Origin of the sequence: uncultured Capnocytophaga sp., from assembly GCF_937936315.1 — a bacterium.
Lineage (GTDB): Bacteria > Bacteroidota > Bacteroidia > Flavobacteriales > Flavobacteriaceae > Capnocytophaga.
Window position 1 is genome coordinate 1 of record NZ_CALGWU010000056.1, and the last position, 115,343, is coordinate 115,343.

The window sequence follows — 115,343 nt, forward strand, 5'->3', positions numbered from 1 at the left end:
TAACACCTTTTAGGTCTTCAATACCATCTGAAAAACGGAAATAATAATCATTCCCTGTTTTTACAACAGTTACTGAACCATTGTCAACAGCTTTTTTCTCTTGACCATTTAAGTAAGAGATACTACCTTTGTAGGTTCCTACAAAAAGGTCGTTGTCTGCTGGGTCATCATTCTTGCTACAAGAGATGCAAGAAAAAGCTACTAGTGATAAACAAATCACTGAAACTAATGCAATAATTTTCTTCATAGTTGATTAAATTTAAAAATTAATATTAAAGTTTGATGCAATAATTATACTTAGAATGCTTTATGCAATTTTTAATATATTAATCGTGATATTTTGGTTAAAATTATAAAAGATATTTTTTATCTGTTTTTGTTTAAATATCTTTTAGCTAAAAGTTGCATACCATACTCCAAAGCGATATTTATCCATCGTTTGTTGTTAAACAGAAGAGAGACCCAAGTATTAGCTAATAAATTCTTTGGACTCAAACTTTCTGCTGAAGCGGATACTTGTTGCGTGAGAGATAGTCTGTCAATCTCTTTTTCTAATCGCAATAGTCTAATATCATTATCAATTTCTTCAAATGACGAATAAGTCTTATTGTTCATTTTCTTCTTCTTCGGGGTCAGTTTTAAAATAAATTTCGGATAGTTTTCGCAATAGTGACCTCTCAATTAGTTTCTTGCGAAACAATAAAACTACTAATGACAACAATATATAGAAAGCTCCTACAATAGCAAACCCTAAACCATTACTACCTAAAGCCTCGCCTATGGCATAAGCTGTAGCAAGAGATAGGAAAAATAATATTAATAAACTTGCAAAGGCACAAACAAAAAAAGTTATCAACCCATACGAGGATTTTGCTATAAACCTAAAAAGTACAAGTTTATAGTAAGCAAACTGCGAATTAAAGGCTGAGTTTGCTTTTGTAGGAACTTCTACAAACGTTTCTTTAATAGAATAAATCGCCATAAAATTATTTCTTAATTTTAGCGGCTTCTTCTTTCAATGAAGCTAATTTCTTTTCTAGAAGACTAATTACATCTTCAGATTTATTGCTTGCTTTTGAAAAAAGTCTATCTACTTTTTCTTCTAAAGAACCTTTCAGTTCCAAAGATTTCTCACGCACACTTTCTGTAAGATTATCTAATTGTTCTTTCAAATCATCAGACTTGTCTCTAAGAGTGTCTTTAATTTTTTTACGTGTGTTTTTACCTTTGTCTGGCGCAAAAAGAATGCCCAAACCTACTCCGATAGCAGTACCTACTGCTAAGCCTAATACGGCATTTGCTGTTTTTGACATAGTATTCAAAATTAATGTTATTAAATTAGTTATAAATGAAATTTGGTACAAAAGTATAGATAAATTCGGTGAAAATTAATTTTCAATAATACTTTTTAACTATAATGTATCAAAAAAATTTATTTTTAGTTTTGATTTACATTCCTTTTTAATCATTTTTCTATTTCTTTTGAGTTCGTTTTTCCTGCTCGTACGACTTGTCCTATTCCCTACAAAAATCTCCAATGTCTTTCAACTTCCTCCCAGTAGTGCAAGCTATCAAAACCAGAATTAAATAAAATATTTTCTACTAATCTATTGTTAATAACCAAAATTATACTACCTTTGCCCTTACAAATCATTATTTACGAATAACCAATAAATAAAATACCAATATGGAAATTCAAGGACGAATTATAAAAATTAACCCTACCCAAACCGTAGGGCAAAATGGCTTCCAACGCCGTGATGTGGTGATTATGACCGAGGAACAATACCCTCAGTACATCCCATTCGACTTTGTTCAAGAAAAATGCGTACTCCTCGATAATTTTCAAGAAGGACAAACAGTGCGCATCAGCTTTAATATTCGCGGTCGTGAGTGGGTAAACCCTCAAGGAGAGACCAAATACATTGTAAACTTGCAAGGATGGCGCATCGAAAATGCCGAAATAGCACAAAACTACCCTCCACAAGGTTATGGGCAACCCGCTTACCCTCCACAAGGATATGCACAACCACAATACCAACAAGCGCCCCCTCAATATCAGCAAGCTGCGCCTCAGTACCAACAACAAGTGCCTCCTCAATACCCACCTCAAGCGCCACAACAGCAGTTTCAGCCTACTCCACAACAGGCTTTTGGCACTCCTCCGGTACAAAATGCTCCCGTGGCTCCTGCTGAACCCGAAGACGATCTACCATTCTAAGAATGACATACTTAATAAACGACGAAACACCTTTTCCTTCCCCCGAAACCGCTTCGGAGGAAGGAATTGTTGCTTTTGGAGGTAATCTCACCCCCGCCCGACTCGTAGAGGCTTACTCCCAAGGCATTTTTCCTTGGTATAACGAAGGAGACCCCGTGTTATGGTGGTGTCCCGACCCTCGCTTTGTACTTTTCCCCGAAAAACTGCATATCAGCAAAAATATGCGCAAACTCCTCAGCAAAGCACCTTATCGCGTTACCTACAACCGTTGTTTTACCGAAGTAATGCAGCAATGCGCTACAGTGTCTCGCAAAGACCAACACGGCACTTGGATTCACCCCGAGCTCATAGAAGCCTATACAACCCTCCATCAGCAAGGAATTGCACACTCGGTAGAGGTGTGGCAAGACGAAACTCTTGTAGGCGGCTTATACGGACTTCAAATCGGTAAAATTTTCTGTGGAGAAAGTATGTTTAGCAAGCAGCCTAACGCCTCGCAGTACGGTTTTATCACTTTCCTGCAAGCTCACCCTCATATCGCCCTAGTAGATTGCCAAATTCACAGTGAATATTTAGAAAGTTTAGGTGCCGAAGAAATCCCAAGAGCAACATTTTTAAAATTATTAACCATCAATCGTTAAAAGAATAGATTTGCGTTTCACATACCCAGCTGTGAGCCCTAGCTATCTTTGTGGGAGACTTAAAAATATTTTATTGATTGTTAAATAATTACTTACGCCGAACTCACGCTATTTTATCAACAATTACAATGGCTATATTAAGGTTAAATAAAAATGCAAAAAGGATTATAATTGTAATAATGGTTATTACCGCTATTATCATAGCTAGAATAATTATATCGAATTATTATGAAAATCAGAAAGTGGAACTTTCTAAAAAATGTTTCAATGATTCAAATATAGGTTTCTATCATAAGGAATTTAACTTCTATTTTCCTGAAGAGCTTGAACTACAAGGAGCCCAAATATTACAAATTCATAATCAAGATACTATTGTGATAGATTATAGGATTCTAGGTCATAACATAGTGATAAATAGTCCTAAAAATTTAAAGTCTGAAGACATTATTAAGATTATACTAAAAGACGCTGTTTTTACTCTGAGAGATTTTAGGAATGGACCTAGATTTGGAGGAGGTAGAGTTTTTTTGGGTTGCTTTTTACAAGAATGTGTTATAAATAACCGAAAGAAAATATGTGATGATGCAGGAATCTTTATGTTTTTTAGTACTCTTTAAATTATTAATCATTAGAATTTTTATGCCTTATATTGGAAATACGTCAGCTTAACAGCGTCCCTACACTTTGCCAAAGTTTTAGTTCCTCGTCGTGCTACGACCTTTGGCAAAGTTGACTACTCTGATTATCAATAATTTTTGAAGTATGTTATGTAGGGGCGTTTTGCAAACGCCCACATAAATAAAATTTTTCGGACAGCCTCATTAGCAAATTAGTAAATCGCCCGTGCGGCTCGCACTAATCGCCCGTACGGCTTGCACTTTCCCATACAACTCGCACCAAATCAAAATTATTCGTATCTTTGCCCCCTCATTCTAACTAATACTAAAAATGAAAATATCATTTAAAAACGATTATGCCGAGGGAGCTCATCCAATGATTTTAGAGGCACTTATGCGTACAAATGCAGTGCAACAAGCTGGTTATGGGAACGATAGCTATTCGGCAGCTGCCAAAGAACTCATCAAAAACAAGATAGAAAACCCTGAGGCGCAAATATTTTTTGTAAGTGGAGGTACACAAGCTAATATGCTGGTAATAGGCACTTTGTTGCGCACCTACCAAAGCGTGATTGCCCCCGAAACAGGACATATCGCCGATAATGAAACCGGAGCCATAGAAGCCGTAGGTCACAAAATACACTTAGCTCCAGCAACAAACGGTAAAATTACCCCTGAGAGCATTGCCGATTTTGCCACCCGCTATACAAATTATCCACACCAAGTTCAACCACGACTCGTGTATATTACGAACGCCACCGAGATAGGAACCATCTATACTTTGGCAGAACTCAAAGCGATTTACGAGTGTTGCCAAGCGCACAACCTCCTGCTATTTATGGATGGAGCGCGATTAGGGTCGGCATTGAATGCTGAAGACAACGATATACAATGGAAAGATTTAGCGCGTTATACCGATGTGTTTTATATAGGAGCTACCAAAAACGGCGGATTGTTAGGCGAAGCCATTGTAATGAACAACCCAGCCCTCGCCGATGGTTTTGAGTATTACCTCAAACAACAAGGCGCATTACTTGCCAAAGGTCGTTTGCTAGGGTTGCAATTTCTCACCTTGTTTGAAAACGGATTGTACGATGCTTTGACATTGCACGCTAACAAGCAGATGAAGCGTATCAAAGAAGCGTTTGTAGCCAATGGTTATACCTTTCTTTCAGATACTTGTACAAATCAGTTATTCCCGATACTCACTCACACACAAATTGCTGCATTGGCAGAGCAGTTTGATTTCTACCAGTGGCAAAAAGTAGATGAAACCCACACCGCCATTCGGTTGATTAGTTCGTGGGCTACTACCGATGCACAAGTAGATACGCTTATCCAAGCAATTCAATTATTATCAGTTGCAAAATGAAAAATTATCTTCTTCCTTTTCTCTCTATCGTTATAGGGGCTTGCCTTGTGTTGTGGCTCAAACCCACACAGAAGAGTAGGATTAAGTTGTTATTGGCTTTTAGTGGTGCTTTTTTGATGGGGATGACCATTTTTCACCTCCTCCCCGAAGTATATCACGAAGCATTACACCATCACGAGGAAAACAGTGATTTTGGCGATAAAGCAATAGGCGTATGGATTGTTGTGGGCATACTCTTGCAAATCGTCTTAGAGTTCTTTTCTCACGGTGCCGAACACGGTCATTTTCATTCACCTGCCAAAGGATTACAAACGCATTTCCCTTGGGGGTTGTTCATCAGTTTGAGTATCCACTCGCTGCTTGAAGGCTTTCCGCTGCACGAGCACAGCAATATGGTATATGGCATTTTCATTCACCACCTGCCCATTGCTATGGTGCTGACAATCTTTTTCTTAGATTCAGGCATCGGACTCAAACGCACGCTCGCTTTTCTGTTTGTCTTTTCGCTAATGACCCCGCTGGGTGCTTTTTTAGCAAACTATGTCCCCGCCTTATTGCCCTATCACAACCTGATGAGTGCCGTAGTCGTAGGGATATTCTTGCATATCTCGTCAGTAATACTGTTTGAAACCTCCGAAAATCACCAATTTAATTACAGGAAATTAGGCGTGATTGTTATAGGTTTTGCAATGGCATTTCTATTCAATTAAGAAATAAATAGCAATTTAATATAAATAAAAAAGGCTTCCTTTAGGAAGCCTTTCTCGTTGGTCTACTAGGACTCGAACCTAGAATAACAGAACCAAAATCTGCTGTGTTACCATTACACCATAGACCAGCGATTTTGCATTTTTGCGGTGCAAAGGTACTGCTATTTTTCTAATCTGCAAATTTTTTGAAAGTTTTTTTTACAAAATTTGATAATTTTCTTTTTTGTAAATTGAAAATCAGAAAGAAAGTTTTGGTTACTCACATCGGGAAAAGGATTCTTCAACTTCCTATATCCAACCCCTAAAATTGGCTATTTAACAAATTATCTGTACTTTTGCACCCTGAAATAAACCGAAAAATGAGAACAAGATCAATAAAAAAGAATACTATCAATGTGGTAACCCTTGGTTGCTCTAAAAACGTGTATGACAGCGAAGTGCTAATGGGGCAATTAAAGGCTGGAGGCAAAGAAGTAGTGCACGAAAAAGAAGGTAATATAGTGGTTATCAACACTTGTGGATTTATCAACAACGCCAAAGAAGAGAGCATCAACACTATATTGGACTATGTACAACAAAAGGAAGCAGGATTAGTGGATAAAGTGTTTGTAATGGGCTGTCTATCCGAACGTTATAAACCCGATTTAGAAAAAGAAATCCCCGATGTCGATCAATATTTTGGCACTAGTGAATTGCCCGCTCTGCTCAAAGTTCTCGGTGCCGACTATAAACACGAACTCATAGGCGAACGACTTACCACTACACCTAAAAATTACGCCTATCTTAAAATATCCGAAGGTTGCGACCGTCCTTGTAGTTTTTGTGCTATCCCACTGATGCGTGGCGCTCATATTTCTACCCCCATTGAAGATTTGGTAACCGAAGCCGAAAAACTCGCCGCCAAAGGGGTAAAGGAACTCATTCTCATCGCTCAGGATATCACTTATTACGGCTTAGACCTCTACAAAAAACGCGCGCTTGCCAACCTATTGCGCGCCTTGGTAAAAGTTGAAGGCATTGAGTGGATACGCATTCACTATGCCTTCCCCACAGGTTTCCCAATGGACGTGCTTGAGGTGATGAAAACCGAGCCTAAGATATGTAATTATTTAGATATCCCACTACAACACATTTCCGATAAGATTCTCACCAGTATGAAACGCGGTACCACCCAAGAGAAGACCACCAAGCTCCTCAATAAATTCCGCGAAGCAGTCCCCGAAATGGCAATCCGTACAACCCTAATTGTAGGCTACCCTGGTGAAACCGAAGAAGATTTTCAGGCACTTAAAGATTTTGTTAAAGCAATGCGTTTTGATCGCCTCGGTTGTTTTACCTATAGTCACGAAGAGAATACCACAGCCTACGAGTTAGCCGATGATGTACCCGAAGAAGTAAAGCTACAACGTGCCAATGAAATTATGGAATTGCAATCGCAAATATCGTGGGAATTGAACCAAGAAAAAGTAGGTAAAACCTTCCGTTGCCTCATCGACCGCAAAGAAGGCAACTATTTCGTAGGACGCACCGAATACGATTCCCCCGATGTAGACAACGAGGTACTCATCGATGCCAAAAAACATTATGTGAAAATTGGTGATTTTACCGATGTCAAAATTATAGAAGCTGCCGATTATGACTTGTACGCTGAACCCCTAACTAACGGTTAATTTTATTAATTATTTTATTGTTTATCATCAATTGTTTTTTATCTTTGCAAAAAAAATCGTAATACAGAAATTTATATATGAAGATAGCAGTTATAGGCACGGGTTATGTAGGCTTAGTATCAGGCACTTGTTTTGCCGAAATGGGTAATAAGGTAACCTGTGTAGATGTCAATACTGAGAAAATAGCAAAACTCAAACAAGGAATTATCCCCATCTACGAACCTGGGTTGGAAGAGATGGTGCTGAGCAATGTAGCTCATCAAACCTTGTTTTTCACAACTGACATAGCCGAAGCTATCAAAGATGCCGAGGTTGCTTTCATTGCTGTGGGAACGCCTATGGGCGATGATGGGTCTGCCGATTTGCAATATGTACTTTCAGTAGCCCAAGCAATAGGCGAAACGATGCAAGGAGAGCTCATTGTGGTCGATAAATCTACCGTACCTGTAGGCACAGCCGATAAAGTGCGTGCTACTGTACAAGCTGCCTTAGATAAACGCGGAGTGAATTACAAATTTCACGTAGTATCCAATCCCGAGTTTTTAAAAGAAGGTAAAGCGATTGAAGACTTTATGAAGCCTGATCGCGTGGTAATAGGAGCCGATAACGAACACGCTTTCAAGAAGATGAAAGAACTCTACAGCCCGTTTTATATGCAAAACGAACGGATGATCACAATGGACATTCGCTCGGCTGAAATGACTAAATATGCTGCTAACACTATGCTCGCTACCAAAATATCTTTTATGAACGAGATTGCCAATATCTGTGAGCGTGTAGGAGCCGATGTAAACAAAGTGCGTATCGGGATAGGATCCGACAGCCGTATAGGCTATAGTTTTATTTACCCCGGTTGTGGGTATGGAGGTTCTTGTTTCCCCAAAGATGTATTAGCATTAAAAAAATTAGCCGAAGAGGTTGATTACAAAGCAGAACTTATCGAGTCCGTCGATAAGGTAAACAACCGACAAAAATATGTCATCGCCCAAAAAGTGGTTGCCAAATATGGCAAAAACCTCAGCGGTAAAACCTTTGCCGTATGGGGGCTCTCATTCAAGCCCGAAACCGATGACATGCGTGAAGCACCTGCAATTTACGTCATTAAAGAATTGGTGAAACGGGGTGCCAAAGTGCAAGCCTACGACCCTAAAGCAGTACACGAGGCAAAAGTATGTTATTTAAAAGATGTAGAGGTTACTTATGTAGAGAGCAAATACGAAGCCCTCAAAGGAGCTGATGCGTTACTTTTGCTTACTGAGTGGAAAGAATTCCGCGTCCCCGATTTCGATGAAATAGCCAAATTGCTAAACCAAAAAGTAATCTTTGACGGACGCAACCAATACAATGCCTTTGAGTTACCCCAAAAAGGTTGGGAATATATACAAATAGGAGTTTAATAGTTAGGTGAGAGTTCTCACAATTCCTATAGCTCTCACAGCTCCCATAACACCTATTAGAAAAAGAATTAATTATGGTTACATTACAATTAACATTTAACAATGAGGCTGAATACGCACTCTTTGATACTCTTTTTGAAAAATTCAAAATCAAAAAAAAAGTGGTGAGTGTAGGAAAGCCTTTGAATACTTATTCTAAAACTACAGCTCAGAAAATAAAAAAAGCTCGTAGTCAAAAACAGAAAGGAACACTTACCACTGTAACACCAGATAACCTATGGACTCTGACCAACTAACTTTTACAGTACAAATATCTGATGATGCAATAGATGATTTAAAAATTATCAAAAAGTCAGGAACTCCTGCTATAAAAACAAAAATAGAAAGAATCATTCAAGAGTTACAAGAAACTCCAACAAAAGGAGTAGGGGCTCCTGAACAACTTAAAGGAGAAGAAGGCGTTGTTTATAGCAGAACACTCAATAAAAAAGATAGGCTTGTTTATGAAATATTAGAAGAAGAAAAACGTGTAATTATAATTCAATTTTTAGGGCACTACCAAGATAAATAAAGATTACATCTCTTATGAACTTTGTCAAAGTCTCAAACTTTGTCAAACTCTAATAAACTGATAATCTGTTTTATAAAATTACCAATATCATCTCAATTTCTCAGAGTCTCTCTGAGACCACTGATAAATCTCATTTTAATTCTGCATTTGCATAATGAAAATATTAGTAACAGGAGGAGCTGGCTTTGTAGGCTCAAACCTTTGTGAAGCCTTAGCCAAAGACCCTCAAAACGATGTCTATTCATTAGACAATTACTTTACCGGAAGCCGAGACAACCACGTGTCCGGAGTAACCTACATAGAAGGTAGTACCGAACACATTTTTGAGTTGATCAATTTCACCCCCGATTTAATTTACCATTTAGGCGAATACTCACGAGTAGAGCAAAGTTTTGAGGATATAGACAAAGTCCTTTTGTTCAACAAAATAGGCACCTTAAAAGTGTTAGAGTTCTGTCGTAAACGCGGGAGCAAACTGGTATATGCAGGCAGTAGCACTAAGTTTGGTGATGGCGGGATGGGTAAAGACCAAAGCCCTTATGCGTGGAGCAAATCATCTAATACCGAACTGATTATCAACTATGGCAATTGGTACAATTTAGAGTATGCTATTGTATATTTTTACAATGTCTATGGCAAACGAGAAATACGCACTGGTAAATACGCTACCCTCATAGCTCTTTTTACTGAAAAAATGAAGAAAGGAGAGCCCCTAACCGTAGTAAGTCCCGGTACCCAACAGCGCAATTTCACCCACATAGACGATATAGTCGATGGCTTGCTATTAGTAGGACAAAAAGGCAAAGGTGATGGTTATGGCATTGGTAGTCCCGAAACCTATACCGTGCTGGAAATAGCCCAACTATTTGGAGACCAGATACAAATGCTACCAGAACGCAAAGGCAACCGTATGACCTCCGAAGTCATCACCCAAAAAACAGAAGCTCTTGGCTGGAAAGCTAAGAAACATATAGAAGAATTTATAAAGAATTTAGCAGATTAACACGTGAGAATATTAGTAACAGGAGCTGCAGGATTTATTGGTGCCTTTGTTTGCAAAACTTTATTAGAAAAAGGACATCAAGTTGTTGGGATTGATAATCTCAACAATTACTATGATGTGAATTTAAAATATGGTCGATTAGATTTTTTAGGTATTAAAAAAGAAAAATGTATTGATCATACACTTATTAATAGCGAATTATATTCTACTTTTCAATTTGCAAAAGTAGATATTACAGATAAACAACAATTAGTATCGTTGTTTGATAAAGAAAAGTTTGAAGTAGTATGTAATTTAGCAGCTCAGGCAGGAGTGAGATATTCTATTGAAAATCCTGATACTTATATACAATCTAATATAGTAGGCTTCGCTAATCTGTTAGAATGTTGCCGCCATTTTTCTGTCAAACATTTAGTATATGCAAGTAGTTCAAGTGTATATGGAATGAATGCTAAAATACCTTTCTCTGAAACCGACAAAGTAGATGCTCCCGTAAGCCTTTATGCTGCTACTAAAAAAAGTAATGAACTCATGGCGCATACCTATACCCATTTATATAAGTTCGCCTCTACTGGATTACGCTTTTTCACTGTCTATGGCCCTTGGGGCCGCCCTGATATGTCACCTATCTTGTTTGCCAACGCCATTGCACAAAGTGAACCTATTAAAGTGTTTAACAATGGTGATATGGAACGTGACTTTACTTATATTGATGATATAGTAGCTGGAGTAGTAACTATTATAGAAAAACCTGTTACAGATTTTAGACCTCTATACAAAATATATAATATAGGGAATAATAATTCTGTAAAGTTAATGAATTTTATAGCTACTATTGAAAAATATATGGGTAAGGAAGCCAAAAAAGAGATGTATCCTATGCAAATGGGAGATGTACAGCGTACTTGGGCTGATGTAACTGAATTAATAAATGACTATAACTATAAACCTTCTACAAGCATAGAACAAGGTATAAAGGAGTTTGTAAATTGGTATAAAGGATATTATAATTCTTAAAAGAGTGAGTTTGTTACAAAAAATAGGATCTATAAAGAATAATAATAAAAAAGTAATTGAAAATTTTTCATACTTAAGTCTAATACAAGTTTTCAATCTTGTATTACCTTTAGTTATATACCCATATCTTATAAGAGTATTAGGAAAAGATTTGTATGGCACTGTTATTTTTGCACAAACTATAGCAACCTATTTTTCAATATTTATAAACTTTGGTTTTAACATCTCTGGCGCCAAAGAAATAGCTATAAACAGAGAAGATTTGGAAAAGACGAGTGAGATATTTTCTTCTATCTTAACAATAAAGTCTATTTTTTGGATAATCTCAATATTAGTATTGATTTTTTCATTATTATTATTACAAGTTGGAAGTGAAGATATAATACTATACATTTTTTCATTTCTAATTTGTATTAATGATGTCCTTTTTCCTCAATGGTTTTTTCAAGGAATAGAAAAAATGAAATATAATACAATCATTAATTTAGTTATAAAAGTATTATTCATTATCTTAATTTTATTTTTTGTTCAAACTAAAGAACAATACCTATTAGTTCCCTTGTTAAATGGGATAGGAGGGATAGTAGGGGGCGGTATTTCTTTATACATTGTTTTAAAAAAAGAACAAGTTTCTTTCTATATTCCTAAACTATCAATACTTAAAAAATATCTAAAAGATAGTTTTCCTCTCTTTGCCTCTGATGCTATTATATCAGTGAAAGATAGATTCAACTATATTTTCTTAGGTACTTTTTTAGGAATGGATAAGGTTGCCATATATGATATTGGAATAAAAATACTTACTTTAATTATGATTCCTATATCTATCATAAACAATGCCTTATACCCTAAGATGTCTATTGAAAAAAATAAAACCTTATTAAAAAATTTAATGAAATATTCTTTAATTTTTTACCTTATAGTATGTATTCTGATACAGCCCTTTATTCCTCTTATTATAAAAATTTTTGCTGGTGGAATGGAGAGTGCTATATTGCCAACACGAATCTTATTAATAGCTCCTATTATTTTTTGTTTAGGTTGCCCTTTAGCACAAAATGGTTTAATTGTTTTTGATAAGTATAAATCTTTATTAATAGGAATGTTTTTAACTACACTATTTTATCTGCTAAGTGTTTTTTTAGGATATTATTTTGATTTATTACTAAATGTTTTTAGCTTTGCGATAATAACTGTTTTAGTGTACTTATTTGAATGTATTTATAGATATATGGCTTGTAGAAAACATAGTATTATATGACAGCTTATAATTAATAAAACTTTAATAAAATAATGTAACGCTTAATTATGTGTGGAATTTATGTAACAAACATACCCTATTTAGAAGAGGAAGTAGAAAGCAAGCTAAAGACTATCTATTTTAGAGGTCCCAATAATATGGGGATAGAAAAAATAGATGAGGTAACTTTAGGACATTTGCGTTTGTCTATTTTAGATTTAGAAAAACGCTCTAATCAACCTTATAATTTTGGGAAATACACTATTGTTTATAATGGTGAAATATATAATTATAAGCAAATACAAAGTGAATTAGTGTGTGAAGGTTATCATTTTGAAACTACTAGTGATACTGAAGTACTTATTAAAGGATTTGACTGTTGGGGGAAAGAAATTCTCAAAAAATTGAATGGTATGTTTGCTTTTGCTATCTATAATACTGAAAGCAAGCAACTATTTTGTGCTAGAGATAGAGTAGGAGTAAAACCTTTTTATTATTTTTGGAAAGAAGGGAAATTTGAAATATGCAGCCAGTTACGTCCTTTATTCAGTAAAGAATTAACAGTTTCTAAAGAAGCTATTGCTATTTATTTAGATTGTGGTTATATTCCCAGTCCTTATACTATTTTTGAAGAGGTGTATAAGCTGTCTCCAGGGCATTTTATGCTTATAAATACTATTGAGAAAAACAAAGTGATAGAACCATATTGGGATTTACAGCCAGTAACTCTTACCAATATGAGTTATGCAGAAGCCAAGGATAAGTTGCATGAACTAATAAAAGATGCTGTAAAGATAAGAATGCAGTCTGATGTACCCTTAGGTTCATTTTTGTCAGGAGGTATAGATTCAGCATTAGTATCAGCCATTGCAGCTAAAAATTCTGATAACCCCATCAACACCTTTACCATTGCCTCAGAGGACCCTCAATATGATGAAAGCAAGGTTGCAAGACAATATGCAGAACTTATAGGCAGCCATCATAAAGAAACTACTTGCAAACCTGAACAGTTTCTGGAAATGCTTGCAGACTTTAGAAGGGCTTATGATGAGCCTTTTGCTGATAGTTCAGCATTACCATCGTTATTACTCAACAAAATAACAAAACAAGAGGTAACAGTAGCTCTTTCAGGTGATGGAGGCGATGAGAGTTTTATAGGCTATTCACACTTTGTGATTATTGATAAGTTTAGAAAACTTTCTTGGATACCTTACCCTATACGCAAACTGCTGAGTAAAACTCCTTTTCACTGGCTTACAGGTTCAATGCCCCATACTATTAGGGAAATACTAAAATCAAAGGATGAGAATGAATTAGCTGTGAAGTTTTATATCTCATTAGATACAATTAATAAAAAAAGAGACTTGTCCTGGTTAGACAAACATTATAACAGTTTTAAACATCTTTCAAAAGACGCTTTACAACGTGCCGCAGATTTGAATATCAAATTGTGGTTAGAAAATGATAGCAATGTAAAGGTAGATAGAGCAAGTATGGCATTTTCGGTAGAATCACGCAGTCCATTTTTAGATTATAGAATTATAGAATTTGCCAGAACACTGCCTATATCATATCGTTATAAAGATGGGATAACAAAACGAATCTTGAGAGATATTTTAGAAGAATATATTCCAAGAGAAGTATTTACTCAGCCCAAAAAAGGTTTTTCTATTCCATTAGAGAAATGGTTACGCAATGAATTGAAAGCTGATGTATTACAAAAACTAAATGACGCTTTTCTTTATTCTGTCCCCAATTTAGATGTTGAAAAATTTAAAAAAGAATTATATTTGCATCTTCAGGGCAAGCGCAACTATGTATTCAATATTTGGAAAGTGTATGTATTAGCCTTGTGGAGTGAAGAGTTTGAAATTTCATTACAAAAATAAAAGAAAATGAAAATATTAGTAATAGGATCTTTTAAATGGTCACAATATGCTCCTGCAATTTACAATGGCTTTATACAAGTAAGTGAAGAATATAAAAATTTAGAAAACAATTGGCAGGTAGAAAAAATTGATTATGAGGATTTTTTGTATACTAATAAAAATAAATTGACCACATTTCTTAATAAAGTACAGAATAGGTTTCATATAGGTATTAATATCCTAAAATATAATCGCACTATTCTCAAAAAAGTTGAGAGTTTTGATCCTGATTTTATTTTTTTGTATAGATGTTATTCTGTACACACCAATACATTAAAAAAAATAAAAGAAAAAACTAATTGCAAAATTTTTTCGTATAACAATGATGATGCTTTTAGTGGCGTCCCCTCTAAGGCATACTATAAACATTTTATAAAAAATGCTTTTTTATGTGATATAAACTTTGTATACAGAAAAAAAAATATTGAAGATTTTAAGAAAATAGGAATTACCAACACTAAAATATTATTACCTCACTATCTGAGTTCTTTTAACTATAGATTAGAAGAAGTGGAAAAAGATATCCCTATAGCATTTATAGGGCATTTTGAGAACGATGGACGTGATTTTCTGATAAAAAACTTATTAGAGGCAAATATTCCTGTAGTGGTTTATGGAGATGATGCTTGGAAAAAAGCTCCTTTATATAATGAAATTAAAGAATCTATATTTCCTGCAAGAAGAGGAGAATGTTATAATAGGACACTCAATAGACTAAAAATAGCTTTAGTGTTTTTCTCGAAAATCAATAGTGATACCTATACACGCCGATGTTTTGAAATTCCTATAACAAAAGCTGTAATGCTCAGCGAATATACTGATGATATGAATGAAATGTTCCCAGAAGGAGAAGCTGCGCTCTACTTTAGAAACCCTACAGAATTAGTGACTAAAGCAAAATATCTATTAGATCACCCTGAAAAAATAACTCTAATCGCTGAAAAAGCTTGTGAAAGATTAAAAATCTTGGGAGGTTCTGAAAATGATAGAGCCAAACAAATAGTAGAAGAATATTACAAACTAAAATAATTAAAGAATGGAAAAACTACTCTTTTCTATATGTATACCTAGTTATAATAGACCACAAGAACTAAAAAATCTACTCCAAAGTATTGATTTTTCGGAACCTGAAATAATGGAAATTGTAATTTGTGAAGATAAATCACCTCGAAGAGAAGAGATAAGAAAAATAGTCGAAGAGTTCAAAACTACAACTCGCTATAAAATTATCTATGTTGAAAATAAAGAAAATTTAGGCTATGACGGAAACTTGAGAGCTCTTATAAATAATGCACAAGGGAATTTTATTATCTTTATGGGAGATGATGATACTTTTATCCCAAATGTATTAGACAATTATGCTCTATTTCTCAAAGAAAGATTAGAATATGGCTATATTCTCCGTTCTTATAGAAATGTTTATAAGAATGGGCAAATAGAGTATTTCCAATACTTCCCAGAAAATAAAGACTTTACTCCTTCTGCAGATACTTATATAACATTATTTGATAAGAGTGTTTTTATTTCAGGATTTACAATCAATCGTAAATTTGCAAAAGAATTTGAGACCACAATTTTTGATGGTTCATTGTTATATCAATTATATCTTTTAGCCGAAGTAACACAAAAATACCCAAGCGCTTATTTTCATCAACCTCTTACTCAGGCAACAGAGGGAGGTACTCCTTTTTTCGGTTCAAGTGAGACTGAAAAAAAACTTTATACTCCAGGAACTATTACGACTCAAAATTCACTCAATTTTATGAGTTGGTATTTAAAAATTATTAATTATATAAGTGATAAATACAAGAATGGTACAGCAGATAAGATATTGTTGAATATGTCAAAATATTCTTATCCTGTATTGGCAATTCAGCGGAATAAAGGAAGAAAGCAGTTTAAAATGTACGCAAGAGAATTAGCTAAATTAGGGTTCAATAAAAGTGCTTATTTCTACATTTATTATTGGTCACTTTTTTTGTTTGGTACTCGTTTTAATGACACTATGATTCGCACTCTAAAAAAAATAATAGGAAGACGCCCTAAATTATAGTTTACTATGATTGCTTTGATAAAAAAAACATCTTTATATATAGTAGCTTTACTATATATTTCTGATTTGCCTTTTTTTTTCTTACCTTTTAGTGTAAGAACACGTTTTTTTTTAGGAATAATCGGGGGGGGGGTATTTTTTTTGCACTATTTAGGAAAATTTAAATTGAAAAAAGAGATATTCTATAATATATTATGGCTATTAGCATTGTTATTCCCTTTTTTAGCAACAATAATTATAAATGATAATATAGATTCTTGGGGATTTAGAGCCATTTTAAATGTATTTGTTTTTTTTGCAGCTTTTTTAGTAATATACTTATATAAAAAAATAGATACTATTGATTTTGAAAAAGTCGTAAAGCTTATTATATATATTATCTTATTAAATATTGTAATAGCAATAGTAATGTTTACCGTTCCACAATTTAAAGATGTTATTTTTAAGTTGCAAGGACAAGGGACAAGTGCAACAGATCAATTGTATTATGTAAGTTCCTTTAGGTTATTTGGTATAGGAAACTTTTTCTTTTATCAAGCTGGGGTTTTTTGCGCATGGGGGCTTGTATTAGTTACTTATTTTTTGAAACAAAAAACTTCTCTTAGATGGCTACTAATATATTTAATAATTCTTATTTCAGGAATATTCTTTGCAAGAACTACCTTTATAGGTTTTTTAATATCTCTTTTATATTACATTTACCCTAATAGCTTTAACATAAAAGAACTAAATGCTTTTTTCAAAAGAATAATAATATTTTTCCTAATTTCAGCTTTATTAATTCTTTCTTTCAATACCTTTTTTAAAGATCTGTTACTTGAGAATAATGATATAAAAATGGTTTCACATGCTTTTGAACTTTTTATTAATTATTCTCAATCAGGCAAATTAGAATCTGCTTCTACTAATCATTTATCAGAAATGTATGTTTATCCTGATAATTTAAAAACTTGGATTCTAGGAGATGGAAGATTCACAGCTGAAGATGGGGAACATTATTATAAAGGAACAGATGTAGGATATCTCAGAATTTTATTTTTTATGGGGTTATTTGGTTTGCTAATTTTATATGCACAGAAATTTTTTCTAATATATACAACTATCAATTTAAAGAAAGGAAAAGAAATTCAACAATATAAAAATCTTATCTACTTTTTGTTTTTACTTACATTAATATTAAATTTTAAAGGTTTTACAGATTTAGATATTATTGTGTTTTTGTTTTTTTGGTATATTTTATTAGAGGAGAATAAGAAAAAGTATAAAAAATGTAACTATGCGAATACTCATAGATAATTCTAATCTTTTTGCAGGAGGAGGTATACAAGTAGCTACCTCTTTCCTAAATGATTTAAAAACTTTTAACAACGAACATCTGTATTGGGTGCTCCAATCCCCTCATAGTGCTAAAACTATTGATACAGCTACTTTCCCTAAGAATTTCGTGTTCTATGATATTCCTGAAAAGATTTATACAGCTAAACTAAAAAGAAGTAACTTTGTAAAAAAATTAGAAGAAGAAATCAATCCTAATGTTATTTTTACTACTTTTGGACCGTCATATCACAAAAGTAATTTCCCTAAAATAGTAGGCTTTGCTTTTGGACAAATGCTCTATACTAACTCTCCTTTCTATAACCAACTTTCTTTTTTACAGCAATTGAAATATAAATTGCTCATTTTCTTGAAGAAAAAAGCTTTTATAAACAATGCCGACGCTTTAGTCTTCGAAACAGAAAATGCAAGACTTATTTTTAAACAAAAAACAGGCTATAAAAAGGATACTTTTACAGTGCATAATACCCTCAACGCTATTTTTAACAAAAAGGAAGAATGGCAAAATTTACCTATTGAAAAAACTCAACTGGATATTTTATGCCTTACAGCTAATTATCCACATAAAAATTTGCAGATCATTCCTAAAATTATAGATGAAATCCAAAATATAGATCCTGAATTGAACTTTAAAGTGCATATTTCACTGAAAAAAGAAGAACTAAATTTTGATGACAAGTATCATCGTTACATCAACTATTTAGGAAATGTACCGCTAAGCCAACTGCCTTTGTTATACCAACAAATGGATGTGCTACTAATGCCTTCCCTATTAGAAACTTTCTCTACCACTTATCTAGAGGCAATGGCAATGAAAGTACCTATAGTCGCTTCAGATATGCCTTTCTCAAGAGATATTTGTGCAGAGGCAGCTTTGTATTGTAGCCCTTTGAAAGCCGATGAGTATGCAGAAAAAATACTACTACTGCACAACAACACAAGTGTAAAAAATGAACTTATTCAAAAAGGAGAGCAAAACCTAAAACGTTTTGGAACAAGTATGGATCGAACAAAAAAATATATAGAAATTATAGAACAGATAGCAACAAATAATGGAAATAAAAAATAAAACCCTTCTTATCACAGGAGGAACAGGCTCTTTCGGAAATGCTGTATTACAGCGTTTCCTTCCTACCGATCACTTCAAAGAAATACGCATTTTTTCACGTGATGAAAAAAAACAGGACGATATGCGCCACGCCTTGCAAAACCCTAAAGTCAAATTCTATATAGGCGATGTACGCGATAGAGCCTCTGTAGATATAGCTATGACAGGCGTAGACTATGTCTTCCACGCCGCTGCCCTCAAACAAGTGCCATCGTGTGAGTTTTTCCCTTTAGAAGCTGTCAAAACTAATGTGTTAGGCACTGAAAATGTGCTAAACTCTGCTATCGCCCATCAAGTCAAAAATGTAGTTGTACTTTCTACCGATAAGGCTTGCTACCCTATCAATGCAATGGGCATCTCAAAGGCAATGATGGAAAAAGTAGCTATTGCAAAAGGTCGTCAGTTAGGCGAAAATGCTGTAACAACCATTTCCTGCACTCGATATGGCAATGTAATGGCTTCTAGAGGCTCTGTAATCCCTCTATGGATAGAGCAAATGAAAGACAACAAAGTCATCACTCTAACCGACCCCAATATGACTCGATTTATGATGACTTTAGCCGATGCTGTAGACCTCGTCCTTTATGCTTTCGAAAATGGACATAACGGCGACCTTTTTGTACAAAAAGCCCCCGCTGCTACTCTTACCGTATTAGCTGAAGCTCTAAAACAACTCTACAATAAAAATACTGAAGTAAAGATTATAGGTACCCGTCACGGCGAAAAATTGTATGAAACCTTAGTCGCTCGCGAAGAAATGGCTCGCGCTGAAGATATGGGTAACTATTTCCGCATTCCGTGTGATACTCGCGACTTAAATTACGACAAGTATTTCAAAGACGGTCAAGAAAAAGTCTCTCTCATCGAAGACTACCACTCTCATAACACCACCCGCTTAAGCGTAGAGGAAATGAAATCTCTATTGTTAAAATTAGACGAAATACAAAACGATATACAATGTTTGAAGTAAAAACCATACAAGGAGAAATATTTACAGACCACCGAGGACAAATAAGTTCTCTAAACAACTTTGTCTTTGAGGGAGTCGAACGTTTTTATTTTATCCATCATCCCGATAAAAACGTGGTGCGTGGTTGGCACGGCCATCAGCACGAAAAAAAATGGTTTTACTGTGTAAAAGGTTCTTTTACTATTGCCTTAGTACAACCCGATGATTGGGATAACCCCTCTACTAATCTGCCTGCTGATATTATCCAGCTTAGCGAAAAAGATAGCAAAATACTTTGTGTACCCGAAGGCTATGCAAATTGTATCAAGGCTGGCGAAGACAACAGTATTTTATTAGTTTTTTCTGGAAAACGAATCCCCGAAGCCTACGAAGATAGTTGGCGATACGATAGCCATTTATGGGTAGATTGGCAAAAATATTAAGCAATGAAAAAAATAGGTATTACAGGACAAAAAGGTTTTATAGGAAGTCATTTGTACAACTCTCTCCAGCTTTTCCCAAATGAGTTTGAATGTATCCCTTTTGAGGATGTTTATTTTGAAAATGAGGATACATTAGCACAGTTTGTAGCTCAATGTGATGTGATAGTGCATTTGGCAGCTGTCAATCGTCACGAGAGTGAACAAGTACTTTATGATACGAATATCTCTCTTACTCAAAAGCTCATAACAGCACTTAAAAAAACTGAAAGTAAGGCACACGTTTTCATATCTTCTTCCACTCAAGAAGAACGTGAAAACCTCTATGGAAAATCTAAACGTGTAGCGCGTGAGCTCCTAAATGAATGGGCTAAAAATTGCGGAGGAAAAGCTACTGGCCTCATCATTCCCAATGTGTTTGGTGCTTTTGGTAAGCCGTTTTATAACTCGTTTATTGCAACTTTCTGCTATCAACTCACTCACGGACAAACACCCACCATCGCTACCGATGCTGAGGTAAACCTCATTTATGTACAAGAACTCATATCACTTATCATAGACGAAATTCGCGCTGAAAGAAGTACCCCTGCTTTGGAAGTAACTCCTACAGCTACTAAAAAAGTCTCAGAAGTATTAACTCTTTTGGAAGGTTTTAAAGTGAGCTATTTAGAAAAAGGTGAAATACCCACCCTTAAAAATCCTTTTGAGCACAACTTGTTCAATACCTTTCGCTCATATATAGATCATAAGAGCCATTTTCCAGTCAAACTCACTCAACATACCGATGATCGTGGAGCTTTCGTAGAAGTCATTCGTTTAGGAATTGGAGGTCAATGCTCTTTTTCCACCACTCACCCGCATATCACTCGAGGCAATCATTACCACACCCGCAAGATAGAACGTTTTACAGTTATCAAAGGAAAAGCCTTAATTCAGTTGCGAAAAATAGATACTCAAGAAGTATTAGATTTCTATTTAGATGGCAACGAACCTGCTTATGTAGATATGCCTATTTGGTACACTCACAACATTACCAACATAGGAAATGATGATTTGTACACTATCTTCTGGATTGATGAACCATATAACCCCGATAATGCCGACACTTATTTTCTAAAAGTATGAAAAAATTAAAAGTAGTAACCGTAGTGGGCACTCGCCCCGAAATTATTCGTTTATCTCGTGTCCTCACAGCCTTAGATGCTTCTGAGGCTATAGAACATATCATTGTGCATACTGGTCAAAATTACGACTATGAGCTCAATCAAATCTTTTTTGAAGATTTACAACTCCGCAAACCCGATTATTTCTTAGAAGCAGCAGGTAAAACTGCTACCGAGACCATTGGTAACATCCTCATTAAAATAGACCCCGTATTAGATAAACTCCAGCCCGATGCTTTTTTAGTGTTAGGCGATACTAATTCGTGCCTGTGTGCGATTCCAGCTAAGAAAAAACATATACCCATTTTCCATATGGAAGCAGGCAATCGCTGTTTCGACCAACGAGTGCCCGAGGAAACTAATAGAAAAATCGTAGATCATACTTCCGACATCAATCTCACCTATTCAAGCATTGCCCGTGAGTACCTCCTCAGAGAAGGACTTCCTGCTGATAGAGTTATCAAAACAGGCTCTCCTATGTATGAAGTACTACACCACTATCTACCTGAAATCCAAAAATCAAAAGTGTTACAAACTTTAGGTTTAGAGGAAGGTAAATTCTTTGTAGTATCAGCCCATCGCGAAGAAAATATCTCTTCCGAAAAAAACTTTACTAACCTGATGAATGCTCTCAACACAATTGCCGAGCAATACCATTACCCCATCATCGTCTCTACTCACCCGCGCACTCGCAATATGATAGATAAGAAACAAATAGCAATGCGCCCCGAAATTCAATTCCTAAAACCTTTAGGATTTCACGATTACAACGCTTTACAACAAAAAGCTTATGTAGTGCTAAGTGATTCCGGTACGATTTCAGAAGAATCTTCTATACTGAATTTCAGAGCCTTAAATCTCCGTGAAGCTCACGAACGCCCTGAAGCAATGGAAGAAGCATCGGTAATGATGGTAGGCCTATCACCCGAGCGCATTATGCAAGGACTCACACAAGTATTGCAACAACAGATAGGCAATCAGCGCAACTATCGCCCCGTAGCCGATTATTCAATGCCTAATGTGTCAGAAAAAATAGTGCGCATTATCATTTCTTATACTGATTATGTAAAAAGAGTCGTTTGGCAAGAAAAAATTTAAGTATGAAAACAAAGAAAATTTTGTTTATTGTAGATGACTTTCTGCCCTATAGTACAAAAGTGGCAGCTAAAATGATGTTTGAATTAGCTACATCTTTTAAAGATAAAGGGTTTCACGTTAGTGTATTAACCCCTTTGCATACATTGAAAAAAAGTTTTGAACAAAAAGAAGTACAGGGTATTGATACCATTTTCTTTAAATCTGGTAAAATAAAAAACATCCCAAAAATAAAGAGAGCTATCAATGAGTCTCTGTTATCCTATAGAGCGTGGAAATATTGCAAAACTTTCTTTAAAACTAATCATTTTGATGCAATAGTCTACTATTCTCCATCTATATTTTGGGGAAAACTCATATCAAAACTTAAAAATTTGTACAATGCTAAAACCTATTTGATATTGAGAGATATCTTTCCTCAATGGACTATAGACAATGGACTGATGAAGAAAGATTCCCTTATTCACAAATATTTCAAGCATTTTGAACGTATTAATTATAAAAATGCTGATTGTATAGGTGTGATGTCTGAAGCCAATTTGAAATGGTGTCAAGAAAATTTAAAAAATCCTGCGAAGTTTGAGGTTTTGCCTAACTGGACAAAGATAGATCCCTTGCCTCTTCAATCAAATAAATACAGAAAATCTTTACACTTAGAAAATAAGATAGTCTTTTTCTATGGAGGAAATATAGGGCACGCCCAAAATATGATAAACTTAGTAGATTTAGCCATTGCTATGGAACCTTTCCCCGAAGCTCATTTTCTATTTGTAGGAAAAGGTGATGAAGTAGCCCTAATATTAGAAAAACAGAGAGAATACAATTTAACTAATGTTACTTATTTACCAGCAGTAGATCAAAAAGAGTATTTTCAAATGCTTTCAGAGTTTGATGTTGGGCTTTTCAATCTTCACCCTAATCATTTAACTCATAATTTCCCCGGTAAACTTTTAGGATATATGGAGTATTCTAAACCCATTTTAGGTTGTGTGAATAAGGGCAATGATTTAAAAGAGGTTATCAATGAAGCAAAAGCGGGGTTTATCTTTGAAAATGCTGATAAACAAGAACTTTTTATGGCCGCACAACAATTATTACAATCAAAACAATTACGCGAAAGAATGGGAAATAATAGTTTTAATTTGCTAAATCAAAGATTTAATGTAGAAACTACACAAAAACACATAGAAAAAAGTTTATTTGGGTAACAACCTCTTTTATATTTCAAGAAAATACACTATATTTGCAACCTAAATATTACTCATTTTGGCTACACACACCATACATCTAAAAAATAGAAAAAACTATACTTGCAATGAGAACCCCTCTTTGCTAAAAAGTTCCTTTCAAATGCTCTTACCCCAACGCCCTTATAGCTGTTGATTCGTGAGAGCATTGTCTTATTAGAAAATATTACAATTAAAAAACAAAAACATATATAAAGAATTTTAGCAACTTACTATGTTAAACATCAGCAATTTCATAGCAAAATATGTTACCAAGCGCCCTGAAAGTATGTTCCAGGCAGATTTATACACCCATCGATCAGCATTAACTAAGGCTATTGAGGGCAAGAGTGTATTGGTAATCGGTGGTGCAGGTTCTATTGGAAGTTCATATATCAAAGCCTTACTACCTTTCAAACCTAAAACCTTGGTAGTAGTAGATATTAGTGAAAACGGACTTACTGAACTCACTCGCGAATTGCGCAGTACTTCTGCCTTTACTGTGCCTACTGACTATGTAACCTACCCTATGAATTACGCCGATGACACTTTTGTGAAAATGTTCAAAGATCGTGGCGGGTTTGATATAGTCGCTAACTTTTCAGCTCACAAACACGTACGAAGCGAAAAAGATAAATATTCAGTAGAAGCCTTACTCAAAAACAATGTAGTAAACGCTAAAAAATTCTTAGATTTATTGTGTGACTATCCTCCTGAACACTTCTTTTGTGTATCGACCGACAAAGCTGCTAACCCCGTAAATATAATGGGAGGTAGCAAAAAAATAATGGAAGATATGATAATGGCTTATGCACATAAGTTCCCCGTAACTACAGCACGTTTTGCCAATGTTGCTTTCTCTAATGGCTCATTGCCAGCAGGATTTTTAGAGCGTATTGCTAAAAACCAACCATTATCAGCCCCTTCCGATGTAACTCGTTACTTTGTATCTCCCCAAGAAAGCGGACAAATTTGCTTAATGGCTTGTATATTAGGGAATACAGGAGAAATATACTTCCCTAAACTCAAAAAAGAACAAGTGCTTACTTTCTCCGAGATAGCCTCCCAGCTATTAAAAGATTTAGGATACACCCCTCTGGAATGTCAAACTGAAACTGAAGCTATCACTAAGGCTGAAAATAGAAAAGAAACAGATAAATGGTATCCCGTTTATTTCTCAAAAAGCGATACCACAGGCGAAAAACCCTACGAGGAATTTTACACAGAAGAAGAAAAAGTAGCCTTAGATAGCTACTCCTCATTAGGAGTCATATCTCTACAATCATTCAAAAAAATAACCGAAATAGAAAATTTTATAGATAAACTAAACCAACTATTTGATAACCCCACAACCGAAAAAAAAGACATCACTCAGCTGATGAAAGCATTCTTAGTAAATTTCGACCACCAAGAAACAGGACGCTATTTAGATAGCAAAATGTAATTACAAAATTAAGGCAATGAACATACCCGAAACCATATCATTCATACGCGACCTTTACGGCAAAAAAGAAGATTTTATCCCTCTACACGCCCCTACTTTTGCAGGGAACGAAAAAAAATATTTAGAAGAGTGTATCGATACTACTTTCGTATCAAGTGTAGGAAAATTTGTAGACCTCTTCGAACAAAAAATAGCCGCTTATACAGGAGCCAAATATGCTGTAGTATGCGTAAACGGTACCAATGCTCTCCATATAGCCCTAAAACTCAGTGGGGTAGAAGCTGGTGATGAGGTAATCACTCAACCACTAACCTTTATAGCGACTACTAATGCTATCGTATATGCAGGAGCTGTACCCGTTTTTGTAGATGTCGATAAAGATACTATGGGACTCTCTCCTACCTCTTTAGAGCGCTTTTTAAAAGAAAATACCGAACTACGAGGTAATGAATGCTACCATAAACAAACAGGCCGACGTATCAAAGCGTGTATGCCAATGCACACCTTTGGACACGCCTGCCGTATAGAAGAAATTATAGCTATCTGCGATCGTTATCATATAGAAGTAGTAGAAGATGCTGCCGAGGCTATGGGTAGCTATTACAAAGGCAAACATTTGGGCTCCTTTGCCAAAATAGGTGCTATCTCTTTCAACGGCAACAAAACAATTACTACAGGCGGCGGAGGTGTAATTCTCACCAATGATGAGACCATAGGCAAACACGCCAAACACCTCACCACTCAAGCCAAATTGCCTCACGCTTGGGAATTTGTACACGATGAAATAGGCTATAACTACCGTATGCCCAATATCAACGCTGCATTAGGCGTAGCCCAATTAGAACAATTAGATCACTTTTTAGCCAACAAACGCACTACTGCCGAAGCCTATAAAAACTATTTTCAAAAACAAGGTATTGCGTTTTTCGCTGAGCGAGCAGAAGAACGATGCAACTATTGGCTCAACGCTATTATCTTAAAAAACAAAGAAGAGCGTGATGCTTTCCTTACAGAAAGTAATGCTAAGGCTGTAATGACTCGCCCTATATGGCAGCTGATGAACCAGCTACCAATGTTTAAAGATTCCCCTAAAACTGACCTTAGCAACGCCGAATGGTTAGAAGCTAGAGTAGTGAATATACCCAGTGGAGTGAGATGAAAAAAGAAAAACCTAATATCATCCTTGTAGGAGGCGGAGGTCATTGTGCCTCGGTCATAGATGTAATTGAACAACAAGGAAAATATACCATCAAAGGAATTATCGATACCAAGGAACATGTAGGAAAAAAAGTATTAGGATATAAAATTATAGGCACTGACGACGATTTAGAAAAATTATACCTAACTTGCCCTAACGCCATTATCTCTGTAGGACAAATCAAAAGTAGTGCTTTGAGAGTACGTTTGTTCCAAAAATTAAAATCAATAGGCTATCAATTGCCCGTAGTGATCTCTCCTTTGGCATATGTGTCAAAACACGCTATTATAGAAGAAGGTACAATTATAATGCATCACGCTTTAGTGAATGCAGGTGCTAAGATAGGAAAAAACTGTATTATCAATACCAAAGCAAATATTGAACATGGTGTCCAAATAGAAGATTTTTGTCATATATCCACAGCAACTGTGGTTAATGGAGATAGCATAATTGGTAAAAACACTTTTATAGGAAGTAATGCTACTATTTCCAATGGAATAACTATTCCTCCCAATAGTATTATATCAGCAGGAGAATTTATAAAAAGATGAAAAAAACAATTATTATAGCCGAAGCAGGTGTTAATCATAATGGCGATACCGCCAAAGCTAAAGCCCTTATTGATAAAGGCGCTGAAGCAGGAGTCGACTATGTGAAATTCCAAACTTTCAAAGCTGGCAACTTAGTAACCAAACAAGCAAAAAGAGCAGCTTATCAAGATAAAAATACACAAAACAACGACTCCCAATACGAAATGCTCAAAAAATTAGAACTCTCCCAAGATGTTCACAAAGAGTTAATTGACTATTGCTCCAAAAAAGGCGTACAATTCCTCTCTACTGGATTTGATTTCGAATCGTTAGAATTCTTAGCTGGCTTAGGTATTACAATAGCCAAAATCCCTTCAGGTGAAATTACTAACTTGCCCTATCTAAGAAAAGTAGCAACTCTTTTCCCTGAAGTGATACTCTCTACAGGCATGGCTACGATCTCCGAAATAAAAGACGCCGTAAAAGTACTAACTGATAACGGGGTAAGCAAAAACAGAATTACAGTATTGCATTGTAATACGGAATACCCCACCCCTATGGAGGATGTAAATTTAAAAGCTATGCTCCATATACAGCGAGAATTAGAAGTGCCCATAGGTTATTCCGACCATACCTTAGGAATAGAAGTCCCTATAGCTGCGGTTGCCTTAGGAGCTACCGTGATCGAAAAACACTTTACCTTAGACAAAAACCTACCCGGCCCCGACCATAAAGCATCACTTGAACCCCACGAACTAAAAGCTATGGTAACCGCTATTCGAAATATAGAAAAAGCAATAGGCGGTTCTGGTATCAAAGAGGTTTCAGCTTCCGAGGCTAAAAACAAACCTATCGTCAGAAAAAGTATCGTCGCCGCCAAAAAAATACTCAAAGGAGAACCCTTTACCATTGAAAACTTAACCGTAAAACGACCCGCTACAGGAATTTCTCCTATGCAATGGGATAACCTAATTGGTAAAACCGCTAAAAAAAACTTCCAAGAAGACGATTTGATTGAACTATGAGAAAAATTTGTGTCATAACCGGAACAAGAGCCGAATTCGGCTTGTTATATCCCACCATAAAAGCAATTCAAGAACACAAAGATTTGCAACTCCAGCTGATAGCAACTGGAATGCACCTATCCCCTGAATTTGGATTAACTTATAAAGAAATTGAAAAAGAAGGTTTTACTATTGATAAAAAAATAGAAATCCTCCTATCTTCCGATACCCCTATAGGAATCTCTAAAAGTATGGGATTAGCAATGATTTCTTTTTCCGAAGCTTTTGCCGAACTAAAACCCGATATCACTCTAGTATTAGGCGATAGATTCGAAATATTTGCCGCAGTAAGCGCTGCTATGATCGCTCGTATACCCATAGCTCATTGCCACGGAGGAGAAGCTACAGAAGGATTGATAGACGAATCTATTAGGCATAGCATTACCAAAATGTCCCAAATACATTTTTGTGCTACCCAAGAGTATAAAAAAAGAATCATCCAATTAGGAGAAAACCCCACTAAAGTTTTCAACGTAGGCGCTTTAGGACTCGAAAATATCTCCAAAATGAAACTCTTATCTAAACAAGATTTTGAAAACTCTATCAATTTTAAGTTAGATGAAAAATACACATTTTTAGTCACTTTCCATCCCGTTACCCTCGAAAAATCAACCTCTGGTGAACAATTCCAACAACTATTGAACGCTTTGAACAAAATCGAAAATTGCAAAATTATATTCACCAAAGCTAACTCCGATACCGATGGACGAATCGTAAACCAAATGATTGATGATTATGTAGCCAAAAACACTTCAAAAGCAATTTGTTTTACCTCTTTAGGCCAACTCCGCTATCTCTCAGCCTTGCAATATGTAGATGCCGTAATAGGAAATTCTTCAAGTGGATTACTCGAAGCCCCTAGCTTTAAAATTGCAACTGTAAACATAGGCGATAGACAAAGAGGTAGAATAATGGCTAAAAGTGTAATACAATGCGACTCCTCATCACAAAATATTGAAATCGCTATCAACAAAGCAATTTCAACTGAATTTAAAGAAATTTTAAAAACAGTAGAAAACCCCTATAAAGGAGCTGAATCCCCTTCAAAAAATATAGTAAAAGTCTTAAAAAGTATAGATTTAAATAATATACTTAAAAAACAATTTTATGATTTATAAGAAATGAAAATAGTTTTTATCGGTACTGTCGATTTTTCATATCAAGCTCTACAAGCGCTGATAACAAATGAATTTAACATAGTAGGAGTCATCACCAAAAAAAAATCAGACTTTAATGCTGACTTCTGCGATTTAACCCCATTGACAGAAAAACACCATATACCTACCTGCTTTAAGAAAAAAGATAATGAAGAAGAAATTATCTCTTTTCTAAAAGAATTAAATCCCGATGTAATCTATTGCTTTGGTTGGTCTCATATACTCCCTGCCGAGATATTGTCCATCCCAAAATATGGAGTAGTTGGATTCCATCCCGCTGAGCTCCCTAACAACAGAGGTCGCCACCCCTTAATATGGGCTATCTTCTTAGGCTTGAAAAAAACCGCAAGCACCTTTTTTATAATGGACGAAGGTGCTGATACTGGCGATATTATTTCACAAGAAATAGTAACTATAGAAGAATCTGATACAGCAGCTACTCTTTATAAAAAAATAACTGAAGTCGCTGTAAAACAAATGATATCTTTTTCTAAAGAATTTGAGTTAAAAGGTAATAATATAGAGAAGATAAAACAAGATATAACTGCAGGAAATTCATGGAGAAAACGAGGAAAAATAGACGGCCAAATCGACTTCAGAATGTCCTCCGATGCTATCTGCAATTTAGTAAGAGCCCTAACTCATCCCTATGTAGGAGCACATCTTATCTCAAATGATGAAAAAGAAATCAAAATTTGGAAAGTACTGAAAAAAAATTGTATCTTTGCAAACTATGAACCAGGAAAAGTTTTAAACGTCGAAGACAACAAAATTCTTGTAAAAACTTATGACGGAGCAATTCAAATTGTAGAACACGAGTTCTTAGAACTCCCAAAAAAAGGACAGTACTTATGAAAAAAATTGTAGTCATTTCAGCTCACCCCGATGATGAAATTTTAGGAGTTGGTGGCACCTTACTAAAACATAAGAAAAACGGAGATAAAATATATTGGATCATTACAACTAATATCTTTGAACACCAAGGATTTTCTAAAGAACGAATCTCTAGCCGGCAAAAAGAAATACAAATAATATCAGACGCTTTAGGTGTAGATAAACTATTTATGTTAAACTACCCTACAATGTCTCTCTCAACAAGCACCCTCATCGAAATGGTGCCAAAAATATCTAATGTTTTCACTGAAATCAAACCCGAAATTGTTTATTGCTTAAACCGCTCCGACGCTCACTCCGACCACAGAATTACATTCGACGCTGTAATGGCTTGTACAAAATCTTTTAGATACCCTTTCATAAAACAAGTCCTTATGTATGAATGCATTTCAGAAACCGAATTCGCCCCTCAGTTGCCCGAAAAAGTATTCATACCCAATTATTTCGTAGATATTTCTCCTTTTTTAGAAGAAAAAATCAACCTAATGAAAGTTTATAACTCTGAACTTGGTGAACACCCTTTCCCAAGAAATCTGAAAAATATAAAAGCCCTAGCCACTTTTCGCGGCGCAACTGTAGGTGTAGAGTATGCCGAAGCTTTCCAGCTTATCAAATATATTGATAAATAATGAGAACGGATGTTTTAATACATAAGAATAAAAACTTGGTAGAAGGACTACAGCGCCTCAACAAATTACGCAATTTGAGTAGGCTCATCCTATTCGTGATAGATGACAACCACAAGGTTGTAGGTTCTGTTACTGATGGCGATATACGCAGATCTATCATAGCCGAACAAAACCTACAAAAAACTTTAGGCGAAATAGCTAACCCCGATTTTAAACGATTATATCAAACCGACTCTTACCAAAGTTTTGAGAAATATAGAAAATTAGATATTAAAATCCTACCTATCCTCAACTCCGAAGGAATCTTAGTCGATTTGATAGATCTAGAATCCACCCAAGCTAAACTCCCTTTAGAAGCTGTGATAATGGCTGGCGGCCGTGGCAAACGTTTGAGCCCCCTCACCGATACTATCCCTAAACCTATGTTGCAGTTGGGGAGCAAACCCATTATTGAACACAATATAGACCGACTTATCAGTTTTGGCATCAAAAAAATTTATATTTCTGTAAAATACCTTGGTGAGCAAATAGTAGATTATTTAGGCGATGGGAACCAAAAAAATATCAATATAGAGTACGTATGGGAAAACGAACCCCTAGGTACTGCAGGCGCTTTAGCCCTCATTGATAACTTAACAACTGAACATATCTTGCTAATGAATAGCGACTTGTTTACCAACGTAAATTTCGAGTCCCTATACCTAAAACTCATCAATGAAAATGCCGATATGGCAGTCGCTTCTACTGAGTACAAAGTAGATATCCCTTATGCCGTTTTCGAAACTAAAGCAGGAAAAATAACTAACTTTAAAGAAAAACCAAGCTTTATTTACCACTCAAACGCAGGTATTTATATACTCAAACGATCTCTAATCTCTAAAATACAAAAAAATAAATATTGCGACATCACCGATGTAATGGAACAACTAGTTACCGAAGGTGGCAAATTAGTCTACGACCCCATCATAGGCTATTGGATAGACATCGGTAAAACCGTAGACTATGAACACGCTCAAGAGTTTATTAAACATTTAGAACACTAAGGTAATGTATAATAATAAAAAAATATTAGCAATCATCCCTGCACGAGGAGGTAGCAAAGGACTACCCGGTAAAAATATTAAACCTTTATCTGGCAAACCTCTCATCGGTTGGAGCATAGAACAAGCCAAAGCAAGCCACTATATCGACGAAATATTCGTCTCTACTGATAGCCCTGAAATAGCTGCCGTAGCCGAAAGTTTCGGCGTTAAAGTACCTTTCCTAAGACCCTCAGAACTAGCAACTGATACATCACCCTCCTCAGCTTTCGTCCTACATACAATAAATTATTATCGTTCCAAAGGACACGAGTTCGACTATATACTCCTATTAGAACCCACCTCTCCTTTAAGAAAAAAAGGAGATATAGATAACTGTATCGCCCTCCTAAAAGAAGATACCATAAGCGTTGTTAGCTTAGGAGAAGTACATACAGAACACCCATTTATAGTAAAAACAATAAAAAATAATAAAATAAACCCTTTTATAGAAGATGCTAAAAAAGTTACCCAAAGACAAGAACTATCAAAAGCTTACTTCCCTTATGGCGTATCTTACTTAGTGAAAACTAGCTATTTCGAAAAAGAAAAACTCTTCTATAGCGAACTTTCAATACCTTATTTTATTGAACGATGGCAAAACTACGAAGTAGATGATATCTACGATTTTTTGTGTATAGAAACAATTCTAAATTATAAAAAGAACGACATACTATGAAATTTTTAGTAATTGGACTAGGATCAATGGGTAAAAGGCGCGTCAGATGTTTGCAAGCCTTACAATATACTCATATAGTAGGTTTTGACCCCCGTGAAGACCGAAGAAAAGAAACTGAAAATAAGTATCATATAAAAACAGTTAACTCCTTAGACTCTCAGGATCTATCTGATTTCGATGCTTTTATCATTTCTACACCCCCTAATTTGCATACCCACTATGCTAAAATAGCAATCGATCATAACAAACCTGCTTTTATAGAAGCCAGCGTTATTATCGAAGAAGTAAAAGATATGCTTGAGTATAACAAAAATAATACTTTTATTGCCCCCTCTTGTACGCTCCGTTTCCATCCTATCATAAAAAATATATCAAACATTATAAAAAATGGCCAATATGGAAAGATTACTAACTTTTCATACCACTCTGGTCAATACCTGCCCGATTGGCACCCTTGGGAACATGTAAATGACTTCTACGTCTCAAAACGCATTACAGGAGGCGGTAGAGAAATCGTACCTTTTGAACTAACTTGGATAGTTGACACCATAGGATGGCCAATTTCCGCCAAAGGCCTCTTCGAAAAAACAATCAATTTCGGTTGTGAAATAGAAGATTCTTACGCATTTACCTTAAAATATCCCGATAAAGTAGGTACTGTCCTCGTCGATGTAGCCTCTCGCTACGCCGTTAGAAACTTGATAATTAATCTCGAAAAAGCCCAAATACAATGGAAATGGGATGAAGCAGCCTTCCATTTGTATGAAGTAGAAAATGGAAGATGGATACATTTTGAACAACCTCAATTCGAATCCGCTTCAGGATATAATAAAAATATAGGCGAAAAAATGTATATCGATGAAGTCGATAGCTTCATTAAGGGTATTCAAAACCCTAAACTATACCCAAATACAGTTCAGGACGACATAAAAGTACTAGAATTATTAAATCAAATAGAAAATTCAGATGGAGGATTCTAAAATGAATTATAGCGAACGTTTAAATAATCTAATCCCTGGTGGTTGTCATACTTATAGTAGAGGAGACGACCAATACCCCGAAAACGCCCCCCAAATATTTGAAAGAGGGGAAGGCGCTTACCTTTACACTCCCGATGGGAAAGAATTCTTAGACTATGGTATGGCTTTGCGAGCTGTCACTTTAGGCTATGGAGAGAAAAGAGTTGCTAATGCCGCTATTGAGCAAATCTGGAAAGGCAATAACCTTACACGCGCTTCTGTCATAGAATTAGAAGCTGCCGAAGCAATGGTTGACCTCATCCCTAGTGTAGATATGGTCAAATTCGCTAAAAATGGCTCTACCGTAACTTCTGCCGCCGTCAAAATGGCTCGTGCCTATACCGGTAGAAAATACATCATCCGTTGTCTAGACCACCCTTTCTTTTCCTACGATGATTGGTTTATCGGTGATACAGTGCTTACTCGTGGTATTCCTAAAGAAAACTATGAGCACACAGTACACTTTAGATATAATGATATAGAGTCATTAGAGACTTTGTTTGCTCAACACCCTAATCAAGTAGCTGGTGTAATTTTAGAACCCGCAACAAGCGAACACCCTAAAGATAATTTCTTGCAAAAAGTAAAAGAATTATGCCATAAAAATGGAGCTTTATTTATCCTTGATGAAATGATAACAGGTTTCCGTTGGCATTTGCAAGGTGCTCAAACTTACTATAATGTAGAACCCGACCTTTGTACCTTTGGCAAGGGTATGGCTAATGGTTTTTCTGTAGCTGCCCTATGTGGTAAACGTGAGTTTATGAAAATAGGTGGTATCAAAGAAATAGGTGCTGAACGCGTCTTCCTTACCTCTACTACTCACGGCGCCGAAATGTGTGGACTAGGAGCTTTAGTAGAAACTATAAAATTCTATAAAGAACACAAAGTGGTAGATCATTTGTGGAAATATGGCAAAAAATTAATCTCAGAAATGAATGCTATCGCAAAAGAATTACAGATAAGCGATCATTTCGCTCTCACTGGAATTGAATGCTCCCCTAATTACGTCACAAAAGACGCTAATAAAGAAGTCTCGTTAGCTTTTAGAACCCTATTCTCTCAAGAAATGATCAAAAATGGCGTCCTAATGCCTTGGATCGCTATTTCGTATGCTCATACAGACAAAGAATTAAACAAAACCCTTGAGGCAGTACGCAAATCATTACAAGTATATGCTAAAGCCCTCAATGATGGGGTAGATAAATATTTAGTAGGCGACACTATCAAACCTGTATTTAGAAAATATAACTAATGAAAGTAGCATTGGTATCTCTCAACCAAAGTTGGGAAAATAAAAACGAAAATAAACAAAAGGTTGAAAAAACATTAGCTCTTATTACTGAACATTGCTCCGATACCAATTTGGTTGTATATCCCGAAATGACACTCACAGGTTTTACAATGGAAAGCCAAAAAATTAAAGAAAATGAACTTTCGTCAGAAACGATCACTTTCTTTAAAGAACAAGCTAAAAAACATAAGCTATCTATAGCTTTCGGAGTCGTATTATCAAAAGAAGATAAGGCTACTAACAACTTGGCTGTGGTAAACGAACAAGGTCAATTACTAACCTCCTATGCTAAAATACACCCTTTTTCGTATGCCAATGAAAATGACTATTACCAAGCTGGAGAAGAACTTAAAAAGGTAACTATCGCAGGAGCTACTATAGGCCTAACAATTTGTTACGACTTACGCTTTCCAGAACTTTATCAAGCCTATTCTAAAGATTGCTCAGTGATAATAAATATAGCCAATTGGCCCGAACGTAGAATAACCCATTGGCAAACTCTCAACAAAGCAAGAGCTATAGAAAATCAGGTGTTTATGATCGCTGTCAACCGTATAGGAACTGATGGTAATGGATTACTATATATTCCCTCTTCACTCATCGTCTCCCCTTATGGCGAAGTGATAAAAGGAACCCCTCTCTCTGAAGAGGTAACCCTATATGAACTTAATCTTGAGGAAGTAACTCAATATAGAACAGATTTCCCAGTGAAAAACGATAGAAAAACAACACTGTACAAAAATATATTATGAGCGACTTAGTAAAAGACAAAATAGTAGTAGTTACTGGCGGTGCTGGTCTATTAGGCAAAACATTTTGCCAAGAGATTGCCAATAATGGAGGTGTTGCTGTAGTAGCAGAATATGATATTGCCATAGCCCAAAAACTATGTACTTCATTACAAAATGATAACATAGTGCCTGCACAAATCAATATTACTGATAAAGATTCCATTATAGCCCTTATCAATAATATTTCCCAAAAATATGGCAAAATAGACGCCTTAGTCAATAGTGCCTACCCTCGCAACAAAAACTATGGTAAGCACTTTTTCGAGGTAACTTATGATGACTTTTGTGAAAATATAGGAATGAACTTAGGTGGCTATTTCCTTACTTCACAATTCTTTGCTAAGTATTTTTATGAGCAAGGATATGGTAATATCATTAATCTAGCATCCATCTACGGCGTAATCGCTCCACGATTTGAAATCTATGATAATACCCCAATGACAATGCCTGTAGAGTATGCCGCTATCAAATCAGGTTTAATACACCTTACAAAATATATGGCTAAGTACTTTAAAGGGAAAAATATTAGAGTAAATACTATTTCTTTAGGAGGCATAGAGGATAAACAACCTGAGCCTTTCTTAAAAGCGTATAAAGAATTTTGCTTAAACAAAGGAATGCTCAACCCTAATGACATTGCAGGTACTCTCATATACTTGCTCTCCGATTTATCCAAGTTCGTAAACGGACAAAATATAGTCGTAGACGATGGATTTACATTGTAGAAAATAATAAATAATGAAAAAAAATATAGGAATTATAGGTGTCGGTCAATTAGGAAGTAGACACCTACAAGGAGCAAAAACAGCTCAGCTAAATCTAAAAATTGATGTAGTAGATAGCAGTCTAGAGTCTTTAGAAAAAGCTAAACAATACTACAACGAAATACCTGAAAATAACTTTTCTAAAGAAGTTCATTATCTTAACTCTATACAAGAAATGAATGATGATTTAGACTTAGTGATTGTCGCTACAAGCGCAGCGGTACGCCTATCTGTCATAAAAGAACTCATCACAACAAAAAACGTAAAAAACCTTATATTAGAAAAAGTTCTTTTCCAAACAGAAGATGAGTATTTTCAAGCTCAAAAAATTTTCCAAGAACACAATATCAATACTTGGGTCAATTGCCCCCGTAGAATGTTCCCTTTTTATGACGAAATTAAAAATCTAATCGCACAAGATACCGTCATCTTTAATGTCTCAGGAAGTGACTGGGGGCTGGCTTGTAACAGCATTCACTTTATAGATTGCTTCTCATTCATCACTAATCAGAAAGAAATAACTATAAACACAAATGCCCTTGACAAAACAGTTTATGAAAGCAAACGAAAAGGCTATTATGAATTTACAGGTACTTTGTTAGCTACTACACAAAGAGGAGATACCCTAATTATCAACTCTTCTAAAAATTCTCAAATAGCCCCTTTGTTAACCATCACAACAAAAAACAAAACAATTGTCGTTGATGAAACAAGAGCTTTCTACTCATTATCCACTGACCAAGAGTTTAAAACAAAAAAAGTCAATCTTTATTATCAAAGCCAACTTACAGGAACATTAATCGAAGATGTTTTACTAAAAAAAGAAGTAAAACTTACCCCCTTTAATGAATCTATGAATTTGCATTTACCCTTTATCAAATCATTATTAGATTTCTATAACAAAGAAATTCTAAAAAATGTAAATAACAAAATTTGTCCAATTACTTAAAAAAAACATTATGAGTAAAGTTTGGTTAGTAGGTCTAGGAACAATCGCTTTAGATTACGCAAAAGTACTCAAAGCATTAAATGTCGATTATGTAGCTATAGGAAGAGGTAGCCATAACGCAAAAATTTTTGAAGAAGAAACAGGACATCCCGCTATAATAGGGGGTGTAGAAGCCTATATAGCAACTAATCCCGAAAAACCTTCTCACGTAATTATTGATGTAAATATTGAAGCTTTAGCCCAAACAACTAAAACCCTTCTTAATTTCGGTATTAAACACATCCTCTTAGAAAAACCCGGTATATGCCACCCTAACGAAATACAAACATTAGAACAACTAGCTTCACAAAAAAAAGCAAAGGTCTGGATGGCTTATAACCGCCGATTTTATGCCTCTACCCTCAAAGCTCAAGAAATTATTCAAGCCGATGGAGGCGTATCATCCTTCTTGTTCGAATTTACCGAATGGAGCCATATTTTGAAAAAAATGTACGAAGAAACCCTCGCTACTAAATACTTCTACTTTTTCCTCGGTAACTCTACCCATGTCGCCGATTTAGCCTTTTTCTTAGGCGGAAAACCAAAAGAATTAGCTACATTCCAAAAAGGCGGACTAGATTGGCACCCCACAGCAAGTGTTTTCTCCGGCGCAGGAATTACTGATAAAAACGCCCTCTTTTCTTATCACGCCAATTGGGAAGCCCCTGGCAGATGGAGTGTCGAAATCTTAACCCCTAAACACCGATTGTACTTTAAACCTATGGAAACCCTACAAATTCAAGAAATAGGTTCTGTAGCCGTAAACCCCGTACAAATAGACGATACCCTAGATAAAGAATTTAAACCAGGCCTTTATCTACAAGTGAAATCATTCCTCGATGGAAAAACAGAAAAATTCTGTTCCCTACAAGAACAAAAAGAAATGATTGAAAAAGTATATTTGAAAATCTGTAGGTATATTTAAAAATGAAAAATTTATGCTTTTTTAGCCGTTCAGAACTCACCTACCTATATGGAAGCCTTCATAAGTATTTGAAAAATAAATACAACCTCATCCATATAGCCTATGATAATGAAGATGCTAAACTATTAAAAGAATCTTTTGGAATCGAACACCCCATTATCTTTAAAAAAGAAATGGAAAAAATAGCCCATGAAGATATCTCTAAAATTACTTTAGAAGAAATAGATAATTTTATTTTACAAAATACTGATGGAAACTTTAATGCTAATGGCGCATTAGCAGCAAATAGAACGAGTCAATTTCTCTCTTATGAACAAAATATAACTCTTTTAAAAACATACTATCTAGTTTGGAATTCTATTTTCTCTCAAAATAAAATAGATTGTTTTATACATGAACCTGTAGCATTATTGATGACACAAATCGCCCATTGCTTCTGTAAAAAAGTAAAAGCAATCTATGCAACTCATATAAGACTCATAGGTGAAAATAAAAACTCCTTCGACTTTTCAATAGTCGATGGCGCTATGGGTACCCCATTTTCATTAGAAAAAGAATACCACTCAATTACAAAAAAAGATATCGACGAAAATAAAGATAGAATAGATAACTTTATTAAAAATATACGTCAGGATAACGCCTCTTTCTTCTCAAAAATGAAAGTAAATGGCGGTATATCTCTTAAACAATATCTTTTCTTGAAATTCAAATTGTATTGCATAAAAGCTAAAAGATTCATCCTACCAAAATCTTTTGACCCTATCGTCGATAACGTTGATATGTTTATATATAAAGATAATTTATTACAAAAAAGAGTTCAAAACTTAAAAAAATATAAACAAATTACTTTTGATGATTTAGATACATCAAAAGAATATTACTATTATCCTATACATATAGAACCTGAGGCCGTTGTTATTTATTGGGGAAATAATAAATACTCTCACCAAATCAAACTCATCGAAAATATCGCAGCTCAACTGCCCCCCAATCAATTCCTATATGTAAAAGAACACCCCCTGTTCTTTGGTTATAGAGACGTACAAGATTATATCCGATTAAAAGCAATCCCTAACATCAAACTCTTAAAAACAAATACATCAGGAAAAGAAATTATCCATTATAGTAAAGGAGTAATAACCATCAATGGTACCAGCGGATTTGAAGCTCTAATGCTCAACAAACAAGTCATAACATTCGGGAATAGCTTCTATAAAATCTCTAAAAGAGTTTATTTCTTAGACAACGTATTTGAATTAAAAGAACTTCTTTATTCTTTGAAAGAGGTATCCTATGAAGATGATGACGAATTATATCATTTCACCTTAGCTTATCTTAAAAATCTATTACCAGGATTTACTGATTTCTATAGTAATATGCACCAAAAACTACATATCAATTTAGATGAAAATGCTAAAACTGTAGCTGATTCTCTCGATAAATGGATCACTTTTATTACAAATGAGTAAATTTCTAAGTTTCTTTAAAAGAGCTTCTTTTTCATTCGTGCTCATAAATGTCTTTACCGCAGCCTTAGGATTCGTGCGTTCATTCGCTTTTATGAAATTCTTAGGTTTTGAAGAATTAGGACTGATAACAATGGTCAATACTACCGCCTCATTACTGTCCCTTTTTCAAATAGGACTTATCAATGGAGGATACCGAATCATAGCATTAGGTCATGAAAAAGCTATTGAAAAAACAAATAATAATATACTTAGTTTCCTAATCATCGTATCAGGAGGTGTGTTTGTAATCACTGCAATCCTAATCCTTTTGAATGTAATAAAAGACTATACCACAGCATTTATAAGCATAAGTATTGGCGTACTTTTGTTATTTAATAATTGGTTTACCAACCGCCTCATTGGTAGTGGAAAACTACAAAAACTAAACTATGCCAACTCTCTAAGTGCTATAATATCTTTCCTTTGTCTAGCTTTGGTGTATTACTATGGTTTTCTAGGAGCTTTGATATGTTTGTTCACTCAGCCTCTATTGTTTATGATGTTATCAATAGATAAAACTTTTAAATTTACTAAATTTGAAATACAAATAAGTCATTTGAAATATATATTGAGGTTTGGTTTTATCCCTTTTATCGCAGGTATTTTTTCTTTGCTATATTCGCAAATAGAACGGTGGAGCATTTCCTTCATATTAGGAAATGAAGAATTAGGAAAAATGTATCTCTTTTTTATAATAATAACCCTTTGGATTCTAATCCCTAACTCTATCGGTAATATATTTTTCCCAAAAGCCATAAAATATTATGACGTAGGCGATAAAACAAATTTTAATAAAACAATCTATAACAATATCAAAATTATAGTAGCGTACAACATTATAGGATCTTTATTGCTATTTACTTTACTAACACCTTTAGTAGGGCTATTTTTCCCTAACCATTTACCCTATGTATATTTAGTGTTTCTATCTGTAATAGGATTGTTCTTTAGAACATTAGTAGATCCTTTCTATTTGTTCTTTAATAGTATTGTAAAACTAAATTATATCTTTTGGTCAGAACTAATCTCTCTGTCCCTTTATTGCATTAGCTTGTTATTGTTCTATATTGGAAACTATATTTGTCTAGAAACATTTATAATCTGTTTCAATATTTATTATTTTTCAAGGTGTTTAATCTCTCTGTTTTTTTACTTTAAGATTAGAAAAGCTTATATTTACTAGTAATGATAAAAACTCTTTTAAGATATTCAACCGCATTAAAATTGCGATTTATAACCTTATTGTATAAATATAGATTTAAATTTTTTGGCAAAAAATCATATCTACACTCTCCTCTAAAAATTGATGGAATTGAAAATATAGAGATCGGAAGTGGGGTTTCTATAGCGTATAAAACTTGGTTAGCTGCTATGCCTCTCACTGGAGAAAAAAGCAAACTTGTCATTGAAGATGGTGTACATATAGGAAATTTTAATCACATTTATGCTACCCAATCCATTATTATTAGGAAAGATGTACTAACTGCTGATAAAGTCTATATCTCCGACAACTTGCACGGCTATGAAGATATCAACACTCCTATTATAAAGCAACCTATTGTACAAAAAAAAGAAGTAGAAATAGGGGAAGGCAGTTGGTTAGGAGAAAATGTTTGTATAATAGGAGCTTCTATAGGTAAACATTGTGTTGTAGGAGCTAATTCAGTAGTAACCAAAGATTTTCCCGATTATTGCGTAATCGTAGGAGCTCCTGCCAAAATAATAAAGCGCTATTGCTTTGAACAACAAAAATGGAGAAAAACAGATAACAACGGTAATTTTATAGACTAATGGAAAAAATACTTATTACAGGAGGTGCTGGCTTTATAGGATCTAACCTGGCTTTAGCCCTCCTCAAAAAAGGACACCAAGTAACAGTACTCGATAACCTATCAGAACAAATTCACGGCAAAAACCCTGAAAAAACATCTCCTTTATACCTCAGTATTAAGGATAAAGTGCAGTTTATTAAAGGTACAGTAGCTTGTCGTGAAACTTTGCAAAAAGCTATTGCTAATAACACTGTTATCGTACATTTAGCTGCCGAAACAGGTACAGGGCAATCAATGTATGAAATACAACATTATACTGATGTCAATATAGGAGCTACAGCTTTGTTATTGGATATTCTTACCAATGAGAAACATTCGGTAAAAAAAGTAGTAGTAGCATCCTCTCGTGCTATTTATGGAGAAGGTAAGTACTACAACAAAACTAAAAATACCTTTGTTTATCCTCTACAACGTACTGATGAGGATATGCAAAAAGGTGATTTTGAAGTAAAAGACCCTCAAAATCATTCTGATGTCCTTGAATTAGTCGCTACTACCGAAGATGCTATCATTCACCCTACCTCGGTATATGGCATCACCAAACAAGTACAAGAACAATTGGTAATGACAGTCTGTCCTACTATAGGTATTGCAGGGGTGGCTTTCCGTTACCAAAATGTATATGGACCAGGTCAATCACTTAAAAATCCTTATACAGGCATCCTTTCCATTTTTTCTACCCAAATAAAAAATGGCAATGGCATCAATATTTTTGAAGATGGAAAAGAAACACGCGATTTCGTATTTATCAGCGATGTAGTAGATGCTACCGTTTTGGGTATAGAAAAAGAAACTGCTAACAACCAAGTATTCAATGTGGGAACAGGAGTAGCTACTGATGTAATCACTGTAGCTACGGAGCTTTCAAACAATTATGGCATTCAAGTACCCATTACTATATCGGGCAACTATCGCTTAGGAGATATCCGCCATAATTACGCCGACATCACTAAAGCAAAACAATTGTTAGGATTTGAACCTAAAATATCTTTTAAAGAAGGCCTAAAACAGTTTACCAATTGGGTAAACACTCAAGAAATAGAAGAAGATAAATACCAACAGTCTATAGACGAAATGAAAGCCAAAGGATTGTATAAATAGGTATGGAAAAAAGAAAAATAATATTTATCGCACCTGTGTTTTATGATTATCATAAAATAATCACAGAAAAACTAAAGGAATTGTTCGGTGAAACATTTTTTTTCCCCGAACGAAAAGCTAATTGGCTCTTTACCCTCCTAAACAACATACACCCTAAACTGATTAATCTATATCAACAATTCCTTTTCTTCTTTATATGGCAAAAAATTAAAAAAGAAGAAAATATTACAGATCTATTTGTCATTAGAGGATATAAAATGCCAGTTTCTTTTATCAAAAAATTAAAAAAGAAATTCCCTAATATACAAACTAAAATGTACCAGTGGGATTCTCTGAAAAAAAATCCTTATGAATATTTAATCCCTCATTTTGATAAATCATACACTTTTGATTATCAAGATTTCGAACAAAGAAATGATATGAATTTCCTGCAATTATTCTATACTGAGGATATCAAAAAAATAAAAAACTCTAAGGAACCTATCCAATACAATTTTTTCCTGCTCAACTCTTTTTCAATGGAACGATATGAAGGTACAGCAAAAGTTCTAGATTATTGCAAAAAAAATAACTTAACTATAAAACACTTTTGCTACATCCCTTTCCGTACTTTTTTTAAGTATAAATATTTATTGCGCATCCCTTTAGATAAATCCCTACTGTCATTTGCCCCTATGAGCCGTCAAGAATATATAGACTCCCTATCCAAATGTGATATAGTAGTAGATATCAATCACTCTACCCAAACTGGATTATCTATGAGAGTTACTGAAACTTATGGAGCTGGTAAAAAAATATTAACAACTAATAAATCTATACAAAAAGACCCCCTATACAATAAAACTTGGGCACAAATTTTTGACGTAAATAACATAGAATTATTACCTTTCGAAAAACAAGAAAAAAATTCTCTCACAGATCAATTATATATAGACAATTGGCTAAAAACTATTTTAGAATAATATAGAAAAATGAACCAAAGTAAAATCAAAATAGCTTTTATATTACCCTCGCTCACTAACGAAGGCCCCATCATTGTCGCTAAAGATATCATTCAAGGACTTATAAGCAAAGTCGATCTAATAGAGGTCTATTATTTCGACCAAAAAGACGACCCTATTTCTTTCCCTTGTAATACCTATAGAATTTCTTTCTTTCAGAAAATTGATTTCAATAAATACGATGTAGTGCATACGCACATGCTCCGCCCTGACCTTTACATTTGGTATCACCGAAAAAAAACTCATAAATCTAAGTTCGTATCCACCCTACATCAGTTCATGTATCAAACTCTAAAAAATACCTATAATAGAGTTGTAGCATTCATTTTTGAAAAAGTATGGATAAACGCCCTTAAAAAACAAGATCAGATAGTATACCTCTCTCATATAATGGAGCATACTTACAAAAATCGTATAAAAAAAGCAAGTAACGTAATTTATAACGGTAGAACTTTTTCTAAAGAAATAATAAATGCCCCTGTAGAAGAACATTCAAAACTATTAGCCATCAAAAAACAGTTTAAAATCATAGGCATTCACTGTATGGTTACCAAAATAAAAGGCGTACACCAAACGATATTAGCCCTAAAGTATTTACCTGACTATTTTTTCATAGTGATAGGAGAGGGGGCTGAAAAAGAAAATTTACAAAAATTAGCAAATGAACAAAGTGTAGCCGATAGATGTTTATTTTTAGGCTACAAAAAGAACGCTATTAGTTACTTGAAGTATTTTGATGTATATGCTGCAACCTCTTATTCCGAGGGGTTTAGCCTCTCACTTATTGAAGCAGGACAATGCAAATTACCTACCGTATGTTCTAATATTGCTATTTTTAAAGAACAATACAACCAAAATGAAGCCGTTTTCTACCAGTTAGACAACATCCCCTCTTTAGCCAATGCTATCACAAAAGCATATAATAACAAACAGCAATACGCTACAAATATATATAATCGTGCCATAAATGATTATAGTATTGAAAATATGTGTAATCAATATTTAAAACTATATTGCAAAAACTAATGAAACTCTCAGCCTCCATAGTTTTATACCAAACAGACCTTACACCATTAAAAAAGGTCATCGATAGCTACTTCGCTTGCAAAAGTGAGGATCTACAGCTGTTCCTTGTAGACAACTCCCCCACCGATCTCCTCAAAAAAGTACTAACAATGTACCCCGATAAGGAAATTCACTATATTTTCAATAACCAAAATATGGGCTATGGAAAAGCTCATAATGTCGCTATCAAAAAAACTATAGAACAAGGCCTCCCTTATCACATAGTCCTAAACCCCGACCTTATCATACAAGAAAATACCCTCGAAAAACTTACCCTATATATGAATGAGAACCCCGAGGTAGGTAATATAATGCCTAAAATTATATATCCTAACGGACAACTGCAATACCTCTGCAAACTCCTGCCTACTCCCATCGACCTGTTCTTTAGACGATTTAACCTCATCCCTTTTAAAAAATGGAAAGAAAATAATAACAAACATTTCGAACTACACGCCTTCGGATATAACAAAATAATGAATATCCCAATCCTTTCAGGCTGCTTTATGTTCTTGAGAACCAAAGCCCTTGAAAAAGTCGGACTATTCGACGAAAATATATTTATGTATCTCGAAGATTTCGACCTAAATCGCCGAATACACCGCGACTACAAAACCGTATTCTTCCCCGATGCCGTTGTCGTTCACGAATACCAAAAAGCATCCTATAAAAATATCAAACTATTAAAAGCTCACATCAAATCAGCAATCTATTACTTTAATAAATATGGATGGTTTTTCGATAAAGAAAGAAAATCTGTAAACACCCAAACCCTCCAAGAAATAAAAAAACTAAACAATAACCACTCCATCAACCATTTAACATAATACCCCTGTTACAAAACTGTTACCTGTCGTTACAACTTTTTGCACATCCCCAAAATTCACCCCAATTTTGCACCGTAAAAGTTAGGAAATAAAGTTCAGAAATGAAATAGGAAATAGAATAGTGGTCAGCCCCTCTGGACAGGCTGACGTGTCCAGCACTATCCACTTTTCACTTTTCACTTTTCCCTAACTCCTAATTATGAACAATTTTAAAATCAAACAAAAATGGCAAAAAGTATTAACAACATCGTAACAGAAGGCCTTTCAGGTCGAATTGGTAAACAAATCGTGTTCAGTCAACGCAATGGCGAAACCATCGTTTCTAAATTCCCAGTACGCACCAAAAAGCCTACCGCTAAACAATTAGCACAGCAAACAAAATTCTCAAAGGCTATCACCTACGGCAAAAACGCTTTGCAAGACAATGCGCTTAAAGAAGCCTACACCACCGAAGCCCTCAAACGCAAAGGTGTAACAGCCTACAACCTCGCTGTCGCCGATTTCCTCAAAGCTCCCGTGATAGAAACCGTAGACGTCTCAGCCTACAAAGGTCTTGCAAGTGGAGAAAAAATAGCGATTGCAGTAACCGATAATTTTAAGGTAACCAAAGTGAAAGTAGCTATCGTAGGTAGCGACGAAAGTACCGTAGAACAAGGTGAAGCAACACTCCGAGAAGGCAAATGGATCTATAGCACCACCGCTACCAATACTTCTCTCTCAGGCGATAAAATAGTCGTAACCGCTACCGACCGCCCCGGTAACCAAACCACTAAAGAGATAACTCTCTAAAAATTACCCGTTACCATAACATCCATTAAAAAAACAATAGGTTCACCTCTCAAAAGATGAACCTATTGTTCTTATAATTTCACTCTTTAGTATCTTTAGCTTATAGCAAGTAAGTTTTCTAAAGTGTAGACATAAAAAAATACGCTCTAAGGCGTATTTTTATTAGGTTTTTCCCTTTGGGTGGAATATGGGGCTCGAACCCACGACCTTCGGAACCACAATCCGACGCTCTAACCAACTGAGCTAAGACCACCATCTTTATTTTTTCGGGGGCAAAAGTAATACCTTTTTTTGAAACTACCAAACTTTTTTAAGTGAAAAGTGAAAAGTGAAAAGTGAAAAGTTCGTATAGATTTGATTTTTAAATACTTGTTAATTGTGATAAGAGAGGGGCTTTTTCATCTTTTGCCGATAGAATAATATCTTTTTCGGGCAGTTGCCAATCTATCCCTATAGTAGGGTCGTTCCAACGTACACTTCCCTCGCTCTGTGGAGCGTAGTAGTTGTCGCATTTGTACTGAAAAATAGCTTCTTCACTGAGTACTGCAAAACCATGTGCAAAACCATGTGGAATAAAAAACTGTCGTTTGTTTTCCTCACTAAGCACTACTGATTCGTATTGCCCAAAGGTGAGAGAGTCTTTGCGCAAATCTACTGCTACATCCAATACTTTGCCTTTCACTACGCGCACTAATTTGGATTGTGCGAAAGGTGGTTTTTGGAAATGCAAGCCGCGCAATACGCCATAGCTGGATTTTGATTCGTTGTCCTGTACAAATGTGATGGGGGCTACTTGTTCGTTGAAACGCTGTTGTGAAAACGACTCGAAAAAATATCCTCTGTCGTCAAAAAATACTTGTGGTTCTATAATCACCACACCTTCTAATTTAGTTTTGATTACTTTCATCAGTGGGGGTTTGTTCGTCTATGGGGTCTGAAATTTCCTCTACAATTTTTTTAGATTTTTTAGAGGATTTTCCTAAGTTTCTATTGCTTTTGAGTGCATTAATACGCTCGGTAATGAGGTCACCAGTAATGAAATCTATGTTGGATTCAGTATATGATTTCTGATAAACTTTCAAAGCTTTTTTATAATCTTCTGTTTTTTCGTAGTATTCGGCAAGGAAAAAGTTAGGCATAGCGGTTTTTACATAGCCATTGCTTTCTACATATTTTGCTAACTTTCTAAGTGATTCCCAATCAGCAGCCGATTTGATAGCGGTGTAGGTTGCCATTATATCGTTGAGCAATGGTTTCTTTTTGAGTCCGATATACTGTTCAATAGTGTTGTACTTGTTCTCTAAATATTCAAAAATATTGTTGCTAAGGGTTTCCATTTGGGTTTTGTATTCCTTGCCACCTATGGGTTTGTAGATATCAAAACACTCGTCGAACGCTTGTGCGATTCCTTGTAATTTGCTGGAGTTGATGGAGTTTCCTTTCATATCGGCAAAGCGATAGACTACCGATTCGTGTAAGGGTACAGAACGCAAGCCTTTTTCAAAATTGATAGTTTTATCGTAGTTGAGTTTGTTTTCTATATCGGCAGTAGCCATATAGTAATACAATCGGTGTTGATCTTTTGATGCTCCCATAGCAAGAGCACTGGCAAATTCGGGTGCCATACGCGGTATAACCGTAGGGTTTAAACTTACGTACATACTGAAAGGCGACTTAGGGTTGAGCAGGTAGTAGTTAATTAAGAAACCAGCTTCTTCAGATGCTACAATTCCTTTGAAGTTGGCGATAGGGTATTTGCCTTGTATATAGGGTACTAATTCATTGGAAATAAACTCGAAATAGCGCGCAGACTCATTCATAGGGCGTCCTACCTCATCAATAACAGCTACTTCTTCTAACTTTTCATCGAATACACCTACTACTATACATTTGGGCATTTCCTGAAATTGCTCATAGTAGCGCACAGCAGTTACCACAGGCTCCATTAGGGTGTTGGCATTTAGCACTACTATGAGTGGGTAGGTTTGTTTATCGGTGTAACCAGCGGGTTTGTAGATACCTAATTTCTGACGATTGCCGGTTTTGCCAGAGGTGAAAGTTTCGTTGCTAATTTGAGCAAAAATACTTTGTGCCATTAGTATGGCCATAAGGAGTGTACATAATTTCTTCATCTGCATAGATTTTTTTGTTTGAGCGTACAAAATAACTAAAAAAGGCTTATATAAAAAAGTTATCCACTGCTTTTTAACGAAACTTTAACGGAGGGAGGGTAATTTACTAATTATACTGATACTTGTGCTTTAATGGCGGGATAGGGATCGTAGCCTTCTAAACGGAAATCCTCGTAATCGAAAGCAAAAAGGTCTTTTATAGCTGGGTTGAGGTGCATAGTAGGCAGTTCACGAGGGGTACGGCTGAGTTGCAAAGCTACTTGTTCGCGATGGTTGTTGTAGATGTGTACGTCGCCAAAAGTATGCACAAAATCACCTATTTGCAAATCACATACTTGGGCAAGCATCATTGTCAGTAGGGCATATGAGGCTATGTTGAAGGGTACTCCTAAAAACACATCGGCGCTGCGTTGATACAACTGACAAGAGAGCTTGCCATCGGCAACATAGAACTGAAAGAGGGCGTGGCAAGGCGGCAAGGCGGCTTTGCCGTTGGCTACATTCTCGGCAAACGATTTCCCTGTATCGGGTAATACCGAAGGATTCCAAGCTGATACAATAATGCGGCGGCTTTCAGGGTTGCTTTTAAGGGTTTTGACTACGGTTTTTATCTGGTCGATAGCTTCACCATTCCAATTACGCCATTGAGCACCATATACAGGACCAAGGTCGCCGTTCTCATCAGCCCATTCATTCCAAATGCGCACGCCGTTATCGGTAAGGTATTTGATATTGGTATCGCCCTTTAAGAACCACAAGAGTTCGTAAATAACTGATTTTAGATGGACTTTTTTAGTAGTAACTAAAGGGAATCCCTTGCTGAGGTCAAAGCGCATTTGGTAACCGAACACGCTGGTAGTACCGGTACCAGTGCGATCGTCTTTAGAATAGCCATTTTCGAGGATATGGCGCAAAAGGTCGTGATATACTTTCATTTTGATATAATAGCCTCACCCTTGTTTTCAGCATACTCTCTTCTGAGTATTCAGAGGTTTCTCCCAAGGGGATTGTAGCAATAAGTGAGTGTTTATAAGGTATAATAACTAGTGCTAAATCTATATTTAGATATTAGCAGGGCGCAAAAGTACGGATAATTTGTCAATTTGCCAATTTGCTAAATATTTGTATCTTTGCCTTCTTAACAAAAAAAATTATACGATGAACATTGCTCTCGATGCTAAAAGGGCTTTTCATAATTTCCGTGGTTTAGGTAACTATAGCCGTGATCTGATTCGTATGCTTCAAGAGCATAAGGTAGGGCATTTGTACCTATTCAACCCTCAAAAACGCAAATTTTTAGGGGTAAAAATTGATGAAAATACTACTGAAATCACTCCTCAATCTTTCTTTTGGCGCAAATTTAAAAGTCTTTGGCGCAGTTTGAGAATCACCGATATAGCTCAAAAACTACCCATAGATCTCTACCACGGGCTTTCGGGAGAAATTCCCAAAGGTATCGCTCAGCATTTGCCTACGGTGGTAACTATTCACGACCTTATTTTTATGCGCTACCCCCAATGGTATTCGTATTTTGACAGAAAAATTCACTATAAAAAGTTTCTTTATGCTGCCCAAAACGCCCAGCATATCATCGCTATTAGCGAACAGACGAAACGCGATATTATTACTTATTTGGATGTTCCCGAAGAGAAAATTACGGTAGTATATCAAGGTTGTCACAAGGCGTTTAAGCAAACATATACTGAGGATGAAAAAGCTGCTATACGCCAAAAATATCAGCTTCCTAAACGTTTTGTACTGAATGTGGGGGCTATAGAATCTCGCAAAAATGCTCTCGAAATAGTAAAAGCTATTGACCCTCTTGAAGATATATCGCTGGTATTGGTAGGCAAGCCCACTCAATACTACGAGGAGATAAAGAGGTATTGTGAGGCGCATAACCTCAGTGAGCGTGTGCAGTTGCTCAGCGGGGTATCAATGGAAGATTTGGCAATTATCTACCAGTTAGCAACCGTGTTCTGTTATCCCTCAGTGTTTGAAGGCTTTGGCATTCCCATTATAGAAGCCTTATTTTCTAAAACGCCCGTTATCACTTCTAAGGGCAGTTGTTTTCCCGAAGCAGGAGGAACTCATTCTATCTATGTGAATTTAGACCGAGCGGCTACCGAAATACGCGAGGCTATAGTGAAAATCACTACCGATGAAGCGCTGCGCACTCAAATGATTGCCAAAGGCTATCACTATGCACAACGCTTTACTGATGATGCTGTATTTCAGGAACTAATAAAAGTTTATAATCAGGTAACAGGGAATAGGAGTTAGGGTTCGCTTGTGAAGGTACTGGCGGGCAAATTAGCTTCATTCACTAAATTTCCGTCGGTAACAGGGCTAAAGCCATAGCGAACAACTTTAGGGTTACTTACCTTTTGACTTGTTACTTTTACTTCTTCTCCTACAACTTCGGCTGTTGCCGGATAGAAAATTCCATTGCCGTTAGAAAGTTCAAAACCGCGCAACGTTTTGCCATCGGCAGAGTGCATTCCTTGGGCATAGTCAAAAGAAATGGTAGCGACTTTTCCATTGAAAGTTGCTGAACGGAACAAAGGGCCAGAAGGGATTACCTTTTTTCCATAAGTATCGTTCAAAGCCCATTGAGCTAGGCGTTCTCCTATAGGTTGTTTGTTTTTGGGGTGTACATCGGAGGGGTGACCATAATCGTATGATACAGCCATTCCGCTATGAGGCACAACCTTCATCAATCGTCTCTGACTGTCTCTAAACCAACCCCAAGACGGGCGGTTAATACTTGATAATTGTACGTAATAGAAAGGCATTTGGGGATTGTTAAACTCGGTGCGCCAACTTTTTACTAATAGGGGGAACAACTTGCTATGAGCATCTTTGTTATGAGCGTTGGATTCGCCTTGATACCAAATCACCCCTTTGATAGGGAACTGAGCTAAAGGCAGTATTCCAGCTTCAAACAGATAAGCAGGTTCATAAGGGTGGCGTTGTAATTTATCGGTAGCTTTAGCGATATTCTCGCCTGCACGCTGTCGTACCCAATCCATTATAAAATCGTTTTCACGCCAATTATTAAGGATACGAGGGAACTCGTATTCTAGTGTATGGCGGTCTATCCATGATTCGGTAGGTGATCCACCTACGGCATTGCAGATGAGACCTATAGGCATATCCAAATCTTTTTGTAGGGTACGACCGAAATAATAGGCTACTGCCGAAAAGGCACGTATGGTTTTAGGGGAGCAAACTTCCCATTGAGCAGGTTTATAGTATTGTAACACATTGACAGAATCCAAGGCTGAGTTCTCCCAAGCGTTAGCATTATCAGTACGCCAGCGAGCTTCCATATCGAACAAGCGGATGTTAGGATTTTCGGCTTGTGGGATATCTCTTTCGCCCGTTGAGGCTTGGAACATTTCAAACTCCATATTCGATTGTCCTGAACAAAGCCACACTTCACCCGCAACTACATTCTTAAAAATACGTTTTTCTTTACCTGCGGTAATTTGCAAAGTATAAGTTTCTTTGGCAGCAAGCGGTGCTAAGGTTACTTGCCATTTGCCATTGCTATCGGCAGTGGTGTTGAGTTGCTGTTTGCCTATTGTTACAGTGATTTTAGTGTCTGCATTGGCAATGCCGTGCAAAGGTAAGGGTTGTCCGTGTTGCAATACCATATTATCAGAATAGATTTCAGGGAGTTGCAAGCCTCCATAGTTGCCTGTAATAGCACCAAAGACTACTTGCGCCAAGATAGCTGCCCCTTGTGCATTGGGGTGTACGGCATCGGGGAGCATTTGCGGGAAGTGGTAAAGAGGTTCGTGAAAATCGATGAGTTGGGCGTTTGTTTGCTGAGCAACGAGCGCAATGGCTTGTTGTATTTCGGCGTGCCAATCGCGTGTTCCCGATTCAAATCGGTGGTGGCGGTGTGATAGCGGACTCATACGTGCGATAACGAAGTGCGCTTTAGGGTTTGCTTTTTTGAAATCATCGATGAGCGATAGATAATCTTTCACAAAATTATCGCGGTAGTTAGGCCAGTTACGCGGGTCGGTATCATTGATACCTAAGTGAATAACTACGATGTCACCTGCGAAATTAAGGGCTTGTTTATAAGCCTCTTGCTGTATGTAAGGGCGATGGCCTTTGTTGAGTAGGGTAGCGCCCGAATGTCCGAAATTACCTACCTCATAGCCTTTTCCTAAAAGGTGTTGTAGCACAGAAGGGTAGCTATTTTGTTCACGGTTTTCGATGCCATAGCCATAGGTAATGCTATTACCTACACAGGCTACTTTAATTGTTTTTTTTTGTCCCCAACCCAGAGAACTGAGTAATAAGGCACTGATAAAGAAGATTTGTTTTTTCATTGGTTGCTAATTATAATAATCCCCCTATTCTTACTAAGCTTCCGAGTATTACCATCACGACTCCAATAAGAGTTACGCAGATGATGTGTACAGCCATTTCGGGTAACTTGTTGATCTGACCTTTTCGCAGTTTTGGCAACACACGTGTTTGTGCCGAAATAGCAAAACAGATAGAGGTGAGGAAAAAAGCGAGTTTTAGTGATACCACTCGCTCTATAGGGCTTGCAAATGAGAACCAAGAACTGAAACCAGCGTTGTAGTCGTAAGCCATTAAGATGCCTGTGATGACTAACACTGCCAATGACGGCATACCAATAGGCTCGTAAGTCTTTTCGAAATTGCCTATATAGCTGAAATCTTTATGCTTGAGGGCTTTGGGCAAATAGCCAATAGCCAATACTAAGTGTCCGCCTACCCAAATGGTGGCAGCAATGAGGTGCAGAACGAGGAGAATGTGATGTGTGTACATAGTTTTTTAGGTTTCAGGTATCAGGTATCAGGTTTTAGGGGTCAGGGGATAGGGAGTATGCTTCCTATTTCCTAAATTCTAAATTCTAATTCCTATTTATTATTAAAGGTGTTCATTGTGATATTAAGTCCTGCTAAGCCAAAAGAAATTACGGCTTCAGCGCATTTTTCTAAACGTTCGGGGAGGAGATTTTTTTCTTCGGGAGTCCACTCGCCGAGTACATAGTCTATTTGCTTACCTGACTCAAAATTACTGCTAATCCCAAAACGCAAACGCGCGTATTGCTGGGTATTGAGCTGGGCTTGAATATCTTTAAGTCCGTTATGACCGCCATCACTTCCTTTGCCTTTGATGCGGATAGTGCCAAACGAAATATTCAAATCATCGGTGATGACTAAGAGATTTTCTAACGGAATGTTCTCTTTTTCCATCCAATAGCGCACCGCTTTACCGCTGAGGTTCATATAAGTAGAAGGTTTTAGCAGTATGAAAGTGCGTCCTTTTACTTTTATTTCTGTCAGGTCGCCTAATTTTTGAGTGCTGAAGGTAGCATTGTGTATTTTGGCCAAGGTATCAGCTACCATAAAACCGATATTGTGGCGTGTATTTGCATATTCAGCACCTATATTGCCTAAACAGGCGATTAAGTATTTTTTCATAGAACGGATAGTTACAAGTTATTTGTTTTGATGTAATCTATGATTTGTTGAGTGAGGTGAATGTGGTCACTGCCTCTCACTCCGTGGGCGTGCATTGGGTAGATAAAAGTATCTATAAATTTATTTTTCTTGATAGCATCGCGGGTGATAGTCATTAGGTGTTGAGGGACAACTACATCGTCTATACTACCGTGAATGAACAACAACGGACGATTGAGGTTATTGAGGTATTTACCTACTCGGCTGTTCTCATAACCTTCGGGGTTTTCTTTTGGGGTATCCATATAGCGTTCGCCATACATTACCTCGTAGTATTTCCAATCGGTTACAGCCCCTCCAGCTACAGCGGTGGTAAACACATCGGGGTGGCGGGTGAGCAGGCTCGAAGCCATAAATCCTCCGAAGCTCCAACCGTGTACAGCTATACGATTTCCATCGACATAAGGCAAACTCTTGAGGTATTCTACCCCTTTGAGTTGGTCTTTTATTTCGGTTTCTCCTAAATGGCGGTGGATAACACTCTCGAAAGCAAATCCTCGGTTTTCACTGCCGCGATTGTCCAAAGTAAAAACGATATACTGTTCGTTCTCTACGAATGAATGTAACCACAAATAAGTATCGGCTAACCATTCGTTTTTCACTTGTTGAGCGTGAGGACCTCCATATACGTAAATGAGTACGGGGTATTTTTTGTTAGGGTCTAAAGTAGTAGGTTTGTGCAATTTGCCGTAAAGAGGCGTGCCGTCTTCAGCTTTTAGAGTAACAAACTCGGTAGTTCCTACAGCTATACCTTCCAATGGATTTTTAGCAGTGAACAAACGTTGCTTGTTGCCTTTATCGGTACTGATAAGGTCTGTGTTTTGAGGGATTGTAATGCTGCTATAGCTATCTAACAGATAGTTACCACTATGGCTTAACTGTACATTATGAGAGCCTGCCTCGGGAGTAAGGGCAGTTATTTTTTTAGGGTTTTTGAGGTCTATTTTGAAGGCGTGTTGCTCACGCGGGTCGGCACCTGTACCTGTGATAAACACATATTTGCCTTGTGCATCGAAACCTAAAATATCTTGCACTACCCATTGGAAATTAGTGATTTGCTTGATGAGTTTGCCATTGGTGTTGTAATGATACACATTGGTAAATCCGTTGCGTTCGCTCAACCACAAGAACTCATCAGTTTTGTTAGGCAAGAAAACGGCAGGTTTTTCGGGTTCAACCCATTTAGCATTACGCTCTTCAAAAATGGTATTTACTTTTTTACCTGTGCGCGCATCGTAGCGATTGAGAGCGAAGTGGTTTTGAGCGCGATTAACTTCGGCTAACAAAATATAACGTTCATCGGGACTCCAAGCTAAGTTTGTGAGGAAGTGTTCATCGGTGGTATCGATATCTAAGTACAGCACCTTTTGGTTTTGGAAGTCGTAAATCCCTACGGCAGCCTGTTCACTGGGTTGTCCTGCCATTGGATATTTTATAGATTTGAGTGTTGCAGGGGTAGTGGTGATATCTACTAAAGGATAATCGGCGACTTTGCTTTCATCTTTTTGATAGAAAGCTACATAGTTGCCTTTAGGAGAGAAGAAAATTCCTTTGTTGATACCAAATTCATTGCGGTGAATTGCTTTTCCAGCTACTATATTGGTATCGGTAAATGAGGTAATCGCTTTTTTATCACTCTCGCTGTTAGCGAAATACAAATTGTTATTGAGTGTATAAGCCACTACTTTCGCTTGAGGGTCGTATTCGGCATTTTCACTACCTTTAGGAAGAGCAATCGTTGCCAAAATCTGCTTGCCATCGCCGTTATAGCGGTAGAAGGTATTTTCGGATTTGGTTACGATTTCATTTTTGTCAATCAGCAAGATATCGCCGTTAAGTTGTTCAGCGTTTATACTTCCTATTTGCTCCCCTTTTGGGTTGAAAATAAGGTAGTTTCCGTCTTTGGCATAAAGATACACATCACTATCTTTGAACCAACGAAGGCTCTCGAGAGTTTCGGGGAATAGATAGCGGTATCCCATTGGATTAGAGGGATCTTGCACGGCGTAAAACACCGATTCGGCTACTGAGAGTTTGCGGTTTTGAGCAAGAGCTGAAAGGGAGAAAAAGGTTCCTAAAAGGAAAAGTGTTATTCTTTTCATAAAATAAAATTTGTGATGTAATTATTTTTTCTTGTTTAATTCTCTCCAAATATACACGATTTGTACGACTACTAAAAAGGCGTTGGGCAGAATTACGGGGATACTATTGATGAAATATCCATAAATTACAAAAAGAGCACACCCCACCAAGTTGGTAAGGCGTATGTACAAAAGGTTATCTTTAATAAGGAAGCTGAGCACTATGAAGAGTGAAGCAGCATATCCAATAATATTAACTATAGTCATTATCGTCTGCGGTTTTTAAGTCGGGTATTGCGTCTGAACCAAAACATAGCCAATGCGCCGAGAGTAAAAGCTATGTACATATACCACTGGGTGCGGTCGGGGGTATTATAGAGGACATACACTTGGTAGGCACAATAGAAAGCGATAGCCAAATAGGCGTATTCAAAAAAAACACGTGCATTCATAATTATTCATCTTTGTCGTCGATAGCCAAAATACCAGTGGTTTTATGGGCTTTAACGGTAGAGAATTTCTTATCGAAATCCATACCTATACCATTGGTGATGGTGCCTTTGGCTTCATCGGTAAAACTAAATTCTTTATCGGTAAAAATCCAATCTTCTTTTTGATCCCAAAAGAGTTGTTCGGTTTTTAGACGTTTGCCGTCGTAGGTAGTAAGTACTACATTGTTGCGCAGTTCTACGATATCCGAAGAAGGGTAAATGATTCCATATTGAGCTTCGATGATGTTTTTATGGCGTTGTTGGTCATAGAATTCTACTTTTACACCATCGGGGAACTCGGAATAGGGCATTCGTTGGTTTGTATAATCTTTGTTGAGGGGGCTAGTAACAATGGCAACAACTTTAGTTGAATCAGTATAAACGAGTTTAAAATTATAAGCTTCGCCTTGAGGGAATTTTTTTTGTATACTGAGTTGCTGTAGGTTGTGCATATCGTTGTTACACGAAAAAAGCATTGCCATACCTGATAGTACGGCAATACTTTTTACGATATTAAAAAAACTTATTTTCATATAGCATTACAAACGTGGCACTACTACTGATTGTCCTATCCAGCATTTGAGGGTAACGGTTTTCCCTGCTAATCCAGATTCGAACACATCTACTTTAGACGGAGCTAAAGCATCGTAACGAGCTGCTAAACTTTCCAAACCACCTTTGCGAGCAGTTTTGGCAGCTAACCAGTATACAGCTCTTTTTTCAAATGAAGTGCTACCGCATTCGTTAGCTGAACTTGCATAGGCGTGAGCCATAATACGATAAGCATCAGAGTTTGAAGGGTTGTAAGTAAGCGCTTTTTGTGCATAGGCAACAGCGCTAGCTTTGCTGTGTTTAGAAGCGATACGGATGAGGAGTTTAGACTTCTTAAAGTTGTCGGTCTCAAGATTTACCGCCTCGTTGTAGTACTGCATAGCTTTAGCAGAGTTACCAGATTTGTCGTTCATCACCCCTAAGTAGTAAGCAGAGTTTGCTGATGGTTTTACTTGGTGCAATGAAGTTACTATCTTCACGAAAAGAGGGTCTTTAGTACAATCTTTATCGGACATTTTACCAGCGGCACGGCGCAACCATTCTTCGTTAGTTTTGTTAGCCTCATAGTTCTTAGTGTAAAGAGGGATGAGGTTGTTACAATCGGCAAGCTGACCTAATTTAGCATCGATACTTTCGGCAATAGTTTCGTAGTTATCTACGCGTTTGCGGTTTGCTTCGAGCAATTTTTTGTCTTTCTCACTGATAGTTCCAGCTTCTTCTTGAGCTAAGTACTTGTTGATAACTTCAGAAAGTTCGTTTTTCTCATCTTGGATTTTATCTGAAATGTTATCGTAGGCATCAAACACTTCTTGTAATTCTTTTTGTCCTTTTTCGTGCAAAGCAACCAATTCGGAGAAATACAAGTATAAGGCTTTTTCGTTTTTGAAATCGTTTTTGCCCTCAGTGAAAGCTTTGTGCAAGAGGTCATAGATTTCTTGTTCAGAGCCAGCTTTTTCGTCGAACATCAAAAGAGCTTGACGGATGCGCATTTCGGTAGCGTTGAAACGCGAAGCGAAATACTTGTTGTAATCAGTGTACATTTGCAACAATTCTTTTACAAATTGTGTTTTTTCAGCACCATTACTAGTTCTAATTTTGTCCTGCAAGATGCGTTCACCATAAGCAAAGGTAGCATAGTGTAGAGTAGGACATTGAGTATATACTTCTTTCCAAATAGGATACGCTTCTTTGTAGTTTTTCGCTTTAGCATACTCGCTAAATATCGAAAGTTTCTGAGTGAGCTCAGGAGTATTACAGTTCTGAGCTTCGGCTTGAGTTGCAAAGAAAAAACCTGCAACCACTGTGGCTAATAAAATTCTTCTTCTCATTCTTGTTTGTTTTTATTGATACTTTGTTCGTTGGAACCACTTATCATTTAAAGTGAATCCTATTTTTAGGTTAAACTCATTTTCTTTTATCAAGTTGGCAGAGGTGGTACCACGTTTGCCATATTGACCTACGAGAGTAAGGTTAGAAAAACCTTTTACAGGGAGACTAAGTCCAAAAGACGTGCCAAAGTAATTGATATTTTGACCATTTAGTACAATTCCGGTATTTTCGTATTCTATTCCGGCTCTATATGTAACTCTTTTCCAATAGCTTGAGAAGGAGTTATAGTTAGGGATCCAAAATCCTCCTAGAGCTATTTTGTAGCTATCTTTATAACTTACATTTGTAGTAGAAAGGAAAGGGTTAGAGAATTTACTATTATTGGTATATGTATATTCTAATCCGGTGAACCATTTTTGGTGTTCACCTAGTCCTAATCCAAATTCTATTTGAGTGGGCAAGTTGATTTTTGTATTTTTGAGTCCGGTACTTTCTAATTCTAGGGTTCTAATTTCGCGGGTAGTGAGTTGAGATCCAGTTCTAGAGGAAGCCACGTAGCTAAGGGTAGAGATATTGCGTTGGTTATCGGAAGATATGGAGCTTTGCGGGGTGTAGACTAAAGAGGTGTACAATCTCAAACGATGTTTTAGGGTTTCCTCGTAGTATAGGCCGATATTGAAAGCACCACCATTAAGGTGGGATTTACTGAATTCTTGGGTATAGAATTCGATGTTGTTTTGCTGATATAGGTCGGTCATACTAATAGCGCCAAAGTGATATCGGAAAGAAGCGCCTAGGCTGAGTCCAGCATATATTTGATAGCCAGCAGAAAGGAAGAATTGGTTTACGTTTCCGGAACCTTCATACTGGTATAATCGGTTGTTTTTAGTGTTTTTAATTTTGTAACCTACGGAAGAGTAGGGCACTAAACCGAAAGAGACTCCTAATTTTTCGAGGACGGGGAATCCAAGGGTAAAGTAGTTGAAAGAGGAAGATTGGGTGTTGAGTTTTGTGTTATTTGTAACAATATTTTTATGTTGCATTGTAAAACCGGCGGAAAAAGCGGTAAATTTCAGCTGAGAAAGAGCTGCAGGATTTTGGATATTCACGCGAGTACTATCGGCATAAATACCGATACCTCCCATAGCACTTTCTTCGGCAATTCCTCCAAAATTTTGTTCACCTATGCCATAAAAGGAATAGGGGGATTCGGTTGTTTTTTGAGAAAAAGCAACGTAAGTAGCTGTAAATAAAGCGATAATAAGAGTGGTTAACTTTCTATTCATCATATTGTTTAAACTGTCCATTTATAGAGTGTTGCATTTCTTTTTGGTATTCTAAAATACTATTCAGCCCTTCGAGCAACACAAATGAGCTGGCAAATATCGGTTTTTTTATTCTTTCTTGCAAATATTTTTGATTACCTCCGGTGAGTATTACCGCTAAATCGGCAAATTTTTCCTCGTATTGTGATATGACACCTTCTATTTCTCGCACCACATTGTTATAGACCCCTGAAAGCATACAACTCTCGGTAGTATTGCCTATAAACTGTTCGGTATCAAAATCTTGTTGTTCTAAAAGTGGTAGTTTGGAGGTGAATTGATGCATTGCTTTTAGTCGCATAGCAATTCCTGGGGCAATAGCACCGCCGAGGTATTCTTTTCTTTGGGTAACCACATCAAAAGTGATGCAAGTACCTGCGCTGATTACCAGTGTGTTGCGATTAGAAAAAAGCCGTATCGCTCCAGCGATTAAAGCCAAACGGTCGACACCTAAGGTTTGAGGAGTAGCATATTTATTTAGAAAAGGCAAAGGCATTGTGCTTGAAGCGAAAACCACGTGGGGTATATGATTTTTTAAAAAGCTGAAACGCGTTTCGGCACCTGTTACCACTGAGGCTATCATCACTTGTTGTACCTCATTAAAATCGACTTCTTTCAGCAATTGTTGCTGAAAATCTTCGGCGCTGTAAGTATTAAAGAATACAAGTTCTTGCTTTTTGAAAAGCGCTACTTTTACAGCAGTATTCCCCTGATCGATAATGAGGTTCATAAAAAAGATTTTATTTACTGAAGAAAACTTATATCAAAAAAAGTGCCAATTGGGGAAAAATCCTTATTTCAAAAGACGTGAGATACTTATTTTAAATATTTTTAATAAAGAATTTTATTTAACATAGTAAAAAAATGTTAAATATTATTTGCGTTTGTTAATTATTTTGTACTTTTGCTGCGTGATTTAGAAAAATAACGAAATATAAGAAATTTACTACTCAAGTGTTATCAGAGGATAATAAACTTATAAAGAGGAATATAACATTTTTAAAAGGATAAATTCAAAAAACATTAACATTTTATTAATTTTTCACACTATGAAGACTTGTCCGCTAACCATTCTCGTTTCACTTGCTATAGTGATGTATTTTTTGTTAGATGTATTTTTTTTCTATTCTAGGGAAACTTATTTCAATGAAGATTCTATTTCTGAAAATCTTCCTATTGCCTTTGGTTCAGTTATAGGGATATTGGTATTAGAGCAGTTGTTTGCTAAAGAGCCTAAGGAGAAAACTCATAAAGAAGGAAGGTAAACTAACATTTTTAATAGATTTTTTGGGAGTTACGTCGTTCTTAGAAACAGATATTTAAAGTATAAGTGTTTATGGATTTCAGTGACTTATGTATTGAATTGACGTTAAACAATCAATTATTAAATGTTAATTGAAAAAGCCTTGAAAGTGCAATCACTTTCAAGGCTTTTTTGTGGTCCCAGTTGGGCTCGAACCAACGACCCTCTGATTATGAGTCAGATGCTCTAACCGACTGAGCTATGAGACCAGTCCTTTTTTACAAGACGCGGCAAAAGTAGTACTAATATTTGAATTGTGCAAATTTTTTTAGGAAAAATTATAGATGGGAGTAGTGGGAGTGATGGGAGGTATAACAAAAAACTTTGGCAAAGTGTAGGGATGCAAAAGTGATTTTGAGACTTTTTGGACAGCCTCGTAGGGATGCAAATGGTGTTAAATAGAAAAAGTCCTTTTCTTTATGAGAAAGGGACTTTTCTTTTTATGAACATATAATTTTTTTTGATTATTCGGATTTTTTCTTCAAACTCTCGGTTATTTGAGCTGAAGCAGTGAAAGAAGTAATCATATTGTTGAGCATTTCAGTACCTGCTTCGGGTGAGTTAGGCAACAAAATGAGGTTGCTCTTGGTTTGCTGACCGACAGCTTGGAGGGTGTCATAATGTTGTGTAACGACAATAAGAGCAGAGGCTTCTTGAGAGCTAACGCCTACTTTTTGGAGTACATCGACGCTTTCTACCAATCCGCGTGCTATTTCACGACGCTGGTCGGCGATACCTTGACCTTGGAGGCGTTTGCTTTCGGCTTCAGCTTTAGCTTTTTCAACGATGAGGATACGTTGTGCATCCCCTTCGTATTGAGCGGCTACTTTTTCGCGTTCGGCGGCGTTGATGCGGTTCATCGCTGCTTTTACTTGGGCATCGGGGTCGATATCGGTAACCAAAGTTTTGATGATGTCGTAACCATAAGTTTCCATAGACTCTTGAACTTCGCGTTTAACAGCGATAGCGATGTCGTCTTTCTTCACGAATACATCGTCCAACTTCATTTTAGGTACTTCGGCACGAACCACGTCGAACACATAGCTGGTAATCTGATCGTGAGGGTATTCGAGCTTATAGATGGCATCGTATACCTTTTCTTTGATAACGACGAATTGCACCGACACTTTGATTTTTACGAATACATCGTCTAAAGTTTTGGTTTCTACAATCACATCAAGTTGCTGGATTTTAAGGCTGATGCGTGCCGCTACTTTATCGATAATAGGTATTTTCATTTGTAAACCCGAATGGCGAATGCTTTCAAATTTACCGAAACGCTCTATTGATACGGCGGTTTGTTGGCGCACTGTAAAGAAAGTAGAGAGCAAAAATACTAATGCAAAAAAGATTAGGATGTAAAATAAGTAAGACATAATAAAAAAAATATTTTAGGTTGTTATACGGCACAAAGATATAAATTAATTAGCAAATTAGCAAATTTGTTATTTTTTAATTAGGGTGTACCATTCTTCACCTGTAAGGTCGTAGATTTTTTGGATTTTGTGAAGGAATCCTTCGAAATCGAGATTGAGGTCTATGAGATTACCCGATTTTATATCGAATACCCAACCGTGAACAGCAGGGAATTTGTTTTTTATATAACTTTCTTGCACGACAGCCATTTTGGTTACATTAAGGCATTGTTCTTCGACGTTGAGTTCTACCAAACGGCGGTGACGCTGGTCGATATCGGTAATGGCATCGAGTTCGGCGTGATGTAAGCGATATACATCGCGGATGGTTCGCAACCAAGGGTTTAGCAGGCCGTAGTCCTTAGCTTGCATAGCGGCTTTCACACCTCCGCAATCGTAGTGACCGCATACGATGATGTGTTTTACCTGCAAGTGTGATACGGCGTATTGAATAACAGCGGTAGAACTCATATCGAGGGTGTTTACCACATTGGCGATATTGCGGTGTACGAATACTTTGCCGGGGCCGACGCCCATTAATTCTTCGGCGGCTACACGGCTATCGGAGCAGCCGATGTAGAGATAATCGGGGGTTTGGTCTTCAGCGAGTTTTTCAAAGAAATGAGGGTCGCCTTCTTTGCGGCGTTTTACCCATTCGCGGTTGTTTTCGAATATTTTTTTGTATGTAGGCATAAATTAGGTGACAGGTTATAGGTTGTGGAGGCAAAGGTAAGAATAATTTGTTAATTAGTTAGCTTAGCAATCAGAAATTTAGCATAAATCTCTTGCGATGAGGCGTGACATTCCTTCTTTTTTAGCGGCTTCATCTCCTCGTAGTCCGTGGAGGTATACTCCTAAACAGGCGGCTTCTATGGCGCTATAGCCCTGAGCGAGCAAGCTGGTGATCATACCGGTGAGCACATCTCCACTGCCTGCTGTTGCCATTCCTGCATTACCGGTGCTGTTCACCCAATAATGCTCGCCATTGGTAATCATTGTGTGAGCTCCTTTGATAAGGAGGAGTACTTTGTGCTCTTTGGCAAAATCTTTAGCTTTGGCAAGTTTGTGCAAATCGTCGTGCCATTTGCCGATAAGTCGTTCTAATTCCTTAGGATGAGGAGTGAGGATTGCATTTTTGGGCAATAAAGCTAATTTTTCGGGGTGTTGAGATAGAATGTTCAGGGCATCGGCATCGATGACAAAAGGCGTATCGGGGTATTGTTGCAACAGACTGAACAGTGCGTTAGCCGTATCGGGGTGAGTGCCCCAACCTACGCCTACACCTATAGCCGAGGGTGCAAAAGGAATTTCCATAGCCTTGTAGTGTTTTGCCTCGTCGCAGGTGAGTACCATTGCCTCGGGCAGGGCAGTTTGTAATATTGTATAGCCACATTCGGGGATAGCCACAGTGAGTAACCCTACGCCTGTGCGCAAAGCAGCTGTACCACTGAGTACTACTGCGCCCATCTTGCCATAACTACCACCTACGAGCAAAGCGTGACCGTAAGTACCTTTGTGTGAGAATTTTGGTCGTTTTCGTTGCAATTGCAGTATATCGGGTTCGAGGTAGTAGTAATCGGGTTGCAGGGTGTTTAAGAAGTGGGTATCTAAACCTATATCAAGCACTTCCCAATGAGGGATATACTTTCCTGTGGAAGGTAGTAAAAAGGGGAGTTTAGGGGTTTGGAAGGTGAGCAGCTGGTGAGGGTGTACCCAAATTTCCTCGGGTGAAGGAATGCGGTCGGTAGGGAGCCCTGAAGGCATATCTACACTTATAATATAGCTATTGGAATCGTTGAGTTGTTGAAAAATTTGTTGTAGCCAAATAGGGACTGGACGGGAGAGCCCAATGCCAAAAACAGCATCGATTACTACCTTTGCAAAGGAGATTTGAGAGGCTTGTTCGGCTTGTATTTCGGTTATGGTAATACCTTGTTCTTCTAAGAGTGTTTTGTTTTCCTGGCAATCGGGGGAGAGGTGGTCGCTAAAGCGCAATAAATAAGTAGTTACGTGCCAACCATCGGCAGAGAGCATACGCGCTAAGGCAAGTCCGTCGCCACCATTGTTACCTGTGCCGGCTAATATGGTAAAAGTTTCTTTTTTAGAGCAGTGTTGTTTTATCCAATCGAAAAGTTTTGTAGCAGCGCGTTCCATCAGTTGCCAAGAGGAGATATTTTGGGCAGTGAGGGTTTGGGCATCGGCATCACGTAGTTGTTGAGAGCTAAGGATTTTCATTTTTAGGTAAGAGGTGTTTTTATTGTTGGTTTTTTTGTTGAGAGGAAAGACTCTGAAGTATCAGAATTTCTCCGATAATTAATATGAGTTGGTTGTAAATAATTATTTTAACAATCAATTAGTTAACTTTGTCAAAGTACTAGGACTTTGACAAAGTTTGCGATGCAAAGGTGATTTTGAGACTTTTTTTGTAATCTCTTGTGGAGAATACTCTTAGATTTTACCTAATTAAAAGTCCAAAACCTGCTCCTATGAAATATTGCGGTTCGTCTTGCCACAATGTACGTCCGCTACTGATGTCTAACTGTAGGGTAGGGGTGAGGAGATAGGCAAAACCTGCGTTGATATTGTGCTCAGGAGCACGCGTACCATTATAAGAGGCGTAATATTCTACAAAAGTCCAAAACTTATTGTTAGTAGGGACATAATTGATTTGGGCGGTAACATCCAAATTTTCAAATTGTCCAGAACTACTAGCGCAATAAGCTAATGAAAGCACATTGGTGAGGGAACTCTCGAACGCTAAGCAAGCATCGAAAGTATAGGCTTTAGCATCTGTTTTGCTGTATTGTCCATAGCCAATGAGTCCTACAGAGGGGATAAAACGCTGTTCGGATTCGTATAAACGTTGTTTTACGCTGAAGGTAGTACTGCTAAAATCGGGGGTACGGAGGTCGAAATCGCCTTCTAAGCGGATTTCAGTGTTAGTGATAAGTCCGTAGCGCAACATTAGATTTGCACTGCTATCTTCTTTGCTGAAAACATATCCGTTTTCTATTTGAAACTGACCTTTGGGTAGCGTGTACACCCCTTCACTTTGGTCGGGGCGATCGGTGTTGATAGTTTCATCGTTTTGGGCAATAGCCAAAGATGAGCAACACAAGCACAAAAGGAGTAAAAAAAGGTTATTCTTCGAATTTTTCATATAGGAAATTATTAAAAGGGAAGCGGGTGATGTGTATCTCCTTCACTTTTTCGTATACTACCTCACGGAATTCTTCGAGATTGTTTTTGTTGAGAGCTGAAATAAACAATACATCACGTCCCATTCGCTGCATCCAAGTTTGTTTCCATTCTTCAAGGGTGAAGTGTTTTGTAGTGCGCTGGGTAGCCAAATCGTCTTCGGCAATTTCTTCGTTTGTATAAGCGTCGATTTTATTGAATACCATAATGGTAGGTTTATCGGCGCTGTGAATTTCGGCTAATATTTGGTTTACTGATTGGATATGTTCCTCAAAATTAGGGTGCGAGATATCTACTACGTGCAATAGCAAATCGGCTTCGCGCACCTCGTCGAGGGTACTTTTGAACGACTCGATAAGCTGGGTAGGCAGTTTGCGAATGAACCCTACGGTATCGCTGAGCAAGAAAGGCAGGTTCTCAATCACGACCTTGCGGACAGTGGTGTCGAGCGTAGCAAAGAGTTTGTTTTCGGCAAAGACTTCACTTTTGCTAATCACGTTCATTAGGGTAGATTTGCCTACATTGGTATAACCGATGAGCGCTACACGCACTAATGCCCCGCGGTTGCTGCGCTGGGTAGCCATTTGTTTATCGATAGCGGAGAGTTTCTTTTTGAGCAGGGCAATACGGTCACGCACGATACGGCGGTCGGTTTCGATTTCGGTTTCACCAGGTCCGCGCATCCCGATACCCCCACGCTGGCGTTCGAGGTGCGTCCATAGCCCTGTAAGGCGTGGCAAGAGGTATTCGTACTGAGCGAGTTCCACCTGAGTGCGTGAGTAGCTGGTTTGGGCGCGCTGGGCAAAGATATCCAAAATGAGACCTGTACGGTCTAATATTTTAGCTTTGAGAATGCGCTCGATGTTTTTCTGTTGAGCAGGCGTAAGCTCATCGTCGAAGATAACCGTTCCTACCTCATTTTCTTCAACAAATTGCTGTACTTCTTCCATTTTACCGGTGCCGATGAATGTTTTAGGGTTAGGCACATCAAGCTTTTGGGTGAAGCGTTTGAGCACTTCACCGCCGGCGGTATAGGTAAGAAATTCGAGTTCGTCGAGGTATTCTTTAGATTTTTCTTCTGTTTGTAATTGATTGATAATCCCTACGAGTACAACTTTCTCGTAAGTAAGATTGATTTGTTCTAACATTTGTTAATCCCATTTATTGCGAGTAGAAAGAGCATATTTGCCCCCTCCGGTAAAGAATAAAGCCAAGGCGCCTAAGAAGAACAAGGCGGGCAATTCGGGCGCCCAACCTCCGTATTGGTTAAGGGCAGAGAGTTTATCGGAATAGGCTAAGTAGAGCGTTGCCAGTCCGTTGAGGAACATCACGAGAGCTGCCAAACGCGAGCGGAATCCTAAAACGATGAGTAGGGGCGCTACAATTTCGCCAATGAACACGCCATAGGCTATGAAAGTAGGGAGGTTTTTAGCATCTAAAGTACTTTCGATATAACCAAAAGCATCGGGGTGCAATAGTTTGTTGATGCCGTGAGGAATCATCAATAAGCCTACAGTAAGGCGCAAAAAGAGTAATCCTAAATCTCTATTTTTCATAAAATGGAGGTATTTTTAAGTTTATGGAGGCAAAGATAGTAAAAAATTACGAGTTACGAATTACGAATGACGAAGTCGTAGCATAATGGGCAATTAAAAGAGGGGATTCCAAAAATTCTATATTAAGGGGGCGTTTGCAAAACGCCCCTACAATGTGACTAAAAGTGATTGATTATCACGTTTATAGAATATTTCAAAGTTTTTTGCCTGTGCGGCTCGCACTTTTGGCAAAGTTTTTTGCCTATGCGGCTCGCTCCTCGCACCTTTGGCAAAGTATAGGGATAAAAAAACTGCCCGCGGGGATGGGGCAGTTTTGTATGAGGTTGTAGGGGATTAATATTCGTATTCGGTAGTGCCAACTAATTGATTGTTTTCATAGTGTTTTACAGTGAGGGGATAGCCTTCTTTATTATAGGTATATTTATAAGAAAAAGTAGTTTTTGTACCATTTCTTGTAGTAGAACTTTCTAATAAATTATTTTTAGATCTCTGTGGGTAAAAAAGAGCTTCAGGATCTAAATTACCATAACGTAAGGGATTGTGCTGAGTATCGTACTTATATTCATCAATATCTTCTCCGTTGTCATCTTTAACTATATTTTCATTAGAAAAAGTATATGTAGTTGTAGTTCCTGTGAAGGTTGATCCATTTACCACTTTTCCATCTTTATCCTTTTCATAGGAAATTTTTATTTTGGTAACTATATTGCCATTGTAGTTATATTGAGATTCTTTACAAAATGTACCACTTTGTATACTGCCATTTATAGATAAATTAGTAGGGATAGTTTCTAGTACATTTATGAGTTGATTTCCTATATAACTATATTTAAGTGTATAAGCATGACTATCTCTTACATATTTCTCTACTACGGTAGATACTTTTCCATTTTCATAAGAGATTTTTTTCTCGTAGTTATCTCCTCCCGCACCTTCTCTTTTTATTTTAGCAACGAAATTACCTTCATAAGTAAAAGTAGTAACTTGAGTAGTACCTGTTTGGACTCCGTTGTTGTACCTTACTACTGATTGAGTAGTAGGTTTCTGCTCTTTAAAATCAATGGTAGTAACTTCAATAAGATTCCCATCACTGTCTTTTTTGGTAATTTTCTTAACTAACTTTTCTATTGAAGTAGAGTTATTACCATTGTTTCCTCCACCATCACCACTAGTATTATCATCGTTTTTGCCACATCCTATAAGTGTAGTCACAGCCAAAAGGCTCAATAAAATTCTCTTCATAATGCTATAAGATTTATAATTATGCGGCAAAGATAGTAAAAAATTACGAAGTTGTAGCACGATGGGCAATAAAGTATAGTTACGAATGACGAGTTACGAATGACGAAAAGAGGAGGGGCAAAAATTCTATATTAAGGGGGCGTTTGCAAAACGCCCCTACATAACATACTCTAAAAGTAATTGATTATCAGGGTTATAGAATGTTTCAAGGTTTTTTGCTTGTGCGGCTCGCACCCCATAACCGCCCGTGCGGCTCGCTCCTCGCACCTTTGGCAAAGTGTAGGGATAAAAAAACTGCCCGCGGGGATGGGGCAGTTTTGTATGAGGTTATAAGGGGATTAATATTCGTATTCCTTGATGCCTTCTAAAGTATCATTTCTAAATTCCTTTATAGTTTTAGGATAGCCTTCAGGAGTGTATTCATATTCATAACGATAAGTGCTTTTATAAGTGTCAGTCTGTCCATTATCTGAATATGTGTTTATAACCTCCTTAGATGTAATATTATTCTTATTAACATCATTTTCATCAAAATACTCAGGTTGAATAATAAAAGGTCTTAAAGACCAAACTGTTTTAGCATTGTCGTGCTTAAATGTAGTTATAGTTTTTCCATCTTTTCGAGTTTTTTCTTTTTTTACAACATTACCATTAGAAAGGGTATAGATGGTTGTAGAAGTACTTACTGAACTATCTTCTATAACCTCTTGAGCATTGGTGTTATACTCTTTTATATTTACAGTAATACTGTTATTAGTGTAATTGAAAATTTGTGTTTTATAACGTTTTTCCCCATTATTTAAACTTTGTTTATAGGTAAATTGTTTTAGTTTACCATTCTCGTATTTGTACTCTATAGTCCCATTCCCATTAAGTTTCATAGGGTAGGTAATTTCTTTTCGCTCTAAATTACCACTGCCGTCATAGAAGAAAGTTTCTGTTTTATTCTCTCTGTCAATAGAACCATCTTCTTGGGCTTCTTTTCTTTCTTGGATACGCCCTTGAGCATCATATTTAAGAGTAGAAATTTGAGTAGTTCCCGTTTGTACGTCGTTTATTAGACGTCTATCAGAAAAAGAGGTTATTTTTCCATTTTCATAGTGAGTTACAGATTCATAGGTGTGTCTCCCATCTCGCTCAAAGGAAATCATTCGTTCTGCTTTCACTGTAGGGGTTTGTGTGGTGCTTGTAACAGTAGTTGAGGTAGTACCACCATTACCATTGTTTCCACCGCCGTTATTGTTGTTGTCATCATCGCTTTTGCTACAAGCTGCTAAAGCTGCAATTGCCAAAAGGCTGAATAAAATTTTCTTCATAATGCTATAAGTATTTAAATTTTGGGGCAAAGATAGTAAAAAATTACGAAGTCGTAGCACGACGGGCAATAAAGTATAGTTACGAATGACGAGTTACGAATGACGAAAAGAGGAGGGGGCAAAAATTCTATATTGAAGGGGCGTTTTGCAAAACGCCCCTACAATGTAACTAAAAATGATTGATTATCACGTTTATAGAATATTTCAAATTTTCTTGCCTGTGCGGCTCGCACTTTATTTTCTCATTACCTCTACCCATTTGCCATTGGTGCGGGTGTTGTAGCGGTTGTTGTACATAGCTTCGGCATAAGTGCCTGGCAGATAGTACTTACCTGCATACGAGGCGTTGAGTTTGAGCTTGATATACTTGGTTTGTTTGGCTTTGAGCGATAAGTAGAAATTCGCACGGTCGTCACGGAAATCAGCGTAGTCTACATTGCTATTGCTGCTGCCCTCATCGTAATCGGTAAAGCGGGTATTTACAATTTCCCAACCTGAAGGGATAATTTGAGTGAGCGCTACATTCTCTACCGCCTCACCAGTGAGGTTGGTAATCTCAATAGTGGCAACAAACTGAGTGCTTTGGCGCAAATTGGTCACATCAAGTGTGTGTCCGTTGCTATCGCGGAAAGTGGTGCTAAGTGAAAGTCCGTTTTGCATAGCGAGTTCTTTGCCCACTGGCAATACGCCACTTGTGATGAGGCGTACATAAAGGGTTTGGTTACCATTGTTCTTCACTTGTAGGCTCTCATTGCCTTTAGCAGCAAGGGTTTTCTGTAGCATAGGCTCGGTAGCTTTAAGGTTTTCGGTTTTGCCACTGAGGGTATAGCTGGCATTGATGCTCCTGCCGCTCTTATTCACAGCCACATATTTTGCCATTGCATAGAGGGCATAAGCCGTGGTTTGGGTGCTGAGCCAATCGTTAGTAGAGAGTTTTTCGGCTATCTCTAATGCCCAGCGTCCTGCATCTTCTTTCCTGCCGATGAGCAAAGCGGTTTCCATTGCCATTGCCTTGTTGCGAAGTACAGAACCGTAATAGCTATAGGCATCATCGTCGATAGCAGTGGTTTGGAACAATTTTTCGGCAGTTTGTTTTTGTCCAGCAAGGGCGTAGGCAGCTGCCAAAGTGCGTTTGGCATTAGGAGTGAGCTCGCTGAGTTCACGCAAGCGGTTCATAGCCCCTATATTAGGATTTCCGGCAAGTGCCAAAGTATAGAGGCGATAGGCTTGGGCAAAATCGTTTTGGTATTTACCCTCATAACGCCATTGGCGCGCTTCACTATTTTGGTAGTTCAGCCAGCTCTGTTTGCTACCCGATGGCAATACATAGCCTTTTTTCTCGGCTTCTACAAAAAACTGACCTATATACGAAGTTACCCAATCATCGGCGTATTTACCGCCTTTCCAATAGGTGAAACCACCATTGGAGAGTTGGTTCTCGTGCAATTTGCTGATAGCTGCACTCACATTGCGGTTCACCTCATCGGCTTTTTCTTTAGAAAGGGTTACAAAATCACCTAAGAAAAGTTGCGGGAAAGCCCCCGAAGTAACTTGTTCGCCACAGCCGTGTGGATAGCTGATAAGATAACCCAAACGCTGGGTGAGGTTTACCCCTGGGAAGCTGGAAACTTCCAACACTGTTTTGGCTTTTTCGCCAAAGAGGTTGATATTGAGGTTGTGTGACTGTCCACCTTGCAATACGGCATTTTGTACTACATAAGTAACAGGGTTAGGGTTGTACACATCCATTTCTACCTCATAAGTAGATTTTTCTTTACCCGAAGTAGCGGTGATTTTCACTTTAGCGATACCTGTTTGAGCGGTGGTTTCGAGCTCAAAATAAGCCATTTGTTCGCCTGTTTTTTCAAAATGTAACTGCTGATTGTGTGTACCTACCACTTTAAACAAGCCATTAGTTTCTACTTGGAGAGACACGTTCTTCACTTGTTTTTCCATAGCAAAAACGGTTACCGGCAACACGATTTTCTCGTTAGGCACAGCTTTGCGCGGCAGGGAACCTAAAATTGATAGCGGACTTACCACAGGTATATCTTTTTTCTCGGCACTACCAAAAGCATTGGCGGCTACATCACTGGCGACTACCATCACACGAGCAGAGCCCATATAATTAGGAATTTTCACGGTATGAGCATTAGTAGCCCCTTTCTTGAGTTCAAACGGACCGCGGAAGATAACAAAAGGTTTGAATCGGTTTGCTTTTTGAGCATCGGCACCGCCTAAATCCTCGTCACCCCCTATGCTAAACGCCTGATTGATAGTTCCACCATAGGCGCCAATCACATCGTCGTACACGTCCCAAGTTTTTACACCTAAAGCTGTTTTGCTAAAGAAAGTATTCCAAGGGTTGGGGGTTTTGAAGCGGGTGAGGTTCAAGAGTCCGTCCTCCACAATCGCCACGGTATAAGTCATTGGTTTACCCGATTTCTCACTTACTTTGATGCTTACTTTTTGGTTAGGCGTCAAGCGGTCGGGCATTTGGATTACAGGGTTGAGCACTGTATTTTTATCTACCACTTTCACGGGAACAACTCCGTACAAGCGAATAGGCGCATCGTTGAGTGTTTTGTTGTGTGGCTGCAAAAGGGTAACGTAGAAATACACGTTAGGCGACATTTTATTGGTGATAGGCACCTCAAAAGTCGTTTCTTTGTTAGCAGTTTCTACCCAATAAGTTTCGAGTACATCGTTGCCATTTTCTACCGAAATAAGCGCACGTCCGCCTTTATCGGAAGGGAAAGTGATTTTGGCTTTTTCGCCTACGTTGTATTCTTTTTTGTTAGTACCCAAGGCGAGCATCACCGCTTCACTACCTTCACTGCCACGTGATTTGCCAGTCCAGTCACCCCAATCAAAATAAACCGTAGTACCACACTTATGACCGCTTTGGTTATCGCTGAGCATAATAAAATAGCGACCCCAGTCGGCATCAGGGATATTGAGGGTAAAGCGTCCTTTTCCGTTGCTATCGGTGGTGATATAGTCGGTTTTGTAAATAGCATTGCTACTACTGCTGTTGTAGGTAGAGATGTTTTGGTTAGAAGCATCCCACCACCAGTTCCAACCTACTTTATAAACAGTAACCGCTACAGTTCTGTTGCCCAATGGCTGTCCGTTTTCACTGAGCACTACCGCATCGAAAGTATGGTTTTGCTGGGTGTTGTAGTAGTCGTATTTGTTAGTTTCGGGCAAACGCAAGCCTACGTACTCACTGTAAGGAGAGAAAGAGGCGGTACTCACATCGGTGCTGAAGTCGCCACCGCTTTCGTTAGCTTGAGTGAGGAAGTTCACTTTTAGCATACCGGGGGCTTCTAAATCGTTCGTTCTGAAGTAGAAATTAGCATTCCCATTGCTATCGGTTTGTCCTTCGTACACGTTCATTTCTTCGCTCTCAAACTGGTAAGCGCGGTTGTTGAACACATATTTTTCATAGCCTTTAAAAGCGGTTTCTAAGGGGTAGAATTTTGCTTTTACATTTACCCCCGTATTGCCCGCAGGACTACCGTGTAACCACAACACCTGCAAGCGCACATTCTCGCCATTACCGCTGATGAGTTTGCCACTGAGGCTATTCTCAATCTTGAGTCGGTTAGGTTTGATAGTTTCTATTTTGATGCGTTTGCTAAACTTAGCAGCACCAGCCGAAATGGCAACACTCCAGTTGCCTGTAGGGGCATCGGCATTGGTTTTGAGTCCAAAAACGTATTGATTGGTAGGGTTGCTGGTTTGCATACGCTCAGCAATCACTTTGCCATAAGGGTCGGTAAAGCGGAGTTTGATAGGCAGTTTTTCAGGATTTTTTTGAGCAAAATCGTTTAAAATGAAACCTACATAGATACTATCACCAGGTCGCCATACACCGCGATCGGTATAGATAAAGCCGTTGAGCCCTTTCTGCAAGCGCATACCATCTACATCGTACTTGCTCACCGATTGAGGAGCGCCATCGTCTAACTTCACATAAGTAGTGAATTTATCTTTTTTCACTTTGGCAAAATAAGCACGATTGCTGAGGTCTAAACGCAATATGCCTTTGCTATCAGTTTTACCTTCTTGAATTTTTTGTTGTTGATAGCTAAATACCTCTACCACAGCTCCATCTACTGGTTTGGTAGTAAGGAGGTCGTTCACTATGATGGTAAAACTATTAGTTTGCCCTTTCTTTACAATCACCCCAAGATCACTGGCAAGTACATTGGTACCCACTGTTTTGCCATAGTAATAATTATCTTTACAAGGGCTGTCCTCATCTTCTTCCCAGTAGAATTCCTCGTCGTAATCGTAGTAATACTGTGCATAGTTCACATCATCGTCATTCAGAGGTTTTTCTTCAAATGAAAGGTCTAGAGGTTCTTCATTTTTAGTGCCACAAGCATAGAGTGAATAGTTTTTGGTCATCCCTAATTCTACGCGGTAAATCGCACCAGGTTCGGGGGTAATTACCGATGCTAAATCTAAGGAATAAGTATTCCACTCGTTCAGCGGATAAAGAGCCCCATCGTTCAGCTTCAGCACTTTGCGTGCAATAGGTTTGCCCACACGTTGTATATAGGAGCCTCCGCCTAAATCGTTATCTTGTAAAAATTGAAAAATATTGTTCTCAAAAATGCGATAAACAGTTATATTCACTGCGCGCAAGTTGATAGTTTGGAAATTAATTTTCAAATTTTGGGAGCTTGGCAGTATAGTACCGCTTTTGAGGAAGCGAATATCGGGTTTTTGTTGCAAGAATTTGATGTTGAAAGTTGCTTCTCTTTCTAAGCGATCGCCATAAATATTCTTGATACCTTTAGAAACATAAACCTTGTAATCCCCCTCTTTTTGTTCCTCGCGGAAGACTTTCAGCACGTTGCCATTTACACTGTATTTCAGTGCGGTATCAGTATTGCTGAGGCTTATGAGTCCTGTAAAATCTTGTTCTTTTTCCAAGGGGTCGGAGAAGTTTACACTAAACGACTGATTAGCGCCATCAGTACGGGCGTTTAGCGCTTTGAAGATTCCTTTTTGTGGAATAGTATAGGAGAATGGAATGAGGTTTTCCTGAGGAACATCCTTAGTATCCCATTTAATTTCAAGTGTTTGCTCTTTGTCTATACGTGGAATACTGTCAAAAATAATCACAAATTTGTTGTTAGTGCCTTGTGATTGGAATTTTACGGCTACTTTTTTGCCATTGAGGTTGGCTTTGAGCACATTTTTAACTGTTTCATAAGAGATTTGGTCGTTAGCCAAAAGTTCGGCATTGAGGAAGTAAAGGTTTTTATTGTACGACTGCAAATCGCCAGTTTTGATTCTAAAAGCCTGTTCTAAAGTTTTTACGGTAAAGTTGAAGAGTTCGAGTTCTTTTTTAGGTACGTCATAAAGTTTCTTTACGTTGAAAGAAATTTGATATTCAGTGTTTTGAGATAAGGGTTTATTGGGTACAAAGGCGATTTGCGACGGACTTTGGCACACCACTTTCCCTTCTACTTTAGGTGAAATTTCAAACAGATGGAGGTCGTTTATCTTGTCCATCTTTTCTTGTGATAGCGGTTCATTCAGTAGTATTTTAATCCCCGAATGGGCAGAAATCACCCCTGAGGTATACCCCGAAATATAATCTTTAAAAGCCAGTGGATCGCTGTTGAAATTGGCGTTTTTTTTACAAGCAACTGCTAATAATAATGCTAAGAGTACAAAGCCTATTTTTTTCATAGTTCGAAAAAATTAATATTGAGCGACAAAAGTAAGTAATAGTTAGCAAATTAGCAAATTTGGTAATTAATTAATAATTTGTACTTTTGCACTTCAAACTTTACCAAAGTTGAAAAAAAGTAAATCTGCTGATGATTAATAATATTAAAGAAATGACAAAAAAACTCCTCCTTTTCGCCTCTTTGCTGCTCATAATAGCCTGTGGTGACAAAAAAGAAAAAGAAATTGCAGCCATACCAATGTCGTTCGAGACCGTGCGATTAGATTCATTATTTGTAAAAACTCCCGATGCTCAGTTCCCCGCCTTGCGCCATCAGTATCCTTATTTTTTCACATCAAGTGTTAGTGATAGCGAGTGGGTGGAAATCAAGCGCAAGCCTATCTTCCCTGATTTGCCAGAGTTTTCGAATATCTACTACCACACTCTATATGGCGAAGTGGAAAAACAATTAGGAGATTTATCAGCCGAGAAGAAAGAACTCAACGGCTTGTTCCAACATATCAAGTACTATTTTCCTAAGTTTCAAGCGCCTAAAGTGGTAACCCTCCTCAGTAGGGTAGACTATGAGTCGCGTGTGATCTATGCCGATAGCCTCTTGCTCATAGGCACCGATAACTATTTGGGAACCAAACACCCTTTTTATCAAGATATGGAACAGTATATCGCTGCCGAGTTAGACAAAAAATACTTAGCAGTAGATGTTGCCGATGCTTTTGCCGATAAATTAGTGCCTCGTGCGGTGCATCTCACCTTTTTGGACAATATGATTTATGAAGGCAAAAAACTCTATTTAGAGCAACTGTTACTCCCCAAAAAATCGGCTGCTGATTTGTTGCGTTATACCGACCAGCAGTACGCGTGGGCAGAAGCCAATGAAGCTGAAATATGGCGTTATTTTATAGAAAAAGAGCTCCTTTATCAAACTGATAAGAAGCTCCTTACGCGTTTTCTTTATCCTGCACCTTTCTCTAAATTCTATTTGGAATTAGATAATGAATCGCCAGGGCAAATAGCAAAATTTATAGGGTTGCGCATCGTTCAGGCGTATGCCGAAAATCACAAAGAAGAACCATTAGTAAAGATTTTGGCAATGAACCCCGATACTCTCTTCAAACAATCACAGTACAAACCTAATAAGTAATAATGAAATTTTTATAGGGGTATTTGCAGCACATACCCAGCTATCGCTGGCTTTCCTACAAATTACCTCTTACCTCTTATCTCTTATCTCTTATCTCTTACCTCTTACCTCCTAAAACCTCTAAAACATTATCTAAAGCCTTAACCACTTCTTGTGAAGCGTCTAAGGTTACTAATTTGTGGCGATGTTCCTTAAAATTAGGGATTCCTTTAAAATAATTAGCATAGTGGCGGCGCATTTCCACCACCCCTTGGCGTTCACCTTTCCATTCTACCGACCATAACAAGTGGTTTTTAGCCGCTTCCACACGGTCGGCAATAGTAGGCGAGGGGAGGAGTTCGCCTGTGGCAAAATAGTGTTTGATTTCATTGAAAATCCACGGATAGCCAATAGCTGCGCGCCCTATCATAATACCATCGATACCATACTTATTGCGGTATTCTAAAGCCTTTTCGGGGCTATCAATATCGCCATTGCCAAAAATAGGAATGTGCATACGCGGGTTATTTTTCACTTTGGCAATATAACTCCAGTCCGAATGCCCTTTGTACATCTGGCTGCGGGTGCGCGCGTGAATAGTGAGTGCGCTAATGCCGACATCTTGAAGGCGTTCAGCCACTTCCTCTATGTTGATACTCTGTTCGTCCCAACCTAAACGTGTTTTCACGGTTACCGGCAAATCAGTACTGTTTACCACAGCTTTGGTAAGGCGAACCATCAAATCAATATCCTTGAGGACCCCAGCCCCAGCCCCTTTGCTCACTACTTTTTTCACAGGGCAACCAAAGTTGATATCCACCAAATCGGGATTTACAGTAGCTACAATTTTAGCGGAAAGAGCCATAGCCTCCTCATCTCCCCCAAAAATCTGTATTCCTACGGGGCGTTCATAGTCAAAAATATCCAATTTTTGTCGGCTTTTAATAGCGTCGCGTATCAAACCTTCCGATGAGATAAACTCGCTGTAGAGCATATCAGCGCCGTGCATTTTGCACAATCGGCGAAAAGGAGGGTCGCTCACATCTTCCATAGGAGCGAGCAGTAGTGGGAATTCTCCCAAGTCTATATTTCCTATTTTAGGCACTTTGTAATAATTTTATTTTCAAAGGCGCAAAGGTAGTGTGTAATTAGCAAATTAGCAAATTTACAAAAGCGAAGTATATGATAGGGAGGGGTGAGATTTTTAAAAAAGTAAAATTTACTTAAAAAAATCTTTAAAATTTTGCTACTTTAAAAAATAATTGTATTTTTACGCCCCAAAATTGGAGAGGAGTTTGAAGGTATTAGTCCTTTCCTTATCTACTAATCACTAACCCCTATTGTATAATGGAAGAAAATATCAGAGTACGTTATTCCGATAAGGAATTGGAAGAATTTAAGGCACTTATAGAGGAAAAAATCAAAAAAGCTCAAAACGACCTTGAACTCATCAGAAGTTCGTATATGAATAGTGCCACTAATGGTACCGACGATACTGCCCCTACTTTCAAAGCTTTTGAAGAGGGTTCTAAGGTGACCAGCAAAGAAGAAAACACGGCTTTAGCTATTCGCCAAGAGAAGTTTATTCGCGACCTTAAAAATGCGTTGATTCGCATCGAGAATAAAACCTATGGCATCTGCCGTGTAACAGGTAAACTTATTGATAAACGCAGATTGATGGCAGTGCCTCATGCTACCCTTAGCATCGAGGCTAAAAATATGCAATAAACTGATGACACTCACCGAGTATCTACACCAAGAAACTCAAATTTCCATCACAACACTTACCTCCCTAACGGCTCACCTATTCGAGCGGAGGGAGGTAAAGAAGTATGGTACTTTGCTCAAAGTGGGCACTACTTCAAAAGAGTTGTTCTATGTGGAAGAAGGCTTGTTGCGCTGTTTTTACTACAAAAAAAAGAAAGATATCACTCACAATTTTTTTCTCGAAAAGATGTTTTATTTTCCAGTGGAAAGCATCTATTTCAATCAATCTTCCCCCTTGTGTTTAGAAGCCTTAGAGGACAGTGTGGTGTGGGTAGCCAACTTTTCGGAAGTAGAACTCGTTGTAAATGAACATCAGGAATTAGAACGCCTGATGCGCCTGCTCTTGGTTTCAGCCATCAAATCACTCACCGAGCGGCTGTACCTCGTAAAGTTCCAAACCGCCCAAGAGCGTTACCAATGGCTGCTAAACAACTACCCCCAAATACTCCTCCGCGCTCCCTTAGGGCATATTGCCTCGTTGTTAGGCATTACCCAGCAAACCCTCAGCGTTATCAGAGCAAACCTCTTAACCCCTGTTCCCTAACCACTAACCCTAAAATCCTATGACCTACCGTCTTGCCTCTCTCGCCGATGCCCGCAAAGTAGCTACTGTGCTCACCGATGCTTTTGCTAATTACAATATGTATCGCACGGTGCTCAACTCTTTTTTCACTACCGATAGCAAGTATATCGACTATCTGAACAAATTGCATTATGTGCAAGTGATGAGCAATATCCGCAAGGGCTATTGCCTGATAGCCGAAGAAAATGGCGAAATTATAGCTGTTGCCGTGATGCAATCACTGCACCACACCCGTATTACCCTTTGGGACTACTTGCGTTCAGGAGCTTTTGCACTTTGGCGTTATGTTAAACCTACTCAATGCTTCCTGCCATTTTTAGACAAGAGCAGCGAGTACGCCAAAAAACAAACTTCTGAAAACAGATGGTATTTAGAGAGTTTTGTAGTGAGTCCCGCGTGGCAAGGCAAACACATAGGAGGTAAGTTTTTAGACGAAGCCGTTTTGCCTTTAGTAGCACGTGAAGGAGGAAGCCAACTCAGTTTGGTCACCAATACCGCAATGAATGTATTTTTCTACCAAAAACACAGTTTTGAGCAAATTCACCAAACCAAAATAGGAGGTGTAGATGTTTGGACGATGCTGGCGGAAGTAAAGAGTGAAAAGTAAATTTATTAAAATTCTCATTATTTTCAAACTAATGTGTGAGACTTTAACTGTAATTTGTATTCAACTAAAACTAAAAAATGGATGTTTTTAACCTTTCTGTAGCTCCAATACCACAACTGCGCATTGCCTTTATAGGCGTAGGAGTGCGCGGTATTGAGGCAGTGAAACGCTATTTGCAGTTAGAGGTGCAAATAGTAGCCATAGCTGAGGTAGGCGCAGAAGCTATGCAAAAAGTGAAAGCCCTCACAGCTCATCTACCCGTACAGCCAGCCTATTATACCGCTTCTGATGACTGGCAAAAATTATGTGAACTCCCTAATATTGATCTTCTTTATATTTCAACCCCTTGGCAACAACACGCCCCTATGGCTATCTATGCGATGCAATGTGGCAAACACGTGGCTATTGAAGTGCCTCTGGCGATGACCATAGCCGACTGTAAGCGTATAGTGCGCACAGCTGAAGAAACACAACGGCACTGTATGATGCTTGAGAATGTGTGTTATGACCACTTCGAATTGATGACTATTGAGCTGGTAAAACAGGGCAAATTGGGCGAATTAGTACACGCAGAGGGAGCTTATATACACGATTTACGGCATTTGAACTTTAGGCAGACAGACCGCGATATAGAGCGAGGCAAGTGGCGAATGCAGTACAGCAAAACCTTTGAGGGCAATCCTTATCCTACGCATGGCATCTCACCTATTTGTCAAGCAATGGGCATACTGCGTACCGACCGTTTAGAGAGCCTTGTCTCGATGTCGTCTTTAGCAGTAGGGATGCGCGAATATGCCGAGGCGCATTTTGGCAAAAATTCGGCAGAAGCTCAAGCTCACTACACAGGCGATATGAACATAAGTCTGTTGCGCACCGCCAAAGGCAAAACAATAATATTACAACATGATGTCACCAATCCGCGTCCGTACTCGCGTATTTTTATGCTCAGTGGTACTAAGGGATTTGTACAGAAATACCCTACCCCTCAACTTTATTTTGACGATAGAGAGGAAAAACAACTTACTCCTGATGAAATTACGGCCTATTTAGAGGAACACGAACATCCTTACTACCGCGAAACAGCCTACCTGCGCACACTACTTCCTGACCAAAAACCTATGGACATCGTAATGGATTACCGCTTGGTGTACTGCCTGAAGAATGGCTTACCATTAGACCAAAATGTATATGATGGCGCCCTATGGTCGTGCATAGCAGAACTTACTCAGCAATCAATAGCAGGAGGAAATTGTGTCGTGCTATTTCCAGAGTTTTAAAAATCAAAAAATATTTTTTACCTTTGCCCCAAACTAATGTCTAACGACTAAAAACTAAGTATATGAAATTCAACGAGTACAAACACTTAGATCTTACTAAGATAGCAGAAGAAATATTGGCTTTTTGGAAAGCCGCTAACATCTTTGAGCAGAGTATCACCTCACGCGAGGGGGCAGCTCCGTTCGTGTTTTTTGAAGGACCACCATCTGCCAATGGAGTGCCTGGTATTCACCACGTGATGGCGCGCTCTATTAAGGATATTTTCTGCCGTTATAAAACTCAGAAAGGATTTCAAGTAAAACGCAAAGCAGGTTGGGATACCCACGGATTGCCCGTAGAATTGGGGGTAGAGAAAGAACTCGGCATTACCAAAGAAGATATAGGCAAAAAAATAAGCGTAGAGGACTATAACAAGGCTTGTAAGGAAGCCGTGATGCGCTATACCGATATCTGGAATGACCTTACCGAAAAAATAGGCTATTGGGTGGATATGGAAGACCCTTATATCACCTATAAACCCAAATATATGGAAAGCGTGTGGTGGCTTTTGAAACAACTCTACAATAAACAGTTACTCTACAAAGGCTATACCATTCAGCCTTATTCGCCTAACGCAGGAACTGGCTTGTCATCGCACGAGCTGAACCAACCTGGTTGCTATCGCGATGTGAGCGATACTACGGTTGTGGCGCAGTTCAAAGTAAAAGCGTTAGCAGCAGCGGCAAGTAAAGCATTGGGTAACCCTACAGCACCTATCCATATCCTCGCTTGGACGACCACCCCTTGGACGCTGCCTTCTAACACTGCATTGGCAGTAGGTAAAGAGATTGACTACGTACTGGTAAAAACCTTTAATCAATACACTTTTGAACCGATTACCATCATCATTGGCAAACCGCTTTTGGCAAAACAGTTCGGCAAGAAATTCGCAGAGGGCGATGCAGCTGCTTTGGCGGCTTATACGCCTGAGAGTAAGACAATTCCTTACCAAATTATAGGGGAATGCAAAGGCGCAGACCTCGTGGGTACTACTTATGAGCAACTCATTCCTTGGTGCGCTCCTGCTGAAAATGCCGACCAAGCTTTCCGCGTGATTGCAGGTGACTTTGTTACGACCGATGACGGTACAGGTATCGTACATATCGCGCCTACTTTTGGTGCGGACGACGCCCGCGTAGCCAAAGAATACGGCGTGCCCCCAATGCTCGTGAAAGATGCGCACGGCAATTTGATTCCGCTGGTAGATTTGCAAGGAAAATTCATTGAAGGACACAATATTCCTGAGGCTTTTGCTGGTAAATACATCAAAAATGAGTATTACGATGCAGGGCAAGCGCCTGAAAAATCGTGGGATGTGAGCTTGGCTATCCTCCTCAAAGAAGAAAACAAAGCCTTCAAAGTAGAAAAATACGTACACAGCTATCCGCACTGTTGGCGTACTGATAAACCCGTGTTGTACTACCCGCTCGACTCGTGGTTCGTACGCGTAACCGATTTCAAAGAGCGTATGTTCGACCTCAATGAAACCATCAACTGGAAACCTAAGGCTACTGGTGAAGGGCGTTTTGGCAACTGGCTAAAAAATGCCAACGACTGGAACCTTTCGCGTTCGCGCTATTGGGGTATCCCGTTACCTATTTGGCGTACAGACGATAAACAAGAGGAAATCTGCATAGGCTCCGTAGAGGAACTAAAAGTCGAAATACAAAAAGCTATTGCAGCGGGCGTAATGACTACCGACCCTTATAAAGATTTTGTAGTGGGCGACAACTCCGAAAGCAATTACGACAAGGTAGATTTACACAAAAATATCGTAGATAACATAGTGCTCGTATCGCCATCAGGCAAGCCAATGCACCGCGAAAGTGACCTTATTGACGTGTGGTTCGACTCTGGGTCTATGCCGTATGCACAATGGCACTATCCTTTTGAAAACAAGGACTATATAGAAAACCACACTGCCTATCCAGCCGACTTTATTGCTGAAGGGGTAGACCAAACACGCGGTTGGTTCTATACACTTCACGCTATTGGTACTTCGGTATTCAACAGCGTGGCGTACAAAAACGTAGTGTCTAACGGACTAGTGCTTGACAAGAACGGACAAAAGATGTCGAAACGCTTGGGCAATGCGGTAGACCCCTTCACTACCATAGCCGAGTATGGCGCCGATGCCACTCGCTGGTATATGATTTCCAACGCAAACCCTTGGGACAACCTCAAATTCGACTTGGAAGGGGTAGCCGAAGTGCGCCGTAAATTCTTTGGTACACTCTACAACACCTATTCATTCTTTGCGCTCTATGCCAATACCGACAGCTTCACTTATGCAGAAGCCGATATACCACTAGCTGAACGCCCTGAAATAGACCGCTGGATACTTTCGGAACTCAATACCCTTATCAAAGAAGTAGATGCCCTCTATGCCGATTATGAGCCTACCCGCGCTACGCGTGCTATCTCCGATTTTGTACAAGAAAACCTCAGTAACTGGTACGTGCGCTTGTCACGTCGCCGTTTCTGGAAAGGTGAATACGAAGCCGATAAGATAGCCGCTTACCAAACGCTTTACACCTGTCTGGTAACCATCGCTAAACTGATGGCGCCTGTAGCGCCTTTCTATGCCGATAGATTGTACAAAGACTTGGTGAGTGTTACCGGTAAAGAAAACAAAGAAAGTGTACACCTTACTGATTTCCCAGTGGCTAATGAAAGCTACATCGATAAGTCTTTAGAAAGCAAGATGCAGAAAGCGCAGACTATCTCGTCCTTAGTACTATCATTGCGCAAGAAAGAAAGCATCAAGGTGCGTCAGCCATTGCAAAAGATAATGATACCGATAGCGAACGCCACTGAGCGTGCTGAAATAGAAGCCGTAGCAAACCTCATCAAGCACGAGGTGAATGTGAAGGAAATAGAACTCTTGGAAGATGCCTCAGGTATATTGGTAAAACAAATCAAACCGAACTTCAAGACCTTAGGACCTAAATTCGGTAAGGATATGAAAGCCATTGCCACAGCGGTACAAGAGTTTGGACAAGCGGAAATAGCACAGTTTGAAAAAGCACAAACGTACAGCTTGCAACTGCCCGACAAAACGGTTACTTTGAGTTTGGACGACGTAGAAATCAGTACCCAAGATATAGAAGGCTGGTTGGTAGCCACCGCTGGCAGTCTGTTGGTAGCCTTAGATATTCACATTACCCCCGAACTGCGCCAAGAAGGTATCGCTCGTGAGTTGGTGAACCGCATTCAGAATATCCGTAAGGACAATGATTACGACATCACTGACCGCATACAAATACGCCTCCAAGCGCACCCTGCCCTACAAGAGGCTGTAACTGCCAACGAGGCTTATATCAAGAATGAAACCCTTACTGATAGTATCACTTTTGTAGATAGCCTAACGGAGGGTGAAGAAATAGCCTTCGATGAAGTAACAACAAGAATAGTAGTTGCAAAATCATAAGTTAATGATACACTTTGCCAAAGGTGCAAGCCATATAGGCTGAAACCTTTGGCAAAGTTTTTTTAATATCTTATTATTAAGAATGAAAAAGATATTAGTAATACTTGCTTTTATAGGCTTATCAAGCTGCCAAGAACAGAGAACCCCTGAAAAGAGCGCTGAAGAACGAACAGAACAAACTAAAGTTACTGAGGTAGAGAACCCTGAGGAAGCAAGACTTAAAAGGTATCTGACTTTTAAATCGTACTTTAAAAAAGAAATAAAACTTCCTGCAGATTTCACTAAAGAAATTCTTGGAAATAGAGAGGACACCTTGCCAAGAACATTGTACAATCAAATTATTTTCTCTGACCAAGAAAGAAACAACATTCAAGAATATGCAAAGTTTTACACTCCTGATGGTGAGCTTATAGATAGGGTTAATACCTATGGTATTTTAGATACAACTTTTTTTAATGGAGGGTGTAATACACATAAAGAAAAATTTCAACCCAAACTATATCCTCTTGGGCATATAAATTTATCTGGAGAATATGATGTTTTTGTACTAAAAACAAGTCATATAGATTTGATATTCATTGATTTTTTTGTTTTTAATAAAGAAGGAAATATCAAGTCGTTTGTAAGTGTATTTGAGATGGAACCTTCTAGAGATTGTGAAAAAACTTGGGAAGATTTTGTTCACAATTACAAAGTAGATACTTATTTTATACAATCACGAATACAAAAAAATCGGATTATTAAGTGGACTGAAAAAAGATTTGGTATGACTATTAAAGTAGAATGGCAGCTACAAAAAGATGGCTATTTTAAAGTAATGAAATTAAAAAAGGAAGGTAAAAATGAATGGCTTGAAGATTAGTACATTCAAAAAGAATAGTAGCTACAAAATTGTAGGTGTGAGTCGCACTTAGGTGTACCACAATAGAAAGTTAAACATCTTATTATTAAGAATGAAAAAGATATTAGTAATACTTGCTTTTATAGGCTTATCAAGCTGCCAAGAACAGAGAACCCCTGAAAAGAGCGCTGAAGAACGAACAGAACAAACTAAAGTTACTGAGGTAGAGAACCCTGAGGAAGCAAGACTTAAAAGGTATCTGACTTTTAAATCGTACTTTAAAAAAGAAATAAAACTTCCTGCAGATTTCACTAAAGAAATTCTTGGAAATAGAGAGGACACCTTGCCAAGAACATTGTACAATCAAATTATTTTCTCTGACCAAGAAAGAAACAACATTCAAGAATATGCAAAGTTTTACACTCCTGATGGTGAGCTTATAGATAGGGTTAATACCTATGGTATTTTAGATACAACTTTTATTGATGCAGGTTGTAATACACACAAAGAAAAGTTCGATGGAAAGCTATATCCTCTTGGGCATATAAAATTATCTGAAGAATATGATACTTTTGTAACAAAGGTATGTGAGATAGATATTATATATATTGATATTTTTGTTTTTAGTAAGGAAGGAAATATCAAGTCATTTGTAAGTGTATTTGAAATAGAACCTTCTAGAGATTGTGAAAAAACTTGGGAAGATTTTGTTTACAATTACAAAGTAGATACTTACTTTATACAATCGCGAATACAAAAAAATCATATTATTAAGAGGACTGAAAAAAGATTTGGTATGACTATCAAGACAGAATGGCAGCTACAAAAAGATGGTTATTTTAAAGTAATGAAATTAAAAAAGGAAGGTAAAAATGAATGGCTTGAAGATTAGTACATTCAAAAAGAATAGTAGCTACAAAATTGTAGGTGTGAGTCGCACTTAGGTGTACCACAATAGAAAGTTAAACATCTTATTATTAAGAATGAAAAAGATATTAGTAATACTTGCTTTTATAGGCTTATCAAGCTGCCAAGAACAGAGAACCCCTGAAAAGAGCGCTGAAGAACGAACAGAACAAACTAAAGTTACTGAGGTAGAGAACCCTGAGGAAGCAAGACTTAAAAGGTATCTGACTTTTAAATCGTACTTTAAAAAAGAAATAAAACTTCCTGCAGATTTTACTAAAGAAATTTATGGTAGTAGAGAGGATACTTTGCCTAAAGCGCTGTACAACCAAATTATTTTCTCTGACCAAGAAAGAAACAACATTCAAGAATATGGGAAGTTCTATAGTTCAGATGGAGATCTTATAGATTGGTCTGATACTTATGGCATTTTGGATACAATGCCTTCTAATGCAGGAAGCTATAGGCATAAAGAAAATTTTCAACCCAAACTATATCCTCTTGGGTATATAAATTTATCTGAAGAATATGATGCTTTTGTACTAAAAACAAGTCATATAGATTTAATATTTATTGATATTTTTGTTTTTAGTAAGGAAGGAAATATCAAATCATTTGTAAGTGTATTTGAGATGGATCCTTTGAGAGATTGTGAAAAAACTTGGGAAGATTTTGTTTACAATTATAAGGTAGATACCTTTTTCTTCCAATCGCGAATACAAAAAAATCATATTATTAAGAGGACTGAAAAAAGATTTGGTATGACTATCAAGACAGAATGGCAGCTACAAAAAGATGGTTATTTTAAAGTAATGAAATTAAAAAAGGAAGGTAAAAATGAATGGCTTGAAGATTAGTACATTCAAAAGTATAAATTTATAAATAAAAAGAATTATTACAAACATTTGAAAGAATGTCTAGAAATAACAACAAGAATAGTAGTTGTAAAATCGTAGGTGTGAACCGCACTGGCGTACTACGATAAAAAGTTAAACACTTTGCCAAATTTTAGCCCGTGCGGCTCGACTTTTGGTAAAGTGTTTTTTACTAGAGAGAAAGGAAATGATATAAAATAGTACTTATGTTTTTAAAATGCAATGATAAAAAAATTGAATTACATCCTACTGTGTGGGAATATCTATATCCCTATCTTTTAAGATTTTCGATAAAACACAATATTGACTGGACTATCTGGAAAGCAAAAGATGTAGTGTATATACCAGAAGATAAGAGAGAAGAGTTAATATTTATGTTAGAATATATTTTTGAAGAACTTATGGTAGAGTGTTATAAAGAACCTACACAAAGACAAAGAACAAAACATTCTACAAGGTTTGAAAATGTGGTTTTTAAAGATAAAAAATATATCTTAAACTATGTAACAGATATTATTGGAATCATTGGTTATTGGCTTATATATATGATAAATGCTTTGTCTTAGAATTTAAATACTACAAAACATAAACTTTAAAAGCTAATGTAATGAAAATAAAATATTCTGATTATCAATTACTTTTGTAGTATTTTATGTATAGGCGTTTGGCAAACGCCCACACAAAACAAAACTTTTTCATTACCTTCTTTATATTTTTTCTTCAGTAGTACCTAAACCCCCTTTGTAAAATAACCAAATAAGAAATATTTCTATGAGTTTTGCTAATGATATTAAGAACCTAAACAGTTTTTTAAAAGAGCAAGGTTTTTTGGCTGTACCGATGAATTACAATAACCTTCGTTCGTGGGTAAAGGAATTGGATAGCGAACACTTGGTTTATATGTATGTTTACGTCGGTCAGTACAAACAACATAGCCAAGATGGTTTTCTTATTGTATCGCCTCCACGTGATAACGATGATGTTTGGGAACGTACCTCCTTAGCTTTTGGGATTCCTTTAGATGAAAACTTTGAGTTAGGTTCAGGGTTTTATGACAAATACATCAATAGACTTACCAATCTATTGCCCAGTGCCGTTTGCTTAAAAGAAGCTGTTATCAATGAGATGCACAACCCCAGTGAGATTGCAACAAAAGGTATTAATACCGCTAAAATATTAGCTACTCGTTATATGAGAGTTGTACAAGCTTTTCGCGATTTGCAGAAAGCGCCTAATTTTACTGAACTCTGCCAAATTAGCAAAGAAACGTGGTTAAAAAAGAAGAAAATCTATTGGTTAGAAGAAGATTTGGGCAAGAAATATCTTGCCCCCTATGCTGATGATATTATAAAACAATATCCTGATACTTATACCGAAAGGCTTAGTATTATTTTGGCTACTTATAGTGTTTTTAGGTAGTACCTTCTAAATTTTAAAACCTAATGCGATGAAAATAAAATCTTTTTTCTGTGTTTTACTCTTAATTGTGAGTGTGTATGCTTATGCACAAGGGGAAGCTGCTGGCAATGATTGGACTAAAATGGGTTTAAAAGGCAAGGTAAAATCAGTGAAAACTTCTATTTATTTTGCTGAGGAAAAAGGCAATGATTTTGCCAAAGGGTCTACTCTCTCTCAAGGCATTTACCCTGTTAAAAAAATTAAACAGTACAGCGAAATGGAACGAATGGGAGTAAAAGCTTTCTTCATACAGTTTTTAGTAAACATTATCCCTTCGGCTATTACCTTTGATAAAAATGGTTTTATAACTGAAAAATGGCGCTATGATGATATATTTCCTAAAAAAATAGTATATACTTACGACAAAAAGAATCGCCTTATTGATAAATCGACGTTTGTAGATGAGGTTTTAGAGACAAAGGATACGCTTGTCTATAACACCAAAGGACAATTGGAGAAAGAAATACTTGACCTAAAAACAAAAGATGAAACAATCTACACTTATACTTATAATGTTGATGGAGAGCTTATTCAAAGGAATTTTAAAAGAACTGAAGATCTCCCTTTGTTTAAAGAAATATACATTTATAACAATAAAAGACTTGTAAATAAGGAAGTTTACCAATTCGACCGACTTATATGGCGAGGGCTTTATGAATAAGGAGCAGAAGGAGAGCTTATTAAAGCCATTTCGCAGAAAATAGACGACTTTATATGGCACTCTAAATATACTTATGACCAGAACAACCAGCTGAAAGAGGAATATCTTTTGATAAATGAGAGTGAAAATAATGGATTTTTAAACAAATTCGGTTCAGATAGGCGTCTCACCTATCATTTGACGTTTTCTACCGATTATCTTTGTGAGTACAAATATACCGATGATGCACAAGGCAATTGGATAAAGATGATTACTTATGAAAATGGGGTTCCTATGCTTTATGTAGAGCGAAAAATAGAGTACTTTAAGTAAAACACATTAACTGATGAGAAATTCTTCTACCTTACATTTTATGTATCCAAAATTCGGGGTTGAGTCGTGTGGTGTTTTTGTATAAAAAGAACTTCATTTCGGTTTTGCCATTGTTATCGGTGAAGATTTTACCTAACGCTTCTTTGGCTTTTACCTTATCTCCTTTCTTCACATATACATCGGTAAGGTTGTAATAAATAGTAATATAATTCCCGTGGCGCACTTGCACTACTTTGTTGCTACCGGGGATAGATTGTATCGCCGATACTTCACCTTCAAACACACAACGGGCTTCAGCGCCTTTTTCGGTGGCGATGGTTACCCCATTGTTATAGTGTTGTAATTCAGGGTATACGGGGTCGTAGTACACGCCAAAACCTTGTGATTTATACCCTTTCACTACAGGCCATATCAAGTTGCCTTTGTTGGCTTCAAAACTATCGGCGACACGGCGAGACTCGGGGGTGAGGACAAAAGTTACCTCGGCATCAGAAGCTGATGGAGGGGTAGAGGTGGTCATTCCGCCTTGTGATTGCGCATTGCCTTTGCCTCGGTTGAGGGCTGCCAAACGCTCTTTTTCACGTTTGTTAGCCTCGATAATTGCCAAGCGGATGAGGCGTTGTATTTCGCGGTCGATGGCGTTGGCTTGTTTTTGTTTTTCGCGTATTTGAGCTTCGTAACTGCGTTCTACTGTGCGTATATTAGCCGCAAGGGTTTCTAATTCCTTTTTCTCAGTCTGCAAGGTAGCTTGCTCTTGGCGTTGTTCCTCAAGCACTTGGTTTTTAGTATTCCGTTGCGCTATGAGGGTATCGTTGAGGCTCTTAATCTTATTGGTTTTTGTTTGTATAAGTGTAACTTGTTCTTTGCGGTAGTTCACGTACTGTTTCATATAAGCCAAACGTTTGTAGGCTTGTGAGAAACTTTCGGATGAGAGCAAGAAGAGCAATCGGTTTTGAGCGGATTTACTTTTGTACGACTGCTTGATAATTTTGGCGTATTCGCCTTTGTGGTATTCTAATTCTTTTTTGAGGGTGCGCATTTGCTCCTCGTTATCGGCGATTTCTTTAGAAAGCAGATTTGCCTGCTGCTGATTGATTTGTATCAGGCGGGTGCGTGCTAATATCTTCTCGTTAGCAACTTCTATCTGCTGAACGGTGGTTTTGTGTTGCTGACTTTGTTGTTGGCGCAATGCCGACATCTCCTTGATTTGTTCAAGCAATGCCTTTTTGCGTTGTTCTAATTCTTTTTGCTTGGTTTGTGCTGTGAGCAGTAGCGGGAAGCAAAGCAAAAGCAGTATGATTTTTAGTATATTCATAGGTCGTAGCACGACAGCCAGTTTAACGTATTTTCAACTTTGCCAAATTTTCTTGCTTGTGCGGCTCGCACCTTTGGCAAAGTTTGCGACACATTTGTTACTTGTTTATTGTTATTTCTTTCATTCCTGATGGGATTTTAAAGGGGAATGAGAGTTTTTTATCGAGGTCTAAACCTTTGTATTCTAAAGAAATTTGGGTGTTGTTATCGCCTTCGCTGGCAACTATTTTGATAGTGTGAGGCAAGAGGAGTTTATCTACTTGCTGATAAGTGTAAGTAGCTGTAGCTTTTTGCTTGCCACCTAAATGATTCACTTCGGTAACGCCTACGCGGTAGTTATCAGGCAAAAAGCGATAAATCACTTGCACGGGTGATTCATCAGTGATTTCAATGTTGTACATATTATTGTCTTCACTGATGACTTTGATGATGCCTTCGCTATTAAAGTTGATGTTGTAAAGCGCATTGCCTAACAGAAGATTTTGCAATTCGCTAAAGCCTACTTCTACCCCTAATAACTTACTGATATAGCTAAAATCACCGCTGAAGTACGAATTGTCTATGCGGTTGTAATATTCAGCTTTTTCGGGGGTGATGAGTGCTTTGGCAAGACCTAAAGGAGCAGAAATCCATATTGTTTTATCTTTTTCCATACGGAAAGAAAAAGGCAGGTTTTGCTCGTTTTTACCGTCGTTATAGGTTACCAGCAAATTCCCGCTCAAGGTATTGAAAGCGGGGAATGATTTTAGGTGCTGGTTGATAATTTCTTTGGATTGTTTATCAACGCTGGCTCTCCCTGCAGGGGTTACCAAGGTTTGTTTGGTTTTACAACTCACTAATAAAATGGTTGTAAGGATTAAGATGATTTTTTTCATAATATTTTGTCGATTTTTTCGATTTGCCAAAAGTGCGAGCCGCACGGGCAAGACTTCAACGAAGTGTAGCGATGTATTTATTTGATAAGGTGCGCTGTTTCTTTATTTTTGACCGACTTTTTTTCTTCAGCCATTCCACTTGAGCTCTTGCTTCTTCTAAGGTAACGGGTGGCTGCTTGGATAGTATCTCCATAGCTAACTTTGCCCGTTCCGCAAATGATAGTTTGTAACTCATATTTCAATTCGCTAATTTCCAACTCTGCTAATTTGCTAATTTCCTCCAGTGCTTCCAAAGCCTCCAGTTCCTCTTTCGGTATTGGAAAGTTCAGTAACTGTTTGGAAAGAGGCTTTTGCGTATGCAGCAAATACCATTTGGGCGATGCGGTCGCCGTGGGTAATGGTAAAGGGTTCATTAGAGAGGTTTACGATGGGCACTTTCACTTCGCCGCGGTAGTCGCAATCAATGGTGCCAGGGCTGTTGATCACAGTGATGCCGTGCTTGATAGCCATTCCGCTACGAGGGCGCACTTGAGCTTCATAGCCTTCGGGGATTTCCAAAAATAAGCCAGTAGGCACAAGGGTGCGTTCTAAGGGTTGCAGGGTGATATTGCTATCGGGGAGATTGGCGCGGAGGTCTACCCCTGCAGCTCCTTCGGTTTGATAGGAAGGAAGCTCGTTATTAGATAAGTTTTTAATTTTTACAATCATTGTTCTTTATTTATTTGTTGTGTCGGTTGTGAACTCAGCGAATTGGTCGTAAGGAACTTTTTTGCCGTGTTTGAATAGCACAAAAGGTTCTTCGTCTATAAAACCGATGGTTATTCCGTTTTCATCAAAATTGTCTACTTCATCAAACTGAGGAGCGAATATTTCTTTTCCGTTAGTATCAACAAATCCCCAAAGCTCGTCTTTACATACGGCAGCCATTTCGTTGCAAAATTCGATCACTTCATCATATTGCAGAGGTACGATTTCTTCGCCTTTGGCGTTGATAAAGCCCCATTTCTCAGCAATCATCACGGCGGCAAATTCGCCATTGTCGTCAAATTCGGCAGCTTCGTCGTATTTTAGTTCGCAAATAAGTTCGCCTTGAGCATTGGCAAAGCCCCATTTATCGTTTTTCAGTACGGGAGTAAATCCGTTGTTAAAACCTATGATTTCATCGTATTGAAAAGGGATAATCACCTCGTCGTTTGGGTTGATAATACCCCAATACTTGTTGTGAATCACTTTGGCTACACCATCGAAAAAGCCCTCAGTTCCCTCGTATTTATAAGGGATTACGAGTTCGTTTTTCTTGTTGATGAATCCCCAAAGTTCGTTGTTTTTCACGGGGGCAAGTCCTTCGCTAAAGGAATCGGCATCGTCATAAACAAAAGGAATTACTTCTTTGCCTTTGGTGTTGATAAAACCAGCTTTACCATTGAGTTTTACGGCAGCCATACGAGCCGAAAAATGATTAGCAGCCTCGTAAATTAGGGGGATTACAAGCTCTCCTTTGGTATTTACAAAACCAAATTTACCGTTTTTCTTCACTTTGATAAGTCCTTCAGAAAAAGTAAAAACTTGGTCGTAGTACACGGGAACAATTTCTTTGCCAGCAGTGTTGAGCACGCCCCAAAGGTCGCCTATTTTCACAGCAGCTGTTCCATTGATAAAAGGGAAAGTAGCATCGTATTTAAAAGAACATATTTCTTTACCGTTTTGGTTTACAAATCCCCATTTTCCGTTGCGTTTGGCAGCGGCAAGGTTATCGTTTGTTAGTATTTGAGATTCTTCATAATTTTTTCGCCACAATTCTTGCGGTATTTCCATTCGTTTTCGTTTTTCTTTATTATTGGGGGCAAAGGTACGAATAATTTGTCAATTAGCAAATTAGCGAATTAGCAAATTGGCACACGGAAAGACTTACATATTGCGACCTTGTTCATTGGGGTAGAGAGTGTGTACGGGGTCGCTTTGCCAATAGTCGCGGGTATCGATATCCATTATAGTGATGCGCCCTTTGAAGGCAGCACCTGTATCTACATTGGTTACTCCGTTGAAAGAAAGTGGTTTATCGGAGCCTAATCGGGTGGTGGGGGTATGTCCGATGTATATTTCGGTATAGAGTTTTAGTCGGTTAGGGAAATGCCGGTCGGTAGGGGAGAGGTTGCAACTTTGTGCGAGTTCCCAAAGGGTTCTATCCCAATAGAACATTTGTTCAAAATGTTCGTGGGCGATGCCGCGCAGGTTCGTAAATCCAGCGTGGAGGAAGAGGCGGTTTTTGCTGTCTAAATAGTAGTTTTCGAGCTCGGCTAAGAAGTTGAGGTGAGCGTTACGGCGTTCGTGAGTTACGTTGTGGTAGGCTTTTTCGGTAGCTTTACCACCGTGTAAGCGCCAAAGGGTATCCATAGGTTTTCCTAAGAGGAAATCGTAGCATAAGGCATCGTGGTTGCCGCGTAAGAAGAGGCAGCGGTGTTTTTGGCGATAGCCGATGAGAAAATCCAATAGTTCAGGGGTTTCGCTCCAGCCATCGGCGTAGTCGCCGAGGAAGATAAGAAAATCGTCGTGCTGAATGTCAGCGCGTTGCAAAACTTGAATGAGGGCACGAGGAGCGCCGTGAATATCGCCAATAACAAGGGTTCTCATTGTAATAAAAAGGGTATTGATGAGGCAAAAGTAGCAAAAATATTTGGATTTTAGAGATAAAATGTTTTTATTTGCAGACTAAAAACTATGTAAGCGATGGAATTAGGTAACAAACATAAATGGAGTACAGTAACGACTGTAGGTTTTGCGCTTTTTGCGATGTTCTTTGGAGCGGGCAACTTGATATTACCCCCTTTTATAGGATTGGAAGCAGGGAATGATTGGTTGTGGGCACTTTTAGGCTTTTTTGTCACCGCTATTATTGCACCTTTTTTAGGAGTGCTAATGGTGGCTAAAGCGGGGACAAACTTTACTCATTTGGGGGATCGCATTCACCCAGAACTCATCAAATGGCTTACGCTGTTTGTGATATTGTGTATAGGTCCGCTCATTGCCATTCCGCGTACGGGTTCTACTACTTTTGAGGTAGGGATAGCCCCTTTGTTACCCAATTTACCTAAAATTGCATTTTTAGTGGTGTTTTTTGGGGTGGTTTTGGTGCTTTCTATCTCTAAATCGAAGATTGTGGATATTATCGGGAAGTTCCTGACGCCTTTTCTGCTAATAGTGTTGGTATTGCTCATTGTTTTAGGCATTCTCTTCCCCTTGCATCACACACTTCCATCGGATTTTACCGCAAAAGATAGTTTTGTTTTTGGTTTTACTGAAGGTTACCAAACGATGGATGTACTTGCCTCGGTGATTTTTGCGGGGATTATCATTTCGGCAGTCAGTGAAAAAGGCTATCATTCACCCGAAAAGCGTTCGCATATCACGTTGCTCTCGGGCGGTATCTCCACAATATGCTTGTTGCTTATCTACGGCGGACTCATCTATTTAGGAGCGACTTCAGGTTATCTTACTGATAATGAAGTTTCACGCACCGATTTGCTTTTGCATATTTCACACGCAGTGTTAGGAAAATGGGGAACAACAGCGGTTGCACTAGCGATAGGCTTTGCTTGCCTTACAACGGCTATTGCGCTCACTTCATCAGTAGGGAGTTTTTTTGAAGAGTTCACTAAAGGACGATTGCCTTATAAAGTAGGGGTAGTGCTCTGTACGCTTGTTTCTATAGTGCTTTCTATCAACAAAGTAGATAGCATTATACAATATGCGGCTTATATATTACTATTTTTATATCCTATTGTATTCACTATTATTTTGGACATATTGCTCTTTGGAAATACCATAAAATCGCGTACCCCCTATCTCGTGAGCATTGCTGTTACTGCTGTGTTATCGTTAATCGACAGTTGTAAAACTTGGGGAGTATCATCATTAGAGCAGGTGTATGCACTCAAGGCGTATCTTCCGTTAGATAGCTATTCGTTAGGGTGGTTGTTGCCCTCATTATTGGCGTTTTTGGGAGCAGCGGTGCTACAAGTAAGAGGTAAGAGATAAGAGGTAAGATGAAAACATTCTATCTATACATAGTATTGCTACTTAGTTTGGGCTGTAAGGCTCAAGAGTTTGATTTGCGCAGTATGAAACGCTTTGATGAAAAGGTTTTTAAGGATTGGGAAGTGGATACACAATATGTTCAAATGTATGATTGGGATAGATTCTTAAAAAAAGGAGATGAAAGGGTTAGGATTATCAAAACGGATAGTTTTATTCAAGTAGAAGTTAGTACCATTGCAAATCCTTATAAGAAAAAATATAAGTATGATATCCGCACCAAACGTTTGATTCTACAATCTTATTTCTTCTATGATTGCCAAATAGGTATTTGGAAAAATTGGAGCAAAACGGGCAAACTTATCAAAGAGGTAGATTATGATGAACCCTATAAATTAAGTGTAAAAGATATTATAACACTAGTAAATCAAAAATTTAATATTGATTTGTTGGATATGAAATTGCTTTTAAATGTAGATAGGTATAATAGAAGCGTTCCTATTTATAATATTATTAGTATTACAAAGCCTAATATAAGAGGACTAGAAATTAGGTATATAACCATAAGTGCTGATAATGGTGAAGTTCTTTTTGATAAAATGTTATCTTCAGAAAAGGATTTTAATGATAATATGAATGATATATATCAATTAGAAGGTGAGAAAAATTTGAAGAGGGGCAATACTTAAGAGAAATCACAAAGTTATATTGAACTGATATTGAAGTAAAGAAAGAATACAAAAAAAGCAATACTTTTTAGTATTGCTTTTTTCTTGCTCCCCCTACTGGACTTGAACCAGTGACCCTCTGATTAACAGTCAGATGCTCTAACCAACTGAGCTAAGGAGGAATATTCTACTTGTTTTTTTCTTAATTGCGGTGCAAAGGTACGACTATTTTTGAAACCTGCAAATTTTTAGGAAGATTTTTTTAAAATATTTTTTGCTTTTGCAGTTAAGATGTTTATTATCAATGGTTATTGATAAGTGTGGTTCGTGCCATTAGATAATGAGAAAGAGGGCTGTATCGACTTTAACAAAGTCTATACAGCCCCTTTTATTTTGGTATTACTTGTTATTTACAAAGTAGTGATAGAACCAAGGAATGGTTTCAATACCTTTGAGGAAGTTGAAAATACCATAGTGTTCGTTGGGCGAGTGGATGGCATCGCTGTCTAAACCAAAACCTAAGAGAATTGATTTGCTGCCTAATTCTTCTTCAAAAAGAGCTACAATAGGGATGCTACCGCCTGAACGCACTGGGATAGGCTCTTTGCCGAAGCTCGCTTGGCAGGCTTTTACCGCTGCTTGGTAAGCAGGCGTATCGGTAGGGGTTACATAACCTTGTCCGCCGTGGTGAGGGGTTACTTTCACGCGTACTCCTGCAGGAGCGATGCTCTCAAAGTGTTTGGTGAAGAGTTCGGTAATTTCGTGGTTGTCTTGGTTAGGCACCAAGCGCATTGATATTTTAGCATAAGCCTTACTTGGGATCACGGTTTTGGCTCCTTGCCCTGTATAGCCGCCCCAAATACCATTTACATCAAGGGTAGGGCGTATAGAGGCACGCTCAGTAGTGGTGTAGCCTTTTTCGCCATATACTTCATCGATATCTAAGGCTTTTTTGTAGGCTTCGAGTGAGAAAGGTGCTTTTGCCATTTCATCGCGTTCGGCTTGTGAGAGTTCTTCTACTTTGTCGTAGAAATGCGGAATGGTCACGCGGTTGTTCTCGTCGTGCAAAGAAGCAATCATCTTAGTAAGCACATTGATAGGGTTCGCTACCGCACCACCGTATAAGCCAGAGTGCAAATCGCGGTTGGCACTAGTAACTTCTACTTCCACATAGCTAAGTCCGCGTAAGCCCGTAGTGATAGAAGGGGTATCGTTAGCCAGCATACCGGTATCGGAAATGAGGATGATATCGTTTTTGAGTTTTTCGTGGTTGCGTTTTACAAACCAACTCAAACTTTCGGAACCTACTTCTTCTTCACCCTCAATCATAAACTTCACATTGCAAGGCAATACGTTGTTTTTCACCATATATTCAAGGGCTTTCACGTGCATAAACATTTGCCCTTTGTCGTCGCAAGCCCCACGAGCGAAGATAGCACCATCGGGGTGGATATCGGTTTTTTTGATCACAGGCTCAAAGGGGTCGGATTCCCAAAGCTCGATAGGGTCGGCGGGTTGTACATCGTAGTGCCCATATACCAATACGGTAGGTAGCGCAGGGTCGATAGTTTTTTCGCCATAGACGATAGGGTAGCCAGGGGTTTCACATATTTCTACCTTGTCGCAACCAGCCTTTTCTAAGGCGTTTTTTACGGCATCGGCGGTGTTGAGCACATCCTGAGAATAGGCAGCATCGGCACTAATAGAAGGCATTTTGAGCAGTTCTATCAGTTCCGCAATAAAGCGGTCTTTGTTTTCGTTGATATAATTTTTTACTGAATCCATTATGTATCGATTAACAATTTACAATTAATAATTTATAAAATAAGAGTTTTTAAAAGAGCAACAAAGGTACATTATTTTTTTAAAATACCAAAACTTCATCTATAAAAAGCCACGCATCACCGCCTTTAGGAGGGTTTTTTACATTTTTGAGAGAGAGTTTGATATAGCGAGCATCTTGAGGATTGAATTTCAGGATAAAATCTTTTAAAGAGGGTTTTCCTCTCACTATACAAGGCTCGTTGTGGGTTGCTACTTCGCGGTAGTTTTTTCCATCGGTTGAAATGGCCACTTCAAATTTTATAGGGAAGTAAATGCCAGCAGCTTGGTAGTCCATAGCGCCTATGCGGACTTCACTAATGTTGGTATTTTGGTCTAAATCGAGTGTGAGGGTTACATCGTCGCCTAACCAACCGAGCCATTGTCCGTCTAGGAAGTTTTTGCTACCGCGAACCACATTGGTGAGAGTCATCTCGCCTTGTCCCTGATACTTCTTATGATAGAGCGGACTATAACTCATTTTTTTAGCTATCGCTTTGTGGAATGTTACCTCACCAGTGGTAATGGTATTGGTCGCTTTTCCACTGAAAACAGTAGCTTTGAAGGTAGTACTTTCGTTGAAAGGAATAGGTTGGGTGTATTTTTCGGCTTTTTCTATGGGGGTATCGCCTAAAGCATAGCGAATATCGGCGTTAGGGACTTCACACTCTAATTTTAAGAAAACCTTACCGTTTTGGTTTTCAACGGCAGGCAACACCTGATACATAGAACGTGCGTATTTTATTTTCATCACATCTAGGCGATCCATAAAGGTTTCGGTACGCTTCACGAAGTTGTCCCAATTTTTTAAGTTATCGGGTGTCCAACTGATTTCGGAAAAAGCTAACAAGCGAGGGAAGAGCATATATTCCGAATGTTCGGGGGTAGCTATAAATTCAGCCCATAAGTTAGCTTGGGTACCTAAAACGTTTTTTTGTAGTTCTGGAGTGAGGTTTTCTTTTTCAAGATTGTAGTGGTAGAGTTTTTTAAGTGTTACATAACCGCCATTAGCGAGAGGCTCATACTCAGGGAGACCTTGATATCTGTTGATATAACAATCACTGGTGAGCACTACAGGGTTGCCTTGTTCGAGGGCTTTTCTGCCTATGTCGATACCGCGCCAATTCATCACTACCGCATCGTTAGCCAAACCACCGTCCATTATTTCATCCCAACCTACAAGAACACGTCCTTTAGAGACTAAAAATTTGTCTATTCGTTTGATGAAATAGCTTTGCAATTCGTGAACATCTTTTAAGTGGTTGTCTTTTATACGTTGTTGGCATTTAGGGCATTTTTCCCATTCGGTGTGATCGGCTTCGTCGCCACCTATGTGAATGTATTTGCTAGGGAATAGCGCCATTACTTCGGTAAGTACATCTTCTAAGAAAGTGAAAGATTCCTCTTGTCCTGCACAATAGATGTCGATGTTAGGCCATACGGCGCCAGAAGGTACACCTATGGGGCGTTTATGACAAGAGAGTTCGGGATAAGCGGCTATAGCACTCATCACGTGGGCGGGCATTTCTATTTCGGGGATTACCGTAATACCACGAGCAGCGGCGTAGGCTACAATCTCTTTGATATCCTCTTGGGTATAGAAACCGCCATATTTTTTAGGAGCTGATGCGGGATTGTCAAAGGCATCGGCAGGGTTAGAGGTGCGCTCATCCCATAGTTTATCCTCTTGATCTACGCGCCAAGCACCTACTTCGGTAAGTTTAGGGTATTTTTTAATTTCGATACGCCAACCCTCATTGTCTACCAAATGGAAATGAAAAGTGTTGAGTTTGAGCATCGCCATACGGTCGAGGGTTTTCAGTATATATTCTTTAGAGAAGAAATGACGAGAGACATCGAGCATCAATCCGCGCCAAGGGTATTCGGGTTTATCGTTGATAGTTATAGTAGGGATGACCCAATTAGCATTAACAGGAGTAGAGCTTTCAAACTCTTTAGGCAAAAGTTGGCGCAGGGTTTCGAGGGCATATATAGCTCCGTTGTAATCGGCAGCAGCTATGGATATTTTATCAGGTTGAACTACGAGGTTGTAACCTTCTTTAGGCAAAGAATTATCGATAGAGAGAGCGATGTAGTTTGTTTGTACGGTTTCATTTTTAATAGGCAGTTTGATGCCAGAGGCTTTTTCGAATTGTTTAGCAAAGATTTCAGCGGCAGGGGCTAAAGATTGGTTGCTTACAAAAACGGTTTCTTTAGTAAATTGAAAGTTTCCATTGTTTAGGGTCATTGATTGGGGTTTAGGGATGATACAGATATCATTTTCGGCAAACTTCACTTGTTGTTTTGGGGTTTGGCAAGCGAAGGCCAAAAGTGCAGTAATGAATAAAAGTTTTTTCATTGGTACTAGTTTTTAGGGGTTAAACATTTTTTTAAAAGTAGCTCGACGCGCAAATATGGTGGGGTCAAAATTTTTCCAGAGTTGTTGGATAGCGATATTTTCTTCGAGTTCGGGGGTGATAACACAGTGAGTCACCTTGTTTTTAGTGAAAACATCGTAGTAATAATCGAACAAAAGTGCCGGAATACCTTTACTTTGGTATTCGGGAGCTACTCCAATGAGGTAGAACTCTACAGTATCGTGGTGTTTTTTGGCTTGCAATAAGTGCCACCAACCCCAAGGGAAGAGTTTGCCTTTGGCTTTTTGTAAGGCTTTGGAAAAAGAAGGCATTACGATAGCAAAACATATCAGTTTGCCGTCTTTATCTTCAATAAAACGGATGTACTCAGGATTGATAAACGGAATGTATTTCTGTTTGAAATAATCGCGCTGACGGTTGCTCACAGGTACGTAAGAAGCCAGCTTAGAGTAGGTTTCGTTGTAGAGATCGAACATTGCATCAACGTGCTTGAGCACCTCTTTGGTAGTGGGGGTATCGATAGATTTTACGCCATAGCGTTTTTTTATAGCTTCGGCTGTTTTTTTGAAGAATTCAGGTTTCGCATTTTTTAATTGGAAAGACATATCAATAAAGCCTTTTTCTTTAGTAAACCCTAATTGCTCTAAGTGCTGTTTGTAGTACGGATAGTGATACCACGTCATCATATTAGAGATATGGTCGTACCCCTCGGTGAGCAAGCCCACCTTGTCCATACTCGAAAATCCCATAGGACCTTCGATATATTCCAACTGGTATTCGCGAGCTTTTTCGGTTACTTTGTTTAAAAGAGCTTTGGTAACCTCGATATCGTCAATCATATCAAGCCAACCAAAACGCACTTTTTTTGCGCCTTGTTTGAGGTCGTGTTGGTTTATGATAGCAGCCACACGTCCTACCATTTTACCATTTTCGTTGTAAGCGCCGTAGAAGAAGGCTTCGGCATTTTCAAACACAGGGTTTTTGGTTTTATCAAAAGAAGCTACTTCATCGTTGATAAGAGGTGGTACCCAATAAGGGTGGTTAGGGTATAGAGATAGAGGGAACTTTACAAATTCAGTAAGTTCTTTTTTAGAGGAAAGTTCTTTAATCGATAGCATTACGTCTGTTTCTTTTAGCTTTTTTCTTATGGTCTATTTTAGTAGGTTCTACTTTTTCTTTGAGTACTTTTTTGATATAGCTGTTGTGATTGTCGATGCGGTAAGAAGCGCCTATCAAGCCCATATAACGCTGAGGTGTGTCTTTCCAGTCAAAGCCTACATCGGCATTGAGTTGCAATTTGTCGGAGGCTAAAAAAGCTACCCCAAGGCGGGTGATTTGGTCGCGGTATTGCTCGTTATACACTCCTTGTTGTTCGGCAAAGATGCTGAACCATCCGTTGTCTAAGTTATGAGTAAGCGTGAGTATATAGCTGTATTCGGCGCTTTCTTTTTTCAAGAATCTATCGGCGATGAGGTTGGCTACCACCACCACGCGAGGGATAGGTTCGGCTTGGAAAATAACAGCTACTTTTGGTGATAGTTGGGGTATCTCCTCATAATAATAACGCTTGTTAGGCAGGAAATTCATGCCAGCATATAGAGCGATAGAGGGAGTGAGGTTTCGCCAGCGGAAAGAGTTGTTAGCTTTCCAGCTGTGAGCGTTAGGTTTTTCGTCTAAGAAAGCGGGTTTGAACAGTTGATATTTTGCACCGATAGTGTTGTTTACAAAGCCAAAGTGGGATGAAGAACCATTGTTGTCAAAGGTATAGTCGTAGGCGAGGGTGCCGTTGAGCATTACTTCTAATTGTTCTTTAAAGAAGCCATAGCGCACAGCGTAATTCACTCCTGTAAAGTTCATAGAAGTGTCGGTTTTTTTATGGTTGCTGCGTTCGTACCACAAGCCTCCTTCGAACTGCAATACGCGAGCCCCTACGGCATAGGCACTTTGAGAATTACCGGGGAGATTGGAGTTGATAATCTCAGTGTATTGGGCGGAAGCTGCCATTGGCAGTAGCGCAATTAAGAGTAAGGAGAGTTTTTTCATTGTAAATAGAATATTTTAGGCGACAAAGATAATAAATAATTACGAATTACGAGTTACGAATTACGAAATTATTACGAATTACGAAGTGAGGTATTAGTCCAAAGATGTTTATTCTACTTAGAGAGGAGAATTTGTAAAAATGGTTTTTTATAAAACAAAATGTTTTTCTATGGAATTTAAGGATAAATATATAAAAAAGTTGCTTAACAGTATTGTTAAACAACTTTTTTACTCATTATTTGTAACTTGTTATTACTTTTTCTTTTTATTCTCGAAATTTACGGCGCAAGAGTCGATTTCGGATACACGGAGGGTGTTTACCATTCCTTTGCCTTGCATTGGCATTGACACGAGACTTATCATTATGTCGCCCATATCTACATAACCTTTTTCGTTGGCAATATGGTTGATGTCCTCAATCAATTCATCGGTAGAAACAAAGCGATCGTAGTAGAAGGTAGTTACGCCCCACAAGAGGTTCAACTGGGTGAGGATACGCTTGTTAGAGGTGAAAATGAGGATGTGCGAATTAGGGCGGTATGACGAAATACGGAAGGCTGCATACCCACTGTTTGTAAGCGAGGTAATTACCTTGGCATTGGTGTCATTAGCCATTTTCGCTGCGTGGAAACAGATCGTATTGGTTACATAACGCAACGAACGTATAAACGGTGTGATGAGAGGAACTTGGATAAGGTTAGAATCCTCTACACTTTTGATGATGCGAGTCATCTGTTGGATTACTTGCACAGGATATTTACCTACTGAAGTTTCTCCAGAGAGCATTACAGCATCGGCACCGTCCATTACCGAGTTTCCTACGTCGTTCACTTCAGCGCGAGTAGGGGTAAGGCTTGAAATCATACTTTCCATCATTTGGGTAGCGATGATTACAGGGATGTGGTGAGATTTAGCTTTGTGCACCAATTCTTTTTGGATAAGAGGCACTTCTTCAGCTGGGATTTCTACCCCAAGGTCACCACGAGCAACCATAATACCATTACAAGCCGCCATAATCTTATCGATATTTACCAATGCTTCAGGTTTTTCAATCTTGGCGATGATAGGAATTTCGTAACCTGCATTTTCTTTGATAAGTTCTTTTAGGTCTTGGATATCTTCGGGGTGTCGCACGAATGAAAGTGCAAACCAATCTACCTCTTGAGAAATAGCGAAAAGAGCATCGCGTACATCTTTTTCAGTAAGAGCAGGAAGTGATACTTTAGTATTAGGTAAGTTTACCCCTTTTTTAGATTTGAGAGGTCCCCCTTGTACAACTACAGCTACTACCTCGTCTTCACGGTTCGTAGATTCCACTTCAAAGATGAGTTTCCCATCGTCTAACAAAATGCGTTCGCCAGGGTTTACATCTTGAGGGAACGCTTTGTAGTTCATATAGGCGCGTTCTTTAGTACCTACAAAAGGTTCACCAGTAACGAAAGTTACGCGGTCGCCAGGGTATACCACAGCATCGTCTTCCATTACCCCAACGCGCAATTTAGGTCCTTGGAGGTCGGCGAGGATAGCGGTATGAAAACCGTGTTCTTCGTTGATTTGGCGAATCATCTTGATGCGGTTGCGCACATCGTCGTAATCGGCGTGTGAGAAGTTAATACGGAAGACGTTCACGCCCGCCGCCATCATATCTTTTATTACCTCAGGGCTTTCGGTAGCGGGGCCTAAGGTAGCTACGATCTTTGTTTTTTTTGTATTTAACATTCTTGTAAAATCTGTTTATATTTATAATCTAGTGTATCGGCATCGATAGTATAAGCGGTAGTAGCAGGTATTTCGGATATTTTAGAGAGCAATGTTGCTAAATCCATACGCCTTTCGGTGTCAATTTTTAGAAAGTAGTCTACTTTTTTATATTTGTCTATTAAGTAGATAAGAGAGGTAGTACTCTCGAAAAGCGAAAGGGATTGCATTTCTTTCTCAATTAGCAGTTTGTTGCCTATGCAGTGCCAAGCTATTCCTAACAAGGGGTTTTCCCAAAAGTAATACGAAAAATATTTACCTGAAACTGTGTCTAACAAACTTGCTTTTTGGTTTTCTTTAGCCAATTGCAATTGCAGAATTTTGTTCAGAAAATAAGCCAAGCGATAGTCGTCTAAAGCTGAATGTACTGCGATGAGCTTGTAATCACAAGGTAAAACATCTAGTAATTTAAGTACTGCTGCCATAGTTCTTCACTTTCAGGCGGCAAAGATACAAACTAATTAGCGAATTAGCAAATTAGCGAGTTAGAAAATTGTTTTGGCACGGTTTTTGGAATATAGTAATAAATTAATTTAGAAATCGCTATTATATTATATATTCTAAGGCGCGTTGCTGTGATAGTAACGCGCTTTTTTATTTTAGAATCGGATGCCAAAACCTATGCCTAAAGTGCGGTATTCTACTGTATCGGGGATTTCATCGGCAAGAATGGGTTTGCCCACCTCAAAACTTGTATATGAGGCATCTATCAATACACTTACAGTGAATGCATCTTCTACAGCAATAGGGATACTCAATCCTATTTTAGCTTCGCCAAAAGAAGCCTTTACTTGTTTGCTCAGCGGGATAAAACCAGATAGTTGTCCGTAAATATCGGCATAAGAAGCCTGAGGGAGCATTCCTCTAACAACGATTCCTGCTTTTAAGGCAGTGGTTACGGGAGCTCTGAAATGGTGAATCCCCACAATACCTCCTACAGCAAAAGAATGGGTGAGTAGGTAATTAGCTGAAAGATCGGTGGAATAAATTACTTTTTCTTTAAACTTGTGTTCTTTTCCATAAGAAGCATCTCTACCCAAATGGTCTATAAAATGAACCCCATAAGTATAAGTAGCTTTTTCTTTTCTGGGGATATTTAGATGAGCACTTGCTTGGAAAAACCATCTTTCGTCAAAGAAATCTTGAGCGAGAAGCATTGAGGGCAATAAGAAAACTGCAATGTAAAGGATATTTTTCATTTGTTACAATCTAAAAATATTCTCAGCAATAGGCAATTTGCCTTTTACATCGTAAATGATTCCTTTTTCGTTTAGGTAATCGGCTATATTCATCTGTAAAAACTCGTTGTGTGCTACGCAAAGCACTACTACATCATTGTTTTTAGGGAGTTTTTCTCTATTGGTTTCTACCTTGATGCCGTACTCTTCTTCAGCGCGGTGAGGGTCAGCCCAAGGGTCGTATATCACTATGTGAGCAGTGAAATTTTCCAGTGTGCGATAGATATCGATAACCTTAGTATTGCGAGTATCGGGGCAGTTTTCTTTAAAGGTGAAGCCCAAAAGCAAGATTTTGCTATCTTTCACTGGAGCGCCTTGCAAACACAAGCGGTTGATAATCTGGTAAGCGATATATCCCCCCATAGAATCGTTAGTTTTGCGGGCTTCCATCATTAGGCGGGGTGAAACGCCGTGGAGCTTGGCTTTTTGTATGAGGTAGTAAGGGTCTACCCCTATACAATGTCCGCCTACCAATCCAGGGCGGAAAGGCAAAAAGTTCCACTTGCTGCTAGCGGCATCTATCACGGCATTGGTATCGATGTCGAGAATATTGAAAATTTTAGCAATTTCGTTCATAAAAGCGATATTCACATCGCGCTGAGCGTTTTCTATCACTTTGGCGGCTTCGGCTACTTTGATAGAGGAAGCGAGATAAGTACCCCCAGTGAGTACTGAATTGTAAAGCGCATCGACTTTTGCTGCTATCTCAGGGGTAGAACCTGAAGTTATTTTGCAGATGTTCTCCACCGTGTGTTGTTTGTCGCCAGGGTTGATGCGTTCGGGGGAGTAACCTACAAAGAAATCGCGGTTGAACACGAGGTTTGATACTTTTTCTAAGACAGGTACGCATACTTCTTCGGTTACTCCTGGGTAAACCGTTGATTCGTAAATCACAATATCACCTTTTTTGAGCAATGCCCCTACTGTTGCACTTGCTTTGCGGAGTGCGGTAAGGTCGGGTTGCTGATAGAGGTCGATAGGGGTAGGGACAGCCACGATATACACATTGCAATCGGCGGCATCCACAGGGTTTGTAGTACAAATGAGGTGAGTAGCCAAACGCTCTTTAAGCGTTTCACTACTGATTTCGCCGGTAGTATCTACTCCAGCGTTGAGGCTTTCTACACGCACCTTATAAGGGTCGTAACCCACGGTAGGATATTTTTTAGCAAAGAGGCAAGCTAAAGGTAAACCCACATAACCGAGACCTATAATACCTATTTTCATCAATTAACAATTAATATAAAGCTTCTAAAAACTCTTTTTTTGAAATGCTTTCATCAGTGTCAGCATCTTTGACTTCTACTTTCTTTATGAACTTCCATTGGTCATTCTTTTTAATGTAATAATACACTTGGGAAGGATATTTAGAGGCATAAGTATCTTCTTCTCCTTCTATTTTCTCGAGATATTGAGCTGGAGTATATCTACCTATGAGTTTATAATCAGAAAGATGCTGTTCAACTCTATTCTTTAATAATATATTTATCTTTTTTAAATCTTCTTGGGTATAGTAATAAGAATCTTCAATGCCCTTATATCGAAACTGAGGGGAAATTTTTTCTTTGATCAAGAAATCTTCCCAATACTCCTTTTCAGCAGTTGTTTGAGGTAAATAACATACCATAAATTGACCTTTTTCTTTAACTAAATCACTTTTTAAGGGAAAACGATTTACTAATTCAAAGAAATAGTTATTAGGCAAAGTATTAAGTCCCTCAATCCCTTCTAGTGTAGTTTTATCAGGTTGAGAGCAGCTTGTCTGAAAAATGATGACAGCTAATATTATAAACGTTCTTTTTATTTTCATACTATTAATCTTTATTATAACGTGAGTTCAGCGTAAGTAATTATTTAAAAATCAGTAAAATATTTTTAATCTCCCACGAATTACACGAATTTTCACGAAATTGGGAGTGCATAAAAGTCTTTATTTTTTATTATCTCACGAATTTTCACCTGACGGTGAATTATTTTGTGAATATATTATGTTACAAAGATGTAAATCAATGTTCTGTTATATCGAACTGACGTTAATTATGATTTTAAATTCAACATTAAAACCTATTTATATATTATTTCGTTTATTTTTTCAGGATCATAATCTTCAAAAAGGATTTCTCCAAAGTCTTTTTGTGTTGCTTGAACATTAGAAGGCTTTCTCTCATCCCACCAATAGGTGATATGTCCAAATCGGTGTAGAACAATCTTATTTTTACTATATTTAAAAGTGATATACTTTTCAGCGGTATAATTCCCAGGTACTTCAGTATTTAATTCAATAGTGAAAAAATTGTCTTTAAAAGCAATTCTTTTGAAAAAAATAAACTCCATACTTGGATAGATTTTTTCATTGTGAAAGAATTTGTACTTATCACCTCCTTGATGAATTAACAAAATAACAGGAGTTACTAAAGTTTTAGGGTCATCAGTTTCTGGAGCGTTGTTGTTTTCAAAAGCGAGGATGATATCTTTATAACCATCTTGATTGAGGTCGTGTAGATACATTTTTTTCAGCGTAAAGAGCTTATATTTTTGTATGCGATTGATGACCTCAGTAATATTTTTAAATTGAATCATCTCCCCACTATCATTTTGAATGATCCCCTCTTCTGTTATGACGATGTCCTCAGGAGTGGTAAAATCGTTTTTTAAAAACTCTTCGTAATCTCCTTTTTTATCACCATTCATATATTTCTTGTAATAAGGAAGTTTTGTATAAGGAAACTCAAAATAATACATATTTTTATCTTTAATAAGAGTTCCTTCTAAATAATCAGGATAATCATTGTATTCACTATCTTCTGCTGAAATATATTTTTTAGGCATAGCAACAATATATTTTCCTTCGGATCTATATATTTTTACAAAATCACCATAAGTAGTTTTAGACTCTTCATACTCTGCTTTCCAATAGGTTATTCTCTGTCCTAAAGGAAAGATTTTGTTATCCTTATAACAATATAGTTCCCAACCAAAATTATACTCGCCAACCAAAGGAAAAAATAAGATGTACGTTTTATTCTCCTCATCCAAATAAACAAAAGGACTTGAAGTAAGTACATCAGAGGTTTTTCTGATGATTTTTCTAGCATCCTTACCAACAGTTACTGTAATTATTTCAGATACACTATTTTTTCCTTCTTCTATTTCATTTGCAACCCTTACATTTTGGCAATTCAACTTATAAAATTCTTCTTTGTTAGAGACATTGCATTCTAATTTTAAAAGTTGAACCAGTCCTTTATAGTCTATAGTTGTTTCTTGAATATCATTAGGCATTACATCCCTTTTCCCTGCTAAAATATCATCATTTAATATTTTAGAAATTAGAAAATGCCCGTCCTTATCTTTTTCTAATAAATAGTCTACACAAGTTTCTTTTTCATAAGTGTTTCCAAATAGTAAAAAACAACATCTGTATTCATTTTTATTTTCTAAAGGTGTTATTTTTAATGTACTATTGAGAACATCAGCAAAAAAATCTTGCCCCTTTATAAAAGGGTCGTAATCTAATGTCATATCAGCAGATAGTTCATCAATCTTTTCCAACAATTGCTTGGAAACATATTGCTTGAAAAGTACTTCTCGGTTATCTAACGAACCATTATAAACAGATGAATAAAAAGCTTTTAGAGTTGCTATAGCAACTTCTGTATCTGTAGATTCAGCAGCTGCGTTATTAGCGTTCTTCTTATCTCTACAACTAATAAAAGCTATTAAAATAAATATGATAATAATTCTTTTCATAAGTAAAAAATTGTCAGACAAGGCAGACGGGGCAGACGAGTAGGATGGGGGAGGGGAGATAGTGCTGCCCCCTGAGACCTGAAACCTGACCCCTGACCCCTAAATCATATTATATTGCTTTAGTTTTCTGTACAGAGTGCGTTCGGAAATTCCTAAAGCCTTAGCTGTTTCTTTGCGTTTGCCATCGTTGTGTTCTAATGATTTGCGTATCATCTCACGCTCTTGTTCTTGGAGTGAAAAACGCTCTTCTTCAGCAGCTTCCTCGTAGTCGTACACCACTTCGTGAGGAAGGATTTCTTTTTCGGCAGGCGTTACAGGTAAAAAAGCAAAAGAGGGAGGTGTAGGGTCGTTTTTGCGAGTGTCGTTGCCATAAATGCGATGGATGAGACCTTCGTTCTCTTGTTGTACTTGGGGGGAATTGCCGTGTTGTAGTAGCTCAAGAGTGAGTTTTTTCAGGTCGTTGAGGTCGTTTTTCATATCGAAAAGTACCTTGTAAAGCAGTTCACGTTCGTTGCTAAAATCACTATCTGAGCGGTTTTGTGCAGGGACTATTGAAGGCAGATTTGTCCCTTCGTCGGGCAGGTAAGAGCGCAAAAGGCTTGCGGTGATGTCGCGGCGTTGTTCCAATACCGAAATTTGTTCGGCTACATTGCGCAACTGGCGTATATTACCGCTCCAGCGGTAGTTGGTAAGCAATTGTACAGCATCTTCACTGAGCCTTACGGGAGGCATTTTGTATTTTTCGGCAAAATCCGAAGCGAACTTGCGGAAGAGCAGGTGTATATCGTCTTTGCGTTCGCGCAAAGGAGGAAGGTGTATTTCTACGGTGCTGAGTCGGTAATAGAGGTCTTCGCGGAAACGTCCTTTTTTGATGGCTTCTTGCATTTGTACATTGGTAGCTGCCACGATGCGCACATTGGTTTTCTGTACTACTGAAGACCCTACTTTGATAAACTCACCATTTTCGAGTACTCGCAAGAGGCGCACTTGGGTAGTAAGAGGCAGTTCGCCCACTTCGTCTAAGAAAATAGTACCGCCATCGGCTTCTTCAAAATAACCACTACGGGTAGCCGTTGCCCCTGTGAAAGCCCCTTTTTCATGACCAAAAAGTTCAGAATCAATAGTGCCTTCGGGGATAGCCCCGCAGTTCACAGCGATATATTTGCCGTGTTTGCGCATTGAGAGTGAGTGAATGATGCGCGGGAGAGCCTCTTTGCCCACCCCACTTTCACCAGTGATGAGCACCGAAATATCGGTAGGGGCGACTTGTATGGCTTTTTCGAGCGCACGATTGAGTTTTAAATCGTTGCCAATGATACCAAAACGCTGTTTTATTGCTTGTATATTTTCCACTTCTTTTACTTGAGAGTTTAGAGTTGCAAAGATACAAATAATTAGCAAATTAGCAAATTTGCCAATTCGCAAATTTGCCGATTCTCTCTCAAATTTTGTAGTATAAAAACCATAAAGAGGAGTTACCTGAATAGTTAGTGTTCATTAAACAAAAAACTTTGCCAAAGGTAGAAGTCGTACGGCTGTGTGAGCCACGCGAGCAGAAACCTTTGGCAAAGTGTAATGACACAAAAGGGATTTTTCACTATTCACTCTTCACTTTTAACTGATTCAGCGCACTTCCTGCTTTAAACCAACCTATTTGCTGAGCGTTGTAGGTATGGTTGCAGGGAATCACATCTTTGCTACCGTCTTTGTGCACAAATTCCAAATGTAATGGAGTGTTGGGCGCAAAGGCAGTGAGATCTAGGAAGTTAATTACATCGTCTTCTTGAATCTTATCGTAATCAGCTTCGTTGGCAAAGGTGAGGGCGAGCATTCCTTGTTTTTTAAGGTTGGTTTCGTGAATGCGCGCAAACGATTTTACCAATACGGCTCGTACGCCCAAATGACGGGGTTCCATAGCAGCGTGCTCGCGTGAAGAGCCCTCGCCATAGTTGTGGTCGCCTACTACAATAGAAGGAATACCCGCCGCTTTATAAGCACGTTGTACTTTAGGCACTTCGTCGTACTCGCCAGTCAGTTGATTTTTCACGGAGTTAGTTTTACCGTTGAAAGCATTTACCGCCCCTATGAGCATATTGTTGGAAATATTGTCTAAATGTCCGCGGAAACGCAACCAAGCCCCTGCCATCGAAATATGGTCGGTGGTGCATTTGCCTTGCGCTTTGATGAGGAGTTTAGCCCCAGTGATATTCTCGCCGTCCCAAGGAGCGAAAGGCGTGAGCAGTTGGAGGCGGTTGGAGGTAGGTGATACCACCACCTCGATGTTGCTACCATCTTCGGCAGGAGCCTGATAGCCAGGGTCATCAACAGCAAAACCTTTAGAAGGCAACTCTTCGCCATAAGGAGGAGTGAGTTTTACCGCTTCACCTTGGTCGTTAAGCAAGGTATCGGTGATAGGGTTGAAGTCTAACCTACCGGCAATCGCCAAAGCCGCTACCATTTCGGGGGAAGTTACAAAGGCGTGGGTATTAGGGTTACCGTCGGCACGTTTGGAGAAGTTACGGTTGAAGGAATGCACAATCGTATTTTTCTCTTGTTTTTCGGCACCTTCTCTGTCCCACTGACCAATGCAGGGACCACAAGCATTGGTGAATACACGAGTACCCAACTGCTCGAAGATGTCTATAATTCCGTCGCGCTCGGTAGTATAGTGTATTTGTTCAGAGCCAGGGTTGATACCAAAGGAAGCTTTAGGGGTAATTCTCTTTTCCAAGGCTTGTTTTACCACCGAAACGGCGCGGGTGAGATCTTCGTAGGAGGAGTTAGTACACGAACCGATGAGCCCCCATTGCACCTCCAAGGGCCAATCGTTGGCACGGGCTACTTCTTTCATTTTGGATACAGGAGTACCTCTATCAGGGGTGAAAGGACCGTTGATATAAGGCTCTAAAGTAGAGAGGTCTATCTCGATGAGTTGGTCGAAATATTTCTCGGGGTCGGCATAAACTTCGGGGTCGGCAGTAAGGTAAGGCGCAATGGCATCGGCAGCGAGGGCAACTTCTTCGCGCCCAGTAGCAAGCAGATAGCGACGCATCGCCTCATCATAGCCAAAAGTAGAGGTAGTAGCCCCTATTTCGGCACCCATATTACAAATGGTACCTTTACCCGTACACGAAAGCGATTTAGCACCTTCGCCGAAGTATTCCACAATAGCGCCCGTACCCCCTTTTACGGTGAGTATATCGGCGACTTTAAGAATCACGTCTTTGGGGGCAGTCCACCCGCTGAGTTTACCCGTGAGTTTTACGCCTATGAGCTTAGGGAATTTCAGTTCCCACGGCATTCCAGCCATAACATCTACGGCATCAGCCCCGCCTACGCCAATAGCGAGCATTCCTAATCCGCCAGCGTTTACCGTATGCGAATCGGTGCCTATCATCATTCCACCTGGGAAGGCGTAGTTCTCCAAAACAATTTGGTGAATAATCCCTGCACCAGGTTTCCAGAAGCCAATGCCATATTTGTTGGATACTGAAGAGAGGAAGTCGAATACTTCTTTAGACTGTTCAGTAGCGACTTTCAGGTCGGTTGCGGCGCCTATTTTGGCTTGGATGAGGTGGTCGCAGTGTACGGTGGTAGGGACAGCCACTTTGCTTTTGCCCGCTTGCATAAACTGCAAGAGCGCCATTTGGGCGGTAGCATCTTGACAAGCGATGCGGTCGGGGGCGAAATCTACATAGTCTTTTCCGCGTACAAAGGCACGAGAGGGGTTGCCGTCCCATAGGTGCGTATATAATATTTTTTCAGCAAGGGTAAGGGGTCTCCCTACCACTTGGCGGGCTTTGTCTACGCGCTCAGGAAATTGGGCGTAGACCTTCTTTATCATTTCAATATCAAAAATCATAATATCTGTTTTAGTGTTTTACTTCCTTGCATTACCGCTGCTACTTTGGTGAGATTAGGGTGGTAATAACCTCCTAATTCTACGGGTGTACCTTGTATTTGGATAAGCTCTTCGGCGATAGTTGCTTCGTTGTCTTTCAAGGCTTTGGCAATAGGAATAAACTCTTTGGCAAGTGTGCTATCTTGAGTTTGTGCCGCTAAGGCTTCTGCCCAGTAGAGCGCCAAATAGAAGTGACTTCCGCGATTGTCGAGCGTGCCTACTTTGGCTTGTGGCGATTTGTCGTTGTTCAACAGCTTGCTTGTCGCCTCATCAAGTGTTTGGGCTAACACTAAGGCTTTAGGATTGTCGTGTTTTTGAGCAAAATGCTCCAGTGAAGCCCCTAAGGCGAGAAATTCCCCTAAGGAATCCCAGCGCAAGTGGTTTTCGGCAAAAAGTTGTTCGGCTAATTTAGGTGCTGAACCTCCTGCGCCCGTTTCAAAGAGTCCGCCACCGTTCATCAAAGGGACGATAGAGAGCACTTTGGCACTGGTGCCCAATTCTAAGATAGGGAACAAGTCGGTGAGGTAATCACGCAACACATTGCCCGTTACCGAAATGGTATCTTTTCCCTTACGAGAGCGCTCTAAGGTGAAGAGCATAGCCGTTTCGGGCGACATAATGCGGATATCAACCCCTTTAGTGTCGTGCTGAGGCAAATAGTGTTTTACTTTTTTGATGAGCTGGGCATCGTGAGCGCGGTGTTCATCCAACCAAAAAACAGCAGGTGTTTTGCTGAGGCGTGCGCGTGTTACCGCTAATTTCACCCAATCTTGTATGGCAGCATCTTTTGCGGTACACATACGCCAAATATCACCTTTTTCTACTTTATGCGATAGATACACTTTACCCTCAGCACCCACTACCTGAATGCGTCCGCTATGAGGGATTTCAAAAGTTTTGTCGTGTGAGCCGTATTCTTCAGCTTTTTGCGCCATTAAGCCCACATTGGCAACACTTCCCATTGTAGCAGGATTGAAAGCCCCGTGTTTCTTACAGAAGTCAATCACTACTTGGTAGATACGCGCATAAGTGCTATCGGGCAGTACCGCCAAAGTATCTTGAGCCTCGCCTTGAGCATTCCACATCTTGCCCCCATTGCGAATCATTGCTGGCATAGAAGCATCTACAATCACATCGTTAGGGAAATGCAGGTTGGTAATTCCCTTATCGGAATTGACCATAGCCAAAGCCGCTGCTCGCGCCAATACCCCATTGATATCGTGCTTTAGAGGCTCCTGTTCTTCAGCAGACAATTGCTCTATTTTGGTAAGGATATCCGAAAGACCGTTGCGCGCATTCACCCCTAAGGATTTCAGTTCTCGTGGATGCTTTTGGAACAAAGTCGCAAAATAAGTCTCTACGGCATAGCCAAAGAGAATGGGGTCGGAAACCTTCATCATCGTGGCTTTTAGATGCAAGGAGAGGAGTACTTCCTTGTTTTTAGCTTCGGCAAAGGCTGATTTATAGAATTTGCAAAGGGCTTCTTTGCTCATAAAAGTAGCATCTATCACTTCACCAGCTTGCAAAGAAACATCCGCTTTGAGTACCTGCACCTCGTGTTTAGGGCTTACCAATTCTATACGCACCACATCAGCTTTTTTGAGGGTTACCGATTGCTCGTTGTGATAGAAATCGCCCGCTTGCATCGTAGCGACTTCCGTGAGACTCTCAGCACTCCACGCGCCCATTGAATGCGGGTGCGTTTGCGCGTACTGTTTCACCGATTTGGGTGCGCGCCTATCAGAATTACCCTCTCGCAACACAGGATTCACCGCACTGCCTTTCACCTTATCATACCGCTGTTTGATAGCCGTTTCGGCTTCATCGGCAGGATTTTCAGGATAATCGGGGAGCGCATAGCCTTGTGATTGTAGTTCGGCGATAGCCGCTTTCAGTTGGGGTACCGAAGCACTGATATTAGGCAACTTGATGATATTGGCTTCTGGACGCGTTGCCAACGCTCCCAGTTCGCTGAGGGCATCGGGTACGCGTTGTTCTTCTGTGAGAAAATCGGGGAAAGTGGCTAAAATACGCCCTGCCAATGAGATATCTTTGGCTTCAAAGTTGATGCCCGAAGAGGCGCAAAAGCGTTTGATGATAGGCAATAGTGAATGCGTAGCCAAATAAGGCGACTCATCGGTAATGGTATAGATAATGTTTTTCATTTTTATCTTTTATTCAATTC

At 38.4% G+C, this 115,343-nt stretch carries 108 protein-coding genes, 4 tRNA genes and 1 pseudogene (1 of these 113 running past the window's edge); 62 read left to right on the plus strand and 51 right to left on the minus strand.

Going from position 1 to position 115,343, the window contains the following annotated elements; translation table 11 throughout:
• The 4 genes and pseudogenes from Q0162_RS10130 to Q0162_RS10145 form a co-directional block, all read right to left on the minus strand.
• Positions 1-247: pseudogene (locus tag Q0162_RS10130) on the minus strand (hypothetical protein); the annotation flags it as partial.
• A gap of 119 nt (positions 248-366) precedes the next feature.
• Positions 367-615 (minus strand): DUF6327 family protein, encoded by a 249-nt coding sequence (locus tag Q0162_RS10135; protein WP_297891235.1) that lies wholly within the window; start codon positions 613-615, stop codon positions 367-369.
• Positions 605-982 (minus strand): hypothetical protein, encoded by a 378-nt coding sequence (locus Q0162_RS10140; RefSeq protein WP_297891237.1) that lies wholly within the window; start codon positions 980-982, stop codon positions 605-607. Before Q0162_RS10140 ends, Q0162_RS10135 begins: the two co-directional genes overlap by 11 nt.
• A gap of 4 nt (positions 983-986) precedes the next feature.
• Entirely contained in the window at positions 987-1,313 is a 327-nt protein-coding gene (locus Q0162_RS10145; RefSeq protein ID WP_297891239.1) for a YtxH domain-containing protein, read from the minus strand.
• 374 nt (positions 1,314-1,687) lie between these two features.
• Here Q0162_RS10145 and Q0162_RS10150 point away from each other — a divergent pair, with 374 nt between their 5' ends.
• The 5 genes from Q0162_RS10150 to Q0162_RS10170 all read left to right on the plus strand — a co-directional run bounded on the left by Q0162_RS10150 (position 1,688) and on the right by Q0162_RS10170 (position 5,561).
• Complete coding sequence (locus tag Q0162_RS10150) at positions 1,688-2,221, plus strand: DUF3127 domain-containing protein (protein ID WP_297891241.1); 534 nt, start codon at positions 1,688-1,690, stop codon at positions 2,219-2,221.
• A 2-nt stretch (positions 2,222-2,223) separates the two neighbouring features.
• Positions 2,224-2,862, plus strand: coding sequence for a leucyl/phenylalanyl-tRNA--protein transferase (aat, locus tag Q0162_RS10155; protein WP_297891243.1), 639 nt, complete (start codon positions 2,224-2,226; stop codon positions 2,860-2,862).
• A 128-nt stretch (positions 2,863-2,990) separates the two neighbouring features.
• Positions 2,991-3,479, plus strand: a complete 489-nt coding sequence (locus Q0162_RS10160; protein ID WP_297891244.1) for a hypothetical protein — start codon at positions 2,991-2,993, stop codon at positions 3,477-3,479.
• A gap of 331 nt (positions 3,480-3,810) precedes the next feature.
• Positions 3,811-4,851, plus strand: coding sequence for an aminotransferase class I/II-fold pyridoxal phosphate-dependent enzyme (locus Q0162_RS10165; protein WP_297891247.1), 1,041 nt, complete (start codon positions 3,811-3,813; stop codon positions 4,849-4,851).
• Positions 4,848-5,561, plus strand: coding sequence for a ZIP family metal transporter (locus Q0162_RS10170; protein ID WP_096088528.1), 714 nt, complete (start codon positions 4,848-4,850; stop codon positions 5,559-5,561). Before Q0162_RS10165 ends, Q0162_RS10170 begins: the two co-directional genes overlap by 4 nt.
• A 57-nt stretch (positions 5,562-5,618) precedes the next feature.
• On the opposite strand, the gene Q0162_RS10175 is transcribed toward Q0162_RS10170, so the two are convergent.
• Positions 5,619-5,689: transfer RNA gene (locus tag Q0162_RS10175), tRNA-Gln, on the minus strand.
• A 231-nt stretch (positions 5,690-5,920) separates the two neighbouring features.
• Between Q0162_RS10175 and rimO the strand changes: the two genes are divergently transcribed.
• The 40 genes from rimO (at position 5,921) to Q0162_RS10375 (ending at position 46,334) form a co-directional block, all read left to right on the plus strand.
• Entirely contained in the window at positions 5,921-7,231 is a 1,311-nt protein-coding gene (rimO, locus tag Q0162_RS10180) for a 30S ribosomal protein S12 methylthiotransferase RimO (protein WP_297891250.1), read from the plus strand.
• 77 nt (positions 7,232-7,308) lie between these two features.
• The gene (locus Q0162_RS10185; protein ID WP_297891252.1) at positions 7,309-8,628 is read left to right on the plus strand and encodes a UDP-glucose/GDP-mannose dehydrogenase family protein; all 1,320 of its coding nucleotides are present in this window, start codon (positions 7,309-7,311) and stop codon (positions 8,626-8,628) included.
• A 74-nt stretch (positions 8,629-8,702) separates the two neighbouring features.
• The gene (locus Q0162_RS10190) at positions 8,703-8,924 is read left to right on the plus strand and encodes a hypothetical protein (RefSeq protein ID WP_297891254.1); all 222 of its coding nucleotides are present in this window, start codon (positions 8,703-8,705) and stop codon (positions 8,922-8,924) included.
• Positions 8,906-9,199: a Txe/YoeB family addiction module toxin gene (locus Q0162_RS10195; protein ID WP_297891256.1), complete on the plus strand. Its 294-nt coding sequence runs from the start codon at positions 8,906-8,908 to the stop codon at positions 9,197-9,199. The genes Q0162_RS10190 and Q0162_RS10195 overlap by 19 nt, the downstream gene beginning before the upstream one ends.
• A 154-nt stretch (positions 9,200-9,353) precedes the next feature.
• Positions 9,354-10,202: an NAD-dependent epimerase/dehydratase family protein gene (locus Q0162_RS10200; RefSeq protein ID WP_297891258.1), complete on the plus strand. Its 849-nt coding sequence runs from the start codon at positions 9,354-9,356 to the stop codon at positions 10,200-10,202.
• A gap of 3 nt (positions 10,203-10,205) precedes the next feature.
• Complete coding sequence (locus Q0162_RS10205) at positions 10,206-11,219, plus strand: NAD-dependent epimerase/dehydratase family protein (protein ID WP_297891260.1); 1,014 nt, start codon at positions 10,206-10,208, stop codon at positions 11,217-11,219.
• Between the two features lie 10 nt (positions 11,220-11,229).
• Positions 11,230-12,480, plus strand: coding sequence for an oligosaccharide flippase family protein (locus Q0162_RS10210; protein ID WP_297891262.1), 1,251 nt, complete (start codon positions 11,230-11,232; stop codon positions 12,478-12,480).
• 47 nt (positions 12,481-12,527) lie between these two features.
• Complete coding sequence (asnB, locus tag Q0162_RS10215) at positions 12,528-14,348, plus strand: asparagine synthase (glutamine-hydrolyzing) (protein ID WP_297891265.1); 1,821 nt, start codon at positions 12,528-12,530, stop codon at positions 14,346-14,348.
• A gap of 6 nt (positions 14,349-14,354) precedes the next feature.
• A complete protein-coding gene (locus Q0162_RS10220) occupies positions 14,355-15,416 on the plus strand; it encodes a glycosyltransferase (protein ID WP_297891267.1) in 1,062 nt (353 codons plus the stop codon).
• 7 nt (positions 15,417-15,423) lie between these two features.
• Complete coding sequence (locus Q0162_RS10225) at positions 15,424-16,440, plus strand: glycosyltransferase family 2 protein (RefSeq protein WP_297891269.1); 1,017 nt, start codon at positions 15,424-15,426, stop codon at positions 16,438-16,440.
• A 6-nt stretch (positions 16,441-16,446) separates the two neighbouring features.
• Entirely contained in the window at positions 16,447-17,736 is a 1,290-nt protein-coding gene (locus tag Q0162_RS10230; protein WP_297891271.1) for a hypothetical protein, read from the plus strand.
• Positions 17,717-18,844 carry a glycosyltransferase gene (locus tag Q0162_RS10235; protein WP_297891273.1) on the plus strand — a complete coding sequence of 376 codons (1,128 nt, stop codon included), beginning with the start codon at positions 17,717-17,719 and terminating at the stop codon, positions 18,842-18,844. The genes Q0162_RS10230 and Q0162_RS10235 overlap by 20 nt, the downstream gene beginning before the upstream one ends.
• The gene (locus Q0162_RS10240) at positions 18,828-19,853 is read left to right on the plus strand and encodes a polysaccharide biosynthesis protein (protein ID WP_297891276.1); all 1,026 of its coding nucleotides are present in this window, start codon (positions 18,828-18,830) and stop codon (positions 19,851-19,853) included. The genes Q0162_RS10235 and Q0162_RS10240 overlap by 17 nt, the downstream gene beginning before the upstream one ends.
• Positions 19,841-20,275: a WxcM-like domain-containing protein gene (locus tag Q0162_RS10245; protein ID WP_297891279.1), complete on the plus strand. Its 435-nt coding sequence runs from the start codon at positions 19,841-19,843 to the stop codon at positions 20,273-20,275. The genes Q0162_RS10240 and Q0162_RS10245 overlap by 13 nt, the downstream gene beginning before the upstream one ends.
• A gap of 3 nt (positions 20,276-20,278) precedes the next feature.
• Positions 20,279-21,397, plus strand: coding sequence for an NAD-dependent epimerase/dehydratase family protein (locus Q0162_RS10250; protein WP_297891280.1), 1,119 nt, complete (start codon positions 20,279-20,281; stop codon positions 21,395-21,397).
• A complete protein-coding gene (wecB, locus tag Q0162_RS10255) occupies positions 21,394-22,533 on the plus strand; it encodes a non-hydrolyzing UDP-N-acetylglucosamine 2-epimerase (protein ID WP_297891281.1) in 1,140 nt (379 codons plus the stop codon). The genes Q0162_RS10250 and wecB overlap by 4 nt, the downstream gene beginning before the upstream one ends.
• A complete protein-coding gene (locus tag Q0162_RS10260) occupies positions 22,515-23,738 on the plus strand; it encodes a glycosyltransferase family 4 protein (protein ID WP_297891282.1) in 1,224 nt (407 codons plus the stop codon). Before wecB ends, Q0162_RS10260 begins: the two co-directional genes overlap by 19 nt.
• 253 nt (positions 23,739-23,991) lie before the next feature.
• Positions 23,992-25,200, plus strand: coding sequence for a UDP-N-acetylglucosamine 4,6-dehydratase (locus tag Q0162_RS10265; RefSeq protein ID WP_297891283.1), 1,209 nt, complete (start codon positions 23,992-23,994; stop codon positions 25,198-25,200).
• Positions 25,201-25,216: 16 nt separating this feature from the next.
• Positions 25,217-26,359, plus strand: a complete 1,143-nt coding sequence (locus Q0162_RS10270) for a LegC family aminotransferase (protein ID WP_297891284.1) — start codon at positions 25,217-25,219, stop codon at positions 26,357-26,359.
• Entirely contained in the window at positions 26,356-26,949 is a 594-nt protein-coding gene (locus Q0162_RS10275; protein ID WP_297891285.1) for an acetyltransferase, read from the plus strand. Before Q0162_RS10270 ends, Q0162_RS10275 begins: the two co-directional genes overlap by 4 nt.
• On the plus strand, positions 26,946-27,953 hold the full coding sequence (neuB, locus tag Q0162_RS10280) for an N-acetylneuraminate synthase (RefSeq protein WP_297891286.1): 1,008 nt from the start codon (positions 26,946-26,948) through the stop codon (positions 27,951-27,953). Before Q0162_RS10275 ends, neuB begins: the two co-directional genes overlap by 4 nt.
• Positions 27,950-29,110, plus strand: a complete 1,161-nt coding sequence (neuC, locus tag Q0162_RS10285) for a UDP-N-acetylglucosamine 2-epimerase (protein WP_297891287.1) — start codon at positions 27,950-27,952, stop codon at positions 29,108-29,110. Before neuB ends, neuC begins: the two co-directional genes overlap by 4 nt.
• A gap of 3 nt (positions 29,111-29,113) precedes the next feature.
• A complete protein-coding gene (locus Q0162_RS10290) occupies positions 29,114-30,004 on the plus strand; it encodes a formyltransferase family protein (RefSeq protein ID WP_297891288.1) in 891 nt (296 codons plus the stop codon).
• Entirely contained in the window at positions 30,001-30,672 is a 672-nt protein-coding gene (locus Q0162_RS10295) for a PIG-L deacetylase family protein (protein ID WP_297891291.1), read from the plus strand. The genes Q0162_RS10290 and Q0162_RS10295 overlap by 4 nt, the downstream gene beginning before the upstream one ends.
• Positions 30,672-31,715, plus strand: a complete 1,044-nt coding sequence (locus Q0162_RS10300) for a nucleotidyltransferase family protein (protein ID WP_297891294.1) — start codon at positions 30,672-30,674, stop codon at positions 31,713-31,715. Before Q0162_RS10295 ends, Q0162_RS10300 begins: the two co-directional genes overlap by 1 nt.
• A 4-nt stretch (positions 31,716-31,719) precedes the next feature.
• Positions 31,720-32,430, plus strand: a complete 711-nt coding sequence (locus Q0162_RS10305; protein WP_297891298.1) for an acylneuraminate cytidylyltransferase family protein — start codon at positions 31,720-31,722, stop codon at positions 32,428-32,430.
• Complete coding sequence (locus Q0162_RS10310; protein ID WP_297891300.1) at positions 32,427-33,410, plus strand: Gfo/Idh/MocA family oxidoreductase; 984 nt, start codon at positions 32,427-32,429, stop codon at positions 33,408-33,410. Before Q0162_RS10305 ends, Q0162_RS10310 begins: the two co-directional genes overlap by 4 nt.
• Position 33,411: 1 nt before the next feature.
• On the plus strand, positions 33,412-34,704 hold the full coding sequence (locus Q0162_RS10315) for a glutamate-1-semialdehyde 2,1-aminomutase (protein WP_297891302.1): 1,293 nt from the start codon (positions 33,412-33,414) through the stop codon (positions 34,702-34,704).
• A complete protein-coding gene (locus tag Q0162_RS10320; RefSeq protein WP_297891305.1) occupies positions 34,704-35,495 on the plus strand; it encodes a nitrilase-related carbon-nitrogen hydrolase in 792 nt (263 codons plus the stop codon). Before Q0162_RS10315 ends, Q0162_RS10320 begins: the two co-directional genes overlap by 1 nt.
• On the plus strand, positions 35,492-36,259 hold the full coding sequence (locus Q0162_RS10325) for an oxidoreductase (RefSeq protein WP_297891308.1): 768 nt from the start codon (positions 35,492-35,494) through the stop codon (positions 36,257-36,259). Before Q0162_RS10320 ends, Q0162_RS10325 begins: the two co-directional genes overlap by 4 nt.
• 13 nt (positions 36,260-36,272) lie before the next feature.
• A complete protein-coding gene (locus Q0162_RS10330; protein WP_297891310.1) occupies positions 36,273-37,247 on the plus strand; it encodes a Gfo/Idh/MocA family oxidoreductase in 975 nt (324 codons plus the stop codon).
• 10 nt (positions 37,248-37,257) lie between these two features.
• Positions 37,258-38,211: a Gfo/Idh/MocA family oxidoreductase gene (locus Q0162_RS10335; RefSeq protein WP_297891311.1), complete on the plus strand. Its 954-nt coding sequence runs from the start codon at positions 37,258-37,260 to the stop codon at positions 38,209-38,211.
• Between the two features lie 2 nt (positions 38,212-38,213).
• Entirely contained in the window at positions 38,214-39,680 is a 1,467-nt protein-coding gene (locus tag Q0162_RS10340; protein ID WP_297891312.1) for a hypothetical protein, read from the plus strand.
• Positions 39,673-40,902: a lipopolysaccharide biosynthesis protein gene (locus tag Q0162_RS10345; protein ID WP_297891315.1), complete on the plus strand. Its 1,230-nt coding sequence runs from the start codon at positions 39,673-39,675 to the stop codon at positions 40,900-40,902. The genes Q0162_RS10340 and Q0162_RS10345 overlap by 8 nt, the downstream gene beginning before the upstream one ends.
• Positions 40,903-40,961: 59 nt before the next feature.
• Positions 40,962-41,510 carry an acyltransferase gene (locus tag Q0162_RS10350; RefSeq protein ID WP_297891318.1) on the plus strand — a complete coding sequence of 183 codons (549 nt, stop codon included), beginning with the start codon at positions 40,962-40,964 and terminating at the stop codon, positions 41,508-41,510.
• Positions 41,510-42,652: an NAD-dependent epimerase/dehydratase family protein gene (locus Q0162_RS10355; protein WP_297891320.1), complete on the plus strand. Its 1,143-nt coding sequence runs from the start codon at positions 41,510-41,512 to the stop codon at positions 42,650-42,652. The genes Q0162_RS10350 and Q0162_RS10355 overlap by 1 nt, the downstream gene beginning before the upstream one ends.
• A gap of 2 nt (positions 42,653-42,654) precedes the next feature.
• Entirely contained in the window at positions 42,655-43,614 is a 960-nt protein-coding gene (locus Q0162_RS10360) for a hypothetical protein (protein WP_297891323.1), read from the plus strand.
• Positions 43,615-43,623: 9 nt separating this feature from the next.
• Entirely contained in the window at positions 43,624-44,679 is a 1,056-nt protein-coding gene (locus Q0162_RS10365; protein WP_297891325.1) for a glycosyltransferase family 4 protein, read from the plus strand.
• A complete protein-coding gene (locus Q0162_RS10370) occupies positions 44,679-45,545 on the plus strand; it encodes a glycosyltransferase family 2 protein (protein WP_297891329.1) in 867 nt (288 codons plus the stop codon). Before Q0162_RS10365 ends, Q0162_RS10370 begins: the two co-directional genes overlap by 1 nt.
• A gap of 225 nt (positions 45,546-45,770) precedes the next feature.
• The gene (locus Q0162_RS10375; protein WP_297891330.1) at positions 45,771-46,334 is read left to right on the plus strand and encodes a hypothetical protein; all 564 of its coding nucleotides are present in this window, start codon (positions 45,771-45,773) and stop codon (positions 46,332-46,334) included.
• A 178-nt stretch (positions 46,335-46,512) separates the two neighbouring features.
• Here Q0162_RS10375 and Q0162_RS10380 read toward each other — a convergent pair.
• The 4 genes from Q0162_RS10380 to Q0162_RS10395 all read right to left on the minus strand — a co-directional run bounded on the left by Q0162_RS10380 (position 46,513) and on the right by Q0162_RS10395 (position 49,401).
• Positions 46,513-46,588: transfer RNA gene (locus Q0162_RS10380), tRNA-His, on the minus strand.
• Positions 46,589-46,695: 107 nt separating this feature from the next.
• Entirely contained in the window at positions 46,696-47,241 is a 546-nt protein-coding gene (gene rfbC, locus Q0162_RS10385) for a dTDP-4-dehydrorhamnose 3,5-epimerase (protein WP_297891333.1), read from the minus strand.
• Entirely contained in the window at positions 47,222-48,466 is a 1,245-nt protein-coding gene (locus Q0162_RS10390) for an alpha/beta hydrolase-fold protein (RefSeq protein ID WP_297891335.1), read from the minus strand. Before Q0162_RS10390 ends, rfbC begins: the two co-directional genes overlap by 20 nt.
• Before the next feature lie 110 nt (positions 48,467-48,576).
• A complete protein-coding gene (locus tag Q0162_RS10395; protein WP_297891338.1) occupies positions 48,577-49,401 on the minus strand; it encodes a thymidylate synthase in 825 nt (274 codons plus the stop codon).
• Positions 49,402-49,624: 223 nt separating this feature from the next.
• On the opposite strand from Q0162_RS10395, the gene Q0162_RS10400 reads away from it, so the two are divergent.
• Complete coding sequence (locus Q0162_RS10400) at positions 49,625-50,749, plus strand: glycosyltransferase family 1 protein (RefSeq protein ID WP_297891340.1); 1,125 nt, start codon at positions 49,625-49,627, stop codon at positions 50,747-50,749.
• Here the strand turns inward: Q0162_RS10400 and Q0162_RS10405 are convergent.
• The 10 genes from Q0162_RS10405 to Q0162_RS10450 all read right to left on the minus strand — a co-directional run bounded on the left by Q0162_RS10405 (position 50,746) and on the right by Q0162_RS10450 (position 60,490).
• A complete protein-coding gene (locus Q0162_RS10405; protein ID WP_297891342.1) occupies positions 50,746-52,815 on the minus strand; it encodes a GDSL-type esterase/lipase family protein in 2,070 nt (689 codons plus the stop codon). The two genes, Q0162_RS10400 and Q0162_RS10405, sit on opposite strands and share 4 nt — an antisense overlap.
• A gap of 10 nt (positions 52,816-52,825) precedes the next feature.
• Positions 52,826-53,284: a CopD family protein gene (locus Q0162_RS10410; RefSeq protein ID WP_297891344.1), complete on the minus strand. Its 459-nt coding sequence runs from the start codon at positions 53,282-53,284 to the stop codon at positions 52,826-52,828.
• Positions 53,285-53,376: 92 nt separating this feature from the next.
• On the minus strand, positions 53,377-53,943 hold the full coding sequence (pth, locus tag Q0162_RS10415; RefSeq protein ID WP_297891347.1) for an aminoacyl-tRNA hydrolase: 567 nt from the start codon (positions 53,941-53,943) through the stop codon (positions 53,377-53,379).
• Between the two features lie 11 nt (positions 53,944-53,954).
• Positions 53,955-56,084 (minus strand): DPP IV N-terminal domain-containing protein, encoded by a 2,130-nt coding sequence (locus Q0162_RS10420; protein ID WP_297891350.1) that lies wholly within the window; start codon positions 56,082-56,084, stop codon positions 53,955-53,957.
• Between the two features lie 21 nt (positions 56,085-56,105).
• Positions 56,106-56,324 carry a uroporphyrinogen decarboxylase gene (locus Q0162_RS10425; RefSeq protein WP_095902422.1) on the minus strand — a complete coding sequence of 73 codons (219 nt, stop codon included), beginning with the start codon at positions 56,322-56,324 and terminating at the stop codon, positions 56,106-56,108.
• Between the two features lie 5 nt (positions 56,325-56,329).
• A complete protein-coding gene (locus tag Q0162_RS10430) occupies positions 56,330-56,515 on the minus strand; it encodes a hypothetical protein (protein ID WP_297891352.1) in 186 nt (61 codons plus the stop codon).
• Positions 56,516-56,517: 2 nt separating this feature from the next.
• Positions 56,518-57,087: an LPS export ABC transporter periplasmic protein LptC gene (gene lptC / locus Q0162_RS10435; protein WP_297891355.1), complete on the minus strand. Its 570-nt coding sequence runs from the start codon at positions 57,085-57,087 to the stop codon at positions 56,518-56,520.
• Between the two features lie 6 nt (positions 57,088-57,093).
• Positions 57,094-58,434 carry a hypothetical protein gene (locus tag Q0162_RS10440; protein WP_297891358.1) on the minus strand — a complete coding sequence of 447 codons (1,341 nt, stop codon included), beginning with the start codon at positions 58,432-58,434 and terminating at the stop codon, positions 57,094-57,096.
• A 12-nt stretch (positions 58,435-58,446) separates the two neighbouring features.
• Positions 58,447-59,721, minus strand: coding sequence for an outer membrane protein transport protein (locus Q0162_RS10445; protein WP_297891616.1), 1,275 nt, complete (start codon positions 59,719-59,721; stop codon positions 58,447-58,449).
• Entirely contained in the window at positions 59,714-60,490 is a 777-nt protein-coding gene (locus Q0162_RS10450; RefSeq protein WP_297891361.1) for a type III pantothenate kinase, read from the minus strand. Before Q0162_RS10450 ends, Q0162_RS10445 begins: the two co-directional genes overlap by 8 nt.
• Positions 60,491-60,809: 319 nt before the next feature.
• Between Q0162_RS10450 and Q0162_RS10455 the strand changes: the two genes are divergently transcribed.
• Entirely contained in the window at positions 60,810-61,025 is a 216-nt protein-coding gene (locus tag Q0162_RS10455; protein ID WP_297891364.1) for a hypothetical protein, read from the plus strand.
• Positions 61,026-61,198: 173 nt separating this feature from the next.
• Here Q0162_RS10455 and Q0162_RS10460 read toward each other — a convergent pair.
• From Q0162_RS10460 to Q0162_RS10505, 10 genes are all read right to left on the minus strand, one after another.
• A tRNA-Ile gene (locus Q0162_RS10460) sits at positions 61,199-61,272 on the minus strand.
• 255 nt (positions 61,273-61,527) lie between these two features.
• Complete coding sequence (locus tag Q0162_RS10465) at positions 61,528-62,439, minus strand: SPFH domain-containing protein (protein ID WP_002678543.1); 912 nt, start codon at positions 62,437-62,439, stop codon at positions 61,528-61,530.
• Positions 62,440-62,508: 69 nt separating this feature from the next.
• Positions 62,509-63,171, minus strand: a complete 663-nt coding sequence (locus Q0162_RS10470) for a carbonic anhydrase (protein ID WP_126370811.1) — start codon at positions 63,169-63,171, stop codon at positions 62,509-62,511.
• Between the two features lie 78 nt (positions 63,172-63,249).
• On the minus strand, positions 63,250-64,713 hold the full coding sequence (locus Q0162_RS10475; protein WP_297891369.1) for an NAD(P)H-hydrate dehydratase: 1,464 nt from the start codon (positions 64,711-64,713) through the stop codon (positions 63,250-63,252).
• Between the two features lie 220 nt (positions 64,714-64,933).
• The gene (locus Q0162_RS10480) at positions 64,934-65,638 is read right to left on the minus strand and encodes a transporter (RefSeq protein ID WP_297891372.1); all 705 of its coding nucleotides are present in this window, start codon (positions 65,636-65,638) and stop codon (positions 64,934-64,936) included.
• Entirely contained in the window at positions 65,619-66,824 is a 1,206-nt protein-coding gene (gene hflX, locus Q0162_RS10485; RefSeq protein WP_297891375.1) for a GTPase HflX, read from the minus strand. Before hflX ends, Q0162_RS10480 begins: the two co-directional genes overlap by 20 nt.
• Positions 66,825-66,827: 3 nt before the next feature.
• Positions 66,828-67,232, minus strand: coding sequence for a DoxX family protein (locus Q0162_RS10490; protein ID WP_297891378.1), 405 nt, complete (start codon positions 67,230-67,232; stop codon positions 66,828-66,830).
• 333 nt (positions 67,233-67,565) lie between these two features.
• Positions 67,566-68,474, minus strand: a complete 909-nt coding sequence (locus Q0162_RS10495) for a wall associated protein (protein ID WP_297891381.1) — start codon at positions 68,472-68,474, stop codon at positions 67,566-67,568.
• Between the two features lie 338 nt (positions 68,475-68,812).
• Entirely contained in the window at positions 68,813-69,790 is a 978-nt protein-coding gene (locus tag Q0162_RS10500) for a hypothetical protein (protein ID WP_297891384.1), read from the minus strand.
• Between the two features lie 234 nt (positions 69,791-70,024).
• A complete protein-coding gene (locus tag Q0162_RS10505; RefSeq protein ID WP_297891387.1) occupies positions 70,025-75,502 on the minus strand; it encodes an alpha-2-macroglobulin in 5,478 nt (1,825 codons plus the stop codon).
• 152 nt (positions 75,503-75,654) lie between these two features.
• On the opposite strand from Q0162_RS10505, the gene Q0162_RS10510 reads away from it, so the two are divergent.
• Positions 75,655-76,644, plus strand: a complete 990-nt coding sequence (locus Q0162_RS10510) for a gliding motility lipoprotein GldB (protein WP_297891390.1) — start codon at positions 75,655-75,657, stop codon at positions 76,642-76,644.
• Positions 76,645-76,741: 97 nt separating this feature from the next.
• Here Q0162_RS10510 and dusB read toward each other — a convergent pair whose 3' ends face one another.
• Positions 76,742-77,728 (minus strand): tRNA dihydrouridine synthase DusB, encoded by a 987-nt coding sequence (dusB, locus tag Q0162_RS10515; protein ID WP_297891393.1) that lies wholly within the window; start codon positions 77,726-77,728, stop codon positions 76,742-76,744.
• Between the two features lie 242 nt (positions 77,729-77,970).
• On the opposite strand from dusB, the gene Q0162_RS10520 reads away from it, so the two are divergent.
• The 12 genes from Q0162_RS10520 (at position 77,971) to Q0162_RS10575 (ending at position 89,380) form a co-directional block, all read left to right on the plus strand.
• A complete protein-coding gene (locus Q0162_RS10520; protein ID WP_278637374.1) occupies positions 77,971-78,351 on the plus strand; it encodes a TraR/DksA C4-type zinc finger protein in 381 nt (126 codons plus the stop codon).
• A gap of 4 nt (positions 78,352-78,355) precedes the next feature.
• Entirely contained in the window at positions 78,356-78,934 is a 579-nt protein-coding gene (locus tag Q0162_RS10525) for a Crp/Fnr family transcriptional regulator (RefSeq protein ID WP_297891399.1), read from the plus strand.
• A gap of 19 nt (positions 78,935-78,953) precedes the next feature.
• A complete protein-coding gene (locus Q0162_RS10530) occupies positions 78,954-79,580 on the plus strand; it encodes a GNAT family N-acetyltransferase (protein WP_297891402.1) in 627 nt (208 codons plus the stop codon).
• A gap of 77 nt (positions 79,581-79,657) precedes the next feature.
• Complete coding sequence (locus Q0162_RS10535) at positions 79,658-80,857, plus strand: Gfo/Idh/MocA family oxidoreductase (RefSeq protein ID WP_297891405.1); 1,200 nt, start codon at positions 79,658-79,660, stop codon at positions 80,855-80,857.
• Positions 80,858-80,919: 62 nt separating this feature from the next.
• Positions 80,920-84,327: an isoleucine--tRNA ligase gene (gene ileS, locus Q0162_RS10540; protein ID WP_297891407.1), complete on the plus strand. Its 3,408-nt coding sequence runs from the start codon at positions 80,920-80,922 to the stop codon at positions 84,325-84,327.
• Positions 84,328-84,409: 82 nt separating this feature from the next.
• The gene (locus Q0162_RS10545; protein WP_297891410.1) at positions 84,410-85,189 is read left to right on the plus strand and encodes a hypothetical protein; all 780 of its coding nucleotides are present in this window, start codon (positions 84,410-84,412) and stop codon (positions 85,187-85,189) included.
• A 91-nt stretch (positions 85,190-85,280) separates the two neighbouring features.
• Positions 85,281-86,060 (plus strand): hypothetical protein, encoded by a 780-nt coding sequence (locus Q0162_RS10550; protein ID WP_297891413.1) that lies wholly within the window; start codon positions 85,281-85,283, stop codon positions 86,058-86,060.
• Positions 86,061-86,151: 91 nt separating this feature from the next.
• Positions 86,152-86,931 (plus strand): hypothetical protein, encoded by a 780-nt coding sequence (locus Q0162_RS10555; RefSeq protein ID WP_297891416.1) that lies wholly within the window; start codon positions 86,152-86,154, stop codon positions 86,929-86,931.
• Positions 86,932-87,155: 224 nt separating this feature from the next.
• Complete coding sequence (locus Q0162_RS10560; protein WP_095901302.1) at positions 87,156-87,515, plus strand: transporter; 360 nt, start codon at positions 87,156-87,158, stop codon at positions 87,513-87,515.
• Between the two features lie 205 nt (positions 87,516-87,720).
• Positions 87,721-88,368: a hypothetical protein gene (locus Q0162_RS10565; RefSeq protein WP_297891419.1), complete on the plus strand. Its 648-nt coding sequence runs from the start codon at positions 87,721-87,723 to the stop codon at positions 88,366-88,368.
• Positions 88,369-88,396: 28 nt separating this feature from the next.
• On the plus strand, positions 88,397-89,068 hold the full coding sequence (locus tag Q0162_RS10570; RefSeq protein WP_297891421.1) for a hypothetical protein: 672 nt from the start codon (positions 88,397-88,399) through the stop codon (positions 89,066-89,068).
• Between the two features lie 108 nt (positions 89,069-89,176).
• Entirely contained in the window at positions 89,177-89,380 is a 204-nt protein-coding gene (locus Q0162_RS10575) for a hypothetical protein (protein ID WP_297891422.1), read from the plus strand.
• Between the two features lie 31 nt (positions 89,381-89,411).
• Here the strand turns inward: Q0162_RS10575 and Q0162_RS10580 are convergent, their stop codons facing one another.
• The 6 genes from Q0162_RS10580 to Q0162_RS10605 all read right to left on the minus strand — a co-directional run bounded on the left by Q0162_RS10580 (position 89,412) and on the right by Q0162_RS10605 (position 94,200).
• Positions 89,412-90,695, minus strand: a complete 1,284-nt coding sequence (locus Q0162_RS10580) for a peptidoglycan DD-metalloendopeptidase family protein (RefSeq protein ID WP_297891423.1) — start codon at positions 90,693-90,695, stop codon at positions 89,412-89,414.
• A 97-nt stretch (positions 90,696-90,792) separates the two neighbouring features.
• Positions 90,793-91,569, minus strand: coding sequence for a DUF4292 domain-containing protein (locus Q0162_RS10585; protein WP_297891425.1), 777 nt, complete (start codon positions 91,567-91,569; stop codon positions 90,793-90,795).
• Positions 91,570-91,646: 77 nt separating this feature from the next.
• A complete protein-coding gene (locus Q0162_RS10590) occupies positions 91,647-91,862 on the minus strand; it encodes a hypothetical protein (RefSeq protein ID WP_297891427.1) in 216 nt (71 codons plus the stop codon).
• Positions 91,840-92,277, minus strand: a complete 438-nt coding sequence (gene dut / locus Q0162_RS10595) for a dUTP diphosphatase (protein ID WP_095898281.1) — start codon at positions 92,275-92,277, stop codon at positions 91,840-91,842. The genes Q0162_RS10590 and dut overlap by 23 nt, the downstream gene beginning before the upstream one ends.
• A 6-nt stretch (positions 92,278-92,283) precedes the next feature.
• Positions 92,284-93,384 (minus strand): WG repeat-containing protein, encoded by a 1,101-nt coding sequence (locus tag Q0162_RS10600; RefSeq protein ID WP_297891429.1) that lies wholly within the window; start codon positions 93,382-93,384, stop codon positions 92,284-92,286.
• A gap of 93 nt (positions 93,385-93,477) precedes the next feature.
• Positions 93,478-94,200: a metallophosphoesterase gene (locus Q0162_RS10605; protein ID WP_297891432.1), complete on the minus strand. Its 723-nt coding sequence runs from the start codon at positions 94,198-94,200 to the stop codon at positions 93,478-93,480.
• 96 nt (positions 94,201-94,296) lie between these two features.
• Here Q0162_RS10605 and brnQ point away from each other — a divergent pair, with 96 nt between their 5' ends.
• Both brnQ and Q0162_RS10615 read left to right on the plus strand, forming a co-directional pair.
• Entirely contained in the window at positions 94,297-95,604 is a 1,308-nt protein-coding gene (gene brnQ / locus Q0162_RS10610) for a branched-chain amino acid transport system II carrier protein (RefSeq protein WP_297891434.1), read from the plus strand.
• Positions 95,605-95,612: 8 nt separating this feature from the next.
• Positions 95,613-96,290, plus strand: a complete 678-nt coding sequence (locus Q0162_RS10615; RefSeq protein WP_297891436.1) for a hypothetical protein — start codon at positions 95,613-95,615, stop codon at positions 96,288-96,290.
• A gap of 87 nt (positions 96,291-96,377) precedes the next feature.
• On the opposite strand, the gene Q0162_RS10620 is transcribed toward Q0162_RS10615, so the two are convergent.
• The 15 genes from Q0162_RS10620 to Q0162_RS10690 all read right to left on the minus strand — a co-directional run.
• Positions 96,378-96,451 (minus strand) — tRNA-Asn (locus tag Q0162_RS10620).
• Positions 96,452-96,668: 217 nt separating this feature from the next.
• Entirely contained in the window at positions 96,669-98,054 is a 1,386-nt protein-coding gene (locus Q0162_RS10625; protein ID WP_095898277.1) for a dipeptidase, read from the minus strand.
• A gap of 79 nt (positions 98,055-98,133) precedes the next feature.
• Positions 98,134-100,449: a glycoside hydrolase family 20 protein gene (locus Q0162_RS10630; protein WP_297891440.1), complete on the minus strand. Its 2,316-nt coding sequence runs from the start codon at positions 100,447-100,449 to the stop codon at positions 98,134-98,136.
• Between the two features lie 12 nt (positions 100,450-100,461).
• On the minus strand, positions 100,462-101,586 hold the full coding sequence (locus tag Q0162_RS10635; RefSeq protein ID WP_297891442.1) for a GTP cyclohydrolase: 1,125 nt from the start codon (positions 101,584-101,586) through the stop codon (positions 100,462-100,464).
• Positions 101,573-102,511: a transporter gene (locus tag Q0162_RS10640; RefSeq protein ID WP_297891448.1), complete on the minus strand. Its 939-nt coding sequence runs from the start codon at positions 102,509-102,511 to the stop codon at positions 101,573-101,575. Before Q0162_RS10640 ends, Q0162_RS10635 begins: the two co-directional genes overlap by 14 nt.
• Before the next feature lie 252 nt (positions 102,512-102,763).
• Entirely contained in the window at positions 102,764-104,230 is a 1,467-nt protein-coding gene (pyk, locus tag Q0162_RS10645) for a pyruvate kinase (RefSeq protein ID WP_297891451.1), read from the minus strand.
• Positions 104,224-104,694: an IPExxxVDY family protein gene (locus Q0162_RS10650; protein ID WP_281640025.1), complete on the minus strand. Its 471-nt coding sequence runs from the start codon at positions 104,692-104,694 to the stop codon at positions 104,224-104,226. The genes pyk and Q0162_RS10650 overlap by 7 nt, the downstream gene beginning before the upstream one ends.
• Before the next feature lie 174 nt (positions 104,695-104,868).
• The gene (locus Q0162_RS10655; RefSeq protein ID WP_297891456.1) at positions 104,869-105,468 is read right to left on the minus strand and encodes a hypothetical protein; all 600 of its coding nucleotides are present in this window, start codon (positions 105,466-105,468) and stop codon (positions 104,869-104,871) included.
• Between the two features lie 3 nt (positions 105,469-105,471).
• A complete protein-coding gene (locus tag Q0162_RS10660) occupies positions 105,472-106,734 on the minus strand; it encodes a nucleotide sugar dehydrogenase (RefSeq protein ID WP_297891458.1) in 1,263 nt (420 codons plus the stop codon).
• Between the two features lie 10 nt (positions 106,735-106,744).
• Entirely contained in the window at positions 106,745-107,317 is a 573-nt protein-coding gene (locus Q0162_RS10665) for a hypothetical protein (RefSeq protein WP_297891460.1), read from the minus strand.
• Positions 107,318-107,571: 254 nt separating this feature from the next.
• On the minus strand, positions 107,572-109,257 hold the full coding sequence (locus Q0162_RS10670) for a hypothetical protein (protein WP_297891463.1): 1,686 nt from the start codon (positions 109,255-109,257) through the stop codon (positions 107,572-107,574).
• Positions 109,258-109,356: 99 nt separating this feature from the next.
• Positions 109,357-110,610 carry a sigma-54-dependent Fis family transcriptional regulator gene (locus Q0162_RS10675; RefSeq protein ID WP_203080942.1) on the minus strand — a complete coding sequence of 418 codons (1,254 nt, stop codon included), beginning with the start codon at positions 110,608-110,610 and terminating at the stop codon, positions 109,357-109,359.
• Between the two features lie 244 nt (positions 110,611-110,854).
• Positions 110,855-113,119 (minus strand): aconitate hydratase, encoded by a 2,265-nt coding sequence (locus tag Q0162_RS10680; protein ID WP_297891472.1) that lies wholly within the window; start codon positions 113,117-113,119, stop codon positions 110,855-110,857.
• Complete coding sequence (locus Q0162_RS10685) at positions 113,116-115,323, minus strand: NADP-dependent isocitrate dehydrogenase (protein WP_297891474.1); 2,208 nt, start codon at positions 115,321-115,323, stop codon at positions 113,116-113,118. The genes Q0162_RS10680 and Q0162_RS10685 overlap by 4 nt, the downstream gene beginning before the upstream one ends.
• A 2-nt stretch (positions 115,324-115,325) precedes the next feature.
• Positions 115,326-115,343 carry the final stretch of a citrate synthase gene (locus Q0162_RS10690; RefSeq protein ID WP_002678615.1) on the minus strand. 1,266 nt of this gene lie beyond the right edge of the window, so only the last 18 of its 1,284 coding nucleotides appear in the window; its start codon lies off the right edge, out of view; the stop codon is at positions 115,326-115,328.

Excerpts from the sequence above, each read along its gene's own strand:
- Q0162_RS10305 (WP_297891298.1), top strand. The coding sequence starts at position 31,720 with ATGTATAATAATAAAAAAATATTAGCAATCATCCCTGCACGAGGAGGT.
- aat (WP_297891243.1), top strand. The coding sequence starts at position 2,224 with ATGACATACTTAATAAACGACGAAACACCTTTTCCTTCCCCCGAAACC.
- Q0162_RS10680 (WP_297891472.1), bottom strand. The coding sequence starts at position 113,119 with ATGATTTTTGATATTGAAATGATAAAGAAGGTCTACGCCCAATTTCCT.
- lptC (WP_297891355.1), bottom strand. The coding sequence starts at position 57,087 with ATGAAAATAAGTTTTTTTAATATCGTAAAAAGTATTGCCGTACTATCA.
- Q0162_RS10310 (WP_297891300.1), top strand. The coding sequence starts at position 32,427 with ATGAAATTTTTAGTAATTGGACTAGGATCAATGGGTAAAAGGCGCGTC.
- Q0162_RS10165 (WP_297891247.1), top strand. The coding sequence starts at position 3,811 with ATGAAAATATCATTTAAAAACGATTATGCCGAGGGAGCTCATCCAATG.
- dut (WP_095898281.1), bottom strand. The coding sequence starts at position 92,277 with ATGATTGTAAAAATTAAAAACTTATCTAATAACGAGCTTCCTTCCTAT.
- Q0162_RS10140 (WP_297891237.1), bottom strand. The coding sequence starts at position 982 with ATGGCGATTTATTCTATTAAAGAAACGTTTGTAGAAGTTCCTACAAAA.
- Q0162_RS10360 (WP_297891323.1), top strand. The coding sequence starts at position 42,655 with ATGGAAAAAAGAAAAATAATATTTATCGCACCTGTGTTTTATGATTAT.
- Q0162_RS10535 (WP_297891405.1), top strand. The coding sequence starts at position 79,658 with ATGGATGTTTTTAACCTTTCTGTAGCTCCAATACCACAACTGCGCATT.
- Q0162_RS10300 (WP_297891294.1), top strand. The coding sequence starts at position 30,672 with ATGAGAACGGATGTTTTAATACATAAGAATAAAAACTTGGTAGAAGGA.
- Q0162_RS10525 (WP_297891399.1), top strand. The coding sequence starts at position 78,356 with ATGACACTCACCGAGTATCTACACCAAGAAACTCAAATTTCCATCACA.
- Q0162_RS10465 (WP_002678543.1), bottom strand. The coding sequence starts at position 62,439 with ATGTCTTACTTATTTTACATCCTAATCTTTTTTGCATTAGTATTTTTG.
- Q0162_RS10225 (WP_297891269.1), top strand. The coding sequence starts at position 15,424 with ATGGAAAAACTACTCTTTTCTATATGTATACCTAGTTATAATAGACCA.
- ileS (WP_297891407.1), top strand. The coding sequence starts at position 80,920 with ATGAAATTCAACGAGTACAAACACTTAGATCTTACTAAGATAGCAGAA.
- Q0162_RS10650 (WP_281640025.1), bottom strand. The coding sequence starts at position 104,694 with ATGGCAGCAGTACTTAAATTACTAGATGTTTTACCTTGTGATTACAAG.
- Q0162_RS10135 (WP_297891235.1), bottom strand. The coding sequence starts at position 615 with ATGAACAATAAGACTTATTCGTCATTTGAAGAAATTGATAATGATATT.
- Q0162_RS10400 (WP_297891340.1), top strand. The coding sequence starts at position 49,625 with ATGAACATTGCTCTCGATGCTAAAAGGGCTTTTCATAATTTCCGTGGT.
- Q0162_RS10250 (WP_297891280.1), top strand. The coding sequence starts at position 20,279 with ATGAAAAAAATAGGTATTACAGGACAAAAAGGTTTTATAGGAAGTCAT.
- pth (WP_297891347.1), bottom strand. The coding sequence starts at position 53,943 with ATGAAAAAATACTTAATCGCCTGTTTAGGCAATATAGGTGCTGAATAT.
- Q0162_RS10475 (WP_297891369.1), bottom strand. The coding sequence starts at position 64,713 with ATGAAAATCCTTAGCTCTCAACAACTACGTGATGCCGATGCCCAAACC.
- Q0162_RS10160 (WP_297891244.1), top strand. The coding sequence starts at position 2,991 with ATGGCTATATTAAGGTTAAATAAAAATGCAAAAAGGATTATAATTGTA.
- Q0162_RS10640 (WP_297891448.1), bottom strand. The coding sequence starts at position 102,511 with ATGAAAAAACTCTCCTTACTCTTAATTGCGCTACTGCCAATGGCAGCT.
- Q0162_RS10290 (WP_297891288.1), top strand. The coding sequence starts at position 29,114 with ATGAAAATAGTTTTTATCGGTACTGTCGATTTTTCATATCAAGCTCTA.
- Q0162_RS10420 (WP_297891350.1), bottom strand. The coding sequence starts at position 56,084 with ATGAAAAGAATAACACTTTTCCTTTTAGGAACCTTTTTCTCCCTTTCA.
- Q0162_RS10665 (WP_297891460.1), bottom strand. The coding sequence starts at position 107,317 with ATGAAAATAAAAAGAACGTTTATAATATTAGCTGTCATCATTTTTCAG.
- Q0162_RS10445 (WP_297891616.1), bottom strand. The coding sequence starts at position 59,721 with ATGAATAGAAAGTTAACCACTCTTATTATCGCTTTATTTACAGCTACT.
- Q0162_RS10230 (WP_297891271.1), top strand. The coding sequence starts at position 16,447 with ATGATTGCTTTGATAAAAAAAACATCTTTATATATAGTAGCTTTACTA.
- Q0162_RS10440 (WP_297891358.1), bottom strand. The coding sequence starts at position 58,434 with ATGAGAAGAAGAATTTTATTAGCCACAGTGGTTGCAGGTTTTTTCTTT.
- rfbC (WP_297891333.1), bottom strand. The coding sequence starts at position 47,241 with ATGAAAGTAATCAAAACTAAATTAGAAGGTGTGGTGATTATAGAACCA.
- Q0162_RS10270 (WP_297891284.1), top strand. The coding sequence starts at position 25,217 with ATGAACATACCCGAAACCATATCATTCATACGCGACCTTTACGGCAAA.
- Q0162_RS10190 (WP_297891254.1), top strand. The coding sequence starts at position 8,703 with ATGGTTACATTACAATTAACATTTAACAATGAGGCTGAATACGCACTC.
- Q0162_RS10430 (WP_297891352.1), bottom strand. The coding sequence starts at position 56,515 with ATGAATGCACGTGTTTTTTTTGAATACGCCTATTTGGCTATCGCTTTC.
- Q0162_RS10235 (WP_297891273.1), top strand. The coding sequence starts at position 17,717 with ATGCGAATACTCATAGATAATTCTAATCTTTTTGCAGGAGGAGGTATA.
- Q0162_RS10580 (WP_297891423.1), bottom strand. The coding sequence starts at position 90,695 with ATGAATATACTAAAAATCATACTGCTTTTGCTTTGCTTCCCGCTACTG.
- Q0162_RS10295 (WP_297891291.1), top strand. The coding sequence starts at position 30,001 with ATGAAAAAAATTGTAGTCATTTCAGCTCACCCCGATGATGAAATTTTA.
- rimO (WP_297891250.1), top strand. The coding sequence starts at position 5,921 with ATGAGAACAAGATCAATAAAAAAGAATACTATCAATGTGGTAACCCTT.
- brnQ (WP_297891434.1), top strand. The coding sequence starts at position 94,297 with ATGGAATTAGGTAACAAACATAAATGGAGTACAGTAACGACTGTAGGT.
- Q0162_RS10265 (WP_297891283.1), top strand. The coding sequence starts at position 23,992 with ATGTTAAACATCAGCAATTTCATAGCAAAATATGTTACCAAGCGCCCT.
- Q0162_RS10325 (WP_297891308.1), top strand. The coding sequence starts at position 35,492 with ATGAGCGACTTAGTAAAAGACAAAATAGTAGTAGTTACTGGCGGTGCT.
- Q0162_RS10450 (WP_297891361.1), bottom strand. The coding sequence starts at position 60,490 with ATGAACCTCATTATCGATCAGGGGAATACTGCTGTAAAAGTAGCGCTT.
- neuB (WP_297891286.1), top strand. The coding sequence starts at position 26,946 with ATGAAAAAAACAATTATTATAGCCGAAGCAGGTGTTAATCATAATGGC.
- Q0162_RS10240 (WP_297891276.1), top strand. The coding sequence starts at position 18,828 with ATGGAAATAAAAAATAAAACCCTTCTTATCACAGGAGGAACAGGCTCT.
- Q0162_RS10505 (WP_297891387.1), bottom strand. The coding sequence starts at position 75,502 with ATGAAAAAAATAGGCTTTGTACTCTTAGCATTATTATTAGCAGTTGCT.
- Q0162_RS10245 (WP_297891279.1), top strand. The coding sequence starts at position 19,841 with ATGTTTGAAGTAAAAACCATACAAGGAGAAATATTTACAGACCACCGA.
- Q0162_RS10185 (WP_297891252.1), top strand. The coding sequence starts at position 7,309 with ATGAAGATAGCAGTTATAGGCACGGGTTATGTAGGCTTAGTATCAGGC.
- Q0162_RS10685 (WP_297891474.1), bottom strand. The coding sequence starts at position 115,323 with ATGAAAAACATTATCTATACCATTACCGATGAGTCGCCTTATTTGGCT.
- Q0162_RS10170 (WP_096088528.1), top strand. The coding sequence starts at position 4,848 with ATGAAAAATTATCTTCTTCCTTTTCTCTCTATCGTTATAGGGGCTTGC.
- Q0162_RS10555 (WP_297891416.1), top strand. The coding sequence starts at position 86,152 with ATGAAAAAGATATTAGTAATACTTGCTTTTATAGGCTTATCAAGCTGC.
- Q0162_RS10560 (WP_095901302.1), top strand. The coding sequence starts at position 87,156 with ATGTTTTTAAAATGCAATGATAAAAAAATTGAATTACATCCTACTGTG.
- Q0162_RS10605 (WP_297891432.1), bottom strand. The coding sequence starts at position 94,200 with ATGAGAACCCTTGTTATTGGCGATATTCACGGCGCTCCTCGTGCCCTC.
- Q0162_RS10330 (WP_297891310.1), top strand. The coding sequence starts at position 36,273 with ATGAAAAAAAATATAGGAATTATAGGTGTCGGTCAATTAGGAAGTAGA.
- Q0162_RS10545 (WP_297891410.1), top strand. The coding sequence starts at position 84,410 with ATGAAAAAGATATTAGTAATACTTGCTTTTATAGGCTTATCAAGCTGC.
- Q0162_RS10410 (WP_297891344.1), bottom strand. The coding sequence starts at position 53,284 with ATGTACACACATCACATTCTCCTCGTTCTGCACCTCATTGCTGCCACC.
- Q0162_RS10145 (WP_297891239.1), bottom strand. The coding sequence starts at position 1,313 with ATGTCAAAAACAGCAAATGCCGTATTAGGCTTAGCAGTAGGTACTGCT.
- Q0162_RS10340 (WP_297891312.1), top strand. The coding sequence starts at position 38,214 with ATGAAAAATTTATGCTTTTTTAGCCGTTCAGAACTCACCTACCTATAT.
- Q0162_RS10585 (WP_297891425.1), bottom strand. The coding sequence starts at position 91,569 with ATGAAAAAAATCATCTTAATCCTTACAACCATTTTATTAGTGAGTTGT.
- Q0162_RS10660 (WP_297891458.1), bottom strand. The coding sequence starts at position 106,734 with ATGAAAATAGGTATTATAGGTCTCGGTTATGTGGGTTTACCTTTAGCT.
- Q0162_RS10220 (WP_297891267.1), top strand. The coding sequence starts at position 14,355 with ATGAAAATATTAGTAATAGGATCTTTTAAATGGTCACAATATGCTCCT.
- Q0162_RS10470 (WP_126370811.1), bottom strand. The coding sequence starts at position 63,171 with ATGCCTACATACAAAAAAATATTCGAAAACAACCGCGAATGGGTAAAA.
- Q0162_RS10335 (WP_297891311.1), top strand. The coding sequence starts at position 37,258 with ATGAGTAAAGTTTGGTTAGTAGGTCTAGGAACAATCGCTTTAGATTAC.
- Q0162_RS10150 (WP_297891241.1), top strand. The coding sequence starts at position 1,688 with ATGGAAATTCAAGGACGAATTATAAAAATTAACCCTACCCAAACCGTA.
- Q0162_RS10510 (WP_297891390.1), top strand. The coding sequence starts at position 75,655 with ATGACAAAAAAACTCCTCCTTTTCGCCTCTTTGCTGCTCATAATAGCC.
- hflX (WP_297891375.1), bottom strand. The coding sequence starts at position 66,824 with ATGTTAGAACAAATCAATCTTACTTACGAGAAAGTTGTACTCGTAGGG.
- Q0162_RS10370 (WP_297891329.1), top strand. The coding sequence starts at position 44,679 with ATGAAACTCTCAGCCTCCATAGTTTTATACCAAACAGACCTTACACCA.
- Q0162_RS10615 (WP_297891436.1), top strand. The coding sequence starts at position 95,613 with ATGAAAACATTCTATCTATACATAGTATTGCTACTTAGTTTGGGCTGT.
- Q0162_RS10490 (WP_297891378.1), bottom strand. The coding sequence starts at position 67,232 with ATGAAAAATAGAGATTTAGGATTACTCTTTTTGCGCCTTACTGTAGGC.
- Q0162_RS10365 (WP_297891325.1), top strand. The coding sequence starts at position 43,624 with ATGAACCAAAGTAAAATCAAAATAGCTTTTATATTACCCTCGCTCACT.
- Q0162_RS10355 (WP_297891320.1), top strand. The coding sequence starts at position 41,510 with ATGGAAAAAATACTTATTACAGGAGGTGCTGGCTTTATAGGATCTAAC.
- Q0162_RS10630 (WP_297891440.1), bottom strand. The coding sequence starts at position 100,449 with ATGAAAAAACTTTTATTCATTACTGCACTTTTGGCCTTCGCTTGCCAA.
- Q0162_RS10550 (WP_297891413.1), top strand. The coding sequence starts at position 85,281 with ATGAAAAAGATATTAGTAATACTTGCTTTTATAGGCTTATCAAGCTGC.
- Q0162_RS10565 (WP_297891419.1), top strand. The coding sequence starts at position 87,721 with ATGAGTTTTGCTAATGATATTAAGAACCTAAACAGTTTTTTAAAAGAG.
- pyk (WP_297891451.1), bottom strand. The coding sequence starts at position 104,230 with ATGTTAAATACAAAAAAAACAAAGATCGTAGCTACCTTAGGCCCCGCT.
- asnB (WP_297891265.1), top strand. The coding sequence starts at position 12,528 with ATGTGTGGAATTTATGTAACAAACATACCCTATTTAGAAGAGGAAGTA.
- wecB (WP_297891281.1), top strand. The coding sequence starts at position 21,394 with ATGAAAAAATTAAAAGTAGTAACCGTAGTGGGCACTCGCCCCGAAATT.
- Q0162_RS10500 (WP_297891384.1), bottom strand. The coding sequence starts at position 69,790 with ATGAAGAAAATTTTATTCAGCCTTTTGGCAATTGCAGCTTTAGCAGCT.
- Q0162_RS10390 (WP_297891335.1), bottom strand. The coding sequence starts at position 48,466 with ATGAAGAAATTATGTACACTCCTTATGGCCATACTAATGGCACAAAGT.
- Q0162_RS10520 (WP_278637374.1), top strand. The coding sequence starts at position 77,971 with ATGGAAGAAAATATCAGAGTACGTTATTCCGATAAGGAATTGGAAGAA.
- Q0162_RS10405 (WP_297891342.1), bottom strand. The coding sequence starts at position 52,815 with ATGAAAAAACAAATCTTCTTTATCAGTGCCTTATTACTCAGTTCTCTG.
- Q0162_RS10625 (WP_095898277.1), bottom strand. The coding sequence starts at position 98,054 with ATGGATTCAGTAAAAAATTATATCAACGAAAACAAAGACCGCTTTATT.
- Q0162_RS10670 (WP_297891463.1), bottom strand. The coding sequence starts at position 109,257 with ATGAAAAGAATTATTATCATATTTATTTTAATAGCTTTTATTAGTTGT.
- Q0162_RS10375 (WP_297891330.1), top strand. The coding sequence starts at position 45,771 with ATGGCAAAAAGTATTAACAACATCGTAACAGAAGGCCTTTCAGGTCGA.
- Q0162_RS10200 (WP_297891258.1), top strand. The coding sequence starts at position 9,354 with ATGAAAATATTAGTAACAGGAGGAGCTGGCTTTGTAGGCTCAAACCTT.
- Q0162_RS10455 (WP_297891364.1), top strand. The coding sequence starts at position 60,810 with ATGAAGACTTGTCCGCTAACCATTCTCGTTTCACTTGCTATAGTGATG.
- Q0162_RS10600 (WP_297891429.1), bottom strand. The coding sequence starts at position 93,384 with ATGGAAATACCGCAAGAATTGTGGCGAAAAAATTATGAAGAATCTCAA.
- Q0162_RS10275 (WP_297891285.1), top strand. The coding sequence starts at position 26,356 with ATGAAAAAAGAAAAACCTAATATCATCCTTGTAGGAGGCGGAGGTCAT.
- Q0162_RS10320 (WP_297891305.1), top strand. The coding sequence starts at position 34,704 with ATGAAAGTAGCATTGGTATCTCTCAACCAAAGTTGGGAAAATAAAAAC.
- Q0162_RS10570 (WP_297891421.1), top strand. The coding sequence starts at position 88,397 with ATGAAAATAAAATCTTTTTTCTGTGTTTTACTCTTAATTGTGAGTGTG.
- Q0162_RS10480 (WP_297891372.1), bottom strand. The coding sequence starts at position 65,638 with ATGAAAAATTCGAAGAATAACCTTTTTTTACTCCTTTTGTGCTTGTGT.
- Q0162_RS10655 (WP_297891456.1), bottom strand. The coding sequence starts at position 105,468 with ATGAAAAATATCCTTTACATTGCAGTTTTCTTATTGCCCTCAATGCTT.
- Q0162_RS10635 (WP_297891442.1), bottom strand. The coding sequence starts at position 101,586 with ATGCTATCGATTAAAGAACTTTCCTCTAAAAAAGAACTTACTGAATTT.
- Q0162_RS10395 (WP_297891338.1), bottom strand. The coding sequence starts at position 49,401 with ATGAAAGTATATCACGACCTTTTGCGCCATATCCTCGAAAATGGCTAT.
- Q0162_RS10530 (WP_297891402.1), top strand. The coding sequence starts at position 78,954 with ATGACCTACCGTCTTGCCTCTCTCGCCGATGCCCGCAAAGTAGCTACT.
- Q0162_RS10345 (WP_297891315.1), top strand. The coding sequence starts at position 39,673 with ATGAGTAAATTTCTAAGTTTCTTTAAAAGAGCTTCTTTTTCATTCGTG.
- Q0162_RS10315 (WP_297891302.1), top strand. The coding sequence starts at position 33,412 with ATGAATTATAGCGAACGTTTAAATAATCTAATCCCTGGTGGTTGTCAT.
- Q0162_RS10495 (WP_297891381.1), bottom strand. The coding sequence starts at position 68,474 with ATGAAGAGAATTTTATTGAGCCTTTTGGCTGTGACTACACTTATAGGA.
- Q0162_RS10195 (WP_297891256.1), top strand. The coding sequence starts at position 8,906 with ATGGACTCTGACCAACTAACTTTTACAGTACAAATATCTGATGATGCA.
- neuC (WP_297891287.1), top strand. The coding sequence starts at position 27,950 with ATGAGAAAAATTTGTGTCATAACCGGAACAAGAGCCGAATTCGGCTTG.